Consider the following 95,173-nt stretch of genomic DNA (forward strand, 5'->3'; position numbering starts at 1 on the left):
CTCGCCGTCACCCTCAACGCCATCCTCCGCACCCGGAAGCCCTGGAACCCCACGCATTCCAGCCAGAACATGAACACAGCGAAATAACCGCCAAGACAGTTGCTTTGAACCCTTGAGTCCGGACCCGACGGTCGAGGCGCAAAACGCAAGGTTTCCAAAGGTCCTTCGGCCTTTGGCGGATCGGACGCACTCGTCCGATGCCCGAGGGGGAAGGCGCGCCTTACGGTGCGACGCCTCTCTCGGACTGCTTCAAGGCAATGCGTTGGTCTGGAACAGGGTGATGCGCAGCCCGCCATGCGGCACGGGCGGGCCAGGCGGCAGGAAGGGCAGGCCGGTGGCCTGGGCCAGGCGCTTCTCGCTGGTCACCAGGCCAACCCGCCAGCCGCTGAAACGCCGCAGCAGAAGCTGGCCGAGCGCCTGGTAGAGCGGCAGCAGCGCCTCCCGCTCCCCGATCCTGCTGCCATAGGGCGGATTGACCATCACCAGCCCTGGTGGCCCCGCCGGCGGCAGGATCTCGCTGATTGTCGCCCGGCGGAATTCCGTCCAGGCCGCCACGCCGGCGCGCTCGGCATTCGCCCGGCTCGCCGCGACGGCGCCGGCGTCGCGGTCGCTGCCATAGCAGCGGGCGGCGGGTTCGCGCTGGCTCTGCACCGCGCGCATCCGCGCCCAGGCCGCCGGGTCGAAGCTCGCCAGATGCTCGAAGGCGAAGTGGCGGGCGCGGCCGGGGTTGAGGCGCGCGGCGATCTCCGCCGCCTCGATGACGAAGGTGCCGGCGCCGCACATCGGGTCCAGCACCGGCTCCCCGCCGGTGAAGCCGCATTGCTGCAGGAAGAGCGAGGCCATGGTCTCGCGCAGCGGCGCGCGGGCGACGGCCTGCTTGTAGCCGCGGCGGTGCAGCAGCTCGCCGGAGGTATCGACGCTGAGCGTGCAGAGATCATGCTCGATCCGCGCTCGGACGAGGATGTCGGCCTCGGGCGAGACGGGGGCGCCGATGGCATCCCGGATGGCGGCGGCGATCCGCTCCGCCGCGGCGCCGCTGTGGTAGATGCGGGAGGCGGCGCAGCTCGCCTCCACCCGGAAGGGGATGTCCGGGCGCAGGATGGCGGCCCAGGGGGTGCGGCGGGCGCGGCCGTATAGCTGCCCGAGATGCTCGGCGCGGAAGGCATCCACCCGCGCCAGCACGCGGCTGGCGCCGCGGATCCAGAGATTGGCGCGCCAGACCTCCGGCCAGAAGCCGCGGATGGTGACGCCGCCGGGGACGGCGCGAGGCTGCCGGAAGCCCTTGCCCTGGATTTCGGCGCGGAGGGTGTCCTCCAGCCCTGGGAGTGTGGCAAGGAAGATTTCGAATTCGGCGGCTTGGGTGGGGGTCTTCACCCCGGTCAATTGGCTGGCGGCGGGGGTGAAGGCCAGGGGCGTTGGGCCTGGCGGGGCGACGCAGCGCTCGAAATGGGACGGCAGGTTCAACCCTCGGGTCCAGATTCGGACCGGGGTCCGGGGCCAGGTCCTGGCCCCGGCGGGGTCCAGGGGCGGCGCCCCTGGTCGGGGTCCGGGGGCAAAGCCCCCGATCTCCCCTTCATTCTCATCCCCGTTTTTCCCCAGGTCGCGGAACGGAAGCCAGGCTGCGCGGTTGACCCGGCGACGGAGCATCCCCCCGCATGTCGCACCCCGTTGCCCAGCCCCTGTGCCGCGCCCACCGCATGCCCTTCGGCGCCGAATTGCGCGCCGAGGGCGTATGCTTCCGCCTCTGGGCCCCGTCCCATGAGGCGGTGGGGGTGGAATTGGACTGCGCCACCGCCCCCCTGCCGATGCGCCATGCCGGCGCCGGCTGGCATGAATTGCTGACCGATCTGGCCGGCCCCGGCACCCGCTACCGCTTCGTGCTGCCGGATGGGCTGCGCGTGCCGGACCCGGCCTCCCGTTTCCAGCCGGAGGATGTGCACGGCCCGAGCGAGGTGGTGGACCCCGCCGCCTATCTCTGGACGGATGCCGGCTGGCGCGGCCGCCCCTGGGAGGAGGCGGTGCTTTATGAGCTGCATGTCGGCGCCTTCACCCCCGAAGGGAGCTTCCGCGCCGCGATCGGCAAGCTGGACCACCTGGTGGCGCTCGGCATCACCGCCATCGAGATCATGCCCGTGGCCGAATTCCCCGGCGCAAGGGGCTGGGGCTATGACGGCGTGCTGCCCTTCGCGCCGGATGCCAGCTATGGCCGGCCGGAGGATCTGAAGGCGCTGGTCGATGCCGCGCACGCCCGCGGGCTGATGGTGCTGCTGGACGTCGTGCACAACCATTTCGGGCCAGAGGGGAATTACCTCTGGTCCGTCGCACCGGAATTCTTCACCGAACGCCACCACACGCCCTGGGGCGCCGCGATCAATTTCGACGGCCCGGGCAGCGAGACAGTGCGCGAATTCTTCCTGCACAACGCGCTCTACTGGGTGGAGGAATTCCATCTGGACGGGCTGCGGCTGGATGCGGTGCACGCCATGCTGGATGACAGCCCGCGCCACATCCTGCAGGAGCTGGCCGAGCGGCTGCGCGCCGCAGCGCCGGAACGCGAGATCCATCTGGTGCTGGAGAATGAGCATAACGAGGCGCGCCGCCTGCGGCGCGACGCCGCCGGCCGGCCGCTGCAGCACACGGCGCAGTGGAACGACGACCTGCACCATGTGCTGCATGTCGCGGCCACCGGCGAATCCAGCGGTTACTACGCGGAATATCTGGGGGATACGCGGAAGCTCGGCCGCGCCCTGGCGGAGGGCTTCGCCTTCCAGGGCGAGGACATGCCCTATCGCGGCCATCCCCGCGGCGAGCCTAGCGCCGGGCTGCCGCCCGCTGCCTTCATCGGTTTCATCCAGAATCACGACCAGATCGGCAACCGCGCCTTCGGGGAGAGGCTCGGCGCGCTGACCTCGCCGGCGGCGCTGCGGGCCATCGCCGCCACCTACCTGCTGCTGCCGCAAGTGCCGATGCTGTTCATGGGCGAGGAATGGGCGGCACCGCAGCCCTTCCCCTTCTTCTGCGACCTTGGCCCCGACCTGGCGGAGGCGGTGCGGGAGGGGCGGCGCGCGGAATTCGCCCGCTTCCCGGAATTCGCCGACCCCGCCCGCCGCGCCCGCATCCCCGACCCGATGGCGGAGGCCACCTTCCAGAGCGCGAAATTGCGCTGGGAGCAGGCGGAGCAGGCGCCGCATGCCGAATGGCTGGGTTGGTATCGCCGCGTGCTGGCGGTGCGGCAGGCGGAGATCGTCCCGCGCCTGCCCGGCATCCGGCATGGCGGGGCGTTCGAGGTGCTGGGCGAATCGGCCGTCACGGTGCGCTGGGACGGCGGGAAGGATGTGCTGCACCTTGCCGCCAACCTCTCGCCGCGGCCGCTGGACGTCGCGCTGCCGCCGGGGCGGGTGCTGTGGCAGGAGGGTGAGCCGGGCGGAGCCTGGTTCCTCCGCTGGTCCGTCGTGGAGGCAGCGGCGTGAGCGAGGCGGCGCCGCCGCGCGCCACCTACCGCCTGCAATTCCATGCCGGCTTCGGCTTCCGCGAGGCCGCCGCGCTGGCGCCCTATCTCGCCAGGCTCGGCATCAGCCATGTCTATGCCTCGCCCTGGCTGAAGGCGCGGCCCGGCAGCCTGCATGGCTACGACATCGTGGACCACGCCGCGCTGAATCCGGAGCTGGGGACGGAAGCCGAATTCCGCGCCATGTGCGCCGCCTTCCGCACGCATGGGCTGGGCCAGATCCTGGATTTCGTGCCCAACCACATGGGCGTCGGCGGCGCCGACAACCCGTGGTGGCTGGACGTGCTGGAATGGGGCGTGGACTCCGCCTATGCGGGCTGGTTCGACATCGACTGGGACCCGGACCGCCGCTACCTGGCCGGCAAGCTGCTGGTGCCCTTCCTCGGCGACCAGTATGGCGTGGTGCTGGAAGCCGGGGAGCTGGAACTGCGCTTCGACGCCGAGGAGGGCGGCTTCGCCATCTGGGCCTATGGCACGCACAAGCTGCCCATCTGCCCGCTGCACTATGCCCGCATCCTGGGCGATGCCCACCCGGCGCTGGAAAGGCTGGGCGACGCCTTCTCCGGCCTGCCGGACTGGCGCCCGCACGTGGCGCAGCGGGCGCGGGAGCTGAAGGCGGAACTCGCCGCGCTGGCCCGCGAGGATTCCTCGGTGCGGCAGGCCGTGCAGCAGGCGGTGGACCGGCTGAACGGCGAGAAGGATCTGTTCGAAAGCTGGCGCGCCCTGGATGCGCTGATCCAGGACCAGCACTGGCGCGCCGCGCATTTCCGCGTCGCGGCGGACGACATCAACTACCGCCGCTTCTTCAACGTGAACGAGCTGGCCGGCGTGCGCATGGAGCTGCCGGAGCTGTTCGACCACGCCCATGCGCTGATCTTCGCCCTGCTGGAAGACGGCACGCTGGACGGGCTGCGCATCGACCATGTGGACGGTCTGCTGGACCCGAAGGGCTATCTGACGCGGCTGCGGGAGAAGGCGCCGCGCCCCTTCTACCTGCTGGTAGAGAAGATTCTCGCGCGGCACGAATCGCTGCGCGAGGACTGGCCGGTGGAGGGCACCACCGGCTATGAGTTCACCAACCTCGTGCTGGGCGTGCTGCTGGACCAGGCGGGCGAGGAAGGGCTGACCCGCGCCTATGCCGATTTCACCGGCCCGGTCCCGCCCTTCGAGGAGGTGGTGCGCGACTGCAAGCTGCGCATCATGGCGAACGAGATGGCCAGCGAGCTGAACGTGCTGGCCCGCGATGCCGGGCGCATCGCAAGGCAGAACCCGAAGACGGCGGATTTCACCCGCAACCTGCTGGGCCGCGCGCTGCGCGCCATCATCGCCGCCTTTCCGGTCTACCGCACCTATGTGGACGGCAACGGCACGCCGGCCGAGGCGGATCGCCGCGACCTGGACTGGGCGGTGGCCTGGGCGCGGCGGAGCGAGCCGGACCTCGACCCCAGCACCTTCGACTTCCTGCACCGGCTGCTGTCCACCGAGCTGGTGGCGGCGCCGCGCAGCGGCTTCAGCCGCCATGTCGTCACCCGCTTCGCCATGCGGGTGCAGCAATACAGTGGCCCGGTGATGGCGAAGGGGCTGGAGGACACCGCCTTCTACCGCTGGAACCGGCTGGTGGCGCTGAACGAGGTCGGCGGCCACCCGGATGTGTTCGGCGTACCGCTGGCCGGCTTCCACCGCGCCAATGCGGCGCGGGCGAAGCGCTGGCCGCAGGCGATGCTCACCACCTCCACCCACGACACCAAGCGCGGCGAGGATGTGCGGGCGCGGCTGGCGGTGCTGGCGGAGATGCCGGAGGAATGGGCCCGCCAGGTGCATGGCTGGAGCCGCATCCTGCGCGCCCGTCGCGGCGATGTGGAAGGCACCGCGCCGCCCGACCGCAACGATGAATACCTGTTCTACCAGCTCCTGCTCGGCGCCTGGCCGGCGGAGTTGACGGAAGCGCCGCCGGAGCCCGCCGCGATCGCCGATTTCGCGGCGCGGCTGGAAGGGGCGATGCGCAAATCGGTGCGCGAGGCGAAGCTCCGCTCCTCCTGGGCCGCGCCCGATACGGCTTACGAGGACGCGCTGCTGGGCTTCGTGCGGGATGCGCTCTCGCCCGACGCGTCCTCCGCCTTCCTCGATGCTTTCCTGCCCTTCCAGGCGCGCGTCGCGCGGCTGGGCGTGGACAACAGCCTGGTGCAGACGGCGCTGAAGCTGACCGTGCCCGGCATGCCGGATCTCTACCAGGGGGCGGAGCTGTGGGAGCTGAGCCTGGTGGATCCGGACAATCGCCGCCCGGTGGATTTTTCCGCGCGGGCGCGGTTGCTGGCCGAGGTGGAGGCGGCGCTGGAAGGGGACCGCCGCGCCGCGCTGCGGCAGATGCGGGAGAATTGGCGCGACGGCCGCATCAAGCTGGCGGTGACGGCGACGCTGCTGGCGCATCGGCGGGCGGCGCCGGCGCTGTATGCGGCGGGCGACTACCAGCCGGTGACGGCGGAAGGCGAGGCGGGCGAGCAGCTCTGCACCTTCCTCCGCTGCCATGGCGAGGCGGCGCTGCTGGTGGCGGTGCGCCGCTTCCCGGCGCGGGAGGTGGGGGAGCTGCGGCTGACTCCGCCCCTGGCGGCCGCGCGGTGGCGGGACCTGATCAGCGGCGCCGTGCTGGAAGGGGAGGTGCTGAACCTCTCTGCGCTGCTGGGCGAGCTGCCGGTGGCGGCGCTGGTGCCGGAGAGTCCGGCTGGTTGAACCGTCGGGTCCGGATTCCCACCGGGGTCCGGGGGTGGTCCACCCTCCAGGGGCAGAGCTCCTGGCGGGGTTCGGGGGCAAAGCCCCATCAATCCACCGCGGCGCAGGCAACCCGGCCGGCCTTCCTGGCTTGCCACCCCTGTCACTTGGTGGAGACAAGGCAGATGCGTCCCATACCCAGCCTGTTCCTGGCAGCATCGCTCGGCCTCGCGGCCTGCAGCGGCCAGGGCAGCCCCTCCCTCTCGTCCGCCGACAACAACTTCCTCATGCAGGCCGCCTCGGGCGGGGCCGGGGAAGTGGCGCTGGGCCAGATGGCGCAGCGCTACTCCAGCAACCCGGCCATCCAGCAATTCGCCGCGCAGATGGAACGCGACCACAGTGCGGTGAATGAGCAGCTCCTGGCCCTGGCGCGCAGCAAGGGCGTGACGCCCCCCACCGCGCTCGATCCGGGAAGGGTGAACGCCAACCGGCAGCTCGCACAGCTCTCCGGCCCCGCCTTCGACCAGCAATACATGTTGCAGCAGGTGCAGGACCATCAATTGCAGGCGGCGCTGTACCAGCAGCAGGCGCTGAACGGCATGGATCCGGACGTGAAGGCCTTCGCCACCCGATACCTGCCGGTGATCCAGGCGCATGGCCAGTCCGCCCAGCGCATCCTGGAGTCGGTCTCCCTCCCGGCCCCGGCGCCGGTAGCGCCCATGGACAGGCGCTGAGCCGGCGGGGGGGCGCCCGGCGCCCCCCCCGCCCCTTGGAGCATTTTCAGGCCGGCGGACTCGCCGGACGACTCGGAAAATGCGACCGGATAATGGGCCAGGGCAGCCGCCGATCTGACGGATCACGTCGTGATCCGTCAGATCGGAGATAAGCTGCTCCCGACATTATATTTTCCGGAGCAGGAAATCCGATCGGGTGATTCCACCTGATCGGATATTGCGCTGGTGTCCCGATTCCGCAGTCCTGCGGACTTCGTTCTCGGGCCACCAGCTTGTGTTTCCAGTGGGCCTGCTCGTCCGCTGCGTTCGCCGGAAATCCAGCGGACTGCGCGGGCAGGACCTCAACCGATCACGCTCTAGTCTATCGCATCCCCCACCGCATGGATCGGCGCCCCGACGGGCTTGCCGACCACCGGCACCACGGAGACGACATCCCCCGTCACCCGGAAGGGCAGCGCCACCAGGCCGCAGCCGGTGAGGCCGAGCAGCAGGGGCAGCAGAAGCAGCAGCCGCATGGGTCGGATCCTCCTCGCCAGCCCCAACGCGGCTCAGCCGGAGACGATCCGTCCATCCTCCATCCGCAGCACCCGGCCGCAGCGCGCCGCCAGGGCGGCGTCATGGGTGATGAGCAGCAGGGTGGTGCCCAGCCTCTCCCGCAGCCCGAAGAGCAGGGACATCACCTCCTCGCCCGTCGCGCCGTCCAGATTGCCGGTCGGCTCATCGGCCAGCAGCAGCGGCGGCTCCGCCACCACCGCCCTGGCCAGGGCGACGCGCTGCTGCTCCCCGCCGGAAAGCTGGCCGGGGTAATGCCCCAGCCGGTGGCCCAGCCCCACCGAACCCAGCGCCGCCTCGGCTCGTTCGAAAGCGTCCCGCCGCCCGGCGAATTCCAGCGGCACCGCGACGTTCTCCAGTGCCGTCATGGTCGGCACCAGATGGAAGGCCTGAAAGACGATGCCGAGATGCGTCCGCCGGAACCGCGCCAGGGCGTCCTCGTCCAGCCGCGCCAGCTCCTGCCCCGCCACCACCAGGGTCCCGCCGCTCGGCCGTTCCAGCCCGGCCAGCAGCATGAGCAGGGAGGTCTTGCCGGAGCCGGAGCGGCCGACCAGCCCCACCGCCTCGCCCCGGCCGATCTCCAGATCGATCCCGCGGAGGATGTTGACCTCGCCGGCCGCCCCCGCCACCTTGAAGGTCAGGTCCCGGGCGGCGATCAGCGATTCGCCGGATCGGCCTTCGGCCGGGGATCGGAGGTGGCTCGCGATGGTGTCCATGGGGCTCCGGGATGCCGCGCTGCTGAGGGTCGGGGCCAGCCGGCCCGGCCCCTACATGGGGCGGCGGGTCGTGCTCGGAACCGTCCTGACCGGTATCGGCGTGTTGCCAAGCATTGCGCAATCCCCCCTCCGCCTGCTGGCGCTGGGGGACAGCCTGACGGCGGGCTTCGGCCTGCCCCAGGACGAGGGCTTCGTGCCGCAATTGCAAGCCGCCTTGCAGGCGGCGGGGCGCCCGGTGAAGGTGCTGAATGCGGGCGTTTCCGGCGATACCACGGCGGGCGGCCTGGCCCGGCTGGACTGGGCGCTGGCGGACCATCCCCAGGCGGCGATCGTGGCGCTCGGCGGCAATGACGGGCTGCGGGCGCTGCCGCCTGCGGCCAGCAAGGCCAATCTGGCGGCGATCCTCGACCGGCTGGCGGCGGCGAACATCCCGGTGCTGCTGGCCGGCATGCTGGCGCCGCCCAATCTCGGCGCCGCCTATGGCCGGGAATTCGCCGCAATCTACGCCGAATTGGCGGCTGCCCGGCCGGCGGTGGTCTTCTACCCCTTCTTCCTGGAGGGCGTGGCGGGCGATCCGGCGCTGAACCAGCCGGACGGCATCCACCCCAATCAGCGCGGCGTGGCGGAGATGGTCCGCCGCATCCTGCCCGCCGTGGCGCAATTGCTGGACCGCGTGCCGCCGCCCGCCTGAGGCGGCGGCCGCGGCCCCGAGGCTTGACCGGCGCGCCCATCCGGGCGCGCCCTGGACGACAAGGAGGCTGCGTCATGCTCCGTCTGTTCGTCGCCCTGGCCCTGCCGGCCGAAGTGAAGGAGCAGCTGATGCTGCTGCCGGGCGGCATCCCCGGCGCCCGCTTCGTGCCGCCGGAGAATTACCACCTGACGCTGCGCTTCATCGGCGAGGTGGAGAATTGGCAGGCGGAGGAGGTGGATGAGGCCCTGGCGCAGATTCGCGCCCGGCCCTTCGAGCTGACGCTGCGCGGCCTCGGCACCTTCGAGAAGGGCGGGCGGATCAGCGCCCTCTGGGTCGGGGTGGAGAAGACCGACGCGCTGCAGCACCTGCAATGCAAGGTGGAAACCGCCTTGCAGCGCATCGGGCTGACGCCGGAGCGCAAGCGCTTCGCCCCGCATGTCACGCTGGCGCGGGTGGAGCGCTCCCCGCCGGAGAAGGTCATCGCCTATGTCCAGGCGCATAACCTGTTCCGCGCGCCGCCGGTGGCGGTGGAGCATTTCACCCTGTATTCCTCGCGTCTCGGCAAGGAAGCGGCGGTCTATGTGCCGGAGGTGGAGTACGAGCTGGCCTGAGTTTCCCTGCGACGCCGCCGCGCGGCGCCGCGCGGGCCCGGCGGCGGTCCCTGTCCGGAGCCTGGCACGGGCCGCCGCGGCAAAACCGGCTCAAGGCAACGGGCGGGCCTGGGTGTGACCTGCGCCGCCGGGTCCCCCCGGGCGTTGCCCCGGCTGCTGCTGGCGCTGGCGCTGCTGCTGGAGCCCTTCGGCGCGCCGCACCCGGTGGCCGCCGCCCTGCTAACGATCTGCGCGGCCGAGGGCGGGGTGCGGCTGGTGCCGGACCCGGACGCGCCGGCGCTGCCCGCCGCCCTCCATTGCGATGCCTGCCTGGTGGCGGTGCCGGCCCTGCCGGTGCCGCCGCCGCGCCTGGCCCCGCCGCGAGAGGCGGGGCGGCTGCCGCCGCCGGCCCCAGCGCGACCGGGCGCGGCGCGGGAGGCCCCTGCCGGCAAGGCGCGCGCCCCGCCCATGGCCTGAGGCGGGCGCCGCGCCGTCGCCGCCCGCCGCGCATCAGGGACCGCCGGCTCCCGGGCGGGCGGCGATCGCGGCGGCCGGCGCTTCGCGCCCGCGCAGGACCGGCCAGGCGAGCCTCGCCTCCGGGCGCCCGCGCGCCCGCCGCCCCTGGCCGCGCCACACTGGCCCGGCGGCTGCCGCCGCCATGGCCCATGCCTCTGGAAATCCGCCCTGCGGCGCGCCACCGCCGGCAGCCGCACCACCTGGCCGGGCCGGCCGCCGCCGCCCGCCTCACGCCCCTGTTCGGAGACCTGTCATGCGCCTTGCCATCGCCGCCCTCGCGGCCGGGCTGCTCGGCCCGCTCGCCGCCGCCGCCCATGTCACCGTGGACCCTGCCGCCGCCCCTGCCGGCGATTTCCAGCGCGTTGCGCTGCGCGTGCTGCATGGCTGCGGCAGCGCCGCCACCACCCGCATCGCCGTGGAGCTGCCGCAGGGCGTCTACACCGCCAAGCCCATGCCGAAGCCGGGCTGGACCCTGCGCATCGAGCGCCGCGCCTTGCCGCATGCGATGCATGGCATGCATGGGCATGAGACAGAGGCGGAAATCGCCCGTATCACCTGGGACGGCGGGCCCCTGCCGGACGAGCAGTACGACGAATTCGTCCTGCTGCTGCAATTGCCGAATGAGCCGGGCGGGACCCTGACCCTGCCCGTCACCCAGGGCTGCGCGGGCGGCCAGGCCGAGGCCTGGGTGGAACGCCCGGCCGCTGGCCAGCAGGCGGAGGATCTGGCCCGCCCCGCCCCCTTCATCCGCCTGACCCCGCGCTGAAGGAGGCCGTCATGCATCGCCGAATGATCCTCGCCGCCGCCTTGCTGAGCGCGGCCGGCTGCCGTGGCGCCGCCAGGGCGCAGCAATCCGGGGGCATCACCATCTCCGCCCCCTGGAGCCGGGCGGCCGGCCAGGGCGGTACCGGGGCGGGCTTCCTGACCATCGCCAATGCTGGCAGCGCGCCGGACCGGCTGGTTGCCGCCACCTGCCCGCTGGCGCGGGTGACGGAGATCCACACCCATGTGCGGGAGGGCGATGTGATGCGCATGCGCCCCGTCCCCGCCATCGAGATCCCGGCCGGGGGCAGCGTCACCCTGCAGCCGGGCGGCTTCCACCTGATGCTGATCGGGCTGAGCCGGGCGGTGGAGGCGGGGGAGAGCCTGCCCGTCACCCTGGTGTTCGAGCGGGCGGGGAAGGTGGAGGTGGCGCTGGCGGTCCAGGCCGCCGGCGCCCGCGGCCCCGCTGCGCGGCACGGGCATTAGGCCCCGTTGGGGTTGCGTGGCTGGCTCCCGCCGAAGGACCGGGAGCGGAGGCCGGACGGATACCTGATACCTGAAACCGCTCCCTCCCCCGTTGGCGGGAGAGGGTCGGGTTGGCGGTGGAGGCCGACGGCTGTCGGAAGCCGCTCCCTCCCCCGTTGGCGGGGAAGGTCGGGTTGGCGGTGGAGGCCGTCGGCTGCCGAAACCCGCTCCCTCCCGGCTGGCGGGAGATGAGGGGCCGGCGCTCCCGGCGAGGGGCTGCATGCGCTGCCGCCCTCGGCTAGGCTGGGCGGATGCCGGCCACCGCCAACGTCATGCCGCCCTCTTCCCGGTGAGGCGCTGGCTGCCGCTCCTCCCGCTGCTGCTGGCCCTGCCGGCGGTGGCGCAGGAAAGGCCGCCCCGCCCGCTGCTGCCCGGCGTCGGGCCGCAGGATCCGCGCCAGCCGGTGGCGGTGGCGGCGGCGCCCTGGCGCGCCCTCGGCCGGGTGCAGCTCGAGATCGGCGGCTTCTGCACCGGCGCGCTGATCGGCCCGCGCCAGGTGCTGACCGCGGCGCACTGCCTCGTCGGTGGCCGCAGCCGCCAGATGGTGCGCCCATCCTCGGTGCATTTCCTGCTGGGCTATGAGCGCGGCGCGTATGTGGCGCATGCCCGGGTCGCCGCCTTCCGCCTTGACCCCCGCTTCGCCGCCGCCGCCGGCGGGCCGGCCCCGCTGGACTGGGCGGTGCTGGTGCTGGAGACGCCGCTCGGCACCCCGGACCGGATCCTGCCGTTGATGCGGGAGATGCCGGCGCCGCGCACCCCGCTGATGCTGGGCGGCTACCAGCAGGACCGGGCGGAGGTGCTGCTGGCCGATACCGCCTGCCGGGTGATCGGCCGGGCGCCGCACCCTTCCGGCGGCACGCTGCTGTTGCATGATTGCGCCGGCACGCGCGGGGTGAGCGGGGCGCCGGTGCTGGCGCAAGGGCCGGGGGGCGAGTGGCAGGTGGCGGGGGTGGCCTCGCGCGTCGGGGTGCGGTTGGCGCTGGGGGCGGCGGTGCCGGTGGCGGGCTTTGCGGGGGAGGTGGAGGATGGGGGCTCCGTTCCCAAACCCCTGGCCCCCAAACCCCTGCCAGGGGCGCTGCCCCTGGACCCCGCCGGGGGGAAGGCTTCCCCCCGGACCCCGCCATAAGCCCGCCGGGTGCAGAACGCCGCCTGGTGTCCTGTCCGCTGCGTTCGCTGGATTTCCAGCGAACGCAGCGGACGAGCAGGCCACTGAAAACAAAAGCCAGTGTCCCGATTCCGAAATCCGTAGGAATTCGGAATCGGGACAGCGGGTCGGAGCCCTAATCCCTCTCCAGCCGCTCGATATCCTCGTCCGACAGGCCGAAATGATGCCCGATCTCATGGATCAGCACGTTGCGGACCAGGCGGAACAGATCCTCGCCGGTTTCGATCCATTCCAGCAGGATCGGCTCGCGGAACAGCAACACCGTGTCCGGCTCCCGCGGCACGTCCAGCACGCTCTTCTGGGTCAGCGGCACGCCGCGGTAGAGGCCGGTCAGCTCCCAGGCGCTCTCGAGGCCGAGATCGGCCAGGATCTCGTCATCCGGAATCTCCTCGACGATGATGGCGGTGCCGCGCACCATCTCCCGCAGCGCCTCCGGCAGGGCGTCCAGGGCGGTTTCCGCCAGGGCGACGATGTCCTCGAGGCTCGGCGGCGTGGTGTGGCGGAGGGAGAGGTCGCGCGGGTCCGGGGCCATGGCGCCACCACGCGCCCGGCCGCTTCCGGCGTCAAGCAAGGAGTTCGGCATGGTGGCGAAGCTGGATGCGGCGGCGCGCGCGGCGCTGCCGGCGGAATTGCCGGAATGGCACCTGGTGGAGGGGCGGGACGCCATTGCCCGCAGCTTCCGCTTCGCCGATTTCTCGGCCGCCTGGGGCTTCATGTCCCGCGTAGCGCTGCTGGCGGAGCGGCAGGACCACCATCCGGAGTGGTTCAACGTGTGGAACCGGGTGGAGATCACCCTCTCCACCCACGATGCCGGCGGGCTGTCCGCCCGGGATATCCGCCTGGCGAAGGCGATCGACGCGCTGCTGCCGGCCGGCTGAGGGTGGTGCGCCCGCCTATTCCGCGGCGCTGCGCTGCTGGCGGAGCTGCGCCGCGAGGTCGGCCAGCGAAATGCCGCCGAGATGCGCCAGCATCACCTGCTCCGCCTCCTCGAAGCGGCTGCGCAGCAGGGCCGGCACCTGGCTGCCGATCGGGCAGGCGGGGTTGGTCCGGCCGTGCACCCGGATCATCGTCTCGCGCTCCGGGTGGATGGCCCGCCACACATCGCGCAGCGTGATCTGCTCCGCCGGGCGGGAGAGCGTTGCGCCGCCCGGCCCGCGCTGCACCGTGATAAGTCCGGCGCGCGACAATTGGCCGGCGATGCGCCGCACAACCACGGGGTTGGTGCCGATGCTCCAGGCCATACGCGCGCTGGTGGATTCGCCGCTGGTTTCATCGGCCACCAGGAGCAGGATATGGAGGGCAACGGAATAGCGTGTGGCAATCATTCTGTGGCATATATGGCGGACGGAATTGTCATTGGCCAGCCTCTGGGTTCCGAATTTGTGATTGCTTTGTTGGCGTTGCATAAACGCCCGACCCATGCCGCGGTTTGACACGGATAATTCCATAACGAGTCCCCAGCGGACGGTGGCGATCTGCCGCGCGGCGACCCGGTACGCGCTGTTGCGGGATTGGTCGGCGCTGGCCGAATTCCCCTTGCCGGACGGCCGCCGCGCCGACCTGTTCTGCCTGTTGCCGGATGGCGGCTTTGCGCTGGTGGAGGTGAAGTCCTGCGCGAGGGATTTCCTCGCCGACGGGAAATGGCCGGACTACCGTGCCTATTGCGATCATCTCTACTTTGCCGTCGATACCGATTTCCCGCTGGGGCTGCTGCCGGAGGCGGCCGGGCTGCTGGTGGCGGCGGAGGGGGAGGCGGCGCTGCTGCGCCCGCCGCCGGAGCACCGCCTGGCGCCTTCCCGCCGGCGTGCCCTGCTGCACCGCTTCGCCATGCTGGCGGCCAGGCGCCTCTGCCGGCTCTCGGACCCGACGCTCGCCACCGCGCTCGGCGCCGCGCTGCGCTCCGAATAGCCAGGCCGGGGCAAGCGGCTCCGGGTATCGTGTTGCCGGGGGGCGCCTTCGTGCCGCCGCTTCCCGTCAGCGCGGCCCGTCCTTCGCACCCGTGCGCAACGCTTCCTTCACCGGTCCTGGAACAGAGTGCGGTATGCCGCCCTCGGACACGCTGTCCCGTGACGTGTTCTCCCGCCTCGCCCCCTTCGCGAACGGCCATTACCAGCCGGTGACCTTCCTCGAGCGTGGTGTGACGCTGCCCTTCACCACGCCGAACCTGCTGGGCGGCCGCATCCGGCCGGGCGAAAGGGGACAGTCGGACCTCATCCTCGCCAACCCGGCGGGGGTGGATGGCGTCTATCTCCTGCCCTGGTCCGCCCTGCCGGATCTCTGCGCCCCCACCCTGCATGACCGGGCGATGTGGGAAAGGGTGGCGAAGCTGCCCAAGGTGACGCCGCGGCTGGTGCGGGAGGCGACGCGGGCGGTGGCGCGGGAAGGCTATGCCGGGCGCCCGGCCGCCCGCGCGGCGCTGGAGGCGGAGCGGACCAGCCAGCGGATCCGGGTCGTCCGGCTCTACGCCCTGCTCGCGGCGCTGGTGGCCCAGGCCGCGCCCGGGGCTGCGCCAGGCGCGGCGGCGGCGCCGGAAAGCCCGCAGATGTTGGAACGCCGGGCGCGGGAAGTGCTGCGGCTCCGCAGCCGGGAGGATGGCGCGCCCGGCCTGGAAGCGGCGCTGCTCGCGCTGCAGCAGCTTGCCGAGGCCTGCGAATTATTCGGCCCCGGGGAGGGCGCCATGCTCCCCCGCCTGGCCGGAGAGCTGGAGGCGCTGGCCCGCGCCGTCGGCCTTTGGGCCGCCGGGCTGGGGGAGGCGGAGCGGGCCTTCGCCCGGCTGCTGCGCGCCAGCGCCGATCTCAGCCTGGCCGGCTGGCGGCAGGCGGCGCCGCCGCTGGAGGCGATGCTGGCCGATGTCTGGGGCCTGGTCCGCCGCTGGCTGGCCGAGCCCGGCCCCATCCTCGCCCAGCTCGCCCGGCCGGAATGGCTGCTGGATGGGTGGGAGCTGCTGATCGCGCTCTGGGCCGAGGCGACGCCCGAAAAGCGCGGCGAGGCAGCGCGGGAGATGGTGGCGATGATCCCCGTGGTGCCCGGCGAGGCGCAGGGCCTGCTGGCGGAACAGGCCGGCATCCGCGCCGAGGCGCATGCCACGCTGATGCGCCACTGGAAGCGCAGCATCCTGGCCAATCATGACCGGCTGACCGGCCAGCAGGTGGCGCTGGTGGCGCGCAACGAAGCCCTGCGGGCCCGGCTGCCGTGAGACCGCTGCCATGCGCCTGCCGCCGCGAGCCGGGTGCCGCGAGCCCATTGCGATGCGCCCGCCGCCGCGAGCCTGGTGCCCCGAGCCCATTGCCATGCGCCTGCTGTCGCGAGCCTGGTGCCATGAGCCCATCGCCATGGGCCTGCTGCCTTGAGCCCATTGCCACGAGCACGAGTCCGCTGCCATGAGCCTGCGCACCGCGCCGCCCGGCACGCTGCAGCAATTCCGCCGCCTGGCCCAGGCCGCCAGCGAGGCGGAGGATGCCGCCCTGGCGAAGATCGTCGCCATGCTCGACCACCTGGACCATCGCGGCGAGGCCGATCTGGTGCTGGAGCGGGTGCGGCCCCGGCTGCGTGCGCTCGGCGTGCCGCGGCGGCTCAACCTCGCCCGGCTGCTCTTCCTGCCGATGGACGGCGCCATCCGCAGCCCGATGGAATGGCGGCGGGGGGAGGCGGCGCTGCCGCGCTCCGCCCTGCCGGTGCTGGCGGATATCCTGCTGCCCCTGCTGCCGCCGCAGGCCGCCCGGGCCGCCCAGGCGCTGGAGGGGCTGACCACGGCGGATACCGGGGCGATCGGCGAGTTGGGCGCGCTGCTATGGCCGGCCGCCGCCGCGGCCCTGCCGCCCCGGCCGCCGCCCGAATGGGGCGAAAGCGGGCTGGGGCCGGCGGATTACCAGGCGATCGCCGGGCTCTGCCTGCCGATCTGGCAGGCGGGGGCGGCGATCTGGGCCGCGCTCGCCGCGGCGCCGCAGGGGCCGAAGGAGGCGCTGAGCCGTGCCGCCCTGGGCGCCGTGGCGCCGGCGGGGCCGCAGCCCCTGGCGGTGGTGCTGGCCACGCTGCTGGCGGTGGCGGCGGCGCCGGGCTCGGTGGCCCATGTGGCGGCGCTGCTGAGTCCCCAGGCGAGGGCGGTGGTGGTGCAGGCGCTGGACGTCCTGCTGGCCACCCCGCCGCCGCCCTTCGGGAAGCTGGGCATCGAGCGGGCGGCCGAGGCGGCGCTGCTGCTCGCCCGGCGGCTGGATGATCTGCAGGCCTGCTCCCTGCTGGCCGGGGAACGGCTGAAGAAGCTGGAAAGCCTGCGGCGGGAGGCGGAGGAGGCCTGCCGCAACCGCTACCTGGAGGGGGCGGAAAAGCAGGTGGTGACGCCCACCCAGCGCCTGCTGGCCGGCGACGGCGCCTCGGACGAGGAGGTGGCGGCGGTGGAGGCGGCGGCCCGGGCGCTGCGCGGGCTGGAAGCGGCAAGCCGCAAGCTCGGCGGCGGCCCGCTGCTGGACCGCGGCGTGAAGGAGCTGGTGGGGCGGCTGACCCTGCTGGGTCGCGGCGCCACCCGTTCGGGCGGGATGACGCCGGTGGATATCGCCCGCAGCATCGAGATTCTTTCCGGCCCGCATGCGGCCCTGACGGCGCTTTCCGCCATCACGCGGCCCTGATCCGGGGCGAGGTCCGGGGGGAAGCCTTGCCCCCGGCGGGGGTTGGCGGCACTGCCGCCAGCGGGGCGGCGCCCCTGGCGGCGGTAGGGGGCGGAGCCCCCCCTCACCTCAGGCCCGCTGCTGCGGCTCCTCCACCGCCACCAGCCGCCGGATCGCCGCCAGCATGTCCGGCTGGTCCCATTCCGCCGCCCCTTCCAGCCGGGCTCTTTCCCGCCCCTGCCGGTCGATGATGAGCGTCGTCGGCAGCCCCCGCGCCCCCAGCGCCCGCGCTGCCGCCCCGCGCGGGTCCAGCCAGAGCCCGAGCTGGCGGATGCCCCGCGCCTGGTAGAAGGGCTCCACCTGCGCGCGGCCGCCGCGGTCCGAGGACAGGGCGAGCACTACCACCCCCTCCTCCGCCAGCGCCGCCTGGGCGCGGTCCAGCGCCGGCATTTCCGCCACGCAGGGCGGGCACCAGGTGGCCCAGAGATTGATCAGCAGCCCCCGCCCGGCGAAATCCGCCAGCCCATGCGGCTTGCCCTCGGCATCGGTGAAGCCGAATTCCGGCAGCGGCTTCGGCCCCGTCTCGCTCAGCTTGCCGAGGCCGGACGCGCCGGCTTTGCACCATACCGGCACCGCCGCTAGGGTCCCGGCCGCCAGGAGCAGGCGCCGCCGCTTCAGCCAGGAAGACGAGAGCATCGCCATCGTGTCCAGTCACCTCCAATGGGGTGGGCGGTTCGCCACCGGCCCCTCCGCCATCATGCAGGCCATCAACGCCTCGATCGGCTTCGACCGCAAGATGTGGCGGCAGGACATCGCGGGCAGCCTCGCCCATGCCGCCATGCTGGCGCATGTGGGGATCATCTCCGCGGAAGACGAGGCCGCGATCCGCCGTGGCATGGCGGAGATCGCCCAGCGCATCGAAGCCGGCGGCATGGCGTGGGACGAGACGCTGGAGGACATCCACACCCATGTGGAAGCGGCGCTGGTCGCGCTGATCGGCGATGCCGGCAAGCGGCTGCATACCGGGCGCAGCCGGAACGACCAGGTGGCGCTGGATGTGCGGCTCTGGGTGCGCGATGCCATCGACGGGCTGTCCGGCCAGATCACCGATGTGATGCGGGCGCTGGTGGCGCGGGCGGAGGAGCATGCGGCGACGGTGATGCCGGGCTTCACCCATCTGCAGCCGGCGCAGCCCGTGACCTTCGGCCATCACCTGCTGGCCTATGTGGAGATGCTCTCCCGCGACCTCTCCCGCTTCCGCGATGCGCGGGCGCGGCTGAACGAATGCCCGCTGGGCGCCGCGGCGCTGGCCGGCACCGGCTTCCCGATCGACCGGCACATGACGGCGCAGGCCCTGGGCTTCGATCAGCCGACGCGGAACAGCCTGGACAGCGTCGCCTCGCGCGACTTCGCCGCGGAGTTCCTGTTCGCCTGCGCCATGTGCGCCACGCATCTCAGCCGCTTCGCGGAGGAGATCGTGATCTGGACCAACCCCTATTTCGGCTTCGTCAAGCTGAGCGACGCCTTCACCACCGGCTCCTCCATCATGCCGCAGAAGCGCAACCCGGATGCGGCGGAGCTGGTGCGGGGCAAGGCGGGGCGCATCTTCGGCGCGCTGATGGGGCTGCTGACGGTGCAGAAGGGGCTGGCGCTGACCTACTTCAAGGACATGCAGGAGGACAAGGAAGGCATCTTCGACGCCGCCGAGAGCCTGACGCTGAACCTCGCCGCCATCGCCGGCATGGTGCGGGACATGCAGCCGGACGCGGCAAGGCTGGAAGCGGCGGCGGGGGCGGGCTTCTCCACCGCCACGGATCTGGCGGACTGGCTGGTGCGGGAGCTGAAGATGCCCTTCCGGGACGCGCACCATGTGACGGGCCGGCTGGTGCAGAAGGCGGAGGCCAAGGGCAGCGACCTGGCGGGGCTGAGCCTCGCGGAGATGCGGGCGGAGGAGCCGCGCATCACGGAGGCGATTTATGGCGTGCTGACGGTGCAAGCCTCGGTCGCGTCGCGCACCTCCTTCGGCGGGACGGCACCGGAGAATGTGCGCCGGGCAGCGGCCGAATGGCGGGAGAAACTGGGATGATCCGTGCCCTGGCCCTGCTCGCGCTGGTCGCGCTGGCCGCCTGCGGGCGGGTGGGGCCGCCACGCCCCCCCGGGCCGCCGGAGGCCATCACCTACCCACGGGCCTACCCGGCGCCGACCCCGACGGAGCAGCCCCGGCCCTGATGCCGGCAGGGGGCGCTGCCCCTTCGGGGGCTTCGCCCCCGAACCCCCAGCAGAGGGCGCTGCCCTCTGCACGCCCGCCGGGGCCAGGACCTGGCCCCGGACCCCGGTCCGAGTTTCAGGCACCGCCCGTCAGAACTGGACCCTGGGCGGGGTCGCTACCGCGGCGCGCTCCGCCTCGGGCAGCTCGAAGAAGCCCTTGGGCAGGAAACCGAGGCTTGCGGCGAAAAGCACCGCGGGAACCTGCTGGATGGCGGCGTTGTACTCGGCGACGCTGTTGTTGAAGAAGCGGCGGGCGGCGGCGATCTTGTTCTCCACATCGCCCAGCTCCGCCTGCAATTGCAGGAAATTCCGGTTCGCCTTCAGCTCCGGATAGGCCTCCGCCAGGGCCAGCAGCCGGCCCAAAGCGGCGCCCAGCGCGCCCTCCGCCGCTGCCTGGCCGGGGCCGCTGGCGGCGAGCGCGGCGTTCCGCGCCTGGATCACCCGCTCCAGCGTGCCCTGCTCATGCGTCGCATAGCCCTTCACCGTCTCCACCAGATTGGGGATCAGGTCATGCCGCTGCTTGAGCTGCACATCCACATCCGACCAGGCCTGGCCGGTCGCCTGCTGCAGCACCACCAGCCGGTTGTAGACCAGCACCAGCCACAGCAGCAGAAGCAGGAGAAGCCCCAGCAGAACCGCACCCAGCATGCCCGGCACCCCCTATCGCGGCACGGCGTAGCGCGCGAAATCCCGCGCCAGCACCTCATAGATCGCCCGCTTGAAGCCGACGGCCATCTCCGGCAGCCCCGCCAGCGGGGCCCAGCGCCAGGCATCGAATTCCGGGTGCGGGTCGAGGTCGAGCCGGATCTCCTCATCCCGCCCGGTGAACCCCAGCGCGAACCATTTCTGCCGCTGCCCGCGATACCGGCCGCCCAGCGCCTTGCCCAGCAGCTCCGGCGGCAAATCGTAGCTCAGCCATGCCGGATGCTCGCCGAGGATGATGGCGGCGTCAGTGCCGATCTCCTCCTTCAGCTCCCGGAAGACGGCGAGGGCGGGATCCTCCGCCGCGTCGATGCCGCCCTGCGGCAATTGCCAGCCACCGGGCGCGCCCTCGGCATTCGGCAGATCGGCGCGGCGGGCGACCAGCACCAGCCCCTCGCGGTTGAACAGGGCGGCGCCGACACAGGGGCGGTAAGGCAGGTCCATGGCGGCCAGCCTACCATCCCCGCCATGGAAAGGTGAGACGGCCTGTGCCGGGCTTCCGCCAGCACCGTCTCCAGGCTGCGGTCGTCGGGGCCGCTTTCCAGCCCCCGAAGCGGCACAATGGCATTCCGGCGGATCAGGTCGCGCACATGGCCGCCCGGCGGTAGCGGCCGGACCGGGTTTGCCGCTCGCCCCCCTCGTCGCGCCCGGCAGCGAGACCTTCGTCGCCGCCACGCCGGCATCCCGGCAGGCTCCGCAACGGTCGAACAGTCGGGTCGAAAACTCCCACCGGGGTCCGGGGACCGGTCCGGTCCCCGGCGGGCGTGCAGAGGGCAGCGCCCTCTGCCGGGGGTTCGGGGGCGGCGCCCCCGACACTATCTCGCCGGCCCCGCCGCCTCCGCCACATCCGGCGCCCGCCGCAGCGCCGTCACCGGCGCCAGCACGAAGCCCCGCGCTTCCAGGCTGCCGGCCCAGCTCGCCAGCCTATCGATCACCACCGGGGAGACATTGCCGGCATAGCCGATCGCCACCCCCTTCTCCTGCGCCAGCTTCTCCAGCGCCTGCAATTTCAGCTCGATCTCGCCGCGCGTCGCCGGCTCATCCACCACCAGGTCGATGGCCCGGCCCCAGACCCGTTCCGGCGGCCGCGCCCCCGGCCGCGGGTCCAGGTAGAGCAGCCCGCGGCTGCGCAGCGCGTCCTGCAGCGCCCCAAAGCGGTCGCTGAGCGCCGCGTAGCGCTCCCCCCGCATGGCGCCGAGCGCCCCGATCGCCCCGACATAGCCGGTGAAGCGGGAGAGGACCCAGGCCAGCCTGTCCTCGTTCTGCGCTTCGGTATTGCCGGTCAGCAGCGCCCGGTCGCCCGGGTTGTTCAGCGGGTAGCCGGTGGGCTCCAGCGGCAGGGCCACCAGCAATTCCATGCCCTTGCGCCGTGCCTGGTCCAGCAGCAGGGGCAGTTGCGGGGCGTAGGGGCTGAAGGCCAGGGCGACGCCGCCCGGCAGCCGGGCGATCGCCTCCTCGGAGACCGCGGCATTGATGCCGAGCCCGCCGATGACGAGCCCGATCCTGGAGCGTGGATCCTGCCGGTCGAAGGGGCGGCCATAGGTGCGGATGGGGGTGCGGCCCTCGCCGCTGATGCGCGGCAGCGGGCCATAGGGGCCGGGTTCCAGCAAGGCCGGGTCGGCGGCGGGGATTGGGCGCCCGGGTTGCGGCGGGCCGCGCATCGGGCCGGCTGCCAGCGGCGGCGGCTCCGGCGCCACGGGCAGGGCGGCTGCCACCGGGGCAAGCGGGGACGCGGCGGGCGGTGCGGGGGGAGGGGCCGCGACGGGCGGCGCGGCCGGGGCCTCCGCCTGGTGGCCGGGGGTGGGGGTGGCAGGGCGCTCCGGCGCCGGCGGCAGCGTATTGCCGCCAGCGACGGGGAGTGGCGCCGGCCCCGGTGCCGCCGGAGGCGGGGGGGCGGCCATTGGGGCCGGGCGTGGCGGGGCCTCGGGCAAGGAAGGCGCCGGCCCTGGCGCCGCCGGAGGCGGTGTGGCGGCCAGCGGCGCCGGGGGCGGCGGGGCTGCCGCCAGGGGCGGCACCGCGGGCGGGTTGGGGGGCGCGGTCTCCACCGCCTCGGGCGGGCCCAGCCATTGCAGCACGCCGGTGCCGCCGCCCAGCAGCGCCAGCACCAGCAGCCAGAACAGCCCCAGCCGGCGCCAGCCCCGCCGTGCGGGTGCCACCCAGCCGGGCTCGGAGCCAGCCATGGGAGGGTCGTGCCGCCCCTTCTACCGGGCCGCGCGGCGCGAGGGCGATTGCGCCTGCGCCGAGCTGATGTTGCGCAGCAGGGAAAGGCCCTGCTGGAGCTGGAAATCCGTCTCCGGCTTGGTCAGGTCCAGCGCCGGCGCGCCTTCCGGCGGCAGGCGGGTGACGCGCTCGGCGACCCCTGGCGGGAGCTGCAGCGGCGGGATGGCGGCGCCGGTGGGCTGCTGCACCCCGCCCTCATTGCGGAGCGCCCGGCGCAGATCCGCCTCCCGCTCCCGCGGGATGTTCGCCGTGGCTTCCTGGCGCTGCGCCAGCACCTCGATGTCGGGCTCGATGCCAGTCCCCTGGATGGAGCGGCCGGAGGGGGTGAAGTAGCGCGCGGTGGTCAGCCGGATGGCGCCCTGGCCAGGAATCGGCATCACCGTCTGCACGCTGCCTTTCCCGAAGCTCTTCACGCCCAGGATGATCGCCCGGCGATGGTCCTGCAGCGCACCGGCGACGATCTCGCTGGCGCTGGCGCTGCCGCCATTGATCAGCACCACCATGGGCAGGCCCTGGGCGATGTCACCCGCCTTGGCGTTCCAGCGCTGCGCATCCTCGGAGCGGCGGGCGCGGGTGGAGACGATCTCGCCCTGCTCGATGAACTCGTCGGTGACCTGCACCGCCTGGTCCAGCAGCCCGCCCGGGTTGTTGCGCAGATCCAGCACGAGGCCCTTCAGATTGTTGCCGGCCTGCTGGCGGAGGGTCTGGATGGCGCGGCGCAGCCCGACATCCGTCTGCTCGTTGAAGGAGGTGACGCGGATATAGCCGATATCGTTGCCTTCCAGCCGGAAGCGGACCACCTGCGGGCGGATCACCTCGCGGGTCAGGGAAAGCTCGATCGGCCGGTCGGCGCCCTCGCGGCGGATGGTGATGCGGATGGCGGTGCCGCGCTCGCCGCGCATCTGCTCCACCGCTTCCTGCAAGGTCAGGCCCTGGACGGAGGCGCCGTTGAGATGGGTGATCAGGTCGCCCGCCTTGACCCCGGCGCGGGAGGCGGGGGTCTCGTCGATCGGGCTGATGACCTTGATGTAGCCGCCTTCCTGCGTCACCTCGATGCCGAGGCCGCCGAACTCGCCCCGGGTCTGGACCTGCATGTCCCGGTAGGAGCGCTGGTTGAGGTAGGAGGAGTGGGGATCGAGGCCGGAGAGCATGCCGTTGATGGCGTTCTCGATCGCGTCCTTGTCGTTGATGGGCTCGACATATTCGGCGCGGACCCGTTCGAACACGTCGCCGAACAGGTTCAGCAGCCGGTAGGTCTCTGCCCGGCCGCCATCCTGCGCCCAGGCTGCGACCATCGGCCCCACCACGATGCCGGCGGCGAAGGCCGCCGTCACCGAAGCCACTGTCCCGAACCTGCGCTTCATGCCGCCACCCGTATCCCTTCTGGCCGGGTCCCCCCGGCCGACTGACCCGGAGCATATTCGGTCACATGCACTCACCGAAAATGCTTCAGGCCGCTGTTTATAGAGCGGATTCCCGCCCCCGGGCGATGCCGCCCCACGGCGATCCGCCCTAGCCTAGAGCAGCTTCGCGCCGGCTGGAAACAGCCAGCGCGTAATTCGCACTCCAGAAACATAATATCCAGAGTGGTTTATCCCGCTCTGACGGAACGGCTACCGTTTCGTCAGGAAGGCGGCCGCCCCGGGCCGGCGCCAGCATAGCCCGCGCCGCATGTTTCAAACCGTGTGGAACGGTCTCCGTTCCGGACAGGCTGAAGGCGGGTTCATCAGCCCCGGGCGGCGAGCCAGCCCCGCGGGTCCACCGGCTGGCCGCCCCGCCGCAGCTCCAGATAGAGCAGCGCCCTGCCGCGGCCCTCCGGCGCCGCGGCGCCGAGCTGCCCGACCGGCTCCCCGGCCAGCAACCTCTGGCCCGGCGCGGCATCCAGCTTTTCGAGCCCCGCCAGGACGAAATGGTGGCCACCGCCGCAATCCACGATCAACAGCAGCCCGTAGCTGCGGAAGGGGGCGGCGAACACCGCCTTCCCGCCGCAGGGGCTGACCACGCGGGCGCCGGGCGAGGCGGCCAGGGTGAGGCCGCGGGCCGGCCCGCCCTCCCCGCCGGCGCCGAATTCGCGGGTGACCTGGCCGGCCACCGGCATGGCGCGGCCGCCGCGCGCGGTGGGCGGCTCCGGCGTCCGGGCGGCGGCGTCCTGACGGGGGGCGGGGCGGGCGGCATCGGCCCTTGCGCGGGCAGCGGCCTCGGCAGCGGCGCGCTGGCGCTCGGCGGCGCGGGCCTCGCTTTCCAGCCGGGCCAGGGCGCCTTCCAGGTCGCCGGCCCGGGCGGCGGCCTGGGCGGCGCGGCGGGCGGCGGCGGCCTCGGCATCCGCGGCGCCTTCCCGGCGCTCCTTCGCCGCGCGCAGCTCCGCCTCCAGCGCCGCATCGGCCTGGCGGGCGGCGGCCTCGGCGGCCTGCAGGGCGGCGCCGCGGCTTGCGGCCTCGGCGGCGCGGGCTTCCGCCTCCGCCATGGCCTGGCGCAGCGCCGTCACCTCCGCCGCCATGCCGCGGGAGAGGGATTGCAGCACCAGCAGCCCGCGCAGCGCCTCCTCCGGCGGGGCGGGGACGGCCAGCAGGGATTCCGCCGGCCAGAGGCCGAGGCGCAGCATGGTGGGCAGCAGGGGCAGGATAGCCTCCATCCGCGCCTGGGCCGCCTGGCGAGCGGCGGTGGCGGCGCTGGCGGCGGCGCGGTACTCGGCATCGGCCGCATCCTGGCGCTGCTGCGCGGCTTGCAGGCGGCTGGCGGCCTCCACCCGGCGTTCGGCCAGGCGCCGCTCCTCCTCCGCCGCGGCGCGGGCGGCCCTGGCCGCGGCCTCGGCGGCTTCCGCCTGGGCGGCGGCGGCGCGGCGGGCATCCTGCACCGCCTCCCGGCTCGGCTGGGCCTGGGCGGGAAGGGCGAGGAGAAGAAGGAGCAACAGGAGGGGCACGGCGCGGGAGTGTAGCAAACCGGCGCGGCCTGGGGGCCGCCACCTGGACAGGGATAGAGTAACGGCGAGGGCGGCTGGGCGGCCTGCCCGGGACGCCGGCGCAACGCTAGAGCGGGATCGGTTGAGCTGCGCTCACCCGCCCCGCTCTAGCTCATTGTTCGCTCGCGTGATTCACGGTCGATTCGACCTCAACCGATCACGCTCTGGAGCGGTTTCACGCTGACTGTGCAGCGCGAAACCACTCTAGCTCATGGATTGTAGAGCAGCTTCACGCCTCCGGGCGATGCCGCCCTCCGGCGATCTGCTCTAATGGCCTGCTTGTCCGCGAAGTTCGCTGGAAATCCAGCGAACTTCGCGGACAGGACACCAGAGCGGTTTCATCGCGCCTGTGCCTGGTGAACCCGTTCTAGCTTTCTGTTCTGTCGCATTTTCCGAGTCGTCCGGCGATTCCGCCGGAGTTGAATATGCTCCAGCGCCACCGCGCGCCGGGATCGGCCCGCCGGGCCAAGGTCTCGCCCAGCAGCCCGTTCCCGGCGGCTCAGAACCGGATCCGGAACACCGCGCCCGGCCGCCCGTCGCGCAGCTCGATCGTCGCGCCATGCGCCCGCAGCACCTCGCGCACGATATAGAGGCCCAGCCCCGACCCGGCGCCGCCGCCGGCCCGCTCGAAGGCCTCGAATACCCGGCCCCGTGCCTCCGCCGGGATGCCGACCCCGCAATCCGCCACCTCGATGCTGCCCTCGGCGCCGATGCGCAGCTCCACCTTCACCGCCTTGCCGCCATGCGCCAGGGCATTGCCCAGCAGGTTGAGAAAGACGCCGCGCAGCGCCTGCTCATCGCCCCGGATCTCCCAGCGCGGCCGTTCGGTGTGGAAGGCGAGGCTGCTGCCATGGTCGATCGCCAGCGGCCCCATCTCCGCCACCGCGTCCCGCGCCAGGGCCACCAGATCCACCTGCCGGTCATGGCGCGGCCCGGCATGCTGCAGCCGCCCGAGATCCAGCAACTGGTTCGCCAGCAGGGTGAGCCGCTGCACATCCTGCCGCAGCTTCTGCCGGGCCGGGCCCTCGGGCAGCTCGTCCAGCCGGATGCCGAGGATGGTGATCGGCGTCCGCAGCTCATGCGCGGCATTGGCGATGAAGCGGCGCTGCCGCTCATGCTCCTGCTCCAGCCGATCGAAGGCGGCGTTGGTGGCGGTGACCAGCGGCAGGATCTCGGCGGGCACCCCGGTCTCCGGCAGGGCCGGCGCGTGCCGGCCGGGCTCCAGCGCCGCCGCGGCCCGCGCCGCCAGCCGCACCGGGCGCAGCAGCAGATGCACCAGCCCGACGGTCAGCGCCGTGGTGCCGAGGGCGATGAGGGCGACGGCCAGCAGCCAGCGGCGCAGCCGGTGGCTCAGCCAGGCCCGGATGCCGTCCAGCAGGTCGCCCTGCTGCCCGCCCAGCAGCAGGCCGACCGGCCCGGCACGGGTGTGCAGGAGCGTCGTGGCGCCGCGCAGCATCGAGGACGGCCCGCGATCCGACTTCGTATCGAGATCCTTCGGCGCGCCGCCCCGTATCACCATGTCACCATCGGTCGCGAAGAACCAGAAGGCCGGCGCCTGCGCCATATAGGCCGTCATCTCCGGCGTGGGCACGAAGACCATGGTGCCCGCCGCGCTGCGGGTGATGGAGGGGGCCAGGAGCTGGCCGGCCTGCTCGGCTGCCAGCCAGTCCTGCAGCGAGGGCCGGGCCCGGAGCGGCTCCGCCAGCGTCCACAGCAGCAGGATCAGCGCCTGGAAGGCGACCAGCCCGATGATCATGCGGCGCGCCAGGGAAGGGGCGTGCGGCCTGACCCTAGCTGCCGCGCTCATTCCGCCCGGGCCATGTAGCCCACGCCGCGCAGCGCATGGATGGTGATGCCCGCCCCGCTTTCCGCCAGCCGGCGACGCAGCCGCGAGACATGGGAGTCGAGCGTGTTGGAGGCGGGCGCGTCGTCGAAGCCGAAGATCGCCGCCTCGATCGCCTCGCGCAGCACCACCCGGCCGGCGCGGCGCAGCAGCACCTCCAGCAGCGCCAGCTCCCGCCGCGGCAGGGGCAGCGGCAGGCCGCCGAGCTGGGCCTCGCGGTGGACCGGGTCGAAGACCAGCGCGCCGAGCACCAGCTTTTCCGCCGCGGCGCCGGCGCGGCGCCGCGTCACCGCGCGCAGCCGCGCCAGCAGCTCGTCCAATTCGAAGGGCTTGGCGAGGTAGTCGTCGGCGCCGGCATCCAGCCCCTCCACCCGCTCCACGGTCTGGCCGCGGGCGGTCAGCACGATGGCCGGCGGCGGGTTGGGCAGCGCCTGCAGCGCCGGCAGCAGCGAGAGCCCGTCGCCATCGGGCAGCCGGCGGTCCAGCAGCACGGCGCGCAGCCCCTGGTCGCGCAGCGCCTCCCGCGCCTGGTCAAGGCGCGCCACCCAATCGACGACGAAGCCGCGCCGGGCCAGCGCGGCGCGCAGCGCGGCCGCCAACTCCACCTCATCCTCGACCAGCAGGATCCGCATCGGCTCCTCCGCCTGTCCCCCGGGCACGCGGGGCCGGCCGCTGCTGCCGGCCCTCGGCGGCCGCGGCGACCGGGCAAGCTGATAGCAGCTTGCCACCGCGGCCGCTGCCGGTGGCGGGCGCGCCAGGCTGCCCCAGGCACATTGCCGGAACCTGACCTTTCCTGGCCGGGCGGACGCGGCCCGCCCATGCCAGCTTGACGCAATGCAGCACGGCTAAGCGTCCCGCCACCGGTCCGCCAGGACTGCCGGCACCACCGAGGATGCGCTGCATGATTCCGAATGACGCCAGACCTGCCCATGCCATCTACCGGGTGGTCCGCTGGGCGGCCCTTTTGGCGGCCATCTGGGTGGCCATGGGCATGGCAGGCTGCATGGGGGCCCGGGCCCAGCCGGTCGAGCCGCCCCTGGGCTCAGCCCAGGCGCCGGCCACCCCCGGGCGCGGCGCCTGGACGGTGCGGCTGGGCGCCGGCGCCCTGATCGGCCCCGCCTATCCGGGCAGCGAGGGGAGCCGCGTCCGGCCTCTGCCGCTGGTGGACATCGCCTACCGCGCCAACCTGCCGGGACTCGACACCATCTTCCTGAACACCCAGCAGGGGCTTGGCATCGTCGCCCTGCGCTACGGGCCCTTCTCGCTGGGCGGGTCCCTGGGCTTCGCGCCGGGCCGCGATCAGGATCTGGGCGGGCGGCTGCGCGGCATGGGCGATATCGACGCCGGGCCGCGCGGCAGCCTGTTCCTGCACGGGAATTTCGGCCCCCTGCTGCTGTCGGTGCAGGCGGACCGGGCCTTCGGCGACCAGGAAGGCACCACGGTGACGCTGGGCGCGACCTATCGCCGCCGGCTGACGCCGTCCCTCTCCCTGGCCGGCCATCTCGGCGCGAGCTGGGCGGATGAGGACCATATGCAGGAATGGTTCGGCGTGACCCCGTTGCAGGCCAGCCGCACCGCCTTCCCGTCCTACCGGCCGGAGGCTGGGTTCCGCAACGTGACGGCCAGCCTTTCCGGGAATTACCTCTTCTCGGAGAGGTGGGTGCTCAACGCCACCATCGGCGTCACCCGGCTGCTGGGCGATGCGGCGGACAGCCCGATCGTGCAGCGGGAGACCCAGCCCTTCGGCCTGCTGGGCCTTTCCTACCGCTTCTGACGCGGCCCGGGCGAGGCCGGGGCCGCGCCTCAAGCGTGATCGCTTGCGGTGAACTCACCGAAAAGCGTGCATCACGCGATCCGGCAAATGGCTGGAAGGCGTGGCGGCTGCGGCGGACCGCCTAGTGTCCCGATTCCGCAGTTCTGCGGACTTCGTTCTCGGGCCACTGGCTTGTGTTTTCAGTGGCCTGCCTGTCCGCTGCGTTCGCTGGGAACCCAGCGAACTTCGCGGGCAGGACACTAGAGCGAGATCGGTTGAGCTGCGCTCACCCGCCCCGCTCCAGCTCATTGTTCGGTCGCGTGATGCACGGTTTCGGTCGATTCGACCTCAACCGATCACGCTCTAGCCCTGCTGCAGCAGGGAGACCCCGGTCATCGCCTTGGGCTGGTCCAGCCCCATCAGGGCCAGCAGCGTCGGCGCCACATCCGCCAGCCGGCCGTCCCGCAGCCTGGCGCCTTCCGGCGCGCCCATCAGCAGCACCGGCACCGGGTTGGTGGTGTGCGCCGTATGCGGCCCGCCCGTGGCGGGGTCCTTCATCAGCTCGCAATTGCCGTGGTCGGCGGTGACCAGCAGCGCGCCGCCCTGCGCCTTCACCGCCGCGGCGATGCGGCCGAGGCCCGCATCCACCGTTTCCACCGCCTTGATCGCAGCTTGCAGGCTGCCGGTGTGGCCCACCATGTCCGGATTGGCGAAGTTCAGCACGATGAGGTCGTATCTGCCGGTATTGATCGCCGCGACGACTTTCTCCGTCAGCTCCGGCGCCGACATCTCCGGCTGGAGGTCGTAGGTCGCGACCTTGGGGGAGGGGACCAGGATGCGATCCTCGCCCGGATAGGGCTTTTCCTCGCCGCCATTCAGGAAGTAGGTGACGTGCGGGTATTTCTCCGTCTCCGCCGCGCGGAGCTGGTGCAGCCCGGCGCGGGCGACGACCTCGCCGAGAATGTCCGCCATGCTCTGCGGCGGGAAGAGCGTGCCGAGGAAGGCGTCCAGCGCCGTCGAATACTGCGTCATGCCGGCGGCGGCGGCGAAGTGCACCGTGCGGCCGCGGGGGAAGCCGGAGAAGCCGGGGTCCAGCAGCGCCGAGAGAATTTCCCGCACCCGGTCGGCACGGAAATTGAAGCAGAGCAGCCCGTCGCCATCGCGCATGCCCTGGTAGTCGCCGATGGCGGTGGCGGGAATGAACTCGTCCGTCACGTCCTTGCCGTGCGCGGCTTCCACCGCCGCCACCGGGTCGGCGGCGCGGGCGCCCTCGGCGCTGACCATGACGTTGTAGGCCTGGGAGATCCGCTCCCAGCGATTGTCGCGGTCCATCGCGAAGTAGCGGCCGGTGACGGTGGCGATGGAAACGCCGGACAGGCCGGAGATGTCCTCCATGAGCGTCCGCAGATAGCCGGGCGCGGCGCGGGGCGGCGTGTCACGGCCATCCGTGAAGCAATGCAGGGCCACCTGCACGCCGGCGGCGGCAAGCACCTTCGCCAGCGCCGCCGCATGCTTCTGGTGGCTGTGCACGCCACCGGGGGAGACGAGGCCGAGCAGGTGGCAGGTGCCGCCGCCTTGCTTCAGCTTCGCGATCAGCTCCGTCAGCGCCGGCAGCTTCGCCAGGGAGCCATCGGCCAGCGCCTTGTCGATGCGCGGCAGGTCCTGCATCACCACGCGGCCGGCGCCGAGATTGAGGTGCCCGACCTCGGAATTGCCCATCTGGCCGTCCGGCAGGCCAACGTCATGGCCGGAGGTGTGCAGGAAAGCATGGGGGCCGGCGGACCACAGGGCGTCGAAGTTCGGGGTCTTCGCCTGGCGGACGGCGTTGTCCGCCACCTCCTCGCGCCAACCCCAGCCATCCAGAATCACCAGCATCACAGGCTTCGGCATGTCAGTCCTCGCGGCGGTCAAACCCGATTAACGCCGCGGCCCGGCTGCCGACAAGCGAGGGAGGCTCTGCCTCCCTCGCGCTCCCTCCGCCAAAGGCCGAAAGGACTTTGGAAACCAATAGCTTAGGCTATGACAAAGTCCTTCAACACTTCGGGCTTGAACGCCAGGCCATGGCCAGGACGTTCAGGGGCAGTAATGAAACCGTCCTGGATGACCGGCTTCTCCACCCAGACATCGTCCAGCAGACCCATCTGCTCGGCCCAGATGGCGTTCGGGATGCTGGCCAGGATGTGGACGTTCAGCTCGGGGAACAGGTGGGGCGCAAAGGTCATGCCCCAGGTGGCGCCGACGGTCGCGATCTTGCGCAGCTCGGTGAAGCCGCCGCGCATCGGGTCCGGCTGCAGGATGGGCAGGCGGGGGTTCTCCAGCACCGGCCGCAGATCGTCGCGGCCGAAATGGCTCTCGCCGCCCACCACCCGCGTCGTCAGCGCCTCGGCGCAGCGGAGATAGCCGGCGAAATCATCGGCCAGCACCGGCTCCTCGATCCAGTAGGGATCATACTCCTGGAAGGCGCGGCCGGCGATGATGGCCTGGTCCGCCGTCCAGCCCATGTTGATGTCGATCATGATCTCGACATCCGGGCCGACCGCGTCGCGCACCATGCGCAGGTTCCGCACATCCTGCCGCCAGTCGCCGATATGCGCGGCCTGCATCTTGATGGCCTTGTAGCCCTGGGCGACGTAGTGCTTCGCCTTGGCCGCCATGCCCTCCCCCAGCGCGCCGCGGAAGCAGCCGCTGCCATAGATCGGGATCTTCGAACGGCAATGGCCCCAGAGCCGGTGCAGCGGCAGGCCCGCCGCCTTCCCCACCACGTCCCACAGCGCGATGTCAATGGCCGATTGCGCCATCATCGTCACGCCGCCGCGGCCGCCGGTCAGCGTCACGCGCCAGAGGTCGCGCCAGATCCCTTCCACCTCCGTTGCGTCCCGGTCGATGACGCGCGGCGCCAGCGCCTCCGCGATGCAGGCGCCGATGGTCCGCTGCAGCGGGAGGTTCAGCAGGTGCAGGTAGCCGAGGCCGGTGAGGCCGGACTCCGTCACCACCTCCACCACCACCAGGTCGCGTTGCGGGCCGAGCGCATGGCCCTTCATCCAGGGATCTTCCGCCCAGGGCAGGCGCAGCAGGGTGGTGCGCAGCTCCCGGATTTTCAGGTCGGGCATGGCGTTTCCTCCGCCTCAGACAATGTTGCGCCATAGCCTGCGCGTGAGGGCGAGAACGAGCAAGCCCTCCAGCCCCGTCGCCACGCAGGCCATGGACGCGCCCACCGCATCCGCCAGCATGCCGATATGGATGAAGCCGATGGGGCCGAGGCCGATGCAGAGGGAGAGGATGCCGAGCACCCGGCCGCGCAGCTCCGGCGGCGCGGCGAGATAGACGAGCGTTGCCTGCATCACCGCGAAGGCCGCCTGGCCGGCGCCGGTGAGGAGCAACGCGGCGCCCGCCAGCAGCGGGTGCGGCGCCAGGCCGAAAGCGGTGATGGCGAGGAAGCAGATGGTGGCGCCGCCGAGGTAGCAGCGGGCGAAGCGCGCAGGCTGCGCCCAGGCCGCCATGGCCAGGGCGCCGGCGAAGGCGCCAACGCCGTCCATCGCCGCCAGCAGCCCGATGGCTTCGGGGCCGAGGCGGAGATGCTCCGCCGCCACCACCGGGATCAGGCTGGTGAAGGGCCAGCCCCAGATGTTGAAGATGATGGTGACGCAGAGCGTGCCCTGCAGCCGCCGGTCGGCGCGGACGGCGCCGAAGCCGGCAGCCAGGCGGGTGGCGAAGCTTTCCCCCGCGGCCGCGATGCCGCTGCGGTAGCGCAGCGCCAGCGCCGCCTGCAGGGCGATGAGGTAGAGCAGGCAGGAGAGGGCGAAGCTGCCCTCCGCCCCCACCGCCGCGAAGATCACGCCGCTGGCGAGCGGCCCCAGCATGCGGCTGGCATTGTTGCTGCCGACATCGAAGGACATGGCGCGGCCGAGCAGCGTGGTGCCGACCACCTGGCCGATCATCAGCCGCCGCACGGGGTTGTCGGCGGCCCAGGCCAGGCCGTTGACGAAGCTCGCCACCGCCAGGTGCCAGACCTCGAGCATGCCGGCGGCGGCGAGCAGGGCAAGGGCAAGGGAGGTGGCGAGGGAGGCGACCACGATGAGCAGCAGCGCGCTGCGCGCCTCCACCCGGTCCGCCAGCGCGCCCATGGCGGCGCCGAACAGCCCCATGGGCAGCACGCGCAGCATGCCGAGCATGGTGACCATGAAGGCGGAGCCCGTGGCCTGCCAGGTCACCAGGGAGACCGCCAGCATCTCCAGCCAGCGGACCATGAAGAGGATGGTCCCGACGGTCCAGAGCCGGCGGAAATCCGCCAATGCGAACAGGCGCGGCGATTGCGCCGCGATGGCATCCACGCTGGTCGTTTCCTTCCCGGCCAAGAACGGGCCGCCGCCAGCATGCCGCCGATTGGCGCCGGCGGAAAGGGGGGCCATGATGCGGTGGAGGAAACGGCAAGGAGGCCGCGATGAGGCCCTTCGAAGGCATCCGCATCATCGACATCACGCATGTGCTGGCGGGGCCCTTCGCGGCCTATCAGCTCGGCCTGCTGGGCGCCGACGTCATCAAGGTGGAGCCGCCGGACGACCCGGACCAGAGCCGCGACAGCGGGCCGGACCTGGCGCTGAACCGCGCCAATATGGGCAGCTATTTCCTGACGCAGGGCGCCAACAAGCGGTCCATCACGCTGGATTTGAAGAGCGAGGCGGGGCGGGAGGTGCTGAAGCGCCTGGTGGCCACGGCCGATGTGCTGGTGGAGAATTTCCGGCCGGGGGCGTTCGAGGCGCTGGGCCTCGGCTATGCGGCGCTTGCGGCGGTGAATCCGCGGCTGGTCTACTGTTCCATTTCCGCCTTCGGCCATGGCGGGCCGCGCGGGCAGCAGACGGCCTATGACCACGTGATCCAGGCGAATTCCGGCATCATGGCGGTGACCGGGACGCCGGAGGTGAACCCGGTGAAATTCGGCGCGCCGGCGATCGACTACGCCACCGGCACCATGGGCGCCTTCGCGCTGAGCGCGGCGCTGTTCCAGCGGGAGCGCACCGGGCGTGGCCAGCATATCGACCTGGCGATGCTGGACGTGGCGCTGATGATGCAGGCCAGCCACCTGACGGCCTATATGGCCAGCGGCAAGGCAGCGAAGCCGAACGGCAACAAGCACACGCACGCCAGCAACAGCGCCTATCGGACCAGGGACGGGTCCCTGGTGATGCTGGGGGCGAGCAACATCCGGCAGCAGAAGCGGCTCTGGGCCGCGCTGGGGCGGCCGGAGATGGCGAAGTCCAACAATGAGGAACGCCTGGCCGATCGCGACCGCGAGGAGGCGGTGCTGGCGGAGATCCTGCTGACCCGTACCGCGGATGAGTGGGAGGCGTATCTGCAATCGAAGCACGTCCCCGCCTCCCGCGTGCGGCGGATGGAGGAGGCGCTGGCGGACCCGCATGTGGCGACGCGCGGCGTGCTGCATCGCTTCCCGGAGGGCTCGCCGGGCGTGGACCGACCCTATGGCGTGCCCGTCGCGGCCTTCAGGCTGGCGCATGGCGGGCCGCAGGTGGACCGGCCGCCGCCGCGGATGGGCGCCGATACCGATGCGGTGCTGGCGGAGCTGGGCTACGCGGCCGGCGACATCGCCGCGCTGCGCGAACGGAAGGTGATCTGAGAGCCATGAAGCTGCTGCTGATCCAGGCCTTTTCCCTGCCGCCTGATTCGCCCGGCAATTATCGCCGCGCGGGTGGGACGAAGGAGGAGGCGCTGATGAACCACGCCTCCGTCGCGCCGCTGCTGGCAGGGGTGGAGTGGGATCTGCACCCTGGCGCGCTGGCGCCGCACGGCAATTGGCCGGTGGAGACGCGGGAGGAATTCGCCGTGGCCGGCGTGGCCCGCCTGCCCATCGTGCGGGAGGCCTGCGAGAGCGGGAAGTACGACGCTATCGTGCTGCTGGGCGGCGGTGATCCCGGCTTCATGGAAGCGCGGGAGATCGGGCGGCGCTACCGCATTCCCGTCACCGCCAATGCGCATGCGCAGATGCATATGGCGATGACGCTGGGCAACCGCTTTTCCTTCGTCGATATCTCCGAGACGCATAACGCGCATATGGCGGAGCTGGTGGTGCGCTACCGCATGGCGGATCGCTGCGCCTCCATCCGCAATATCGACTACCCGCTGCCGCGGCCGGCCTACCCGGCAGGGCGCGCCACGCTGAAGGGCGAGGCGGAGAGGCACGCGGCGGGCGAGCGGAGCGGGATGCTGGAAGCGGCGGTGGAGGCGGCGGTGGCGGCCATCGCCGAGGATGGGGCGGAGGTGATCCTGCTGGGCTGCTCCGCAGCCTTCTGGCTGCGGGAGCCGTTGCAGGCGCGGCTGAACGAGGTGGGCTGGGACGTGCCGGTGCTGGAGGGGTATCGCTGCGCCATCGCCATGGCGAAGATGCTGGTGGGGCTGGGGGTGGATGCGAGCGGGATCACCTTCCCTGGGGATCCGCCGCGGCATCGGCGGCGAAGGCGGTTCGTGTGACTTGAGGGAGGGCTTTGCCCTCCTCGTTGGGCGCAGTGCGCCCAACCCCACCCACCAAGGGCCGAAGGGCCCTTGGAACCCTTGAATTTTGCGCTTCGACCGACGGGTCCAAGACTCATGGTTTTCAAAGGCCTTTCGGCCTTTGGCGTGGGGGTTGGACGCACTGCGTCCAACGAGGGGAGCAGAGCTCCCCTCAATCCAGGTGATTCTTCGCGCGCCACGCCTCAATCGCCTCGACCGCCGCCTTGCTGTCGATGATATCCGCGTAGCGCCGCTCCACATCCTTCAGGTTCTGGTCATGCGCCGCCTGGTCGTGGTCCCCCACGCAGTCCCGCGGCACCATCACCCGGAAGCCCAGCGAGAACGCATCGATGATGCTGGCGCGCACGCAGCCGCTGGTGATGCAGCCGGTGACGATCACCGTGTCCACCCCCTCCTTCGTCAATATCGCCGCCGCCGGCGTGGCGAAGAAGATGGAAGGCGCGGATTTCATCAGCAGCACATCCGGCTCCGCCGCCGCGATGCGCGGGTCCAGCTCCACCGAGGGCGTGCCCTGCAGCAAATCCAGCACCGGCGCCGCCTTCCAGTGCGGCGCGGCGCGGCGGCTGTTGTAGCCGTTCACGCAGGCCACCACCGGCAGCCCGGCGCGCTTCGCCGCCTGCATCACCGGCACGGTCGCCTCCACCGCTGCGTCCACCATGGGGGCGCCGCCCATGGGGAAGCCTTCCTCGATGAAGCCGCGCTGGAAATCCACCACCACCACGCCGGGCTTCTTGCCGAAGCCGAGCGGCAGGTTGCCATAGCCGCGCTGCGCATAGATATCCGACATCGATCCGCCCCTGGCTGATTCTCGGCATGAGGATTGCAAATCCCATGCCCGTCAGGCGCGGGTTGAAGCATGGGCTATCGCATCTCCGTCAATACCGGCGGCACCTTCACCGATATCGTCGTGCTCGACCTCGATGGGCAATTGCACATCAGCAGGGCATTGCAGGCGCTGCTGCTGCCGGGCCAGGTGCTGCGTGGGCAGGACAGCGCCGGCGGCGGCCATGGCGACCCGCTCTCGCGCGGCCCCGCCCGGGTGCTGCATGATGTGCTGGCGGGCTGGGAAAGCCGGCAGAAGGCGTTCGGCCTCCATGGCGTGGCCTTCACCGGCACCGTCGAGGATGACAGCCTGGCCGTGGATCAGCCGGCGATGGAAGCGCGGCGCTGCGGGCGAGGAGGGCAGCATGAGTGATCTGGTGCAGGATCCCGGGCGGGTCCGCGACCTCTCCGCCGCCATGGCGCGGGGCGAGTTGACCGCAGATGCGCTGGTGCGACGCTGCCTGGCCCGCATCGCGGCGGTGGACGGCAAGGTGCAGGCCTGGGTCGCGGTGCAGGCGGATATGGCGCTGGGCGCCGCCCAGGCGCTGGATGCGGAGCGCCGCGCCGGCCGCGTGCGCGGGCCGCTGCACGGCATTCCCGTGGCGGTGAAGGATGTCATCGACGTCGCCGGCCTGCCCACCAGGGCGAACAGCCCGAGCCGCGCCGAGGCGCTGCCCGCCACGGCGGATGCGACGGTGGTGGCGCATTTGCGGGCGGCGGGGGCGATCATCCTCGGCAAGGTGCACACCACCGAATATGCCTATTACGAATCGCGGCCGCCGACGCGGAATCCCTACGACCTGACGCGCACGCCGGGCGGGTCCTCCGCCGGGTCCGGTGCGGCGATCGCCAGTGGCACCGTGCCCTTGGCGCTGGGCACGCAGACGGCGGGCAGCGTGAACCGGCCGGCCGCCTATACGGGCGTTGGCGCCTTCAAGCCTTCCACCCTCGCCATTGGCGGCACCGGCGTGGTGCCGCTGGCGCCGAGCTTCGACACGGTGGGCGCCTTCGGCGCGAGCGCCGCCGATGCCGCGCTGCTTGCCGCGGGCTATGCGGCGGACCACCTGCGGCTGCGCGCGCCGGCGCCGGTGACGCCGCTTCTGGTGGTGCTGGAGGACGCGATGGTGACGGCGAAGATCGCGCCCGGCACGGCGGCGGCGGTGGCCGCGCTGACGGAGCGCTTCGCTGCGGCGAAGCTGGCGGTGCGCCGCGCCATGGCGCCGGTGCCGCTGGAGGTGCTGCTGGCGACGCACCGCACCGTAATGCTGGCGGAGCTGGGCCGCACCCATAGGCGCCTGCCGATGGACCGCATCGCGCCGCGCCTGGCGCAGGATATCGAGGCGGGGCTGTCGATCCTCGACACCGAGTATCAAGCGGCGCTGGCGACGCTTGCCGGCTATCGCCAGGCCTTCTGGTCCGCCTTCGGCGCGGACGAGCTGCTGCTGCTGCCCGCCGCGCCGGATGTGGCGCCGGAGGCGAGCACCACCGGCGACCCCTCCTTCGTCATCCCCACCACGGCGCTGGGCGGGCCGGTGGCGACCTTGCGCGCCGGCATGGATGGCGCGCTGCCGGTCGGCGCGCTGCTGTTCGGCGCGCCGGGGGCGGATGCCAGGCTGGCCGGTTTCCTGCTCTCGGAGACCGGGACGGGGTTGGGGCTGTAGGGAAGGGTCAGGCGATGCTGCTGCAGGTTCCGGTCATCGATGTCGCGCCCTTCCGCCGCGGCAATGCGGCGGCGAAGCGGGAGGTGGCGCGGCAGGTCGGCCAGGCGGTGAACGATATCGGCTTCCTGGTCATCACCGGCCATGACGTGGATCCTGGGCTGATCGCCGAGATGCAGCGGGTCTCCAACGAATTCTTCGACCTGTCCCTGGCGGAGAAGCAGCGCGTGCTGCGCCCGGCGCCGGATGTGACGCGCGGCTATATCCCGCTGGAGGCGGAGAGCGTCGGCCGCAGCCAGGGCGTGGATGTGCCGGGCGACCTGAACGAGAGCCTGATGATCGGGCCGGTGGATGCCACGGGCGATGCCTATTTCACCGGCCCGCAGGCAGGGCGGCATTTCCATCCGAATCTCTGGCCGGCCCACCCTGCCGCGCTGAAGCCGGCCTATGAGGCCTATTTCCGCCGCATGGGCGCGCTGGCGGAGGAGCTGATGGCGATGTTCGCCCTGGCGCTGGACCTGCCGGAGGAATTCTTCGCCGATAAGATCGACCGCCACATCAGCCGGCTGCGGGTGCGGAACTACCCGGCGCCGGAGGTGCCGCCGCGGCCGGGGCAACTCCGCGCGGGGGCGCATTGCGATTACGGCTCCCTCACCATCCTGCGCACGGAGGACAAGCCGGGTGGGCTGCAGGTGCTGAACCGCGCGGGGGAATGGGTGGACGTGCCCATCGTGCCGGAATGCTTCATCGTGAATATCGGGGAGCTGATGGCGCGCTGGACCAACGAACAATGGAAGGCGACGCTGCATCGCGTGGTGAATCCGCCGGCGGAGCAGGCGAGCGTCAGCCGGCGCCTGTCGCTGGTGTTCTTCCACAACCCGAATTACGACGCGCCCGTGGCGGCGCTGCCGGGTACGGTGCCCTTCGGCGAGGCGCCGCGCCATGCGCCGACCACCAGCGGGGACCATCTGCGGGCGCAATTCGTGAGGACGCAGGTGCAGGCGGCTTAGTGTTGGGGAAGGGCGTCGCGCCGCAAGGCGCGCCTTGCGGCGCGACGCCCCGTCTCAAGACGCCCGCCGCCCGAGATACGCATCCATCACCCGCGGATCATTCGCCAGCTCCGCGGATGGCCCGTCGAACAGCACGCGGCCGTTTTCCATCACATAGGTGCGGTGCGTCACCGCCAGGGCGTAGCTCGCCATCTGCTCCACCAGCAGGATCGAAAGCCCCTGGCGGTTCAGCTCGCTCAGCACCGGGAAGAGCATGTCCAGCACCAGCGGCGCCAGCCCCAGCGAGAGCTCGTCGATCACCAGCAGCCGCGGCCTGGAGAGCAGCCCGCGCGCGATCGCCAGCATCTGCTGCTCGCCGCCGGAGAGGGTGCCGGCTTCCTGGTCCAGCCTTTCCCGCAGCCGGGGGAACAGCGCCAGCACGCGGTCCTGTTCCGCCACGGCGCCGGCGGGGTCGCGCCGCAATTGGGTGAAGCTGCCGAGCAGGAGGTTGTCCCGCACGCTCTGGTCGGCGAAGACCATGCGGCCTTCCGGTACCATGGCCAGGCCCCGCGCCACCATGCGGTGGCTGGCGAGGCCGGTGGTCTCCGCGCCGTCGAAGCGCACCTGCCCGGCGGCGGGCTTCAGCACGCCGGAGATGGCGCGCATCAGCGACGTCTTGCCGGCGCCGTTGGAGCCGATGAGGCCAACAAATTCCCCCGCGCCGACCTCCAGGTCGACGCCGCGCACCGCCTCGATGCGGCCGTAGGAGACGCGGAGGCCGGCAACGGCGAGCAGGGCCTGGTCCTGGCGCGGCCGATTCACGCCCTCGCTCCCGCTCGGGCGATCGGGCGCGCTCATGCCGCCACCTTCGCCGGGGCGCCATGGCCGAAATAGGCCTCGATGACGGCGGGGTTGGCCTGCACCTCGGCGGGCGCGCCATCGGCGATCACTTCGCCATGGTCCAGCACGGTGACGCGGTCGGAGACCGCCATGATCATCTCCACGTGGTGCTCCACCAGGATGATGGTCATGCCGCGGTCGGCGAGGCCGCGGATCAGCGCCACCAGATCCTCGATCTCGCCATGGGTCAGGCCGGCCGCCGGCTCGTCCAGCAGCAGCAGCTTGGGACGCAGAGCCAAAGCGCGGGCGATCTCCAGCCGGCGCTGATGGCCGAAGGGCAGGTTGCGGGCTGCCTCCTCGGCGAAATCGGTCAGGCCGACTACCTCCAGCAGCAGCCTCGCCTCCGCCAGCATGGCGCGCTCCTCCCGCGCGAAATGCGGCAGGCGGAGCAGGGTGGCGAAGAAGCCGGCGCGATAGCGGGTGTGGCAGCCGACGAGGACGTTCTCCAGCACCGTCATCCGGCCGAACAGCTCCGTGTTCTGGAAGCTGCGGGCGACGCCGCGGCGCGCCAGCTCATGCGGCGCGCGGTGGCCGAGCGCCTCGCCGAACAGCGTCACCTGGCCGGCGGTGGCGGCGTAGAAGCCGGAGACGATGTTGAGCAGGCTGGACTTGCCGGCGCCATTCGGCCCGATCAGCGCATGCACCGTGCCGGAAGCGACTTCCATGGTCACGCTGCTGACGGCGGTCAGGCCACCGAAGCGCAAGGTCAGGTCGCGGGTGATCAGCGTCGCCTGGCCGCGCTCCTCGCCCTCGCTGGCCAGGGCGGTGAAGCCGGGCAGGAAATTCGGCCAGGCGCCGGTCTGCCGCTCCACCGCGCCGCGCCTGCCCAGCCGCGCGGCGAGCTTGCCGAGGGAGCCGACGATGCCCTCCGGCATCAGGAACAGCACCAGCACCAGCAGCAAGCCATAGGCGAAGGTCTGCCACTCCTGCAGCTCCTGCAGCACCTGGCCGGCGGCGTAGAGCACGGCGGTGCCGACCACCGGTCCGGCCAGCGTGCCGCTGCCGCCGAGAATGGTCATCACCAGCAGCTCGATGGAGCTGTTGAAGGTGAAGGTCTCGTAGTTCACGAACAGCGCGAGGTTGGCGAAGAGCCCGCCGCCGAGGCCGGCCAGCCCCGCCGAGATGGCGAAGGCCAGGGTGCGGATGCCGACGACACTGATGCCGAGCGCCCGCGCCGCATTCTCGCTTTCCGCCGCGGCGCGCATGGCGCGGCCGTAGCGGGAGCGGGCGAGGGCCCATTGCACCCAGAGTGCCAGCAGCAGGCAGAGAGCGATGACGTAGTAGTAGTTGAAGCTCGCGGCGCGGGTGGCCATGAGGCGCTCGCCCAGGATGGTCGGGCGGGGAATGCCGGTGAGGCCGGAGGCGCCGCCGGTGAGGCTGACCCATTCGCGCAGGATGTTAAGGAAGACCAGGCCGAAGGCGATGGTGATGACGGTGAGATAGAGCGGCCGCACCCGCACCGTGGGGAAGGCCAGCATGGCGCCCATCGCGGCCGGCAGCGCCACGGCGAACGCCATGCAGGCGAGGAAGGGCATGTCCGCGCGCAACGCCAGCAGCGCCGCGGCATGCGCGCCGAGCCCGACCAGCGCCGCCTGGCCGAGCGAGACCAGCCCGGCAAAGCCCACCAGGATGTTCAGCCCGACCACCACGATGCCGAGCAGCATGGCGCGCATGACCAGGCGCAGCTCGTAGCTCGTCGGGAAGCGGGCATCGATGAAATCCCCCGTCCAGGGAAACAGCGCGATCGCCAGGACGAACAGCGCCAGTGCAATCCGCGAAGATGAAAGCAGGTGCGGCCGATTCACGCCCCCGCTGCCGCTCGGCCGATCGGACGCGCTCATACCTTCTTGAACTCCGCCTTGCCGAACAGCCCCTGGGGGAAGAGCAGCAGCAGCAGGACCATCAGCGTGAAGCCGATGGCGTCGCGCGCCGCGGTGGAGAGATAGCCCTCGATGAATTTCTCGGCGACGCCGTAGAGCACGCCACAGACCAGCACGCCCCGCGCATTGGCGATGCCGGCGATGATGGCGACGAGGAAGCCCTTCAGCCCGATCACCGCCCCCATGGTGGAGCTGGCCTGGATGACCGGGCCGATCAGCAGCCCCGCCAGCGCCCCCAGCAGACCCGCGATGAAGAAGGCCAGCAGGGTGATGCGGTCCGCATCGATGCCGACCAGCCCGGCCGCCACGCGGTTATAGGCGACGGCCCGCATGGCGCGGCCGGTCAGCGTCCGGCGGTAGAAGAATTCCAGGCCGAAGGCGACGGCCACCAGCGCCACCGGCAGCAGCAGCTCCTGCGGATAGATGCCGGCGCCGCCGAGCCGGATCGGGTGTTCCGCCAGCGGCGAGGGCAGGGCGCGCGGGTTGGAGCTGAACAGCGCCGTGGTCGCCGATTCCAGCATGGTGCCGACGGCGATGGTCGTCAGCATCCAGCCGATGGCATTGGCTTCCCGGTTGAAGGGGCGGACGAAGCCGCGCTCGATCGCCGCCGCCACCATCGCCGCCGCCAGCACCGCGGCGGGTGCGGCCAGCAGCAGCGGCGCGCCAAGGTCCAGCAGCACCACCGCCAGCACGGCGCCCAGCATGAAGATGTCGCCGAAATTGAAGTTCACCGCCTTGGCCGCGCTCCACATGACGTAGAAGCCGAGCCCGACCATGGCGTAGACGCTGCCGACCGAAAGCCCGGTCAGCAGATACTGGATGATGGCTTCCAAGACGCCCGCCTCCCGAAAACGGAACTCGGGGCCGCGTGTGCAGCCCCGTCCCGATCAGTTGCGCATGCCGTAGGGCGTCGCCTCGATGGGCAGCAGCATGCCGTTGTGGAAGGCCTGCAGCTTGTAGTGCTCGGCCAGCACGGCATCCATGCGTTCCTGGTTGTCGCGGATGAAGGCCGGCCGGTAATCCGCCACCAGCCCGGTATAATTCACCCGGAACATCGCATCCCGCAGCTTGGTGCGGTCATAGGCGCCGGCGAGTTTCAACGCCTCCACGATGATATGCACCGCATCCCAGGCATTGGCCATGGCGGAAGGCTGCTCCAGATCCGCCGTGCTGCGGATGCGGTCCGGGTATTTCGCCTTCATCGCATCGAAAGCCGCCTGGGCTTCCGGCGAGAGCTGGCCGTTCCAGTTGAAGGTGCCGGCCACCATGATGCCGTCCGCCAGCGGCCCGATGGCGCGGGCGAAGGCGGTGGTGACGCCCCAGGCGGAGACGATCTTCGGCTTCCAGCCGATGCGGTCCATGGAGCGCACCATGTTCGCGCTCTCCCGGTCCACCGCCCAGAGGATGATGGTGTCCACGCCGGCGTCGCGCAGCCGGATCATCTGCGCCGACATGTCCTGGTCGCCGATATTGAAGGTCTCCCGTCCGGCCAGCGTCACCCCGGCGCGGCGGGCGGCGGCCTCCACATCCGGCAGCGCGCCCTGGCCCCAGGCGGTGCCCTCATAGACGAAGGCGATCCTGCCGGAGGCGCTGCGCTGCTTCGCCTGGTCCACCAGATAGCCGGTCACCCAGCGATCCTTCATGGAAACGCGGAACATCCACTGGTTCCGGCCATTCTGGTGCTCGATGACGGTGGTGCCGGCGGAGATCGGGCCGATCCAGGGCATGCCCATCTCCTCCAGCGGCTCGCGCAGCGCGATGGCATTGGGGGTGCGGGCGCCGCCGAACATCACCACGCAATTGTCGCGCTCGCCGATGCGCCGCGCATTGTCCACGGCGCGGGCCGGCTCGCCGACATCGTCATAGACCACCAGGCGCAGCGGGCGGCCGAGCACGCCGCCGGCGGCGTTGATCTTCTCCAGCGCGGTCTCCACCGCAATGCGCAGCATGAGGCCCTGATTGGCCAGCGGCCCCGTCACCTCCCAGGAGGCGCCGATGCAGGGTTCCGCGCGCTGCGCCTTGGCGGGCGAGAGGGCGGAGAAGATGGCGGCGAGGGCGAGCAGCCCACCCAACCCGGCGCGGCGGCCGCAATCCCGGACTCTGCGTCCCATCGTCACTCTCCCCATCGGCCCTGCGGCGTGCGGTGACCCGGCCGCTGATGGCACGGGCGCTAGCAAAGCCCATGCCGCCAGAGGATTGCCCGAATCATGGGCGATGGGGAATTATCGCTGTGGAAATGCCAGGATTATGGGCGAAATGCTGCTTCAGGCCGCAGCGGCAGCAGCCGCCGCCGCCGCAGCCGCCGCGGAGGCCGCCGCTTCCTCCTCCACGCCCGGCGCCTGCCGGCCGCGGATGAAATCGGCGGCCTTCTCCGCAATCATCAGTACGGTCGCCAGGGTATTGGCGGAAGGCAGGTTCGGCATGATGGAGGCATCCACCACCCTGAGCCCCTCCATCCCATGCACCAGCAGCCGGTCATCCACCACGGCGCTGGGATCGGTGGCCGGGCCCATGCGGGCGGTGCCGGCCAAATGGAAGGTGGTGCTGCCGGTGCGGCGGGCGAAATCCAGCAGCTCGTCATCGCTCTGCACATCCGGGCCGGGCTGCACCTCCGTCTCCACATGGCGCAGCATTTCCGGCGTGGTCAGCAGCCGGCGCACCAGCCGCATGCCGGCCAGATGGACCTGGCGGTCCGTCTCCGTCGCCAGGTAATTCGGGTTGATCTCCGGGTCCTCGAACACATCGGCGCTGCGGGCGCGCACCCAGCCGCTGCTCTCCGGCCGGTGCTGCCAGGCGCTGCCGGTGACGCCGGGGTAGTCGTCCAGCTCCGTCAGCTTGCCCTCGGCGTAATTGCCGGGGGTGAAGACGCATTGCAGATCCGGCGCGTCCAGCGCCTCGAAGCTCTTCCAGAAGACATGGACATGCGAGGGGCAGATGGCGAGGATGCTGGGCAGGCCGCGGCTCCAGCGCAGCACCTCCCGCCCCAGCCGCAGCCCGCGGGAAAGCTCGTTCAGCGTCGGCAGGCCGGGGCGGATGCGCATGATGATGCGGGAGGCGTAGTGGTCGCGGAAATTCGCGCCGACGCCGGGCAGCGCCCGCACCACTTCCACGCCGAGCGAATCCAGCAGCGGCGCCGGGCCGATGCCGGAGACCTGCAGCAGCCGCGCGGTGTTCACCGTGCCGGCGGAGACGATCACCTCCCGCCGCGCCAGCACCGTGTGCGGCGGTGCGCCGGGCGCGGTGAGGTAGCGCACCCCGGTGGCGCGGCGCCCTTCGAAGAGGATGGCGCTGGCGCGGGCGCCGGTCCGCACTTCCAGATTCCGCCGCGCCATGGCGGGGCGGAGGAAGGCGCGCGCGGCGGAGACGCGCAGGCCGTTGCGGATGGCGCGCTGGTAGTAGCCGACGCCCGCCTGGTCGCCGCTGTTGTAGTCCGGGTTGCGCGGGATGCCGAGGCCGACGCAGCCCTCGATGAAGGCCTCGGAAAGCGGGTGGCGCCAGTCATTCTCGGTGACGGTGATGCCATCCGTCTCGCCGGGCTCCGCCGCCGCATCGGTGATGCGCCGGGCGCTGCGCTGGTAATAGGGCAGGCAATCCTCATAGCCCCAACCGCGATTGCCGCGCTGCGCCCAGTGGTCCAGATCCGCCGGCTGGCCGCGATTGTAGATCATGCCGTTGATGGAGGAGGAGCCGCCGAGCGTCTTGCCCTGCACGGTGCTGATCCGCCGCCCGGCCGTCATCTCGATCGGCTCGGTGCGGAATTGCCAGGTGATGTTCGGGTTGGCGCGGGTCTTGATGAAGCCGGCGGGAATGTGGATCCAGAGGCTGCGGTCGGGCGGGCCGGCTTCCAGGACGCAGACGGTCGCTGTGCCGTCCTCTGTCAACCGGTTGGCGAGAACGGAGCCGGCAGCGCCAGCGCCAATAATCACGTAGTCGAAGCAATCCGCATCGAGAATATTTGCGGTCATCACCTGCTTCCTGTCGTGGCCGTCGGGGAGAGACGAAAAGAACGGATCCGGCAGGCAGCATGTTATCGACCCTGGCGTTTGGTGCGAGCGCCAGCGGCCCTTTGCGCCAGCACGTCGTTGCGAGGCGCGGCTTCTGCTGAGCACGTGATGGAGAGTTATGTCGTCGTGCCTGATGACGTTGCACCAGGCGTGCGAATTCAGGCGGCCTCGGCCGCCGGTACTTTCCGTCCGCGAATGAAATCGGCGGCCTTCTCCGCGATCATCAGCGTGGTGGCGTAGGTGTTGGCGGAGGGCATGCTGGGCATGATGGAGGCGTCCACCACCCGCAGCCCTTGCAGCCCATGCACCAGCAGCCGGTCATCCACCACCGCGCTGGGGTCGCCGGCCGGGCCCATGCGGGCGGTGCCGATCAGGTGGTAGGTGGTGCTGCCGTTCTTCTTCGCGAAATCGAGCAGCTCGTCATCGCTTTGCACCTTGGGACCGGGCAGCGTCTCGGCGTCCAGGAAGCGGGAGAGCTCCGGCGTGTTCAGCATGCGCCGCAGCAGCCGCATGCCGCCGAGATGCACCTGGCGGTCCATCGGGTCGGAGAGATAGTTGGGGTTGATCTCCGGGTCCTCGAACACGTCCGTGCTGCGGGCGCGGACCCAGCCATGGCTTTCCGGCCGGTGCTGCCAGGCGCCGGCGGTGACGCCCGGGTAGTCGTCCAGCACGTAGACCTTGCCCTCGGCGTAGCTGCCCGGGGTGAAGACGCATTGCAGGTCCGGCGCGTCCAGCCCTTCGAAGCTTTTCCAGAAGACATGGACATGGGAGGGGGAGGTGGCGAGGATGCTGGGCTTCTTCCGGCTCCAGCGCCACACCTCCTGCGCCAGGCGCAGCCCGCGGGCGAGCTGGTTCAGCGTGACGACGCCCGGCTTCGCCCGCATGACGAAGCGGGAGGCGTAGTGGTCGCGGAAATTGGCGCCGACGCCGCGCAGCTCATGCCGGACGGGGACGTCGAGGCGGGTGAGCAGATCGGCCGGGCCGATGCCGGAGACCTGCAGCAGCCGCGCCGTGTTCACCGTGCCGGAGGAGAGGATCACCTCCCGCCGTGCCAGCACCGTCTTCGGCGCCGCGCCGCGGGCGTGGAGGTACTGCACGCCGACGGCGCGCTTGCCTTCCAGCAGGATGGCGCTGGCGCGGGCATCGGTGCGGACTTCCAGATTGGGGCGGCGCATCGCCGGATGCAGGAAGGCGCGGGCGGCGGAGATGCGCACGCCGTTGCGGATGGCGCGCTGGAAATAGCCGACGCCGGCCTGGTCGCCGCTGTTGTAGTCCGGGTTGCGCGGGATGCCGAGGCCGACGCAGCCGGCGATGAAGGCCTCCGAGACCTGGTTGATCCAGTCATTGTCGGTGACGGGAATGCCATCCGCCTCCTGCCCGCGCTTCTCCGCGTCGCAGAGGCCCATGCGGTTCTCGCTGCGGCGGTAATAGGGCAGGCAATCGGCATAGCCCCAGCCGCGGTTACCACGCTGCGCCCAATGATCGAGGTCCGCCGGCTGGCCGCGATTGTAGATCATGCCGTTGATCGAGGAGGAGCCGCCGAGGGTGCGGCCCTGCACGGTGCTGATGCGGCGGCCGCCGGTCATGTCCAGCGGCTCCGTCTTGAACTGCCAGGTCACGCCGGGGTCGACCAGCGTCTTGATGAAGCCGGCGGGGATGTGGATCCAGGGGTTGCGGTCCGGCGGCCCGGCTTCCAGCACGCAGACGGTCGCGCTGCCATCCTCCGTCAGCCGGTTGGCGAGGACGGAGCCGGCGGCGCCGGAGCCGATGATGACATAGTCGAAGCTGTCGGCACCGGGGTGGTCGGTGGGCATGCAGGGAATCCTGTCAGCGGAAGGGGTCAGCCGCGGTCCAGCCAGGCGCGGATCTCCGCGCCATGCTCGTCGAGGTCGGGGGCCGGGCGGCGGATGCGGGCGGGCGTGTCGCTGAGGCGGACCGGCGGCGCCAGGGCGCTCTGGCGGCCGCGCTTCGCATCCTCGATCTCCACCACCACGCCGCGGGCCTGCACCTGCGGATGCGCCAGCGCCTCGTCATAGCTCAGCACTTCCTCGGAGGGGATGCCGGCTTCCTCGAATTGCGCCAGCCAATGGGCGCTGTCCTGCTCCGCCAGCTTCGCCTGGATCAGCGGGATCAGCTCCGCATTGTGCTTCACCCGCTGCGCATTGGTGGTGAAGCGCGGGTCTTCGGGCAGCCCGGGCGCGCCGATGATGCCGCAGAGCGCCCGCCAGAATTTGTCCTTGGACGCGCCGAGGGTGATCCAGCCATCGCGCGTCCGGAACACCCGGTAGGGCGAGGAGCCGCGATGGAGCTGCCCCAGCCGCTCCGGCCTGGTGCCCAGGGCGAAGACATGCGCCGCCTCGTAGACGCCGAGCGAGAGCCCGGCTTCCAGCAGCGACTGGTCGATGCGCTGGCCGCGCCCGGTGCGGTGCCGCGCCTGCAGCGCGCCGAGCACGGCGATGGCGGTGTACATGCCGGCCGTGACATCGGTGATGGCGATGGGCAGGCGGTAGGGCTCGCCCTCCGGCGGGCCGTTGCCGGCCATCAGGCCCGACATGCCCTGCGCCATCATGTCCAGCCCGCCATGCGCGGCCCAGGGCCCGGTCTGGCCGAAGCCGGAGACGGAAGCGTAGATCAGCCGCGGGTTGGCCGCCTGCAGCGCCTCCCACCCCAGCCCCAACCGTTCCAGCGTGCCGGGGCGGAAATTCTCCACCAGCACATCGGCGCGCAGCGCGATCTTCCGCACCACCTCCAGATCCTCGGGCTTCTTGAGGTCCAGCGCGATGCTGCGCTTGTTGCGGTTCCACACCGCGAAGGGGGCGCCGCGCCCATCCACGAAGGGCGGCATCCGCCGTGCCTCGTCGCCGCCATCCGGGCGCTCCACCTTGATGACGTCGGCGCCCATGTCGCCCAGCAGCATGGCGCAATAGGGGCCGGAGAGGAAACTCGTCAGGTCGAGCACGACCAGACCATCCAGCGCCATCTCCATCGGTTCGGCTCCCCCCTGCGATCACGCCCCCGGCAGTAAAGCGCCACCCGCCATGGCGGTCGAGAGGGCGTGCGCGCTGCGCAAGTGCTTGACGGGGACCCCGCCGCCAGACTTTCCTCTCAGGCAACAGCGCCGCGCGAGACGGCACTGGCATGGGGAAGCAGTCCGATGGTGGCGCCGCCGCGCCCCCAAACCCTGTCCCATTCCAGCCGAGCTGTCCCCGGCCCCGCCCGGCGTGCCCCTGCGCGCGCCGGCTGGGCCGGGCCAAGAAATCCAACGGAGGACGACAGGAATGCTGACCACTGGGACATCACGCCGCGGCCTCATCGCCGCCGGCGCCGGCCTTGGCCTCGCCGCCAGCCTGCCGGCGCAGCCCCGCGCGCAGGGGCGGGACCCGCTGCGCATCGGCGTGATGACCGACCTCTCCGGCCCCTTCGCCGGCGCCGGCAGCCAGCCGCTGTTCTGGGGCATGGAAACCGCCATCGAGCTGTTCAACGAGCGGGGCGGCGTCGATGGCCGCCTGGTCCAGCCCATCACCGCCGACAGCCAGAGCCGCACCGAGACCGCCATCAACGAGATGGAGCGGCTGCTGGGGCAGGAGCGGGTGGAGATCGTCGCCGGCATCTACTCCTCCGCCCATGCCGTGCCGCTCTCCGGCCGGTTCGAGCAGGCGAAGAAGCTGATGTGGATCACCTCCGCCATCGCCACGGCGGTGCTGAAGGACAAGAATTTCCGCTACGTCTTCCGCCCCACCGTGCATTCGGACCAGTATGGCGAGGGCTCCGTCGCCATGATCCATGAGCACGCCCAGGCGAAGCTCGGCATGGCGCCGGACAAGGTGAAACTGGCCGTCATCTACGAGGACGGGCCCTACGGCACCGGCGTCGCCGCGGCGATCGAGGCGAATGCGAAGCAGCGCAACATGCCGGTGGTGCTGAAGGAGGCCTATTCCGCCTCGGCGCCCGACCTTTCGACCCTGGTGACGAAGCTGCGGCGGGAACGCGCCGATGTCGTCCTGCAGGCCGGCTACAACCCCGACATCACCCTGTTCCTGCGCCAGGCGAAATCCGGCGGGCTGCGCTTCAAGATGCTGATCGGCCATGGCGCCGGCTGGTCGCAGATCGACAAGCTGACCGAGACCTTCGGCCAGGACGTGAACCACCTGTGCAACGTGGACCCGGCGGCGGCGCAGATGCTGGACTGGTCCAAGCTGCAGCCGGGCGTCGGCGACCTGGCCCAGGCCTTCGTCGCCAAGTATTCCGAGAAGCGCCAGGTGCGCGACCTGCCGACCCATGCCTCCATGGGCTTCAACAACATGTGGATCTTCCTGCAGAACGTGCTGTCGCCGGCGGTGAAGAAGACCGGCGGGCTGACGGCGGAGGCGCTGCGGGAGGCGGCGCTGGCGGTGGACATCCCGGTGGGCGGCACCATCCAGGGCTATGGGGTGAAATTCGAGCCGCCGGAATCCGCCATGGCCGGGCAGAATGCCCGCAGCATCGCGGTGGTGATGCAGTTCGACAATGGCCGGTCCCGGGTGATCTGGCCGAGCAGCATCGGCCAGCCGCCGGTGCTGCCGCTGCCGGCCGGCCATGCCTATGCGGCACGCTGAGCGTGGCGCTGCTTGAGGTCGCGGGGCTGACGAAGCGATTCGGCGGCTTCACCGCGGTGGACGGCGTCTCCTTCTCCGTGGCGGAGGGGGAGATATTGGGGCTGCTCGGGCCGAATGGCTCGGGCAAGTCCACCACCTTCAATTGCATCGCCGGCATGCTGCGCCCGACATCGGGCTCGGTGAAGCTGGCGGGGGAGGAGATTGCGGGACTGACGGCGGATGCCACCTGCCGGCGCGGCATCGGCCGCACCTTCCAGATTCCGCGGCCGTTCCGCGGGCTGTCGCTGCTGGAGAACGCGGCGCTGGCGGCGCATTACGGCGCCGGCGGGCATATCGGGCGGGAGGAGGCGTGGCGCCGGGCGCGGGATGCGCTGCGGCTGGCGCAATTGCCGGAGGACCCGGACGCCACCACGCAGGGGCTGGGCGCCGCCGGGCTGAAGAAGCTGGAGCTGGCGCGGGCGCTGGCGACGCAGCCGAAGCTGCTGCTGGCGGATGAATCCCTCGGCGGGCTGGATGCCGGGGAGATGCGCCAGGCGGCGCAGATGCTGAAGCGCATCCGCGACGAGCGCGGCATCACCATCGTCTGGGTGGAGCACATCATGGGCGTGCTGCTTTCCGTGGTGGACCGCGTGGTGGTGCTGGATCATGGCGCGGTGATCTTCCAGGGCACGCCGCAGGACGCGCAGGAGGATGCCAAGGTGGCGGAAGTCTATCTCGGCCCGCCCGAGGCGCGCGCCGCATGAGCGCGAACAACATGGCGCGCGCCGCATGAGCGCCGCCTTGCAACACGCCCCCGGGCCGTCGCTGGAGCTGACGAACATCCAGGCCGGCTATGGCGATTTCCAGGCGCTGTTCGGCGTCTCGCTGCGCGTGGAACCGGGCGAGGCGGTGGGCGTGGTCGGCCCCAACGGCGCGGGGAAGACGACGCTGCTCCGCGTCATCTCCGGCCTGCTGCGGCCGCGCGCCGGCACGCTGCGCTTCGGCGGGCAGGACCTGGCGCAGCTGCCGGCGCATGCGCTGCCGGCGCTCGGCATCGCCCATGTGCCGGAGAATCGCCGCCTCTTCCCGCATCTGACGGTGGAGGAGAACCTCAAGGTCGGCGCCTTCTCCAAGGCGGCGCGGGCGCATTTCGAGCAGCGGCGGGACCATGTCTACGCGCTCTTCCCCCGTATGCAGCAGCGCCGCCACCAGCTCGCCGGCACGATGAGCGGCGGCGAGCAGCAGATGTGCGCCATCGGCCGCGCTTTGATGTCCGGCCCGAAGATCCTGCTGCTGGACGAGCCCTCCGCCGGCCTGGCGCCGCTGGTGGTGCAGCAGGTCTTCGCCCTGGTGAAGCGCATCCGCGAGGAGGGCCTCACCGTCCTGATCGTGGAGCAGAACGTGGCGCAGGTGCTGCGGGTGGTGGACCGTGCCTATGTGCTGGAAACCGGCCGCGTCGCGGCGGAGGGCCGCGCCGCCGACCTGGCCGCGGACTCCGCCATCCGCCGTTCCTATCTGGGAGGACATTGAATTGGATCTCCTCGATCCCTTCTTCCTCGAGGCGCTGGTGAACGGCATCCTGCTCGGCGGCGTCTTCGCCTTGCCGGCGCTCGGCCTCAACCTCGTCTTCGGCGTCGTCGACGTGGTCTGGCTCTGCTATGCGGAGCTGGTGATGGTCGGCATGTATGCCGTCTGGTTCCTCTATACCCAGGCGGGCTGGCCCTTGTGGCTCGCCTTCGCGGCCTGCCTGCCGCTGGTCTCGCTGCTGGGGCTGCTGCTGCACCTGCTGGTGGTAAAGCCGCTGCTGAACCAGCCGCCGATCAACCAGGTGCTGGCGACCGGCGGGGTGCTCTTCGTGCTGCAGGGCGCCGCGACGCTGGCCTTCCGGACGGATTTCCGCAGCCTCGGCGTGGACATGCCGCCGATGGAGGTGGGCGAGGTCTTCGTCAGCGGCACCAAGCTGGCGGCGTTCTGCGCCGCGCTGCTCGGCGCCGGCGTGCTCTGGGCCTTCCTGAAATTCACCTATGTCGGCGTCGCCATCCGCGCCATCGCGCGGGATAGGGAGGTGATGCCGCTGATGGGGGTGGACCCGCAGCGCATCTACCTCATCGCCTCGGCGGTGGGCGGGGCGCTGGCGGGGCTGGCGGCCTGCCTGCTGGTGGTGCAGCTCGACGTGCACCCCTTCGTCGGCCTCTCCTTCGGACCGATCACCTTCATGATCTGCGTCATGGGCGGGCTCGGCAACATGCTGGGCGGCTTCCTCGCCGCCTTCCTCATGGGGCTCATCATCTCGATCGGCGGCTTCTGGGGGAATACCGAGTATTCCTACGTCATCGCCTTCCTCTTCTTCATCCTCACCATCTTCGCCCGGCCGAGGGGGCTGTTCGCCAGATGAATCTCCCCCTGTTGCCGATCCTCCTCCTGGTGGCGCTGGCCGGCGTGCCGCTGCTCTCGCCGCCCGACTACTTCATGCACCTGCTGATCACCGCCGTGCTGACGGCGGTGATGGGCACGGGCTGGGCGATGATGGGGCGCTTCGGCCTCGTCTCCTTCGGCCATGGCGCCTTCCTTGGCGCCAGCGCCTACACCATGGCGCTGCTGTGGAACGAGCTGGGGATCACCCCCTGGCTCGGCATCCCGGTGGGCGTGCTGGTCGCCGTGCTGCTGGGCGCGCTGCTGGGCTACCCCTGCTTCCGGCTGCGCGTGGTGGGGCACTACTTCGCGCTGGTGACGCTGGCGGCGGGCGAGATCGTCCGCATCCTCGTCACCGCGCTGCGCGAGCATACCGGCGGCTCGCTCGGCATGACGCCGAACCAGGCGCCGCCGGGCGGCGGCTTCCTCGCCATGCAATTCGGCAAGGCGGGGTTCTGGTGGGTGGCGCTGGGGGCCTGGGCGCTGGCGCTGCTGGTCTGGTGGCTGCTGGACCGCTCCATGACCTCCAAGGCCCTGGCGGCGATCGCGGAGGATGAGGATGCGGCGGCCTCCATCGGCATCCAGGTGGCGCGAGAGAAGCTGAAGATCACCGTCATCTCCGTCGCCTTCGCCGCGCTGGCGGGGGCGCTGCTAGCGCAGTACCGGATGTATCTGAATCCGGAATCGCTCTCCGGCCTCGGCGTCTCGCTGCAGATCGTCTTCGGCGCCATCGCCGGCGGGATGTACGCGCCCTTCGGGCCGAGCATCGGCGCGCTGATCACCATCGGGCTGGAGGAGGCGCTGCGCTTCGGCTTCGGCACGGAACTCACCGGGGCGGCGCCGCTGGTCTATGGCGTGCTGCTGGTGCTGTTCATGCTGTTCCTGCCACGGGGGATCGCCGGGCTGCTGGAGAAGCGGGCGCCGACGAGGAAGCCGGCGGCGCCGGCGGTGCAATTGGCGGAGTAGGTCGGGGCTCCGCCGCGGACCCCGGCAGGGGGCTCTGCCCCCTGCACCCCCGCCGGGGCCAGGACCTGGCCCCGGACCCCGGTCCGAATTTCGGACCCGACGGTTCAACCTGCCGACTCACACCGGGATCCGGGGAGGGGGTTGCCGGCAACCCCGGCGGGCCCCTGCTGGGGCGGGGGAGGTGTCGTTCTTTCCAATTGACGTGGGAAAAACTCCCACACATCCTGTCCACGCCCCGCCACCGTGGATTCCGCCGCCGACATGTCCCATTCCGCCATCCTCCACCCCTTCCCACCGCGCGGCCTGGCGCCTGAGGCCCTCGCCGGGCCGCGGCAGCGGATTCTGGTGGCAGTGGCCGAGGCAGGGCTGGGGGGCCGGCTGGTGCGGCTGCTGCACCAGGCCGGCCTGCCGGCGCGGCAATTGTCGCCGCAGGACCCGGCCCTGCCGGCCGAGGCCGCCGCCAGCGCCCTGGTGCTGCTCGGCGCCCAGGGGCTGTCGGGGGGCGGCATGGCGCTGCTGGCGATGCTCCGCCGCGCCTCCGAAGTCCCGGTCATCCTGCTGGCGGCGCAGCCGGCGGAGGCGGAATTCGTGCTTGCCCTGGAAGCCGGCGCCGATGACTGCGTCCTGGCCGAAACCAGGCCACGGGAGCTGGTGGCCCGCATCCGCGCCTTGCTGCGTCGCGCCGCCCGCCCCGGCGCCATCCCCCCGGCCGAGGCGCTGGTGGTGGGCGATGTCCGGCTCAGCCTGCGCCTGCGGGAGGCTTGGCGGAGTGGCCGGCCGCTCGGCCTTACCACCGCGGAATTCGACCTGCTGGCCTGTTTCCTCCGCTCCCCCGGCACGCCCCTGCCGCGGGCCATGCTGGCCCAGGCCGCGCTGGGCGTGCCGCCGGGCGGGGCGGGGCTGCGCAACCTGGACAATCTGGTGAGCAAGCTGCGGCGCAAGCTGGGGCCGGGCGACGCCATCCGCACCCTGCGCAACACCGGCTACCTTTACGCCGCCGACTGAGGCGGGATCGCGGGGCTGGCTCGCGCCGCCCGGGAAAGGGCCTCGGGGGGCCGGCGCGCAGGCGGACCGGCCCGCGCCAGCCCTGGAGCCGCGGCCCCGGCGGCACCCGAAAGCCCAGGTCCCGAAGCGGGAGGCCGGGGCGCGCGCCCCGGAACACGGCGCGCAGCGCAACGCCTGCCGCGGAATGGTTTCACCGGCACGCACCTTATGCCCTGCGCCGGACCATGCTAGAGCCGCCAGGGCAAGGACCGGGGGGCGCGGCGGCATTGGAGCGCAAGACCGTCTTCAGAGGCGTGGCACTGCCATTGCTGCTGCTGGCGCCGCAATTGGCGATCACCCTGGTCTTCTTCTTCTGGCCCGCCGGCCAGGCGGTGTGGTCCGCCTTCCTCCGCCAGGACGCCTTCGGCATCCGCACCATGTTCGTCGGCTTCGAGAATTTCTCGGACCTGCTGGCCGACCCGCTCTATCTGGAGACGGCGCAGAACACGCTGGTCTTCTCCGCCTCCGTCGCGCTGCTCTCGCTCGCGCTCGCCATGCTGCTGGCGGTGCTGGCGGACCGGCAGATCCGCGGCGCCGCCGTGTACCGCACCTTGCTGATCTGGCCCTACGCCATCGCCCCCGCGGTCGCCGCCGTGCTGTGGATCTTCCTCTTCCACCCGCAGGTCGGGCTGCTCGGCCGGGCGCTGAACGAGGCGGGCCTGCCCTGGGACTACCGCCTGAACGGCGGCCAGGCGATGCTGATGGTCATCCTCGCCGCCGCCTGGAAGCAGGTCTCCTACAATTTCATCTTCTTCCTGGCCGGGCTGCAGAGCATCCCGAAATCCGTGCTGGAGGCGGCGGCGATCGACGGCGCCCGGCCGATGCGGCGCTTCTGGACCATCGTCTTCCCGCTGCTCTCGCCCACCACCTTCTTCCTGCTGGTGGTGAACCTGGTCTACGCCTTCTTCGAGACCTTCGGCGTCATCGACGCGCTGACCAAGGGCGGCCCCGCGAAATCCACCGAGACGCTGATCTACCGCGCCTATATCGACGGCAGGGTCAATCTCGACCTCGGCGCCTCCTCGGCGCAATCGGTGATCCTGATGCTGGTGGTCATCGGCCTGACCGTGATCCAATTCCGCTTCATCGAACGCCGTGTCCACTACTGACATGCAGTCGCCCCTTGGGGCGCCCCGCGCCCCCTGGCTGACGCATGCGATCCTGATCGCCGGCGTCATCCTGTTCGCCTTCCCGATCTGGATCGTGCTGGTCGGCTCCACCCATGATGCGGCGACGATCGGCCGCGGCGAGGTGCCGCTGCTGCCGGGCGGGCATGGCTGGGAGAACTATCTCACCGCCCTCGGCCGCGGCTCCAGCGTGCTGGCCGGGCTCGGCGTCGGGCCCATGCTGGTCAACAGCCTGGTCATGGCGCTGGCGGTCGCCATCGGCAAGATCGTCATCTCCTTCGCCTCCGCCTATGCCGTGGTGTTCTTCCGCTTTCCCGGGCGGATGCTGGCCTTCTGGGCCATCTTCATCACCCTGATGCTGCCGGTGGAGGTCCGCATCTTCCCCACCTTCAAGGTGGTCTCCGACCTCGGCCTGGTGAACACCTATGCCGGCCTCATCGTCCCGCTCATCGCCTCCGCCACCGCCACGCTGCTGTTCCGGCAATTCTTCCTCACCATCCCGGACGAGTTCGTGGAGGCGGCCAAGATGGACGGCGCCGGGCCGCTGCGCTTCCTGTGGGACGTGGTGCTGCCGCTATCGCGCACCAACATGGCGGCGCTCTTCGTCATCCTCTTCGTCTATGGCTGGAACCAGTATCTCTGGCCGCTGCTAGTCACCACCTCGGCCGAGGTCGAGACCGTCGTCATCGGCATGGTCAAGATGATCGGCGGCGAGGCGAATACCGAGTGGAACATCGTCATGGCGACCTGCGTGCTCTCGCTGCTGCCGCCGGTCGCGGTCGTGGTGCTGATGCAGCGCTGGTTCGTCAAGGGGCTGACGGAGACGGAGAAATAATGGCCACCTTGGAAGTCTCCGGCCTGCGGAAAGCCTTCGGCGCCACGCGGGTGCTGCATGGCGTCGATCTCACCGTGGCAGATGGCGAGATGATCGTCATCGTCGGCGCCTCGGGCTGCGGCAAATCCACCCTGCTGCGGCTGGTCGCCGGCCTCGAAACCCCGACCGAGGGGCGCATCCTGATCGACGGCCGCGATGTCACCGGGCTCGAACCCTCCGAGCGCGACATCGCCATGGTGTTCCAGAATTACGCCCTCTACCCGCATATGTCCGTGGCGCAGAACATGGGCTATGGCCTGCGCATCCGCGGCCTGCCGCGCGTCGAGATCGCCCGGCGCGTGGATGAGGCGGCGAAGCTGCTCGGCATCGAGGCGCTGCTGGACCGCCGGCCGCGCCAGCTTTCCGGCGGCCAGCGCCAGCGCGTGGCGATGGGCCGCGCCATCGTCCGCGAGCCGAAGCTGTTCCTGTTCGACGAACCGCTCTCCAACCTCGACGCCAAGCTGCGCGTGCAGATGCGCGCCGAGATCCGCCGGCTGCAGCAGCGCCTCGGCGTCACCAGCCTATTCGTCACCCATGACCAGGTGGAGGCGATGACCCTCGGCGACCGGCTGGTGGTGATGCATCAGGGCCATGCGGCGCAGGTGGCGACGCCGATGGAGGTCTGGGCGAAGCCGGCCGATACCTATGTGGCGGGCTTCATCGGCAGCCCCGCGATGAATTTCCTGGAGGCGACGCTGGCGGAGAACGGCGCCGCCGCCGCGCTGCGCGCCGGCCCGGTGCTGCGCTTCGCCGACGGCCCGCGCCCGGGGGAGGCGGGCATGCCCCTCATCCTCGGCATCCGGCCGGAACATGTGCAGCCGGCCGCCGAGGGAATGCCGCTGGCCATCGAGCTGGTGGAACCCCTCGGCTCAGAAACCGTGCTGCATGGCAGCCTGGCGGATGGCGAGGCGCTGGTGGTGAAGCTCGCCGGCCCGGCGCCGGGCGGCGCCACCCTGCCCGTGGCCCTGCCGCCGGCCGCGCTGCACGTCTTCCGCCAGACGGATGGGGCGCGGCTGGACCCCGGTTGACCCCGCTGCCCTGCCGGACCAAGGTGCGGCCAAGTCCCGGGAGAGATTGATGTTTCGTCGTAATGTGCTGGCTGCCGGCCTGGGTGCCGGGGCCGCTGCCTTGGTGCATCCCGCCTTTGCCGACCCCGCCTGGCCGACCCAGCCCGTACGGCTGGTGGTGCCTTTCTCCGCCGGCGGCCCCACCGACATCCCGGCCCGGCTCTTCGCCGACGAGCTTTCCAAATTCCTCCCTCAGCGCATCGTGGTGGAGAACCGCACCGGCGCCGGCGTGGTGGTCGGCAGCGAGATGGTGGCGAAGGGGCCGAAGGACGGCAACACGCTGCTCTACAACACCATCGCGCATTCCGTGCTGCGGCCGCTCTTCCCCCGGCTGAGCTTCGACCCGATCGCGGATTTCCAGCCCGTGGTGCTGGTCGGCGTGATCCCGATGGTCATCACGGTGAACAAGGATTTCCCGGTCCGCACGCTGCAGGACCTCGCGGCGCTGCTGAAGAAGGAGCCGGGCAAGTACGACTACGCCTCCTCCGGCAATGGCGGGGCGCTGCACCTGGCCTCCGAGCTGTTCCTGCGCGCCGCCGGGGCGCGGGCCAACCACGTGCCCTATCGCGGCACGGCGGCGGCCATGCCGGATGTGCTGAATGGCGCCATCCCCATCATCATCGACGTGGCGACGACGGCACTGCCTTACGTGCAGCGCGGCGAGACCCGCGCCCTGGCGGTGATGTCCAGCAAGCGCATCGCCAGCATCCCGGACGTGCCGACGACGGCGGAGGCTGGCTTCCCCGGCCTCGAGGCTTACACCTGGCACATGGTGCTGGCGCCGGCAGGCACGCCGATGCCGGTGGTGCAGGAGATCAATGCCGGCTTCAACCGCGTCGCCGCCATGCCTTCGGTGCAGCAGAAGCTGGCCGACCTCGCCATGGAGCTGCGCAGCGACACCACGCCGGAGAGCGCGGCGGCATTCCTGCGCAGCGAGGCGGCGAAGTGGGAAGGCATCATCCGCGATGCCGGCATCAAGGTGGATTGAGCGTTCACGGCTGACGCATCCGTGAGTTCGGTCCAGGATCTGGCGTGACATAGAGCACAGTCGCGGACCGTTGCTCCTCGGCACCCTCCGCCCGCCCTGTGCCGGGTCCTGCACCCGGCCAGGCGCCAGGGAGGGAGAGCGACATGGAAGGACGCCACGGCATGCTGCCGCGGGGGCTCGAGGAAGCCATCCGCCGGCAGGAGGAATTCGGCCGCTTCGGGCAGATGTTCCCGCAGCTTCCGCCGCTCGAGGTGCCTGACGACGCGTTGCGGCAGCTCGCCGCCACCATGCTGGATGACGGGACCTCCGGCGACAACCTGAACGTCCCGGCCGGCTACACCTATCTCGGCCAGTTCATCGACCACGACATCACCCTCGACACCTCGGCGCTGGGCGAGGCGCTGAACGATCCGCGCGGCCTGATCAATTTCCGCACGCCGCGGCTCGACCTGGACTGCGTCTATGGCGGCGGCCCGGGCGCCATGCCGCAGCTCTATGACAGGCGGGACGGGCGCAAGCTGCTGATCGGCCGCTGCGTGGCCGGCGGCGGCGGCGATCCGGGCGTGAAGGCCGGGCTGCCCAATGATCTGCCGCGGACGCGCGAAGGCCTCGCGGTGATCGGCGACCCGCGCAATGACGAGAACCTGCTGGTCGCGCAGACCCATCTCGCCATGCTGAAATTCCACAACAAGGTGGTCGATCACCTGGATGCCGAGGGCCAGGTCCCGGCCGGCCAGCGCTTCGAGGCCGCGCGCCGCCTGGTGCGCTGGCACTACCAGCACATCGTGCTGTTCGACTTCCTCGACCGGCTGATCGACATGAACGAGCTGCAGGACGTGCTGACCGGCGGTCGCAAATTCTACTGCTTCGAGAAGCAGAGCGAGTATGCCGAGCCCTATATGCCGGTGGAATTCTCCGTCGCCGCCTATCGCCTCGGCCACTCGATGGTGCGGGAGGCGTACAGCCACAACCGGGCCTTCAACCAGGATGCCGGGCCGGCCACCTTCGGCTTCCTGTTCAACTTCACCGGCAAGTCGGGCGGCATCGTCGGCGATCTGGCGCCGGACCCCGCCGACCAGGCCGCCATCCTGGCGCTGCAGCAGGCCCTGCGGCTGCCGGGGCTGCAAATTCCCGGCGGGCCGCAGATCCCGCCCCTCTTCTCCGCCACCCTGCCGGGCGACTGGGCGATCGACTGGCACCGCTTCTACGAACTCGGCCAGCCGAAGAAGGCGCCTGCCGGGGCGAAGAAGGCGGATGGCACGCCTTCCACCGAGAACCACTTTCACCTGAACCATGCACGGCTGCTGGACCCCTATCTGGTGCCGGCGCTGCACAAGCTGCCGCACGAGGCGAAGCTGTTCGACAGCCTCGCCTTCCTCAACCTGAAGCGCGGCGTGAAGATGCAATTGCCGAGCGGCCAGGCGGTGGCGGAGGCCATGGACATCGCCGCGCTGCGGCCGGCGGAGATCGCCGAGAGCGGCAGGGATGGCGCCATGGCGGCGAAGCTCGGCCTGCATGAGACGACGCCGCTCTGGTACTACATCCTGAAGGAGGCGCAGCTCCGCGGGAATGGCGGCAACCGGCTGGGCCCGGTGGGCAGCCGCATCCTGGCGGAGGTCTTCGTCGGGCTGCTGGAGGGGGATGCGGAAAGCTTCCTGAAACAGGATCGCAACTGGAAGCCGACCCTGCCCGCGGCCAATAAGGGCAGCTTCACCATGCCGGATCTGCTGCGCTTCGTCGGGGATCTCGACCCGATCAACGAGGCGGGGAGCTTCTGATGGAGATGGGGGCTTCGCCCCCTGTATCAGTCGGCGGGTTCCGCCGTCGGGTCTGGAACTCAGACCGGGGTCCGGGGGGGTGGTCCACCCCCCGGCGGGGTCCAGGGGCAGAGCCCCTGGTGGGGGCGGGGGCCAAGCCCCCATTCTTTCCTGGCCTACCCGCGCGCCCCCAGCCGCCCCTGCAGTGCTGCCACCGCCGCTTCCGCCGGCGCCACCGTCACCAGGCGGCCGCCCTGCCATTGCAGCAGGCTCGGCCGCGCCCTTTGGTTCTGCCCCTTCTCGTCGAATCGCGCGCCCCAGCCGCTGGGGGTGCTGCCCTCGGCGATGTCGCTGGAGAGCAGCGCCGTCCGCAGCCGGTCCTTGTCCAGGCTGCCGGCGCGCTGCATCGCCTCGAAGGCGATCCGCGCCCCGGCGAAATTCGCCAGGGAATGGCCGGAGCGCGGCTCGCTGCCATAGCGCCGCTGATACAGCTCGGCGAAGGCGGCAGCGCCGGGCGCGGCGCGCTCATTCACCGCGAATTGGGTGAAGTCCACATTCATCGTGCCCTCGAATTCCGGGCCGATGGCGCGGGCCGTCTCCGTCAGGCTGTAGCCGGCGCCGCCGCCGATGACCATGCGCGGCCGCCACGCCGCCTCCCGCAACGCCCGGTAGAACAGCAATATGTCGTTCTGATAGCCGCTATGCAGCACCACCTCGGCGCCGAGGCCGCGCAGCCGCTGCACCAGCCCGCCCATATCGGCGCCGCGCAGCGGGTAGGCCATGCGCTCCAGCAGCTTCAGGCCGCGCGCCTTCGCCTGCGCCTCCTGCGCCGTGCCGAGGCTCTGCCCGTAGAGTCCGTCCTCATGCAGGATGGCGAGCTTCAGCCCCTCCGGCGGCGCGCCCAGCAGCGGGCAGAGCGCATCGGGGATGGCGTTCACCCCCTCCCGCGCGAAATCCGCGGCGCGCGGGCAGGTGCGGAAGACGAAGCGGAAGCCGCGCTCGGTGATGGCATCGGCGATGGCGCCCAATTCGAAATAGGGCATGCCGGCCAGCTCGCTCGCCTGGGTGGCGGCGAAGCTGAGGGCGGAGGCGAAAGTGCCGAGAATGGCGCTGACGCGGGCTTCCGTCGCCAGGCGCCGCACCTCCGCCATGGCCTGGGGCTGCTCCTGCGCATCGCCCTTCGCCAGGCGGATCGGCCGCCCGAGCAGCCCGCCCGCCGCGTTGCGCTCCTCCGCCGCCAACTCCAGCCCGCGGAAGCTTTCATCGCCCAGCAAGGCGAGCGGGCCGGTGACGGGGTAGAGCGCGCCGAGGCGCAGCTCATTGGCGGGCGGCGGCGCCTGCTGCGCGGCAGCGCCCCCGGCCGCAAGGGCGGCGAGGCTGCCCAGCAGCGGGCGGCGGGCGATGCCGGTCATGGCGCGGTTCCGAAGGGCGGGCGCGCGGATACTCTCCGGCCCGGCTGCTCGTGGCAACCCCCGCCGCCGCTCTTCTGCCGCTGCGCTTGACGACGGCCCGTGCCGCGCCGATTGGTGGAGCGCCCCAGGGGGCGGATAACAGGGAGACGCCGGAATGCCGAACCTGCCAGACAGCATGCGCTTCATCGACCATGGCAAGGGCGGCGGGCCGGAGGCGATGGTGGTGGCCGCCGCGCCGCTGCCGCAGCCGCGCGCGGATGAGGTGCTGATCCGGGTGATGGCCGTCGGCGTGAACCGCCCGGATGTCGCGCAGCGCAAGGGCGAATACCCGCCGCCGCCCGGCGCCAGCCCGGTGCTCGGCCTGGAATGCGCCGGGGAGGTGGTGGCCGCGGGCCCGGAGGCCGGGCCGTGGCAGCCCGGCGACAAGGTCTGCGCCCTGACCAATGGCGGCGCCTATGCGGAATACTGCTTGGCGCCGGCGGCGCAATGCCTGCCCTGGCCGAAGGGCTACGACGCGCTGCGGGCCGCGGCGCTGCCGGAGACCTTCTTCACCGTCTGGGCGAATCTCTTCGGCCATGGGCGGCTGGCGAAGGGTGAGACGGTCCTGGTGCATGGCGGCACCTCCGGCATCGGCGTCACCGCCATCCAACTTGCGAAGGCGTTCGGCGCGACGGTGATCGCGACCGCCGGCAGCGCGGAGAAATGCGCGGCGATGACGGCGCTCGGCGCCGATCATGCGGTGAATTACCGGGAACAGGATTTCGTCGCGGCGGTGAAGGACGCCACCGGCGGCAAGCTGGCCGATGTCGTGCTGGACATGGTGGGCGCCGAGTATTTCAACCGCAATTTGCGCTGCCTGCGGATGGATGGGCGCCTCGTCATCATCGCCTTCCTCGGCGGGTTCGAGGTGGATAAGGCCGATCTGCGCCCGGTGATGGTGCGGCGGCTGACGGTGACTGGCAGCACCATGCGGCCGCGCACCACGGCGCAGAAGGGCGAGATCGCCGCTTCGCTGCGCGAGAAGGTGTGGCCGCTGCTGGAGGCGGGGCGCTGCGCCCCGCCGATCTTCAAGGTGTTCCCGCTGGCGGACGCGGCGGCGGCGCATGCGCTGATGGAGAGCAGCCAGCATATCGGCAAGATCATGCTACAGGTCGCCGATTGATGTCCCGGCGCCGCGGCCCTTCGGCGCGCTGCCCCGAGCTGCGTGGCCCGGAACCGCGTGGCCCGGAACCGCATGGCCCGGAACCGCATTGCCCTGGGCAGCGCCGGCTTTGGCCACCCGCCCTGGTCGCCGGTGGCCGGCCGACTCCGCGCGGCCCGGGACCGGGATCTGCAGGGGGCAGGGCCGCCGCTTGAGCGCACCACCGCTGCGGCTGCGCGAGGGGCTGGGCTACCTCGCCATATCGGTCGTGCTGTTCGGCGGCATCTGGCCGGTCACCAAATCGGCGCTGGCGCATGCCTCGCCGCTGTGGTTCGCCTTCAACCGCGCGGCGATGGCGGCGCTGGTCGCGGGGCTGCTGCTGGCGCTGCGGCGGCGCGTCGCCTGGCCGGTGCGGCGGGACTGGCCGACGGTGCTGACCATCGGGCTGCTGCAATTGGGCGGCTTCTTCGCCATGTCGCACCTGGCGCTGGACTACATCCCGGCCGGGCGCACCGCGATCCTCGCCAGCGTCACCATCTTCTGGCTCATCCCGCTTTCCGTCTGGGTGCTGGGGGAACGGGTCGCGGCGCTGCAATGGGCGGCGGTGGCGGCGGGGCTGGCCGGGGTGGTGGTGCTGATGCAGCCCTGGACCATCTCCGCCGGCACGCTGGCGCTGCTGCCGGGCTATGCCATGCTGCTGGTGGCGAGCCTGTTCTGGTCCATCGCCATATTGGTCACGCGGCGCTTCCCGCCGGCGCATTCGGCGATGGAATTGCTGCCCTGGTGCTTCGCCCTGGCGGCGCTGTTCCTGCTGCCGCTGGCGCTGTGGCGGGAGCCTTCGGGGGGCATCGGCGTGGCGGCCTGGCCGCAGGCGGTGTTCGTGGGGGCGGTGGCGGCGCCGCTCGGCACCTGGGCAACGATCGAGACGGGAAGGCAGCTTTCGGGCACCATGGCTTCGGTGGGGTTCCTGCTGGTGCCGACGCTGGGGGTGACGCTCTCCACGCTTTGGCTGGGAGAGCCGCTGGGCTGGGATTTGCTGCTGGGCGGCGGGCTGATCGCGGCGAGCGTGGTGCTGGCGGCGCTGGGCGCGGCTTCTGGACGGGCGGCGGTGAGGCCGGCGGGACGGTAAGGCCGGCGGCCGCCGGGGCTGGCGGGACCGCCGCCGGCGGCGACAAGGGCATGGCCACGGCCCTGCCCCAACCGAGGCAATGGATCGGGGCCATGGACATGCTGAACGCGGTGGAGATGGGCGAGGGCCCGCCGGTGGCGATCCTGCACGGGCTGTTCGGCAGTGCGCAGAATTGGGGCGCCATCCAGAAGGCGCTGGCGCCGCGGCATCGGGTACTGGCGGTGGATCTGCCGAATCACGGCGCCTCGCCGCACAGCCCGGATATGAGCTACCCGGCCATGGCGGCGGCGGTGGCGGAGAGGCTGAGGGAGCCGATGGCGCTGCTCGGCCATTCCATGGGCGGCAAGGTGGCGATGGCGCTGGCGCTGGCGCAGCCGGAGAGGGTGACGCGGCTGGTGGTGGCGGATATGGCGCCCGTCACCTATCCGCCTTCCGCCATGCGCGGCTATGTGGCGGCGATGCAGGCGGTGGAATTGCGGCCGGGGCTGACGCGCCGCGAGGCCGATGCCGCCCTGGCCCCGGCCGTGGACTCCCCGGCGGAGCGGGGCTTCCTGCTGCAGAATCTCCGCTTTGGCGAGGGCGCGCCGGCCTGGCGCCTGGGGCTGGAGGAGATCGCCGCGGCGATGCCGGTGCTCGAGAGCTTTCCGGATTTCGACGCGCCCTATAAAGGCCCGGTGCTGGTGGTGAGTGGCGAGCGGTCCGGCTATGTCCGCCCGGCCAGTCACGCCGCCTTCCGCGCCTTGTTCCCGCACGTGGAATTCGCCGTGGTGCCCGATGCCGGCCATTGGCTGCACGCCGAAAACCCGAAGGCGTTCCTCGGCCTCATCGAGCCGTTCCTGGCCGGCTGAGCGGCTGCTGCAAGCCACGGGTCAGGACTCGGACCGGGGTCTGGGGACCGGTCCGGTCCCCGGCGGAGGTGCAGGGTCGCGGGCACTGCCCGCGACGGGCCTCCTGCCTGGGTTCAGGGGCGGAGCCCCTGTCGTCACCCGACTCCGAGCAGCTCCACCTCGAACAGCAAGGTCGCGTTCGGCGGAATCACCCCGCCCGCCCCGCGCGCCCCGTAGCCCAGTTCCGGCGGAATGATGAGGGTGCGCTCGCCCCCCACCTTCATCCCTGCTACCCCCTGATCCCAGCCCGCAATCACATGGCCGGCGCCGAGCAGGAACACGAAAGGCTCGTCCCGGTCGCGGGAGCTGTCGAATTTCCGGCCCTTGTTCTCCGGCGCCGCGGCGTCGAACAGCCAGCCGGTGTAGTGGACTTCCACATTCTGGCCGGGCAGGGCTTCCGCGCCGGTGCCGAGTTTGCGGTCGATCATGCCGAAGCCCTCCTCGGAGCATTGTCGGGCCAGGCGGCGACTCGCCGGCGGTGCCGGCGTGACCCCGTTCTGACGGTGGGCGGAGGGTGTAGCCGGTTCAGCCCAGCTCCACCATCGTCACTTCCGGCGGCATGCCGAATCGCACGGGCATGATGGAATTGCCGATGCCGCCGGAGACCACCAGATGGCGGTCTCCCTCCTGAATCGCGCCATAGGCGAAGCGGTTCCCGAAGCGGCTGGGGACGATGGGCGACCAGCCGAAGGCCCGCACTTGGCCGCCATGGGTGTGGCCCGAAAGGGTGACGGCGACGCGGGAGGGAACGCGGGGAAAGATGTCCGGCTCATGCGCCAGCAGGATCACCGGCGCCGCGTCCGTCACCTGGGCCAGGGTGCCGGGCAGGTCGTCCGTGCCGTGCCAGGTGCCGCGGCGGCCATAGGCCCATTGGCTGCCGAGGCCGGCGACCCAGACCTTCTGCCCGCCATGCTCCACCGCCCGCACCTCATTGTGCAGGATGGGCAGGCCGGCCCCGGCGAAATCCGCCATGATGGAATGCGGCAGGGGGGCACGCTTGGCCTGGGTCTCCGCATCCTCCCACCAATCATGGTTGCCGAGGATGGCATGCACCCCGAAGGGGGCGCGGAGGCCGGCCAGCACATCGGCGACCTGGCGCATGCTGGGGCGCTGGGTGACGAAGCGGTGGTCCGCCAGATAGTCGCCCAGCAGCACCACCATGTCCGGCTTCTGGGCATTGGTCAGCGCCACGGCGCGGGCCAGGCGGGCCAGGGGGGTGTGGGGGCCGCCGCAATGCGGGTCCGCGATCAGGGCGATGGAGAGTTTCCGGCCGGTGGGCCAGCCGGGCGGGGTCAGGCGGTGGCGCACCACCTTGAGGCGCAGCCCCGGCTCCCAGGCCGCGGCATAGCCGGCCAGGCTGGTGCCGCCGATGCCGAGGCTCGCCGCCCAGCGCAGCAGGCGGCGACGGCGCAGGCCGCGCGGCCGGGTTTCCGGCGGCGCGGCGCGGCTTTGCGTTGAATCGTCCAGGGGCGCGAAAGCCGCCCAATCACCATCCATGCCGAACCCCGAAGCCTCCGCGCAACCTGTCCTGCCCCTGTTCCGAACCCGTCACCCCCCGCGACCCTTGCCGCGCGGGCCAGCGACCCTCTGGGGGCCGGTGGCCTGCGGTCCCGCACAGCGCCGGGACCCCTCGGCGGCAGGGCGTTGGTCCGCCCCCCAGGAGGGTGGCCGCCCGCCATGCGGCCGGAAGCGCCTTGCCCCGGCGGGGCTGGCAGAGGCCATCCCGGCCAGCCCGCCTGCCCCGGGGGGCGGCGGGCCTGCCTGCCGGCGCATGACCCCGCCGGCGCGGCCCCATGGCACGCCGCGCCAGGGCGGCGGTGGCGGGGCCGGCGCCGAATGGGCGACGGCGATGAGCGGTTCCCCCTTTATGGCCCAGACCTGGCTGACGGAAAATGAATCGCCGCCGGGCCCCGGCGCCGCCGGCTTACGGCGCGCGGGGCGCTACGTCCAGCCTTGTATGTGCGGCATGTGCAGCAGGGTAGCGGCCGTTCCGGACTCCGCCTTCATTGCGGCCTGCCTTCATTGCGGCTTGAAGGTGCTGCGCTTCGCCGCATCCGCGGCGCGCCAGAGATACCAGGCGGCGATGCTGCGCCAGGGCGACCAGGCGGCGCCGATCTCGGCTAATTCCTTGGGCTTGGGCTGGGTTTCCAGCCCGGCGGCGACGCGCCAGCCCTCGCGCACGCCGAAATCATCCACCGGCAGCACATCCGGCCGGCCGAGGGTGAAGATCAGCAGCATCTCCACCGTCCAGCGGCCGACGCCGCGGATGGCGACCAGGCGTTCGATCAGGGTCTCGTCGGAGAGGCGGGCGGCGCCCTCCCGCGTCGGCACCAGCCCGCCGACGGCCTTTTCCGCGATGTCGCGGATGGCGGCGACCTTGGACTGGGAGAAGCCGCAGCCGCGCATCGCTTCCACCGGCAGGGCCAGCACCCATTCCGGCGGCGGGAAAAAGGGGCCGGGATGCAGGGCGAGGAAGCGGCCGAGGATCGCCTCCGCCGCCCGGCCATGCACCTGCTGATGGGCGATGGCGCGGACCAGCGCCTCATAGGGTTCGCGCTCGGTCACCGAGAGGGTGCAGGGGCCGATCTGCCTGACGACCCGCTTCAGCACCGGGTCGCGCTTCAGGGCGCGCTCCGCCTTGGCCCAGCCGGCGGAGGCAGCGGCCGGCGGAGCCCCGGTAGCGACGATCTCGACCATGCCTGTCCTGCCCCCCGACTCCCTCGCCCGGGGATGCTAGCGCAAGCGGGCGGAGGGAACAAAGAGTGTACTTGGCGGCCCGTGCTGCCCGTTGCCGCGGCAGGCTGGGCGGGGCCGTGGGCCGCCGCGGCGGCGCTCGGTGGCGTTGCCCGGCAGCCGGGGCGGGAGCGACGGGCATCCTGCCGTCCGGCCGCCCCTTGCCCTGAAGCGGCCTGGCCGCTTCAGCCGGTGCGAGAGCGGGCGAGGAACGGCCTCCCGGGACCCTCAAGGGGCGGCGCGCAGCGCCGCCATGGAGATCTGGTGGCCCGCTTCCGAAGTCCTGCGGGTGTCGTTCTCAGGCCACTGGCTTGTGTTTTCAGTGGCCTGCTTGTCCGCTGCGTTCGCTGGAGGTCCAGCGAACTTCGCGGGCAGGACGCTAGAGCGGTTTCACGCTGACTGTGCAGCGCGAAGCCGCTCTAGCTTATGGATGGTAGAGCAGCTTCACGCCTCCGGGCGATGCCGCCCTCCGGCGATCTGCTCTAGCGCGGGATCGGTTGAGCTGCGCTCACCCGCCCCGCTCTAGCTCTTTGTTCGGTCGCGTGATTCACGGTTTCGGTCGATTCGACCTCAACCGATCACGCGCTAGTCGATAGCAATGCGGGCGTCGCGGGCCATGCGCAGCCAGGTGGACTGCTCCTTGCGCAGCCAGGCATCCAGCTCGGCCGGCGGGACGAGCAGCGGATCGACGAAGCTGGCGCGCAGCTTGGCCTGGGTGGGGGCATCCATCGCCTGGCCGAACGCCTCCCGCAGCTTCGCCACCACCGGCGCCTGCGCCTTCTTGTGCACCAGCAGCGTGTTCCAGACGGAGACGGCGTAGCCCTCCACCCCCGCCTCGGCGATGGTCGGCACCTCCGGCAGGGCGGAAGCGCGCGTCGGGGTGGAAACGCCCAGCGCCCGGAAACTGCCGGCCTGGATCTGCGGGGTGGAGGTGGCGGTGGTGTCGAAGAGGAAATCCACCTCCTCCGCCAGCATGGCGGCGACGGCCGGGGAGGAGCCGCGATAGGGCACATGCGTCGCCTCGAACCCCGCCAGCCGCTGCAGCAGCGTGGCGCAGAGATGCGAGGAGGAGCCATTGCCGACCGAGCCATAGATCAGCCCGCCGCGCCTGGCCCGCGCCACCAGCTCCGCCACCGAGGACACGTCCAGCCGCTTCGGGTTCACCGAGAGCACATTGGCCATGTCGTTGATGGTGCCGAGCAGGGTGAAATCCCGCACCAGATCCACGCCGGACTGGGCGTAGAGCAGCGGGTTCACGCCGAACATGGCGGCGGTGCCGACCAGCAGGGTGTAGCCATCCGGCTCGGCGGCGCTGGCGGCCTGGGCGCCGATATTGCCGCCGGCGCCGGCCCGGTTCTCTACCACCACCGGCTGGCCCAGGCGCTGGCCCAGCGGCTCGGCCAGGATGCGGCCGACGATGTCCGTCACGCCGCCCGGCGGGTAGCTGATGATCAGGCGCAGCGGCCGGTTGGGGTAGGGTGCCTGCGCCAGGGCCGGGGTGGCCAGGGAGGTGGCCAAGGGGGTGGCGAGCAGGGCAGTGGCACCCAGCAGGGTGCGGCGGTGCAGCATGGACATTCCTCATGCGGGAAGGGAGGCCGGCCGGGCCGGCCGCGGACGGCGCCGGATCATACTAGTGTCCTGCCGCTGTCTTCGCTGGATTTCCAGCGAGGGCAGCGGGCAAGCAGGCCACTGAAAACACAAGCTGGTGGCCCGAGACCGAAGTCCGCAGGACTGCGGAATCGGGACACTAGCGCCGGGATGTCGGATTGCCCAAGCGGCCGCCTCCGCCCGGGGCGCGGCGCCGGCCTGCGGCCGGGCCGTGGCGCCGGGCGGCCTCACCAGAGGCCCGGCACCAGCCGGAACCGGGTGCGCCTGGCATAGTCGGCATAACCCTCGAGCCGGGCATGCAGCAGCGCGTCCTCCCAGCGCGTCCGGAGGATCATGAGATGGGCGATGCCGGCGACGGCACCGCACGGCGTCCTCCCAGCGCGTCCGGAGGATCAGCAGCGCCGTCGCCCAGCCCGCCGGGAGCAGCGCCCACCAGGAGGCCAGCGCCAGGGCGAGGCCGGCGAAGACCAGGATGGCGCTGGCATAGCCGGGATGCCGGATGAGGGCGTAGGGCCCGGCGGTGACGACGCGCTGGCCGCGCTCCCGCTGCAGGCGTACCCCGGGTTCGAAGAAGCGGTTGACCGCCTGGGCCCAGGTGCCGAGCACGATGCCGGCGCAAAGCAGCGCATAGCCCAGGATCACCCAGGGCAGCGGCATGGCGGACCAGCGCATCCGGCCGGCATCCAGGGCGGCGAGGGGGATCTCGGCGGTCATGCCGGCGCAGATCAGCGCGACGAGGAGCAAGTCCCACCGCTCCGTGCCGGGCTGGAAGCGGCTGCGGGCCCGGAAGATGACGGGATTCACCCGCGCCAGCACCCAGGCCGAGGCGCCGAAGGCGATGAGGAGGAAGCCGATGAAGACCCAGCCCGGCCGCCAGTCGAGCCGGCCGGCAGGGATGAAGATGAGCGCCAGCAGGGCCAGCGGCAGGATGATGGCGTAGGCGATGGCCGCTGGCCGCGACATCGGATCGGGTTCGGTGACCTGCATCTGCCGGGTATCCGCCCTTCGGTGGCCGGGCCACAGCCGTTAACGCGCGCGACGGGCACCGGCTCAGGAGGAGAGGGCAAAAGCCAGCTCCACCCCTGCCGAAGCGAAGGCCGTGGGGTCTGCCGGCCCGCTCCCTTCGCTGGAAATCCGCGATTTTGCAGGCAGGATGCCCGCCGGCGATCGGCCTGAGCATGCGCGCCCGGTCCGGCTCCTTAACGGCCCGCCACGGGCAGAGCGATACGGTCTGGCCTTGGGTTTGCAGGGTCAGCCCTGGGGTCCAGACCCCCACCGGGGTCCGGGGAGGGGTTCGGGGGGCAGCACCCCCGATTTTCCTCCCTTTTGCCTGTTCCCTCGCCATGGACCGGGCGGAGCCCGCCCATGGCGGCAGCGGCGGATCTGGTCTAGCTTCCGCCTGCATGCCTCCGGCCTCGGCCGCCCGGTCCCGTCGCCGCCCCGCCCCCCCGCGGGCCGCGCCGGCGCCGCGGCGTGCTGCCCCGCCACCCAGGCCCCCCGCAAGCTGGCGCTGGCTGCGCTGGCTCATCCTGCTCCCCGTGTGGGGCGGGGTGGTGCTGGCTGGGCTGGTTCTGGCCCTGGCCTGGGACCTCCCGCGCCCGGACGCCATGCCGGAGGCGACGCGTCGCCCCGCCGTCACCCTGGTCGCTGCCGATGGCACGCTGCTGGCCACCCAGGGCGACCTCTACGGGGAGAGAGTCCGGCTGCGCGACCTGCCGCCGCATCTCCCCGCCGCCCTGCTGGCGGTGGAGGACCGGCGCTTCCGCAGCCATTTCGGCATTGACCCTGTCGGCCTGGCCCGTGCCGCCCTCGCCAATTGGCGGGCGGGGGAGGTGGTGCAGGGCGGCTCCACCGTCACCCAGCAACTCGCCAAGAACCTGTTCCTCACCCCCGCGCGCAGCTTCCGCCGCAAGGCGCAGGAGGCCCTGCTCGCCCTCTGGCTGGAACGCCGCTTCAGCAAGGACGAGCTGCTGGAGATCTATCTGAACCGGGTCTATCTCGGCGCCGGCGCCTTCGGGGTGGATGCCGCCTCCCGGCTCTATTTCGGCATTCCGGCGCGGCGGCTGGCGCTGTGGCAATCCGCGCTGCTGGCCGGGCTGCCCAAGGCGCCGTCGCGGTACAATCCCCGCGCCTCGCCGGACCTCGCCGTCTCCCGCGCCGCGGAGGTGCTGGAGGCCATGGTGGCGGCCGGCGTCCTCAGCCAGGCGGCGATGGAGGCCGAGCTCGGCCGCATCCGCCTGCCGCCGCAGACCCGCACCGGCGCCGGCTATTTCGCCGATTGGGCGCTGGAAGACCTGGCCGAGGCCTTCCCCGGCAATGGCGACCTCACCCTGCGCGCCACCCTGGACCCCCGGCTGCAGGCGGTGGCGGAGGCGCGGCTGGAGGCGCTGCTGGCCGGCCCCGGGGCGCGAGCCGGCGTCACCCAGGGCGCCGTCATCGCGCTGGAGGCGGCGAGCGGCGCGGTGCGCGCCATGGTCGGCGGCCGCGACTACCGCGCCAGCCCCTTCAACCGCGCCACCGATGCAAGGCGCCAGCCCGGCTCCGCCTTCAAGCCGCTGATCTATCTGGCAGCGCTGGAGCACGGCTTCTCGCCCGAGGATCTGGTGGCGGACGGGCCGCTCAGCCTCGGCGGCTGGTCGCCCGGCAATGGCGCCTGGCGGCCGCGCGGCGAGATCACGCTGGAGGAGGCGCTGGCGCATTCCGTCAACACCGCCGCGGTCAGGGTGCTGCTGCGGGCCGGCGGCCCGGGGGCGGCGGTGGCGCTGGCCGGGCGGCTGGGCCTGGCGGGACGCTTCCCGAACGACGCCTCCCTCGCCCTCGGCACGGGGGAGGTGACGCTGCTCGACCTCGCCGCCGCCTATGCCGCCTTCGCCAATGGCGGGCTGCGCGTCGCCCCCTACGGCCTGGCCGCCGCCAATGGCGCCGCGCTGCCGCGGCGGGCGGTGGCGCGGGTGGTGGCGCCGGAGCAGGCCGCGGCGCTGCGGCGCATGCTGGAAGCGGTGGTGGCGCGCGGCACCGGCCGCGCCGCGGCGCTGCCCGGGCGGGTGGTGGCGGGGAAGACCGGCACCACCCAGGATTACCGGGATGCCTGGTTCATCGGCTGGGTGGGCGGCCTCGTCATCGGCGTCTGGCTGGGCAATGACGATGCCAGGCCGATGGCGGAGGTGGCCGGCGGCAGCCTGCCGGCCAGGCTGTTCCGGGAGGTGGCGGAGCAGGCCGCCGGGCCGGGGCGTTAGAGCAAACTCCGATCAGGTGATTCCACATGATCGGTGTTTGCTCTCAGGTAGTGTCCCGCTTCCGAAGTCCTGCGGACGTCGGGCCACCAGCTTTTGTTTTCAGTGGCCTGCCTGTCCGCTGCGTTCGCTGGAAATCCAGCGAACTTCGCGGGCAGGGCTAGGCGCGTGCGTGCGAAAAGAAGACCTTGCTGCTGATCCTCCAGACGCCATCGCGCATGACCAGGACGAAGAAATCCGTGTAGCGGGTCCCGCGCCAATTCGCGGCTTCGAGGCGCGCCATCGCGGCTGATCCGGCAAACTCGATGGCAACGATTCGCGCCTGCAGATCCGGCGCGGCACCGCCCCTGTCGATCAACTCGCAGAAGGCCTGGAGCGTCCAGTCCGCTGGCTTCCCTCCATAGCTGCCACGAATACTGGCGCCGTCCAGGAAGGCGCGGCGCATCAGGCTGCTGTCTCCCCTCTGGGCGCCGTCGATATACCATTGCAACGTCGCGGCAATCGCCTCGTAGCCGGCAAAGCTCGCGGCCTCATCGCTGATCGTCATCGCGGTGGTCATGCCCGTTCCCCTGGCTGGCGAGGAGCGGGTGCGGTCTCCTCCCCCGAGGCCGGAGCCTCGCATGGGCGGGCATGGCATGTCCTTGCGGATTCAGCCCGACGGGCGCCGTATGGCGCCATATCCTGCTCCTCCTGTCCTGGATTGTGGGGATTCATGCCAAATCCGCAGCTTGATGACTTCGACCGCCGGATTATCGCCGCGCTCCAGGCCGATGGCAGGCTGGCCAATGTCGAGCTGGCGGACCGGATCGGCCTGTCTCCCTCGCCCTGCCTGCGCCGCGTGAAGCGGCTGGAACGGGAAGGCTATATCGATGCCTATCGGGCCATGCTTCGCCGCAGCCAGGTCGGGCTTGGGTTCACCGTCTTCGTGGGCGTGAAGATCGACGCCCATGCCAATGACCAGGCGTCGGCGTTCGAGGCCGCCGTGGTCGCGATGCCGGAAATCATCGCCTGCCACATGATCGCCGGCCAGGCGGACTACCTGCTCGAGGTCGTGGTTCCCGACCTGGAGCACTACCGGCGTTTCCTCGTCGGCAAGCTGCTGGAACTTCCGATCGTCAGGGAAGTGCAGAGCAACATCGCGATTCAGACGCTGAAGGCCGCGGCGCCGCTGCCGCTCGACCATCTCCAGGGGCCGTAGCGCCCCGGGGATGCGCCCGATCCGGCCGCGGCCGCTCCCGGGCTGCGGGGCGCAGCGGGATGCCGGGCATCGCCAGCGCCGCCGCCCTTCACCCTGACGCCCCCGTAATTCATTCGCGCTCAACGCATTTCTGGAATGGTCGGGCTTCCATCACCCGCGCAGGGACCCGCCATGCTCGCCCGTTTCGCGATAAGAGAGAAGCTCACCGCCGCCTTCGCCCTGGTCACCCTGCTGGTCGCCGCGATCGGCTGGGTCGGGATCAGCCGGGTCGAGGGGCTGAACCGGCACGTCATCGAGCTGAACGCGAATTGGCTGCCGAGCATCGAACGGCTCGGCCAGCTCAAATCCCTGATCGAGGCGCATCGCGCCACCGTCCAGCTCCATATCATGAATGGCGAAGCCACCCGGATTGCCGAGCACGACCGGGCGATCGAGGGGCTGCTGCCGCGGATCGAGGCGGCGCGGGCGAGCTATGTCCAGGTGATCGCGGCGCCGGAGGAACGGGCGAATTACGAGCGCTTCAGCGCCGCCTTCACCGACTACCAGCGCCTGGCCTCGGAGGTGCTCGCCCTCTCCCGCCGCAATGAGAATGCGCCGGCGATGCGGATGTTCGAGGAACGCGCCTGGCCGGTCTTCTCCCAGATGTCCCGCTTCCTCGACCGGCTGGTGCAGGTGAATGCCGATGGCGGGCGGGAGGAATCCGCGGTCGCGGCGGAGCAGGCCGGGACGGCGAAGCTCATCCTCTGGTCCGGCATGGGCCTGGCCTTGGCCGTCGCCATGCTGGCCGGCTGGCTGATGGCGCGGGAGGTGCGGCACGGCATCGCCGCCATCGCCGCCCCCATGGGCAGGCTGGCGGAGGGCGAGCTGGAGGTGGAGGTGCCCGCCCTGCCGCCGCGCACCGAAATGGGCGCGCTTGCCCAGAGGCTGGAGGTGTTCAAGCAGGCGCTGCTCGCCAAGCGCGCGGCGGATGCGGCAGCGGCCAGGGCGCGGGCGACGGAGGCGGCGCGGGCGGAGAAGCTGCGCGGCCTGATCGAAGGCTTCGACCGCAGCGCCAGCGGGGCGCTGGAGGTGATGCAGGGCGCCATGGCCTCGCTGGACGGCATGGCGGAATCGCTGCGCGAGACCGCCTCGCGCGGCGAGGCCCAGGCGGGCGGCGTGGCGGCGGCGGCGGAACAGGCCTCCTCCTCCGTGCAATCCGTCGCCGGCGCGGCGGAGCAGCTCGGCGCCTCCATTGCCGAGGTGACGCGGCAGATCACCGAGACCGCCCGGGTGGCAAGGGCGGCGGCGGAGGAGACCAAGGCGACGGATGCCGCCGTCACCTCCCTCTCCGCCGCGGCGCAGCGGATCGGCGAGGTGGTGCGCCTCATCGGCGACATCGCCGGCCAGACCAATTTGCTGGCGCTGAACGCGACCATCGAGGCGGCCCGTGCCGGGGAGGCGGGCAAGGGCTTCGCCGTGGTGGCGAGCGAGGTGAAGGCCCTGGCCGCCCAGACCGCCAGGGCGACGGAGGAGATCAGCAGCCAGATCGCCGCCATGCAGGCGGAAACCGCCGGCGCCGTCGCCGCCATCCGCGGCATCGCCGGCACCATCGGCCAGGTGGACCATATCGCGGTGCAGGTGGCCGCGGCGGCGGAGGAGCAGAGCAGCGCGACGCAGGAAATCATCCGCGCCGTGGCCGATGCCGCTTCCGGGACCCAGGAGGTGACGCGGATCGTCGCCGAGCTGGCCGCCGGCGCGCAGGAGACGGGCAGCGCGGCGGGGGCGCTGCGGCAATCCTCCAGCGAAACCTCCGAGCGCGCGGCCCAGCTCCGGCGGCAGGTGGGCGAGTTCCTGACCGGGGTGCGGGCGGCCTGAGTTCGGGTAAACCACGCCGGATCAAAGGGGAAGGGTGAAGGGGCCGCCCGGGTGTCCCAAGCGGAGGCTCCGCCCGCACTCCGCCAGGGGACTGAACCAGCCCCTGGACCCCGGTGCGCAGGCCTTGCGTCCGGCGGTTGAAACCGCGACCCGCGGCAGGCCGCTGATACCTCCGGCAGGAAATCGTGACCGGCCCGGCGGGGGCGGGCTGCGACAGCGGCAGGTGCAAGGGGGCTTGCTTTGCCCGGATTCTCCGCCTAGGCCCCCGCCGAGTTCCGTGTTAACCCCGCCGCCCGCCCTCGGCAGCCGCTGATGGCGCAATTTCCGGCGTCCGGGCGTTGGGGAGACCGGGGGACGCGCCGCAGCATGGAGACTGGCAGCCGATGAGCGAGACCGCCGAGAAGGTAAAGAAGATCGTCGTCGAACACCTCGGCGTGGATGAAGCCAAGGTGACCGAGGACGCCTCCTTCATCGACGATCTGGGCGCCGACAGCCTCGACACTGTCGAGCTGGTCATGGCCTTCGAGGAGGCCTTCGGGGTGGAAATCCCGGATGACGCGGCGGAGAAGATCACCACCGTGAAGGATGCGATCGCCTATATCGAAAGCCAGAAGGGCTGAGGTCCAGGCGCGCAGGCCGGGCCAGGCCAGGCCGGCGCGCCGTAGGACCCGATAGAGCGGTCCCAGGGGAAGAGACGGAGAGGCCAAGCGTGTTCCCGAATGGCGCCGCGCCGCGGCGGGTTGTTGTCACCGGCATGGGTATTGCCAGCCCCCTCGGGCTCGGCGTGGAACATGTGTGGAAGCGCCTGCTGGCGGGGGAAAGCGGCATCTCCGCCATCCAGGCCTTCGACGTGACGGAGCTGCCGGCGAAGATCGCCGGCCAGGTGCCGGCCGGCACGAAGGCGACGGGCGGCCTCGACCTGAACGAATGGATCCCGGTCAAGGACCAGAAGAAGATGGACCGCTTCATCCAGCTCGCGCTCGTCGCGGCGGCGGAAGCGGTGGAGGATAGCGGCTGGCTGCCGGAGGAGGAGGAGGATCGCGCCGCGACCGGCGTGATGATCGGCTCCGGCATCGGCGGGCTCACCACGATCTACGACGCCTCCCAGCTCGTCGCCTCCGGCCGGGCGCGGCGGCTTTCCCCCTTCTTCATCCCCTCGGCGCTGATCAACCTGGCCTCCGGCCACGTCTCCATCCGCTACGGCTTCAAGGGGCCCAACCATTCCGTCGTCACCGCCTGCGCCACCGGCGTGCATGCGCTGGGCGACGCGGCGCGGCTGATCGCCTTCGGCGATGCCGAGGTGATGGTGGCGGGCGGCGCCGAGGCGGCGGTGTGCGAGCTGGGCATGGCCGGCTTCTGCGCCTCCCGCGCCCTCAGCACGGCCTTCAACGACACGCCCGAGGCGGCCTCCCGCCCCTGGTCCGAGGATCGCGACGGCTTCGTCATGGGCGAGGGCGCCGGCGTCTGCGTGCTGGAAGAATACGAGCACGCGAAGAATCGCGGCGCGAAGATCTACGCCGAGGTGATCGGCTACGGCATGTCCGGCGACGCCCACCACATCACCGCCCCGCCGGAGGATGGCAGCGGCGCCTTCCGTTCCATGCGCGCCGCCCTGCGCAGCGCCGGGGTGGCGCCGGAGCAGGTGCAGTACGTGAACGCGCACGGCACCTCCACCTTCGCCGATGACGTGGAACTCGGCGCGGTGGAGCGGCTTTGGGGCGATGCTGCTTCGGGGCTCGCCATGTCCTCCACCAAATCCGCCATCGGCCATCTGCTCGGCGCCGCCGGCGCGGTGGAAGGCATCTTCTCCATCCTGGCGATCCGCGACCAGGTGGCGCCGCCGACCCTGAACCTCGACCGGCCCTCGCGCGAGACGCCGATCGACCGCGTCGCCAAGGTGGCGCAGGAGCGGAAGATCAAGGTCGCCCTCTCCAACAGCTTCGGCTTCGGCGGCACCAACGCCAGCATCGTCTTCCGCGCGGTGCCTTGAGGGCGGGGCCGGGGCGCAGGCTGCTCCGCTGGCTGGGCGGCACGGCACTCGCCCTGGCGGTGCTGGCCGGCCTCGGCGCCTGGCAGGCGCAGCGGATCTACCGCGCCCCCGGGCCGCTCGCCGCGCCGGCCCAGCTCGTCATCCCGCGCGGCGGGGCGGACCGCATCGCCGCGCTGCTGGCGGAGGCGGGGGTGATCCGCGATCCGCGTGCCTTCCTGGCGGCGGCCTGGTGGAGCCAGGCGGCGGGGCCGCTGCGGGCGGCGGAATTCGCCTTCCCGCCCGGCGCGTCGCTCGCCGAGGTGCTGGACATCCTTCGCACCGCCCGCCCGGTGCAGCGCCGGCTGACCATTCCGGAAGGGCTGACCGCCAGGCAGATCCTGGCGCTGGTGGAGGCGGCGGAAGGGCTGGCGGGCCCGGTCGCCCTGCCGGCCGAGGGCAGCATCCTGCCGCAGACCTATGCCTATCAATGGGGCGATGACCGCGTCACGCTGCTGCGGCGGGCGGAGGTGGCGATGACCGCTGCCCTGACCGAAGCCTGGGCCGAGCGCGCCGAGGGCCTGCCCCTGGCCAGCCCGCGGGAGGCGCTGATCCTCGCTTCCATCGTCGAGCGGGAGACGGCGGTGGCGGCGGAGCGGCCGCGCATCGCCGCCGTCTTCCTCAACCGGCTGAAGCGCAACATGCCGCTGCAATCCGACCCCACCGTGGCCTATGCGGCGGCCGAGGGCGGGGTGCTGGAGCGCCGGCTGAGCCGCGCCGATCTGGAGCTGGACAGCCCCTTCAACACCTACCGCAACCGCGGCCTGCCGCCGGCGCCGATCGCCGCGCCCGGGCTGGCCTCGTTGCGCGCCGTGCTGCGGCCGGCGGAGAGCGACGAGCTGTATTTCGTCGCCGATGGCAGCGGCGGCCACGCCTTCGCCCGGACGCTGGAGGAGCATAACCGCAACGTGGCGCGATGGCGCGAGGTGGAGCGGAAGAGGGCGGAGAATCCGCAGCCGGTGGCGAGGTAGGGGGCTTCGCCCCCCGACCCCCCGGCAGGGGGCGCTGCCCCTTGCACCCCGCCGGGGCCAAGGCTTGGCCCCGGACCCCGCCGGAGTCGGCCGTTTGAACCGTTGTGCGGAAAGACTCAGGGCAGGGCCCCCGGGGAGGCGTTGCCGGCAGGGCCGGCAACCCCGGCCGGCGGAGGTATAGGATCGCGGGCACTGCCCGCGATGGGCCTCCTGCCAGGCATCATTTTTCCCAGAGCAAGAAATCCAGGCGATCCCGCCTGATCGGAGATTGCTCCAGTGTCCTGCCTGCGAAGTTTGCTGGAATTCCGGCGAATGCCGCAGACAAGCAGGCCACTGAAAACAAGGTCAGTGGCCCGAGAACGAAATCCGCAGGACTGCGGAATCGGAACACTAGAGCGGTTTCACGCTGACTGTGCAGCGCGAAACCGCTCTAGCGTATGGATTGTAGAGCAGCTTCACGCCTCGGGGCGATGCCGCCCTCCGGCGATCTGCTCTAGCCTTTTGGTCGCATCTTCCGAGTCGTCCGACGCTTCCGCCGGACTTGAAAATGCTCTAGGCCCGCTGCGGCCGCCGCACCGCACGCAGCTTGCCGCCGGTGCCGCCGCCGCAGAAGAACCGCCCCCCGCCATCCGCTTCCAGGCCGGAAATATCGGTTCCCGGCGGCAGGTCGAGATGCTCCAGCGCCTCCCCGGTGCCGGGGTCGATGCGCAGCAGCGCGCTCTCCTCCCCCTCCCAGCTCCCATGCCAGAGCTCGCCTTCCACCCAGGTCACCCCGGTGACGACGCGCTGCGTCTCGATGGTGCGCAGCACGGTGCCGGTCTCGGGGTCGATCCGGTGGATGCGGCGGTTGCGGCACTGCCCAACCCAGAGGCTGCCCTCCGCCCAGGCCATGCCGGAATACCCGCCCTCGTCCGGCAGCGCCAGGCTGGCCAGCACCTGGCCGGTCGCCGGGTCGATCTTGCGGATCTTCCCCTCGCCGATCTGGTAGAGGTGCCGCCCGTCGAAGGCGGTGCCCGCCTCGGCCGGCACTTCGATCGCCCGCGCCAGGGCGCCGCTCTCCGGCTCCAGCGCCTGCAGTTGCGGGCCGGTGGCGAACCAGACAAGGCTTCCGTCGAAGCTGACGCCGTGCACCGGCGGGCTGCCCGGGAAGGGGCCGTATTCGCGCAGGATCTCGGCGGGTTGGCGCTGCATCTTCTGCTCCTCCTCGTCTTGGGATGGGGCGGAGCCTAGCCACCCGGCCAGAGGCCCGGGAGCAACAAGCCTGGCGTGACTCCCGGCAGGGGCTGCGCCAGCCAGCGCCGGGCGGGGCCACGGCCGAAGCCCTGCACCTTCCCCGCCGTCGCCAGCGCCTCCAGCGCCCGCTGCAGGCTGCGCTGGCTGGTGCCGAGGGCCAGCGCCAGGGCGGAACTGGACCAGGCCTCGCCATCCGCCAGCAGGGCCAGCACGGCGGCATGCGGCTCCTCCGCCGGGCGGGCCAGCACCAGTATGTCCGCTGCCTGTCGCGGCGCCATGGCGAAGCCGCGCGGCGTGGCGCCGATGCGGGCCAGCGGGCGCAGCGCCGCGCGCAGCCGGCCGATCTCCACGCGCAGCCGGGCGCGGTGCGATTCATCCGCCTCCCGCGCCCGGAAGGCCTGGCGGATCAGCGCCTCCCGCGGCGCGTCGCCGGGCCAGGCCTCGCCCAGCGCCCGGGCCAGGGCGAAGAGGACCGGGCGGCGGGCGAGGGAGATGTTCCGTTCCCCCTCGCAGACCAGGTGACGGCAGGCATCCACCACCAGCGCGCCGGAGCCGAGCAGGCGCTCCACCTCGGCGAGGCGCAGCAGGCGGGGCTCGGGCCCGGCCAGGCGCGCCGCCGGGGCGTCCAGCAGCCGGGCGGCGGCTTCCACCTCCGCGGTCAGGGCCGGAATGGCGGCGACGTGCGCCGCCGCCCGGGCCCGCAGCAGCGCCGCCGCCGCCGCCCCGGCCTGCAGCCCGCGCAGCGCGATGCCCGCCCGCACCAGCGCCCGCGCCGCCTCCAGCGCCGGCGGCAGGGCGGCGCGGCCGGCGCTGCCCAGCGCCTGCCCTGCCGCCTCCGGCCGGCCGAGCAGCAGCAGGTGGCGCGCTTCCAGGATGCGGGCGTGCTGGGCGTTGGCCTGGTCCCCCGCGGCTTCCAGCACCGCCCGGGCGGCAGCGAGATGCCGCGGTACCCAGCCGAGTTCGCGGCTGGCCAGCGCCACCTCCGCCTCGGCCAGCAGGCAGCGGGCGCGCGCCACCGCCTCCCGCGCGCCGAAGCGGCGCTGCGCTTCCCGCAGCAGCGCCCGGGCGCGGGGATATTCGCCGAGTTGGGCCAGGGCGATGCCGCGCAGCGCCAGGGCCGGCGCATCCTGCCGCAGCGCGACGCGGTTCAGCGCGGCCAGCGGGTCGCCGGCGGCCAGCGCCCGCGCTGCGGCGACGATCAGCGCATTCATCGGGGTCCCGCCAGATTTGTCACTCCGGGCCGGCCTGGCCCCGGGGGCATCCTAGTGGCCCGATCCCGAAGTCCTGCGGATTTCGGGATCGGGCCACCAGCTTGTGTTTTCAGCGGCCTGCCTGTCCGCTGCGTTCGCTGGAAACCCAGCGAACTTCGCGGGCAGGACACTGGCCTGCGGCCGGCCCGGTATCACGCCCAGGCCGTGATTGCCGGCGCAAGGCCGTCTGGAGCCGCATCGGCCCGACACGGTCAGGCCGATGCGGCTCGGGGCGCGATCGCCCGAAGCGTCCCCGCCGAAAGCGTGACGCAGGCGGCCAGCCGGAACCGGCCACCGGCCAGGAGGAGAGAGCGGATGCCGCAGCAGAGGGAGTCACGGGAGGAGAGGCTGGCGGAGCGGCCCGCCTCGCCGGCGGCGGGGGGCGGCGCCGCGCTGCTCCGCCGTGCCGCGGATGGGCTGGGCCTGGCCGCCGCGCCCGGCTTCGCCCTGATGGCGCTGCTGGCGGCGGCGCCCGGGCCGGCGGCGGCGCTGTGCGGCGGGGCCATGGCTTCCCCGCTGCAGGGCATGGCGGCGATGTACCTGCTGATGAGCCTGGTGCATGCCGCGCCCTGGCTGCGGCTGCTGGCCCGGCGCCGGGGCGGCGCGGCCAGGCCCGGAACGCGCGCGGGTCCGCGCCGGCCGGCGCAGGCGGCCCAGGGCCGCATGGCCTGAGGCCACAGCACGATCGGCTGGGGCTGACCCCTCGATCAGGCATGGGGCCGGAGCGGGAGGCGCGAGCGAAGGCGGGCGCATCACGCCATCAGGCGTCGCAGCCGGCGCGGGACCGCAAAAGAATCGGGGCCGGCCGCATGGGCCGGCCCCGAAAGCCGCAACTCCGGGCCGGCGCCATGGCCGGCCCGAACCTCGCGGCGCCTACCAGCGGTAGCTGACGCCCGCCGTCACGCTGTGGTCCGTCTGGTGGGACCGCAGGTCGCCGCCATAGGCGATGAAGGCGGTCCCGCCCCCCGGCATGCTGAGATCCAGCCCGACGCCGAGCACCACGCCATCCCGCCCCACCTTCGCCGTCTGCGCCCGCATCGGCGCGCCCGGCGCGCCCTGGAAGCTGGACGTGGTGGTGAAGTCGGTATCGCCGAACTCCCGCGCGTAGAAGAGCTTGGCGCTGGGCGCCAGGCGCCAGCCCTCGTTCAGCGCCAGGCTCGTGCTGGCGCGGAAGCCCAGCAGGGTGCGGGTGCTGGTGCCGGTGGCGGAGCGGACGGAGAGGTTCAGCAGTCCCGCATCCTTCTCATTCACCGAGTTGCGGCTCTGGCTGTCCACCCGGATGCCGGCGGTGGGCAGCACCTGCCACCCCGCCACCTCATGCCGCGTGCCGAAGCTGACGGCGCCATTCACCCCGAGGCCGGAGGCATTGCTGCGTGCCGTGGTCCGGAACGCGCCGAGGTTGCGGTGCACGCTGGTCTCCGAGACCGAGCCGCCGAGCTGCGCATCGGCCCAGAGATCCTCGTTCACCCAGCTCCCCTGCAGGCCGAGATGGACCAGGTCCACATCCGCCTTGCCGCCGGTGCTGCCGGAGGTGACGTGCATGCCGCTGTAGCCGATGGCCGCCCCGACCTCCATGCCGGCCCCCAGCCGCAGCGCCGCGCCGCCGGCGAAGCCGCCGCCGGAGCTGTTGGCCGCGGTGTTGCCGGTGGCGGAGACGCGCTGGCTGCCACCAAGCCCCGCCGCCCAGAGGGTGAGGCGCCCATCCGGCGTCGCCGCCTGGTTGCCGGCGCCCCTGCCATGGCCGCGCCGCGCCGCCGCCTGGTCCGCCACCACCGTGCTGAACTGGCCGGAGGCGGTGAGGCTGCCGCGGAGAGCGTCGCCATAGACCGTGCCGGCGAGCCGGTTCATCGTCGAAGGCAGCGCCTCCGCCGGCAGGGCGAAGAGGATGCCGAGCGTCGCCGTCCGTTCGGCATCGGCGCGCAGCCCGGGCAGCGGCCGCAGCGCATCCAGGCCGAGGCCGGTCTGCTTCTGGTTCGGCGTCTGCGCCATGCCCATGGCGCCGAGATCGGCATAGCTCGCCGGCGTCACGTAGAGGGTGAGGGCGTTCGTCGTGTAGAGCGCGTCGAACCGCGTTCCGGCCGCCAGCCCGTCCGTGGGCTGGGTGAGGCCGGAGAAGCTGCCGGCCACGCCGCCGCCCGCCTCCACCACGGCGAAGGCGCGGCCGACCGGCGGGGTGTAGCTGTTGTTCGCCTCCCCGGTGATGCCGCGCAGCCGCGGCGCCAGGGTGCCGCCGGCGGTGAAGCTGCCGCCGGTGACCACCACCCGGTCGAAGTTGCCGGCGCCATTGCCGGTGCCGGTGCCGTCGATGTCGAGCGCCAGGGTGGCGGTGGTGCCGAGCACCACATTGTCGGTGAAGGTGAGGGTGCCGGGGCTGTCGCCCGGGGAGACGTTGCCCTGGATGGTGGTCGGCGTGGTGATGGTGCCGGTGCCGTGCAGGCTGGAATCGCCCAGCACCACCAGCCCGGTGGAGTCGAGGATGATGGAGCCGGTGACGGTGGTGGAGCCGGTGAAGACGCTGGTCGCCGTCTGCCCGTCCGGGGTCACCTGATAGACATTGCCGTTCAGCGTCACGGCATGGCCGCTGGTGTCCATATGGCCGTTCGTCTCGATGATGACGGTGCGGTCCATGGCGAAGCTGGCGGTCGCCTGCAGCGTGCCGTTGCGCAGCACCAGGCTGCCGGCGCTGGCGCCGAGGGCGGCGTCCGAGCCGATGACGAGGGTGGTGCCGCCGATCACCAGCGTGCCGCCGGCATAGGTGTTGGTGCCCGTCAGCGCCAGGGTGCCGCCGCCATCCGCCACCAGCCCGCCGCTGCCGGAGATGGTGCCGGAGAGGGAGATGGTCCGCAGCGCCGTGTCGAAGGTGCCGCTGCCCGAGAGGCTGATGGGCCGGGCGGAGACGAGGCCCTGCGGCGTCACCAGCCTTGCGTCGTTCAGGGCCAGGCCGCCGCCCGCCGCGCCCAGCGCCGCATCCCCGCTCACGATGAGGATGGCGTTGCTGACGCTGGTGCCGCCGGAGAAGAGGCTGCTGCCGGTCAGCGCCAGGGTGCCGCCGGTCAGCGCCAGCCCGCCGGTGCCGGAGATGGCGCCGGCGAAGCTGTCCGCCGCGTTGGTGATGGTGAGGGTGCGGGCGCCGAGCTCCACCCCGCCGCTGCCGGAGAGGGTGGCGATGGCGGCGCCGGCGCTGGTGTCGCCGATGCGCAGCGTGCCCTCATTCACCACCCCGGCGGAGCTGGCGATGCTGCCGGCGCCGCTGAGGGCGAGGATGGCGCCGCTGTTGATGCTGGTGGTGCCGGTATAGGTGTTGAGGCCCGCCAGGGTCTGGGTGCCGCCGGTGACGGCGAGGCTGCCGCTGCCGGCGATGCCGCCCGCGAAGCTGGTGGATCCGTTGGTGATGGCGAGCGGCTTCGCTCCGAGCAGCACGCTGCCGCTGCCGGACAGCGTGGTGATGGCGGCGCCGTTGCCGGTGCCGTCGATGCGGAAGATGCCGTCGGCCGCCACTTCGGCTGAACTGGCGATGCTGCCCGTGCCGGTCAGCGCCAGGGTGGCGCCGGCGCCGATGCTGGTGCGGCCGGTATAGGTGTTGGCCCCGCTCAGCCCCTGGCCGCCACCGGAGACCGTCAGCCCGCCCGTGCCGGCGATGCTGCCGGCGAAGCCGGTGGAGCCGTTGGTGATGGCGAGGGTCTGCCCCCCGAGCGCCACGGCGCCGGTGCCGGAGAGAGTGATGATGCTGGCGCCGGCGCTGGTGCCCTCGATGCTGAAGGTGCCGAAATTCGCCACCTCCGCCGATTGCGCGATGCTGCCGGTGCCGGTCAGCGCCAGGGCGGCGCCGGTGGCGATGCCGGTGGTGCCGGTATAGGTGTTGGTCCCGCTCAGCGCCTGGGTGCCGCCGGTGATGGTCACCGTGCCGCTGCCGGCGATGCCGCCGGCGAAGCTGGTGGCGCCGTCGGTGATGAAGAGCGGCTGGGCGCCGAGCAGCACCGCGCCATGGCCGGACAGCGTGGTGATGGCGGCGCCGGCGCTGGTGGCGTCGATGCGGAAGGTGCCGTTGGCGACCACTTCGGACGAGGCGGCGATACTGCCGGTGCCGGAGAGCGCCAGGGTGGCACCGTCATCGATGATGGTGCTGCCGGTGTAGCCGTTGGTTCCCGTCAGCGTCTCCGTCCCGCCGGCGATGGTTACGCCGCCGGTGCCGACGATGCTGCCGGCGAAGGTGGTGGCGCCGCCCGTGACGGTCAGCCGCTGGGCGCCGAGCGCCACCAGCCCGTTGCCGGAGAGGGTGATGATGGAAGCGCCTGCCGTCGTGTCCTCGATACGGAAGAGGCCGTTGTTGGCGACCTCCGCCGAGGTGGCGATGCTGCCGGTGCCGCTGAGCGAGAGGGCGGCGCCGGGGTCGATGGTGGTGGTGCCGGTATAGGTGTTGGTGCCCGTCAGCGTCTGGGTGCCGCCCGAGACCGTCACCGTCCCGCTGCCGTCGATGACGCCGGAGAAGGTGGTGGAGCCCTGGGTGATGGTCAGGGGCTGCGCCCCCAGCGCCACCAGCCCATGGCCCGAAAGGGTGGTGACGGACGCCCCCGCCGTGGTGTCCGTGATGCTGAAGGTGCCGTTCGCCGTCACCTCGGCGGATTGGGCGATGCTGCCGGTGCCGCTCAGCGCCAGGGTGGCGCCGTCGTCGATGGTGGTCTTGCCGGTATAGGTGTTGGTGCCGGTCAGGGTCTCGGTGCCGGCATTGACCGTCAGCGTGCCGGTGCCGGCGATGACGCCGCTGAAGGTGGTGGAGCCCTGGGTGAGGCGCAGCGCCTGGTCGCCCAGCCACACCAGCCCATGGCCGGAGAGGGTGATGATGTCGGCGCCGGCGGCGGTGTCGGCGATGGTGAAGGTGCCGTTCGCCACCACCTCGGCCGAGGTGGCGATGCTGCCGCTGCCGATGAGGGCCAGGAGGGCGCCGTCATCCACCACGCTGGTGCCGGTATAGGTGTTGGTGCCGGAGAAGCCCTGGCCGCCGCCGGAGATGGTGACGCCGCCCGTGCCGGCGGTGACGCCGGCGAAGCTGGTGGAGCCGTCGGTGATGGTCAGCCGCTGGGTGCCCAGCAGCGTGGTGCCGGTGCCGGTGAGGGTGACGATGGAGGCGCCGGCTGTCGTGCCGCTGATGCGGAAGATGCCGTTATTCACCACCGCGGCGGATTGGGCGATGCTGCCGGTGCCGGTCAGCGCCAGGGCGGCGCCGCTCGCGATGCCGGTGGCGCCGGTATAGGTGTTGGTGCCGGAGAGCGTCTCCGTCCCGCCGGAGACCGTCAACCCGCCCGCGCCGCCGATGCTTCCGGCGAAGGTGGTGGCGCCGTCGGTGACGAACAGGCGCTCGGCGCCCAGCTCCACCGTTCCGGTGCCGGAGAGGGTGATGATGGCGGCGCCGGCGGTGGTGTCCGCGATGCGGAAGGTGCCGACATTCGCCACTTCGGCGGAGGTGGCGATGCTGCCGGTGCCGGTCAGCGCCAGGGTGGCGCCGGCGGAGATATCGGTGGTGCCGGTATAGCTGTTGGTGCCGGAGAGCGTCTGGGTGCCGCCGGAGACGGTGATGCCGCCCGTGCCGGTGATGCCGCCGGCATAGGTGGTGGAGCCGTTGGTGACGGTCAGGCGCTGGGCGCCGAGATCCACCACGCCGCTGGCGGCGCCGGAGAGGGTGACGATGCTGGCGCCGGCGCTGGTGGCGCTGATGCTGAAGACGCCGTCATTCGCCACCTCCGCCGATTGCGCGATGCTGCCCGTGCCGGTCAGCGCCAGGCCGGCGCCGGTGGCGATGTTGGTGGTGCCGGTGTAGGTGTTGGTCCCGTTCAGCGTCTGCGCGCCGCCGGAGACGGTGACGCCGCCCGCGCCGTTGATGCCGCCGTCGAAGCTGGTGGCGCCGTTGCTGACCGTCAGCCGCTGGGCGCCGAGCGCCACGTCGCCGGTGCCGGAGAGGGTGACGATGGAGGCACCGGCGCTGGTGGCACCGATGTCGAGCGTGCCGTTCGCCACCACCTCGGCGGATTGGGCGATGCTGCCGGTGCCGGTCAGCGCCAGGGTGGCGCCATTCGCAATGCCGGTGGCGCCGGTATAGGTGTTGGTGCCGCTCAGCGTCTGGGTGCCGCCGAGGACCGTCACCCCGCCCGCGCCGTTGATGCCGCCGTCGAAGCTGGTGGCGCCGCCGGTGACGAACAGCCGCTGGGCGCCCAGCGCCACCGCGCCGGTGCCGGAGAGGGTGGTGATGGCAGCGCCCGCCGTGGTGCCGCTGATGTCGAAGGTGCCGTTCGCCGCGACGCCGGAGGATTGCGCGATGCTGCCGCTGCCGGCGAGTTCCAGCGTGGCGCCGGCATCGACGGTGGTGGCGCCGGTATAGCTGTTGCTGCCGCTCAGCGACTGGCTGCCGCCGGCGACCGTGAGCCCGCCGCTGCCGCCGATGCCGCCTGAAAAGTTGGTGGCGCCGGCGGTGACGGTCAGGGTCTGCGCCCCCAGCGCCACCGCGCCGATGCCGGAAAGGGTGGTGATGGCGGCGCCCGCGGTGGTGCCGCTGATGTCGAAGGTGCCGTTCGCCGCGACGCCGGAGGATTGCGCGATGCTGCCGGTGCCGGTCAGCGCCAGGGTGGCGCCGGCATCGATGGTGGTGGCGCCGGTGTAGCTGTTGGTGCCGGAGAAGGTCTGGGTGCCGCCCGCGGCCGTCACCCCGCCCGTGCCGCCGAGGACGCCGCCGAAGGTGGTGGCGGCGTTGGTGAGGCTGAGGCTGCGGTCGCCGAGCGTCACCCCGCCGGTGCCGGCCAGGCTGACCAGGGAGGTGTTGCCGGCGGCGCCGGAGACGTCCAGCGTGCCGTTCACCGTGACCACGGAGGAATTGGCGATGCTGCCGGCGCCGGTCAGCGCCACCCTCGCCCCGCTGTTCACCGTGGTGGTGCCGCCATAGGTGTTGGCCGCGGTCAGCTCCAGCCGGCCGTCGCCGGTGACGTTCAGCCCGCCGTTGGACAGCACGCCGGTCATGATGGCGGAGGTGGTGTCGCCGCTATCCGCCACCACCTGCACGGTGCGCACCGCGCCGTTCAGGTTGATGGCGTTGGTGAAGGTGGTGTTGCCCCCGGCGGTGCTGGCGCCGAGGATCAGCGCCGAGCCGTTCGGCACGAAGCTGTCCTGCGCCCAGGTGAGGCCGAGCCCGGCATTCAGCGTGACGGTAAGGCCGGCGGCATCCGCCGCGGCGAAGCCGCCGGAGCCGGTCCATTGCACCCGGTCGGACTGGGTGCCGACGAAGCGGTCGAACAGCCCGCTGGTCTGCAGCACGCCGCCCGACAGGTTCAGGTTGCTGTTGGCGTAGAGCCCGACGCCGTCCTGCGCCTGCAGCGCGCCGCCCGAGATGACGGTCTGGCCGCTATAGGTGTTGGGGCCGTTGAAGACGACGAGGCCGCCTTCGACGCGCACTGTGGCGCCCTGGCCGGCGGGGATGCTGCTGCTGCCGATCGTCGCCGCGCTGTCATCGGCGATGCTGCCATTGACGGTGATGGTGTTGCCGGCGCCGGCATTCATCCGCACCGTGCCGCCGGTCATCACGAAGATGTCGGTGCCCGCGGCATTGCCGGAGGCGCCGCCATTGGCGCTGCCGCCGCCCACCACGTTGTTGCGGCCGATGGTGGAGTTGCCGGTGACGACCAGGGTGCCGCCATCCCGTACGAAGACGCCGCCGCCATAGCCGGCGCCGCCGCCGCCGCCGGTGGCGCTGCCGACGCCGCCACCCGCCCCGGTGCTGCCGATGCCGGCGCCGAAGCCGGCCGCGCCGCCCGTGCCCCCCGCGCCCTGGGCCGAGCCGCTGCCGCCGGTGCCGCCGCTGCCGCCGCCGGCCCCGAAGCCGCCGGCACCGCCGGCGCCGCCATCGCCACCCAGGCCATCGACCGCCGCGCCGCCGCCATTGCCGCCGGCGCCGCCATTGCCGCCGCGGCCGCCGCCGCGGCCATTTGCGCCATTGCCGCCGGCGCCGCCGGTGCCGCCATCCCCGCCCAGGCCGAATTGGCCGCGGTTATTGGCGGCGTTCCAATTGTCCACTGCCGTCTGCGCGTTATCGAGCGCGAGGGTGGCGTCGGTCACGTCGATGGCGAGCTGCGCCGCCTGGGCGGTGAGGCCGGCGACGATCGGGGCGGTGAAGGGGTTGGCCCCGGCCGCCGCGATTTCCGCCGCCAGGGCAATGGCCTGGGCGGTGAGAGAGGCGTAGGCGAGCGCCGCCTGGTCCCGTGCCTGTTCCAGCACCGGGTTGTGCGACCAGCCGGCCTGGCCGGCGCCGCCCGCCCCGCCATTGCCGCCGACGCCGCTGCTGCCATTGCCGCCGTCGCCGCCATTGGTGCCGGCCAGGCCGTTGCCATTGCCGTCGCCCACCAGCGTGTCTCTGTCCGGCCAGGTGATGCCGGCGGTGCCGGTGCTGCCGGCGCTGCCGCCGGTGATGCCGTTCAGGTTGCCGCCGATGCTGCCGACGCCGCCCTGGCCGCCGGCCGCGGTATTGCCCATGACGGTGGTGCCGTTCAGCACCAGCGTGCCGCCATTGTCCACGAAGACCGCGCCGCCGAGCCCGGCGCCGCCGCCCGAGCCGGCGCCGCCCGTGGTGCGGAAATTGTGCAGGATGCCGCTGTTGACGGTGAGCTGGTTGCCGCTGGTGACGTAGTAGCCGCCGGCCCCGCCGCCATCCACCGACCCGCTGAGGGTGGTGTTGCCGTTGACCATGATCTCGGCGGCGGCCGGGGCGGCGCCGCCGATCAGCACCAGGGTGGAGGCCAGCGTGGCCTGCCGGCGGCGGTTGTGTTTGGCCTTCTGGGCCTTGAGATGGGACTGCTTCTTGCGCACCGCGCACCGCTCCTCTGCAATACTTGCCGCCATCCCGGTGGGGGACCAGGATTTTGTCGAAATCGACAGGCGGGGTTCCCTGGGAAGCGATAAGGGCGAAGGGATAAGCGCGGGTAAAAGCCGGTCGTTTCTTTATCGGTGCTGTTCGTTGCGGGTGGATTAAGGCGGGCGGCAAACCCCTGGCGGGCCTGGGCGTCGGTGGCGGCGGGGCCGGCCCGGGGCGTGCGGCGGGGCGGAATTTTGAGGGGCGGCGGCGCCGGGCCTATCCTCGCGCCCGGCCGGCCGGCGCGGCCGGGGGCGCCGGCCGCCGCCGCGCCCGCCCACTACGGAGGATTCGCCCGTGACCCTTCCGCTCCGCATCGGCATCTGGGCCCTGGTGCATGGCAACCGCGCCGCGCTGCACGACCCGGAGGAGCCCTATGACGCCTCCTGGGCGCGCAACCGCCGGCTGGTGCTGGAGGCGGAGCAGCTCGGCTATGATTGCGTGCTGGTCGCCCAGCACACGATGAACCCGCACAAGCCCGAGCTCGGCCAGCTCGAGGCCTGGACCAGCACCGCGGCGCTGGCGGCGGAGACGCGGCGCATCGAGCTGATCGCCGCCATCAAGCCCATGCTCTACCACCCGGTGGTGCTGGCGAAGATGGCGCTGCAGATCGAGGAGATCAGCGGCGGGCGCTTCGCCATCAACCTGGTGAATGCCTGGAACCGGAAGGAGATCGAGGACGCCGGCATGACCTTCCGGGAGCATGACGAGCGCTACGCCTATGGCGCCGAATGGCTTGCGGTGGTGGAGCGGCTGATGCGCGGCGAGGCGGTGCAGCATGACGGCCGCTATTTCCAGGTGCGCGACTACATGCTGCGCCCGGCGGCGGCGACGCGCCCCCGCCCGCGTATCTATGTCGGCGGCGAGAGCGACCCGGCGCGCGACCTGGTGGCGGCGCTCGCGGATGTCTGGTTCATCAACGGCCAGCCGCTGGAGGATGTGCAGAGGCTGATCGCCGATGTCCGCCGCCGCCCGCGCGCCGGCGAGCCCGTCCGCTTCGGCCTCTCCACCTTCGTCATCGCGCGGGAGACGGAGGCGGAGGCGCAGGCCGAGTACCAGCGGCTGCTAGCCCTGGCGAAGCAGGATGGCGAGGTGAAGGCCTATGTCCGGGCCAATACCGACCCGGCGGTGGTGATGCGCAAGACCCAGGCGAAATACGAGAGCGTCGGCACCAATGGCGGCACCTCGGCCGGCACGGTGGGCAGCTACGACCAGGTGGCGGCGCGGCTGGCGCAATTCCACGAAGCCGGCATCGACACGCTGCTGACGCAATTCCAGCCCTTCGAGCGGGAGATGCGCCGCTTCGCCGCGCAGGTGCGGCCGCGGCTGCGGGCGATGGGGGTGACGGCGGGCTGAGGCCGCCCGCCTTCAGCCCGCCGCCGCCCGCAGGCTCTCGAACACCAGCATGCGGTGGCCGTGGTTGCGGAACTCCCCGCATTCCCGCATGCCGAGCGTCTGCAGCACCGCGACGGAAGGCAGGTTGGTCTCCCGCGCCACGGCGATGATGCGGGTGAGGCCGGCGCGGTGGCCGAAGGCCAGCGCCGCTGCCGCGGCTTCCCTTGCATAGCCATGGCCGCGCATTTCCGGCCACAGCGCGTAGCGCAGCGCCACGCCCCTGCCGTCCGGCCGCTCCATGAGCCCGCAAATGCCGAGGAAGGCGGCATCCTCCGTGCGGAAGACGCACCAGGTGCCGTAGCCGCGCACCTCCCAGAAATCGATGTCGTCCTCCAGCTCCTCCCGCACCCGGTCGGGGGAGCGCACGCCATGCAGCATGGCGGAGAAGACCGCCGGGTCGCCCTTCAGCCGGATGAGGTCGGCGAGATTCTCCAGCCCCACGGGCAGCAGGGTCAGCCGGGGCGTGCGGATGATCCGCGCCGGCCGGGCGATGGGATGGCCGTAATGCATGCGGGCTTCGCTGCTCTCCGCTCTCGCGCCCCCTCCCACGCCCAGGTGGCATGGATGATGGCGGCCTATCCTGGCACGCGTGGTGGGGGGTGTCGCCAGGCCGTTCCGATCACGGAAGAGTGAGTTGGCCGGACGGCCTCGCCGCCCGGCCGGGCGGGGCTAGTGTCCTGCCCGCTGCGTTCGCTGGATTTCCAGCGAACGCAGCGGACAAGCAGGCCACCGAAAACAAAGGCTAGTGGCCCGAGAACGAAGTCCGCAGGACTTCGGAATCGGGACACTAGAGCAATATCCGATCAGGTGGAGTCACCTGATCGGATTTCTTGCTTCAGAAAATATAGGGTCCAGAGCAGCTTATCTAGCGCGTCAGCGGCCGGTACTTGATGCGGTGCGGCTGGTCCGCCGCGGCGCCGAGGCGGCGCTTCCGGTCAGCCTCATAGGCCTGGTAGTTGCCCTCGAACCATTCGACATGGCTGTCGCCCTCGAAGGCGAGGATGTGGGTCGCCAGCCGGTCGAGGAACCAGCGATCGTGGGAGATGATGACGGCGCAGCCGGCGAAATCCTGCAGCGCCTCTTCGAGGGCCCGCAGCGTGTCCACGTCCAGGTCGTTGGTCGGCTCGTCCAGCAGCAGCACGTTGTGCGGCCGCTTCAGCATCTTGGCGAGGTGCACCCGGTTGCGTTCGCCGCCGGACAGGACCCCCACGGGCTTCTGCTGGTCGCCGCCCTTGAAGTTGAAGGCGGCGCAATAGGCGCGGCTCGGCACCTGGCGCTTGCCCATCGGGATCATGTCCATCCCGTCGGAGATCTCCTGCCACACCGTGCGGTCGTCGCGCAGGCTGTCGCGGCTCTGGTCCACATAGCCGAGATCGACGCTCTCGCCGACCGTCAGCGTGCCGGCATCCGGCTTGTCCACGCCGGTGATCATCTTGAACAGCGTGGTCTTGCCGGCGCCGTTCGGGCCGATGACGCCGACGATGCCGCCCGGCGGCAGCTTGAAGGAGAGGTCGTCGATCAGCAGCCGGTTGCCGAAGCCCTTGCGCAGATTCTCGGCGACGATGACGGTGTTGCCGAGGCGGGGTGCCGGCGGGATCTGGATCTCGGTCGGGTCCGGGGCCTTTTCCTGGCTCTTCGCCAGCAGCTCCTCATAGGCCTGGATGCGGGCCTTGCTCTTCGCCTGGCGGGCGGCCGGCGAGCGCCCGATCCATTCCTGCTCCTCGGCGAGCTGGCGCTGCCGGCTGCTCTCCTCCTTCTCCTCCTGCGACAGGCGCTTGCGCTTCTGCTCGAGGTAGGAGGAGTAGCTGCCCTGGTAGGGGATGCCCCGGCCGCGATCGACTTCGAGGATCCAGTTGGTGACGTTGTCGAGGAAGTAGCGGTCATGCGTGACGATCAGCACGCAGCCGGTGTAGTCCCGCAGCGTCTTTTCCAGCCAGGCGACGCTCTCGGCGTCCAGGTGGTTGGTCGGCTCGTCGAGCAGCAGCATCTCCGGCTTCTCGAGCAGCAGGCGGCAGAGCGCGACGCGGCGCCGCTCGCCACCGGAAAGATGCGTCACCGGGCTGTCGGCCGGCGGGCAGCGCAGCGCGTCCAGCGCGATCTCGATGCTGCGGTCGATCTCCCAGCCATTGCCGGCGTCGATCTTCTCCTGCAGCTCCGCCTGCTCGGCCAGCAGGGCGTTCATCTCGTCATCCGACATCTCCTCGCCGAACTTCATCGAGATCTCGTTGAAGCGGTCGAGGTAGCCCTTCATGTCCTTGAAGGCGAGCATGACGTTCTCGCCGACCGTCAGGTCGGGGTCGAGATGCGGCTCCTGCGGCAGGTAGCCGACGCGGACGCCCTCGGCGGCCCAGGCCTCGCCGCCATATTCCTTGTCCTGCCCGGCCATGATGCGCATCAGCGTGGATTTGCCGGCACCGTTCGGGCCGAGCACGCCGATCTTCACATCCGGCAGGAAGGAGAGGGTGATGCCTTTGAAGACCTCTCGCCCGCCCGGATAGGACTTGGTCAGGTCTTTGATGACATAGGCGTATTGGTAGCTGGCCATCGGCGGACAGGTCCTGCGGGTTCGCGGCGTTAGATAGCGGCGGGGGCGCCCCGGGCCAAGGCGGCAGGGCCCAGGATGCGGCCGGCGTGGCGCTGGCGCATTGCCCATGCCGCTTGCAGGGGGCTAGAGCGGTTTCACGCTAACTGTGCAGCGCGAAACCGCTCTAGCTTATGGATGGTAGAGCAGATTCACGCCTCCGGGCGATGCCGCCCTCCGGCGATCTGCTCTAGCCTTGCCCATCCCCGCAGCAAAGGCGCCGGCCCATGCACAAGATCGAGCTCCTCCCCTCCGTCGTCGCCCGGGCCGAGGAGCGGCGTGGCGGCCTGCGCGTCTTCCCGGGGCTGGACCCGAAGCGGACGGCGCATGTGGTGGTGGATCTGCAGAACGGCTTCATGGCGCCGGGGCAGATCTCGGCGGTGGCGACCGCCCCGGGCATCGTGCCGAACGTCAACCGCATCAGCGCGGCGCTGCGGGCGGCGGGCGGGCTGGTGGTGTATCTGCAGCACACGGCGGACCCGGCGACGGCCGCCGGCTGGGGCGCCTTCTACAACGGCTTCATGACGCCGGAGCGGAAGGCGGGCATGATCGCCGCCTTCACCCCCGGCGCCTTCGGCCACGCGCTCTGGCCGGAGCTGGAGGTGCTGCCGCAGGACCTGGTGGTGCGGAAGACCCGCTTCAGCGGCTTCGTCCAGGGCAGCAGCGACCTCGACGCGCAGCTTCGGGCGCGGAGGATCGACACCGTCGTCATCACCGGCACCGTCACCAATGTCTGCTGCGAAAGCTCGGCCCGGGACGCGATGATGCTGGACTACAAGGTGTTCTTCACCGCCGACGGCAACGCCGCGCATTCCGATGCGGAGCACAACGCCACCCTGTCCAACCTGGCCAATGTGTTCTGCGACGTGGTGACGACGGCGGAGCTGACGGGGATGATTGCCGCGGCCGCGCCCCGCGCTGCCGCGGAGTAGGCCGCGACCCGCTCCCTTTCCTGCTCCGCGGGGCGTGGGCAGGCGTTGTAGCGCGGGGGACGAGAGTCGCGGCCCGAAGCCTCCGGCGTTGCGCGCAGGGCGGGCATCCCTGCATCCGTTGATGGCGGTGCCGCCAACCCTCGCGAGCGAGGGAGCTACCCCTCGGCCTGCATCAGCCTGTCGCGGAAGGCGGTGACCTTCTCGCGCAATTCGCGCATTGCGTCGGGGTTGGCGCCGCAGCTCTCGCCGACCCAGTAAGGCTTCAGCGCCTTGGCCTTCTCGCGCAGCGCCTGGCCCTGTTCCGT

General features: G+C 71.7%; 80 protein-coding genes. 44 read left to right on the forward strand and 36 right to left on the reverse strand.

Annotated elements, in window-relative coordinates:
- Positions 1-249: 249 nt before the first annotated feature.
- Positions 250-1,374, reverse strand: coding sequence for a THUMP domain-containing class I SAM-dependent RNA methyltransferase (locus E5N76_RS24865; RefSeq protein ID WP_235907879.1), 1,125 nt, complete (start codon positions 1,372-1,374; stop codon positions 250-252).
- A gap of 281 nt (positions 1,375-1,655) precedes the next feature.
- Between E5N76_RS24865 and treZ the strand changes: the two genes are divergently transcribed.
- The 3 genes from treZ (at position 1,656) to E5N76_RS24880 (ending at position 6,948) form a co-directional block, all read left to right on the forward strand.
- Entirely contained in the window at positions 1,656-3,470 is a 1,815-nt protein-coding gene (gene treZ, locus E5N76_RS24870) for a malto-oligosyltrehalose trehalohydrolase (RefSeq protein ID WP_235907868.1), read from the forward strand.
- Entirely contained in the window at positions 3,467-6,235 is a 2,769-nt protein-coding gene (gene treY, locus E5N76_RS24875) for a malto-oligosyltrehalose synthase (RefSeq protein ID WP_149540248.1), read from the forward strand. Before treZ ends, treY begins: the two co-directional genes overlap by 4 nt.
- 164 nt (positions 6,236-6,399) lie before the next feature.
- Positions 6,400-6,948, forward strand: coding sequence for a DUF4142 domain-containing protein (locus E5N76_RS24880; RefSeq protein ID WP_149540250.1), 549 nt, complete (start codon positions 6,400-6,402; stop codon positions 6,946-6,948).
- Positions 6,949-7,304: 356 nt separating this feature from the next.
- Here the strand turns inward: E5N76_RS24880 and E5N76_RS24885 are convergent, their stop codons facing one another.
- Together E5N76_RS24885 and E5N76_RS24890 are read right to left on the reverse strand one after the other, a co-directional pair.
- On the reverse strand, positions 7,305-7,463 hold the full coding sequence (locus tag E5N76_RS24885; protein ID WP_149540252.1) for a DUF6726 family protein: 159 nt from the start codon (positions 7,461-7,463) through the stop codon (positions 7,305-7,307).
- 33 nt (positions 7,464-7,496) lie between these two features.
- The gene (locus tag E5N76_RS24890; RefSeq protein ID WP_149540254.1) at positions 7,497-8,216 is read right to left on the reverse strand and encodes an ABC transporter ATP-binding protein; all 720 of its coding nucleotides are present in this window, start codon (positions 8,214-8,216) and stop codon (positions 7,497-7,499) included.
- On the opposite strand from E5N76_RS24890, the gene E5N76_RS24895 reads away from it, so the two are divergent.
- From E5N76_RS24895 to E5N76_RS24915, 6 genes are all read left to right on the forward strand, one after another.
- Entirely contained in the window at positions 8,215-8,907 is a 693-nt protein-coding gene (locus E5N76_RS24895) for an arylesterase (RefSeq protein WP_408021729.1), read from the forward strand. The genes E5N76_RS24890 and E5N76_RS24895 overlap by 2 nt on opposite strands.
- Positions 8,908-8,981: 74 nt before the next feature.
- A complete protein-coding gene (gene thpR, locus E5N76_RS24900) occupies positions 8,982-9,518 on the forward strand; it encodes an RNA 2',3'-cyclic phosphodiesterase (protein ID WP_149540256.1) in 537 nt (178 codons plus the stop codon).
- Positions 9,519-9,662: 144 nt separating this feature from the next.
- Positions 9,663-9,974 (forward strand): hypothetical protein, encoded by a 312-nt coding sequence (locus E5N76_RS29830; protein WP_187830379.1) that lies wholly within the window; start codon positions 9,663-9,665, stop codon positions 9,972-9,974.
- 292 nt (positions 9,975-10,266) lie between these two features.
- Positions 10,267-10,779, forward strand: a complete 513-nt coding sequence (locus tag E5N76_RS29835) for a YcnI family protein (protein WP_187830380.1) — start codon at positions 10,267-10,269, stop codon at positions 10,777-10,779.
- 11 nt (positions 10,780-10,790) lie between these two features.
- Entirely contained in the window at positions 10,791-11,261 is a 471-nt protein-coding gene (locus E5N76_RS24910; RefSeq protein WP_235907870.1) for a copper chaperone PCu(A)C, read from the forward strand.
- 328 nt (positions 11,262-11,589) lie between these two features.
- Positions 11,590-12,426, forward strand: a complete 837-nt coding sequence (locus tag E5N76_RS24915) for a trypsin-like serine peptidase (protein WP_187830381.1) — start codon at positions 11,590-11,592, stop codon at positions 12,424-12,426.
- 154 nt (positions 12,427-12,580) lie between these two features.
- Here E5N76_RS24915 and E5N76_RS24920 read toward each other — a convergent pair whose 3' ends face one another.
- Positions 12,581-13,048: a metallopeptidase family protein gene (locus E5N76_RS24920; protein WP_457852684.1), complete on the reverse strand. Its 468-nt coding sequence runs from the start codon at positions 13,046-13,048 to the stop codon at positions 12,581-12,583.
- Between E5N76_RS24920 and E5N76_RS24925 the strand changes: the two genes are divergently transcribed.
- On the forward strand, positions 13,047-13,343 hold the full coding sequence (locus E5N76_RS24925; protein WP_149540262.1) for a 4a-hydroxytetrahydrobiopterin dehydratase: 297 nt from the start codon (positions 13,047-13,049) through the stop codon (positions 13,341-13,343). The two genes, E5N76_RS24920 and E5N76_RS24925, sit on opposite strands and share 2 nt — an antisense overlap.
- 15 nt (positions 13,344-13,358) lie before the next feature.
- Here the strand turns inward: E5N76_RS24925 and E5N76_RS24930 are convergent, their stop codons facing one another.
- Entirely contained in the window at positions 13,359-13,790 is a 432-nt protein-coding gene (locus E5N76_RS24930) for an Rrf2 family transcriptional regulator (RefSeq protein ID WP_187830382.1), read from the reverse strand.
- A 94-nt stretch (positions 13,791-13,884) separates the two neighbouring features.
- Here E5N76_RS24930 and E5N76_RS24935 point away from each other — a divergent pair, with 94 nt between their 5' ends.
- From E5N76_RS24935 to E5N76_RS24945, 3 genes are all read left to right on the forward strand, one after another.
- The gene (locus tag E5N76_RS24935) at positions 13,885-14,373 is read left to right on the forward strand and encodes an MmcB family DNA repair protein (protein WP_149540266.1); all 489 of its coding nucleotides are present in this window, start codon (positions 13,885-13,887) and stop codon (positions 14,371-14,373) included.
- Between the two features lie 133 nt (positions 14,374-14,506).
- The gene (locus E5N76_RS24940; RefSeq protein ID WP_149540268.1) at positions 14,507-15,661 is read left to right on the forward strand and encodes a hypothetical protein; all 1,155 of its coding nucleotides are present in this window, start codon (positions 14,507-14,509) and stop codon (positions 15,659-15,661) included.
- 184 nt (positions 15,662-15,845) lie between these two features.
- The gene (locus E5N76_RS24945; protein WP_149540270.1) at positions 15,846-17,087 is read left to right on the forward strand and encodes a hypothetical protein; all 1,242 of its coding nucleotides are present in this window, start codon (positions 15,846-15,848) and stop codon (positions 17,085-17,087) included.
- 108 nt (positions 17,088-17,195) lie between these two features.
- Here E5N76_RS24945 and E5N76_RS24950 read toward each other — a convergent pair whose 3' ends face one another.
- The gene (locus E5N76_RS24950) at positions 17,196-17,768 is read right to left on the reverse strand and encodes a TlpA family protein disulfide reductase (protein WP_235907871.1); all 573 of its coding nucleotides are present in this window, start codon (positions 17,766-17,768) and stop codon (positions 17,196-17,198) included.
- A gap of 1 nt (position 17,769) precedes the next feature.
- Here E5N76_RS24950 and argH point away from each other — a divergent pair, with 1 nt between their 5' ends.
- The gene (gene argH, locus E5N76_RS24955; RefSeq protein ID WP_268921328.1) at positions 17,770-19,152 is read left to right on the forward strand and encodes an argininosuccinate lyase; all 1,383 of its coding nucleotides are present in this window, start codon (positions 17,770-17,772) and stop codon (positions 19,150-19,152) included.
- A complete protein-coding gene (locus E5N76_RS29840; protein ID WP_187830383.1) occupies positions 19,149-19,295 on the forward strand; it encodes a hypothetical protein in 147 nt (48 codons plus the stop codon). The genes argH and E5N76_RS29840 overlap by 4 nt, the downstream gene beginning before the upstream one ends.
- A gap of 129 nt (positions 19,296-19,424) precedes the next feature.
- Here E5N76_RS29840 and E5N76_RS24960 read toward each other — a convergent pair whose 3' ends face one another.
- The 7 genes from E5N76_RS24960 to E5N76_RS24990 form a co-directional block, all read right to left on the reverse strand.
- Positions 19,425-19,982, reverse strand: a complete 558-nt coding sequence (locus tag E5N76_RS24960) for a LemA family protein (RefSeq protein WP_149540276.1) — start codon at positions 19,980-19,982, stop codon at positions 19,425-19,427.
- Positions 19,983-19,994: 12 nt separating this feature from the next.
- A complete protein-coding gene (locus E5N76_RS24965; protein WP_149540278.1) occupies positions 19,995-20,480 on the reverse strand; it encodes an RNA pyrophosphohydrolase in 486 nt (161 codons plus the stop codon).
- Between the two features lie 371 nt (positions 20,481-20,851).
- On the reverse strand, positions 20,852-22,216 hold the full coding sequence (locus E5N76_RS24970) for a divergent polysaccharide deacetylase family protein (protein ID WP_149540280.1): 1,365 nt from the start codon (positions 22,214-22,216) through the stop codon (positions 20,852-20,854).
- 21 nt (positions 22,217-22,237) lie between these two features.
- On the reverse strand, positions 22,238-23,620 hold the full coding sequence (locus E5N76_RS24975; protein ID WP_149540282.1) for a S41 family peptidase: 1,383 nt from the start codon (positions 23,618-23,620) through the stop codon (positions 22,238-22,240).
- A 362-nt stretch (positions 23,621-23,982) separates the two neighbouring features.
- Positions 23,983-25,176 carry a murein hydrolase activator EnvC family protein gene (locus tag E5N76_RS31160; RefSeq protein ID WP_149540284.1) on the reverse strand — a complete coding sequence of 398 codons (1,194 nt, stop codon included), beginning with the start codon at positions 25,174-25,176 and terminating at the stop codon, positions 23,983-23,985.
- Positions 25,177-25,714: 538 nt separating this feature from the next.
- Positions 25,715-26,971 (reverse strand): sensor histidine kinase, encoded by a 1,257-nt coding sequence (locus E5N76_RS24985; protein ID WP_149540286.1) that lies wholly within the window; start codon positions 26,969-26,971, stop codon positions 25,715-25,717.
- Positions 26,972-27,018: 47 nt separating this feature from the next.
- On the reverse strand, positions 27,019-27,690 hold the full coding sequence (locus tag E5N76_RS24990; RefSeq protein ID WP_149540288.1) for a response regulator transcription factor: 672 nt from the start codon (positions 27,688-27,690) through the stop codon (positions 27,019-27,021).
- Positions 27,691-27,959: 269 nt separating this feature from the next.
- Between E5N76_RS24990 and E5N76_RS24995 the strand changes: the two genes are divergently transcribed.
- Entirely contained in the window at positions 27,960-28,832 is an 873-nt protein-coding gene (locus E5N76_RS24995) for a MipA/OmpV family protein (RefSeq protein WP_187830384.1), read from the forward strand.
- 342 nt (positions 28,833-29,174) lie between these two features.
- Here the strand turns inward: E5N76_RS24995 and gpmI are convergent, their stop codons facing one another.
- The 3 genes from gpmI to E5N76_RS25010 all read right to left on the reverse strand — a co-directional run bounded on the left by gpmI (position 29,175) and on the right by E5N76_RS25010 (position 33,142).
- A complete protein-coding gene (gpmI, locus tag E5N76_RS25000) occupies positions 29,175-30,701 on the reverse strand; it encodes a 2,3-bisphosphoglycerate-independent phosphoglycerate mutase (RefSeq protein ID WP_149540292.1) in 1,527 nt (508 codons plus the stop codon).
- Between the two features lie 122 nt (positions 30,702-30,823).
- Positions 30,824-31,921, reverse strand: a complete 1,098-nt coding sequence (locus E5N76_RS25005) for a mandelate racemase/muconate lactonizing enzyme family protein (protein WP_149540294.1) — start codon at positions 31,919-31,921, stop codon at positions 30,824-30,826.
- Positions 31,922-31,936: 15 nt separating this feature from the next.
- Positions 31,937-33,142 carry an MFS transporter gene (locus tag E5N76_RS25010; RefSeq protein WP_187830385.1) on the reverse strand — a complete coding sequence of 402 codons (1,206 nt, stop codon included), beginning with the start codon at positions 33,140-33,142 and terminating at the stop codon, positions 31,937-31,939.
- A gap of 110 nt (positions 33,143-33,252) precedes the next feature.
- Here E5N76_RS25010 and E5N76_RS25015 point away from each other — a divergent pair, with 110 nt between their 5' ends.
- Both E5N76_RS25015 and E5N76_RS25020 read left to right on the forward strand, forming a co-directional pair.
- Entirely contained in the window at positions 33,253-34,443 is a 1,191-nt protein-coding gene (locus tag E5N76_RS25015; RefSeq protein ID WP_149540299.1) for a CaiB/BaiF CoA transferase family protein, read from the forward strand.
- A gap of 5 nt (positions 34,444-34,448) precedes the next feature.
- Positions 34,449-35,294 (forward strand): aspartate/glutamate racemase family protein, encoded by an 846-nt coding sequence (locus E5N76_RS25020; protein ID WP_149540301.1) that lies wholly within the window; start codon positions 34,449-34,451, stop codon positions 35,292-35,294.
- 193 nt (positions 35,295-35,487) lie between these two features.
- On the opposite strand, the gene E5N76_RS25025 is transcribed toward E5N76_RS25020, so the two are convergent.
- Positions 35,488-36,123 carry an isochorismatase family protein gene (locus tag E5N76_RS25025; protein WP_149540303.1) on the reverse strand — a complete coding sequence of 212 codons (636 nt, stop codon included), beginning with the start codon at positions 36,121-36,123 and terminating at the stop codon, positions 35,488-35,490.
- A gap of 69 nt (positions 36,124-36,192) precedes the next feature.
- Between E5N76_RS25025 and E5N76_RS29845 the strand changes: the two genes are divergently transcribed.
- From E5N76_RS29845 to E5N76_RS25035, 3 genes are read left to right on the forward strand one after another with little or no spacing between them, the layout of a single operon-like run.
- On the forward strand, positions 36,193-36,531 hold the full coding sequence (locus E5N76_RS29845) for a hypothetical protein (RefSeq protein ID WP_187830386.1): 339 nt from the start codon (positions 36,193-36,195) through the stop codon (positions 36,529-36,531).
- Positions 36,524-37,819 (forward strand): amidase, encoded by a 1,296-nt coding sequence (locus tag E5N76_RS25030; protein WP_187830387.1) that lies wholly within the window; start codon positions 36,524-36,526, stop codon positions 37,817-37,819. The genes E5N76_RS29845 and E5N76_RS25030 overlap by 8 nt, the downstream gene beginning before the upstream one ends.
- Before the next feature lie 14 nt (positions 37,820-37,833).
- Positions 37,834-38,826 (forward strand): isopenicillin N synthase family dioxygenase, encoded by a 993-nt coding sequence (locus E5N76_RS25035; RefSeq protein WP_149540307.1) that lies wholly within the window; start codon positions 37,834-37,836, stop codon positions 38,824-38,826.
- 54 nt (positions 38,827-38,880) lie between these two features.
- Here E5N76_RS25035 and E5N76_RS25040 read toward each other — a convergent pair whose 3' ends face one another.
- The 7 genes from E5N76_RS25040 to E5N76_RS25070 form a co-directional block, all read right to left on the reverse strand.
- Positions 38,881-39,663, reverse strand: a complete 783-nt coding sequence (locus E5N76_RS25040) for an ABC transporter ATP-binding protein (protein WP_149540309.1) — start codon at positions 39,661-39,663, stop codon at positions 38,881-38,883.
- The gene (locus E5N76_RS25045) at positions 39,660-41,546 is read right to left on the reverse strand and encodes a branched-chain amino acid ABC transporter ATP-binding protein/permease (protein WP_149540311.1); all 1,887 of its coding nucleotides are present in this window, start codon (positions 41,544-41,546) and stop codon (positions 39,660-39,662) included. The genes E5N76_RS25040 and E5N76_RS25045 overlap by 4 nt, the downstream gene beginning before the upstream one ends.
- Positions 41,543-42,418 carry a branched-chain amino acid ABC transporter permease gene (locus E5N76_RS25050; RefSeq protein WP_149540313.1) on the reverse strand — a complete coding sequence of 292 codons (876 nt, stop codon included), beginning with the start codon at positions 42,416-42,418 and terminating at the stop codon, positions 41,543-41,545. Before E5N76_RS25050 ends, E5N76_RS25045 begins: the two co-directional genes overlap by 4 nt.
- Before the next feature lie 54 nt (positions 42,419-42,472).
- Positions 42,473-43,696, reverse strand: a complete 1,224-nt coding sequence (locus tag E5N76_RS25055) for an ABC transporter substrate-binding protein (RefSeq protein ID WP_187830388.1) — start codon at positions 43,694-43,696, stop codon at positions 42,473-42,475.
- Between the two features lie 153 nt (positions 43,697-43,849).
- The gene (locus E5N76_RS25060; RefSeq protein ID WP_149540317.1) at positions 43,850-45,550 is read right to left on the reverse strand and encodes a GMC family oxidoreductase; all 1,701 of its coding nucleotides are present in this window, start codon (positions 45,548-45,550) and stop codon (positions 43,850-43,852) included.
- 197 nt (positions 45,551-45,747) lie between these two features.
- Entirely contained in the window at positions 45,748-47,403 is a 1,656-nt protein-coding gene (locus E5N76_RS25065; protein ID WP_149540319.1) for a GMC family oxidoreductase, read from the reverse strand.
- 26 nt (positions 47,404-47,429) lie between these two features.
- A complete protein-coding gene (locus tag E5N76_RS25070) occupies positions 47,430-48,575 on the reverse strand; it encodes a CaiB/BaiF CoA transferase family protein (protein ID WP_149540321.1) in 1,146 nt (381 codons plus the stop codon).
- A gap of 292 nt (positions 48,576-48,867) precedes the next feature.
- Here E5N76_RS25070 and E5N76_RS25075 point away from each other — a divergent pair, with 292 nt between their 5' ends.
- The 11 genes from E5N76_RS25075 (at position 48,868) to E5N76_RS25125 (ending at position 60,419) form a co-directional block, all read left to right on the forward strand.
- A complete protein-coding gene (locus E5N76_RS25075; protein WP_149540323.1) occupies positions 48,868-50,184 on the forward strand; it encodes an ABC transporter substrate-binding protein in 1,317 nt (438 codons plus the stop codon).
- Positions 50,185-50,186: 2 nt separating this feature from the next.
- Positions 50,187-50,927 (forward strand): ABC transporter ATP-binding protein, encoded by a 741-nt coding sequence (locus tag E5N76_RS25080; RefSeq protein WP_235907872.1) that lies wholly within the window; start codon positions 50,187-50,189, stop codon positions 50,925-50,927.
- A 25-nt stretch (positions 50,928-50,952) separates the two neighbouring features.
- Positions 50,953-51,693, forward strand: coding sequence for an ABC transporter ATP-binding protein (locus E5N76_RS25085; RefSeq protein WP_149540325.1), 741 nt, complete (start codon positions 50,953-50,955; stop codon positions 51,691-51,693).
- A 1-nt stretch (position 51,694) separates the two neighbouring features.
- Positions 51,695-52,558 (forward strand): branched-chain amino acid ABC transporter permease, encoded by an 864-nt coding sequence (locus tag E5N76_RS25090; protein ID WP_235907873.1) that lies wholly within the window; start codon positions 51,695-51,697, stop codon positions 52,556-52,558.
- Between the two features lie 11 nt (positions 52,559-52,569).
- Positions 52,570-53,541 (forward strand): branched-chain amino acid ABC transporter permease, encoded by a 972-nt coding sequence (locus E5N76_RS25095; protein ID WP_235907874.1) that lies wholly within the window; start codon positions 52,570-52,572, stop codon positions 53,539-53,541.
- 261 nt (positions 53,542-53,802) lie between these two features.
- Positions 53,803-54,546 carry a response regulator transcription factor gene (locus tag E5N76_RS25100; protein ID WP_149540331.1) on the forward strand — a complete coding sequence of 248 codons (744 nt, stop codon included), beginning with the start codon at positions 53,803-53,805 and terminating at the stop codon, positions 54,544-54,546.
- Between the two features lie 224 nt (positions 54,547-54,770).
- Entirely contained in the window at positions 54,771-55,694 is a 924-nt protein-coding gene (ugpA, locus tag E5N76_RS25105; RefSeq protein ID WP_187830389.1) for a sn-glycerol-3-phosphate ABC transporter permease UgpA, read from the forward strand.
- A gap of 1 nt (position 55,695) precedes the next feature.
- Positions 55,696-56,547, forward strand: coding sequence for a sn-glycerol-3-phosphate ABC transporter permease UgpE (gene ugpE, locus E5N76_RS25110; RefSeq protein ID WP_149540335.1), 852 nt, complete (start codon positions 55,696-55,698; stop codon positions 56,545-56,547).
- Positions 56,547-57,614, forward strand: a complete 1,068-nt coding sequence (locus tag E5N76_RS25115; protein WP_149540337.1) for an ABC transporter ATP-binding protein — start codon at positions 56,547-56,549, stop codon at positions 57,612-57,614. Before ugpE ends, E5N76_RS25115 begins: the two co-directional genes overlap by 1 nt.
- A 49-nt stretch (positions 57,615-57,663) precedes the next feature.
- The gene (locus E5N76_RS25120; protein ID WP_149540339.1) at positions 57,664-58,641 is read left to right on the forward strand and encodes a Bug family tripartite tricarboxylate transporter substrate binding protein; all 978 of its coding nucleotides are present in this window, start codon (positions 57,664-57,666) and stop codon (positions 58,639-58,641) included.
- Between the two features lie 143 nt (positions 58,642-58,784).
- Positions 58,785-60,419, forward strand: a complete 1,635-nt coding sequence (locus tag E5N76_RS25125; RefSeq protein WP_149540341.1) for a peroxidase family protein — start codon at positions 58,785-58,787, stop codon at positions 60,417-60,419.
- Positions 60,420-60,574: 155 nt separating this feature from the next.
- On the opposite strand, the gene E5N76_RS25130 is transcribed toward E5N76_RS25125, so the two are convergent.
- Positions 60,575-61,810: an ABC transporter substrate-binding protein gene (locus E5N76_RS25130; RefSeq protein WP_149540343.1), complete on the reverse strand. Its 1,236-nt coding sequence runs from the start codon at positions 61,808-61,810 to the stop codon at positions 60,575-60,577.
- Between the two features lie 154 nt (positions 61,811-61,964).
- On the opposite strand from E5N76_RS25130, the gene E5N76_RS25135 reads away from it, so the two are divergent.
- From E5N76_RS25135 to E5N76_RS25145, 3 genes are all read left to right on the forward strand, one after another.
- Positions 61,965-62,972, forward strand: coding sequence for an NAD(P)H-quinone oxidoreductase (locus E5N76_RS25135; protein ID WP_149540345.1), 1,008 nt, complete (start codon positions 61,965-61,967; stop codon positions 62,970-62,972).
- A gap of 190 nt (positions 62,973-63,162) precedes the next feature.
- Entirely contained in the window at positions 63,163-64,080 is a 918-nt protein-coding gene (locus tag E5N76_RS25140) for a DMT family transporter (RefSeq protein ID WP_235907875.1), read from the forward strand.
- A gap of 92 nt (positions 64,081-64,172) precedes the next feature.
- A complete protein-coding gene (locus E5N76_RS25145; protein ID WP_235907876.1) occupies positions 64,173-64,928 on the forward strand; it encodes an alpha/beta fold hydrolase in 756 nt (251 codons plus the stop codon).
- 134 nt (positions 64,929-65,062) lie between these two features.
- Here the strand turns inward: E5N76_RS25145 and E5N76_RS25150 are convergent, their stop codons facing one another.
- The 5 genes from E5N76_RS25150 to E5N76_RS25170 form a co-directional block, all read right to left on the reverse strand.
- Positions 65,063-65,395, reverse strand: coding sequence for an FKBP-type peptidyl-prolyl cis-trans isomerase (locus E5N76_RS25150; protein WP_149540347.1), 333 nt, complete (start codon positions 65,393-65,395; stop codon positions 65,063-65,065).
- Between the two features lie 97 nt (positions 65,396-65,492).
- Entirely contained in the window at positions 65,493-66,464 is a 972-nt protein-coding gene (locus E5N76_RS25155) for a metallophosphoesterase (protein ID WP_149540349.1), read from the reverse strand.
- A gap of 522 nt (positions 66,465-66,986) precedes the next feature.
- The gene (locus tag E5N76_RS25160) at positions 66,987-67,664 is read right to left on the reverse strand and encodes a DNA-3-methyladenine glycosylase family protein (RefSeq protein WP_149540351.1); all 678 of its coding nucleotides are present in this window, start codon (positions 67,662-67,664) and stop codon (positions 66,987-66,989) included.
- A 621-nt stretch (positions 67,665-68,285) separates the two neighbouring features.
- Positions 68,286-69,269, reverse strand: coding sequence for a Bug family tripartite tricarboxylate transporter substrate binding protein (locus tag E5N76_RS25165; RefSeq protein ID WP_187830390.1), 984 nt, complete (start codon positions 69,267-69,269; stop codon positions 68,286-68,288).
- A 9-nt stretch (positions 69,270-69,278) separates the two neighbouring features.
- Positions 69,279-70,295 (reverse strand): methyltransferase family protein, encoded by a 1,017-nt coding sequence (locus E5N76_RS25170; RefSeq protein WP_207792107.1) that lies wholly within the window; start codon positions 70,293-70,295, stop codon positions 69,279-69,281.
- A gap of 551 nt (positions 70,296-70,846) precedes the next feature.
- Between E5N76_RS25170 and E5N76_RS25175 the strand changes: the two genes are divergently transcribed.
- Positions 70,847-72,544, forward strand: a complete 1,698-nt coding sequence (locus E5N76_RS25175; RefSeq protein ID WP_235907877.1) for a transglycosylase domain-containing protein — start codon at positions 70,847-70,849, stop codon at positions 72,542-72,544.
- Positions 72,545-72,701: 157 nt separating this feature from the next.
- Here E5N76_RS25175 and E5N76_RS25180 read toward each other — a convergent pair whose 3' ends face one another.
- Positions 72,702-73,100, reverse strand: coding sequence for a nuclear transport factor 2 family protein (locus E5N76_RS25180; protein WP_187830391.1), 399 nt, complete (start codon positions 73,098-73,100; stop codon positions 72,702-72,704).
- A gap of 153 nt (positions 73,101-73,253) precedes the next feature.
- Between E5N76_RS25180 and E5N76_RS25185 the strand changes: the two genes are divergently transcribed.
- From E5N76_RS25185 to mltG, 5 genes are all read left to right on the forward strand, one after another.
- Positions 73,254-73,739, forward strand: a complete 486-nt coding sequence (locus E5N76_RS25185; protein ID WP_149540359.1) for an Lrp/AsnC family transcriptional regulator — start codon at positions 73,254-73,256, stop codon at positions 73,737-73,739.
- A 171-nt stretch (positions 73,740-73,910) separates the two neighbouring features.
- The gene (locus tag E5N76_RS25190) at positions 73,911-75,593 is read left to right on the forward strand and encodes a methyl-accepting chemotaxis protein (RefSeq protein WP_187830392.1); all 1,683 of its coding nucleotides are present in this window, start codon (positions 73,911-73,913) and stop codon (positions 75,591-75,593) included.
- 383 nt (positions 75,594-75,976) lie between these two features.
- Complete coding sequence (locus tag E5N76_RS25195; protein WP_149540363.1) at positions 75,977-76,213, forward strand: acyl carrier protein; 237 nt, start codon at positions 75,977-75,979, stop codon at positions 76,211-76,213.
- An 89-nt stretch (positions 76,214-76,302) separates the two neighbouring features.
- Positions 76,303-77,583 (forward strand): beta-ketoacyl-ACP synthase II, encoded by a 1,281-nt coding sequence (fabF, locus tag E5N76_RS25200; protein ID WP_268921329.1) that lies wholly within the window; start codon positions 76,303-76,305, stop codon positions 77,581-77,583.
- Complete coding sequence (gene mltG, locus E5N76_RS25205) at positions 77,580-78,590, forward strand: endolytic transglycosylase MltG (RefSeq protein WP_235907878.1); 1,011 nt, start codon at positions 77,580-77,582, stop codon at positions 78,588-78,590. Before fabF ends, mltG begins: the two co-directional genes overlap by 4 nt.
- A gap of 552 nt (positions 78,591-79,142) precedes the next feature.
- Here the strand turns inward: mltG and E5N76_RS25210 are convergent.
- Both E5N76_RS25210 and E5N76_RS25215 read right to left on the reverse strand, forming a co-directional pair.
- Positions 79,143-79,781, reverse strand: a complete 639-nt coding sequence (locus E5N76_RS25210; protein ID WP_149540367.1) for a Vgb family protein — start codon at positions 79,779-79,781, stop codon at positions 79,143-79,145.
- Positions 79,782-79,816: 35 nt separating this feature from the next.
- Positions 79,817-81,034 carry a helix-turn-helix domain-containing protein gene (locus E5N76_RS25215; protein ID WP_149540369.1) on the reverse strand — a complete coding sequence of 406 codons (1,218 nt, stop codon included), beginning with the start codon at positions 81,032-81,034 and terminating at the stop codon, positions 79,817-79,819.
- Between the two features lie 354 nt (positions 81,035-81,388).
- On the opposite strand from E5N76_RS25215, the gene E5N76_RS30135 reads away from it, so the two are divergent.
- Positions 81,389-81,745, forward strand: coding sequence for a hypothetical protein (locus E5N76_RS30135; protein ID WP_207792108.1), 357 nt, complete (start codon positions 81,389-81,391; stop codon positions 81,743-81,745).
- 201 nt (positions 81,746-81,946) lie between these two features.
- On the opposite strand, the gene E5N76_RS31165 is transcribed toward E5N76_RS30135, so the two are convergent.
- The gene (locus tag E5N76_RS31165; RefSeq protein ID WP_149540371.1) at positions 81,947-89,917 is read right to left on the reverse strand and encodes an autotransporter-associated beta strand repeat-containing protein; all 7,971 of its coding nucleotides are present in this window, start codon (positions 89,915-89,917) and stop codon (positions 81,947-81,949) included.
- A gap of 340 nt (positions 89,918-90,257) precedes the next feature.
- Here E5N76_RS31165 and E5N76_RS25230 point away from each other — a divergent pair, with 340 nt between their 5' ends.
- Positions 90,258-91,316 carry an LLM class flavin-dependent oxidoreductase gene (locus tag E5N76_RS25230; RefSeq protein ID WP_149540373.1) on the forward strand — a complete coding sequence of 353 codons (1,059 nt, stop codon included), beginning with the start codon at positions 90,258-90,260 and terminating at the stop codon, positions 91,314-91,316.
- A 12-nt stretch (positions 91,317-91,328) separates the two neighbouring features.
- Here the strand turns inward: E5N76_RS25230 and E5N76_RS25235 are convergent, their stop codons facing one another.
- Both E5N76_RS25235 and ettA read right to left on the reverse strand, forming a co-directional pair.
- Complete coding sequence (locus tag E5N76_RS25235; protein ID WP_149540375.1) at positions 91,329-91,865, reverse strand: GNAT family N-acetyltransferase; 537 nt, start codon at positions 91,863-91,865, stop codon at positions 91,329-91,331.
- Positions 91,866-92,220: 355 nt separating this feature from the next.
- Complete coding sequence (gene ettA / locus E5N76_RS25240; RefSeq protein ID WP_149540377.1) at positions 92,221-93,900, reverse strand: energy-dependent translational throttle protein EttA; 1,680 nt, start codon at positions 93,898-93,900, stop codon at positions 92,221-92,223.
- A 263-nt stretch (positions 93,901-94,163) separates the two neighbouring features.
- On the opposite strand from ettA, the gene E5N76_RS25245 reads away from it, so the two are divergent.
- The gene (locus E5N76_RS25245; RefSeq protein ID WP_149540379.1) at positions 94,164-94,868 is read left to right on the forward strand and encodes an isochorismatase family protein; all 705 of its coding nucleotides are present in this window, start codon (positions 94,164-94,166) and stop codon (positions 94,866-94,868) included.
- The last annotated feature ends 305 nt before the right edge of the window (positions 94,869-95,173 follow it).

It is taken from the genome of Siccirubricoccus phaeus (assembly GCF_008360935.1).
Taxonomy (GTDB): domain Bacteria; phylum Pseudomonadota; class Alphaproteobacteria; order Acetobacterales; family Acetobacteraceae; genus Siccirubricoccus; species Siccirubricoccus phaeus.

Coding starts and splice junctions, on each gene's coding strand:
- treZ (WP_235907868.1), top strand. CDS start 1,656: ATGTCGCACCCCGTTGCCCAGCCCCTGTGCCGCGCCCACCGCATGCCC.
- E5N76_RS24880 (WP_149540250.1), top strand. CDS start 6,400: ATGCGTCCCATACCCAGCCTGTTCCTGGCAGCATCGCTCGGCCTCGCG.
- E5N76_RS24885 (WP_149540252.1), bottom strand. CDS start 7,463: ATGCGGCTGCTGCTTCTGCTGCCCCTGCTGCTCGGCCTCACCGGCTGC.
- E5N76_RS24895 (WP_408021729.1), top strand. CDS start 8,215: ATGGGGCTCCGGGATGCCGCGCTGCTGAGGGTCGGGGCCAGCCGGCCC.
- E5N76_RS24890 (WP_149540254.1), bottom strand. CDS start 8,216: ATGGACACCATCGCGAGCCACCTCCGATCCCCGGCCGAAGGCCGATCC.
- thpR (WP_149540256.1), top strand. CDS start 8,982: ATGCTCCGTCTGTTCGTCGCCCTGGCCCTGCCGGCCGAAGTGAAGGAG.
- E5N76_RS29835 (WP_187830380.1), top strand. CDS start 10,267: ATGCGCCTTGCCATCGCCGCCCTCGCGGCCGGGCTGCTCGGCCCGCTC.
- E5N76_RS24910 (WP_235907870.1), top strand. CDS start 10,791: ATGCATCGCCGAATGATCCTCGCCGCCGCCTTGCTGAGCGCGGCCGGC.
- E5N76_RS24925 (WP_149540262.1), top strand. CDS start 13,047: ATGGTGGCGAAGCTGGATGCGGCGGCGCGCGCGGCGCTGCCGGCGGAA.
- E5N76_RS24920 (WP_457852684.1), bottom strand. CDS start 13,048: ATGCCGAACTCCTTGCTTGACGCCGGAAGCGGCCGGGCGCGTGGTGGC.
- E5N76_RS24930 (WP_187830382.1), bottom strand. CDS start 13,790: ATGATTGCCACACGCTATTCCGTTGCCCTCCATATCCTGCTCCTGGTG.
- E5N76_RS24935 (WP_149540266.1), top strand. CDS start 13,885: ATGCCGCGGTTTGACACGGATAATTCCATAACGAGTCCCCAGCGGACG.
- E5N76_RS24940 (WP_149540268.1), top strand. CDS start 14,507: ATGCCGCCCTCGGACACGCTGTCCCGTGACGTGTTCTCCCGCCTCGCC.
- E5N76_RS24945 (WP_149540270.1), top strand. CDS start 15,846: ATGAGCCTGCGCACCGCGCCGCCCGGCACGCTGCAGCAATTCCGCCGC.
- E5N76_RS24950 (WP_235907871.1), bottom strand. CDS start 17,768: ATGGCGATGCTCTCGTCTTCCTGGCTGAAGCGGCGGCGCCTGCTCCTG.
- E5N76_RS29840 (WP_187830383.1), top strand. CDS start 19,149: ATGATCCGTGCCCTGGCCCTGCTCGCGCTGGTCGCGCTGGCCGCCTGC.
- E5N76_RS24960 (WP_149540276.1), bottom strand. CDS start 19,982: ATGCTGGGTGCGGTTCTGCTGGGGCTTCTCCTGCTTCTGCTGCTGTGG.
- E5N76_RS24965 (WP_149540278.1), bottom strand. CDS start 20,480: ATGGACCTGCCTTACCGCCCCTGTGTCGGCGCCGCCCTGTTCAACCGC.
- E5N76_RS24970 (WP_149540280.1), bottom strand. CDS start 22,216: ATGGCTGGCTCCGAGCCCGGCTGGGTGGCACCCGCACGGCGGGGCTGG.
- E5N76_RS24975 (WP_149540282.1), bottom strand. CDS start 23,620: ATGAAGCGCAGGTTCGGGACAGTGGCTTCGGTGACGGCGGCCTTCGCC.
- E5N76_RS24985 (WP_149540286.1), bottom strand. CDS start 26,971: ATGATCATCGGGCTGGTCGCCTTCCAGGCGCTGATCCTGCTGCTGTGG.
- E5N76_RS24990 (WP_149540288.1), bottom strand. CDS start 27,690: ATGCGGATCCTGCTGGTCGAGGATGAGGTGGAGTTGGCGGCCGCGCTG.
- E5N76_RS24995 (WP_187830384.1), top strand. CDS start 27,960: ATGATTCCGAATGACGCCAGACCTGCCCATGCCATCTACCGGGTGGTC.
- gpmI (WP_149540292.1), bottom strand. CDS start 30,701: ATGCCGAAGCCTGTGATGCTGGTGATTCTGGATGGCTGGGGTTGGCGC.
- E5N76_RS25005 (WP_149540294.1), bottom strand. CDS start 31,921: ATGCCCGACCTGAAAATCCGGGAGCTGCGCACCACCCTGCTGCGCCTG.
- E5N76_RS25015 (WP_149540299.1), top strand. CDS start 33,253: ATGAGGCCCTTCGAAGGCATCCGCATCATCGACATCACGCATGTGCTG.
- E5N76_RS25020 (WP_149540301.1), top strand. CDS start 34,449: ATGAAGCTGCTGCTGATCCAGGCCTTTTCCCTGCCGCCTGATTCGCCC.
- E5N76_RS25025 (WP_149540303.1), bottom strand. CDS start 36,123: ATGTCGGATATCTATGCGCAGCGCGGCTATGGCAACCTGCCGCTCGGC.
- E5N76_RS29845 (WP_187830386.1), top strand. CDS start 36,193: ATGGGCTATCGCATCTCCGTCAATACCGGCGGCACCTTCACCGATATC.
- E5N76_RS25030 (WP_187830387.1), top strand. CDS start 36,524: ATGAGTGATCTGGTGCAGGATCCCGGGCGGGTCCGCGACCTCTCCGCC.
- E5N76_RS25035 (WP_149540307.1), top strand. CDS start 37,834: ATGCTGCTGCAGGTTCCGGTCATCGATGTCGCGCCCTTCCGCCGCGGC.
- E5N76_RS25040 (WP_149540309.1), bottom strand. CDS start 39,663: ATGAGCGCGCCCGATCGCCCGAGCGGGAGCGAGGGCGTGAATCGGCCG.
- E5N76_RS25045 (WP_149540311.1), bottom strand. CDS start 41,546: ATGAGCGCGTCCGATCGGCCGAGCGGCAGCGGGGGCGTGAATCGGCCG.
- E5N76_RS25055 (WP_187830388.1), bottom strand. CDS start 43,696: ATGGGACGCAGAGTCCGGGATTGCGGCCGCCGCGCCGGGTTGGGTGGG.
- E5N76_RS25060 (WP_149540317.1), bottom strand. CDS start 45,550: ATGACCGCAAATATTCTCGATGCGGATTGCTTCGACTACGTGATTATT.
- E5N76_RS25065 (WP_149540319.1), bottom strand. CDS start 47,403: ATGCCCACCGACCACCCCGGTGCCGACAGCTTCGACTATGTCATCATC.
- E5N76_RS25070 (WP_149540321.1), bottom strand. CDS start 48,575: ATGGAGATGGCGCTGGATGGTCTGGTCGTGCTCGACCTGACGAGTTTC.
- E5N76_RS25075 (WP_149540323.1), top strand. CDS start 48,868: ATGCTGACCACTGGGACATCACGCCGCGGCCTCATCGCCGCCGGCGCC.
- E5N76_RS25085 (WP_149540325.1), top strand. CDS start 50,953: ATGAGCGCCGCCTTGCAACACGCCCCCGGGCCGTCGCTGGAGCTGACG.
- E5N76_RS25100 (WP_149540331.1), top strand. CDS start 53,803: ATGTCCCATTCCGCCATCCTCCACCCCTTCCCACCGCGCGGCCTGGCG.
- ugpA (WP_187830389.1), top strand. CDS start 54,771: ATGCTAGAGCCGCCAGGGCAAGGACCGGGGGGCGCGGCGGCATTGGAG.
- ugpE (WP_149540335.1), top strand. CDS start 55,696: ATGCAGTCGCCCCTTGGGGCGCCCCGCGCCCCCTGGCTGACGCATGCG.
- E5N76_RS25115 (WP_149540337.1), top strand. CDS start 56,547: ATGGCCACCTTGGAAGTCTCCGGCCTGCGGAAAGCCTTCGGCGCCACG.
- E5N76_RS25120 (WP_149540339.1), top strand. CDS start 57,664: ATGTTTCGTCGTAATGTGCTGGCTGCCGGCCTGGGTGCCGGGGCCGCT.
- E5N76_RS25125 (WP_149540341.1), top strand. CDS start 58,785: ATGGAAGGACGCCACGGCATGCTGCCGCGGGGGCTCGAGGAAGCCATC.
- E5N76_RS25130 (WP_149540343.1), bottom strand. CDS start 61,810: ATGACCGGCATCGCCCGCCGCCCGCTGCTGGGCAGCCTCGCCGCCCTT.
- E5N76_RS25135 (WP_149540345.1), top strand. CDS start 61,965: ATGCCGAACCTGCCAGACAGCATGCGCTTCATCGACCATGGCAAGGGC.
- E5N76_RS25145 (WP_235907876.1), top strand. CDS start 64,173: ATGGACATGCTGAACGCGGTGGAGATGGGCGAGGGCCCGCCGGTGGCG.
- E5N76_RS25150 (WP_149540347.1), bottom strand. CDS start 65,395: ATGATCGACCGCAAACTCGGCACCGGCGCGGAAGCCCTGCCCGGCCAG.
- E5N76_RS25155 (WP_149540349.1), bottom strand. CDS start 66,464: ATGGATGGTGATTGGGCGGCTTTCGCGCCCCTGGACGATTCAACGCAA.
- E5N76_RS25160 (WP_149540351.1), bottom strand. CDS start 67,664: ATGGTCGAGATCGTCGCTACCGGGGCTCCGCCGGCCGCTGCCTCCGCC.
- E5N76_RS25165 (WP_187830390.1), bottom strand. CDS start 69,269: ATGCTGCACCGCCGCACCCTGCTGGGTGCCACTGCCCTGCTCGCCACC.
- E5N76_RS25170 (WP_207792107.1), bottom strand. CDS start 70,295: ATGCAGGTCACCGAACCCGATCCGATGTCGCGGCCAGCGGCCATCGCC.
- E5N76_RS25180 (WP_187830391.1), bottom strand. CDS start 73,100: ATGACCACCGCGATGACGATCAGCGATGAGGCCGCGAGCTTTGCCGGC.
- E5N76_RS25185 (WP_149540359.1), top strand. CDS start 73,254: ATGCCAAATCCGCAGCTTGATGACTTCGACCGCCGGATTATCGCCGCG.
- E5N76_RS25190 (WP_187830392.1), top strand. CDS start 73,911: ATGCTCGCCCGTTTCGCGATAAGAGAGAAGCTCACCGCCGCCTTCGCC.
- E5N76_RS25195 (WP_149540363.1), top strand. CDS start 75,977: ATGAGCGAGACCGCCGAGAAGGTAAAGAAGATCGTCGTCGAACACCTC.
- E5N76_RS25210 (WP_149540367.1), bottom strand. CDS start 79,781: ATGCAGCGCCAACCCGCCGAGATCCTGCGCGAATACGGCCCCTTCCCG.
- E5N76_RS25215 (WP_149540369.1), bottom strand. CDS start 81,034: ATGAATGCGCTGATCGTCGCCGCAGCGCGGGCGCTGGCCGCCGGCGAC.
- E5N76_RS30135 (WP_207792108.1), top strand. CDS start 81,389: ATGCCGCAGCAGAGGGAGTCACGGGAGGAGAGGCTGGCGGAGCGGCCC.
- E5N76_RS25235 (WP_149540375.1), bottom strand. CDS start 91,865: ATGCATTACGGCCATCCCATCGCCCGGCCGGCGCGGATCATCCGCACG.
- ettA (WP_149540377.1), bottom strand. CDS start 93,900: ATGGCCAGCTACCAATACGCCTATGTCATCAAAGACCTGACCAAGTCC.
- E5N76_RS25245 (WP_149540379.1), top strand. CDS start 94,164: ATGCACAAGATCGAGCTCCTCCCCTCCGTCGTCGCCCGGGCCGAGGAG.